The organism is Agrobacterium sp. DE0009 (assembly GCF_007680755.1).
GTDB classification, from domain to species: Bacteria; Pseudomonadota; Alphaproteobacteria; order Rhizobiales; family Rhizobiaceae; genus Agrobacterium; species Agrobacterium tumefaciens_B.
Map to the genome: position 1 here is coordinate 55,392 of NZ_VEIU01000003.1, position 110,775 is coordinate 166,166.

115 protein-coding genes and 1 tRNA gene (1 of these 116 cut by a window edge) are annotated in these 110,775 nt (G+C 60.7%); 60 read left to right on the top strand and 56 right to left on the bottom strand.

What is annotated here, in order from left to right; genetic code table 11:
- Positions 1-94: 94 nt before the first annotated feature.
- Entirely contained in the window at positions 95-841 is a 747-nt protein-coding gene (locus tag FS804_RS12910) for a Crp/Fnr family transcriptional regulator (protein ID WP_144577020.1), read from the top strand.
- Here FS804_RS12910 and FS804_RS12915 read toward each other — a convergent pair.
- Together FS804_RS12915 and FS804_RS12920 are read right to left on the bottom strand one after the other, a co-directional pair.
- Positions 824-1,063 carry a hypothetical protein gene (locus FS804_RS12915; RefSeq protein WP_063948184.1) on the bottom strand — a complete coding sequence of 80 codons (240 nt, stop codon included), beginning with the start codon at positions 1,061-1,063 and terminating at the stop codon, positions 824-826. The two genes, FS804_RS12910 and FS804_RS12915, sit on opposite strands and share 18 nt — an antisense overlap.
- 50 nt (positions 1,064-1,113) lie before the next feature.
- Positions 1,114-1,302 (bottom strand): hypothetical protein, encoded by a 189-nt coding sequence (locus FS804_RS12920; RefSeq protein ID WP_144577021.1) that lies wholly within the window; start codon positions 1,300-1,302, stop codon positions 1,114-1,116.
- Between the two features lie 158 nt (positions 1,303-1,460).
- Between FS804_RS12920 and FS804_RS12925 the strand changes: the two genes are divergently transcribed.
- The 4 genes from FS804_RS12925 (at position 1,461) to FS804_RS12940 (ending at position 2,506) form a co-directional block, all read left to right on the top strand.
- On the top strand, positions 1,461-1,658 hold the full coding sequence (locus FS804_RS12925; RefSeq protein WP_186376818.1) for a hypothetical protein: 198 nt from the start codon (positions 1,461-1,463) through the stop codon (positions 1,656-1,658).
- A gap of 41 nt (positions 1,659-1,699) precedes the next feature.
- Positions 1,700-1,891: a hypothetical protein gene (locus FS804_RS12930; RefSeq protein WP_063948102.1), complete on the top strand. Its 192-nt coding sequence runs from the start codon at positions 1,700-1,702 to the stop codon at positions 1,889-1,891.
- 18 nt (positions 1,892-1,909) lie between these two features.
- Positions 1,910-2,200 carry a DUF3175 domain-containing protein gene (locus FS804_RS12935; RefSeq protein WP_063948101.1) on the top strand — a complete coding sequence of 97 codons (291 nt, stop codon included), beginning with the start codon at positions 1,910-1,912 and terminating at the stop codon, positions 2,198-2,200.
- Between the two features lie 123 nt (positions 2,201-2,323).
- A complete protein-coding gene (locus FS804_RS12940) occupies positions 2,324-2,506 on the top strand; it encodes a hypothetical protein (protein WP_144577023.1) in 183 nt (60 codons plus the stop codon).
- 83 nt (positions 2,507-2,589) lie between these two features.
- Here the strand turns inward: FS804_RS12940 and FS804_RS12945 are convergent, their stop codons facing one another.
- The 3 genes from FS804_RS12945 to FS804_RS12955 all read right to left on the bottom strand — a co-directional run bounded on the left by FS804_RS12945 (position 2,590) and on the right by FS804_RS12955 (position 7,704).
- Positions 2,590-4,035, bottom strand: a complete 1,446-nt coding sequence (locus FS804_RS12945; protein WP_144577024.1) for an NAD(P)(+) transhydrogenase (Re/Si-specific) subunit beta — start codon at positions 4,033-4,035, stop codon at positions 2,590-2,592.
- Between the two features lie 20 nt (positions 4,036-4,055).
- Positions 4,056-5,630, bottom strand: coding sequence for a Re/Si-specific NAD(P)(+) transhydrogenase subunit alpha (locus tag FS804_RS12950; protein WP_144577025.1), 1,575 nt, complete (start codon positions 5,628-5,630; stop codon positions 4,056-4,058).
- A gap of 190 nt (positions 5,631-5,820) precedes the next feature.
- Positions 5,821-7,704 (bottom strand): MFS transporter, encoded by a 1,884-nt coding sequence (locus tag FS804_RS12955; RefSeq protein WP_186376791.1) that lies wholly within the window; start codon positions 7,702-7,704, stop codon positions 5,821-5,823.
- Between the two features lie 498 nt (positions 7,705-8,202).
- Between FS804_RS12955 and FS804_RS12965 the strand changes: the two genes are divergently transcribed.
- Positions 8,203-9,237, top strand: coding sequence for an aspartate-semialdehyde dehydrogenase (locus FS804_RS12965; RefSeq protein WP_063948095.1), 1,035 nt, complete (start codon positions 8,203-8,205; stop codon positions 9,235-9,237).
- Between the two features lie 219 nt (positions 9,238-9,456).
- A complete protein-coding gene (locus FS804_RS12970) occupies positions 9,457-10,272 on the top strand; it encodes a lytic transglycosylase domain-containing protein (RefSeq protein WP_063948094.1) in 816 nt (271 codons plus the stop codon).
- A gap of 177 nt (positions 10,273-10,449) precedes the next feature.
- Here FS804_RS12970 and FS804_RS12975 read toward each other — a convergent pair whose 3' ends face one another.
- Both FS804_RS12975 and pdxY read right to left on the bottom strand, forming a co-directional pair.
- The gene (locus FS804_RS12975; protein ID WP_144577026.1) at positions 10,450-11,091 is read right to left on the bottom strand and encodes a carbonic anhydrase; all 642 of its coding nucleotides are present in this window, start codon (positions 11,089-11,091) and stop codon (positions 10,450-10,452) included.
- 171 nt (positions 11,092-11,262) lie between these two features.
- Positions 11,263-12,138: a pyridoxal kinase PdxY gene (pdxY, locus tag FS804_RS12980; RefSeq protein ID WP_144577027.1), complete on the bottom strand. Its 876-nt coding sequence runs from the start codon at positions 12,136-12,138 to the stop codon at positions 11,263-11,265.
- Between the two features lie 270 nt (positions 12,139-12,408).
- Here pdxY and FS804_RS12985 point away from each other — a divergent pair, with 270 nt between their 5' ends.
- Together FS804_RS12985 and FS804_RS12990 are read left to right on the top strand one after the other, a co-directional pair.
- A complete protein-coding gene (locus FS804_RS12985; RefSeq protein WP_063948091.1) occupies positions 12,409-13,869 on the top strand; it encodes a phosphatidylserine/phosphatidylglycerophosphate/cardiolipin synthase family protein in 1,461 nt (486 codons plus the stop codon).
- Between the two features lie 13 nt (positions 13,870-13,882).
- A complete protein-coding gene (locus tag FS804_RS12990) occupies positions 13,883-14,728 on the top strand; it encodes an endonuclease/exonuclease/phosphatase family protein (protein ID WP_144577028.1) in 846 nt (281 codons plus the stop codon).
- Between the two features lie 32 nt (positions 14,729-14,760).
- On the opposite strand, the gene FS804_RS12995 is transcribed toward FS804_RS12990, so the two are convergent.
- The 4 genes from FS804_RS12995 to FS804_RS13010 form a co-directional block, all read right to left on the bottom strand.
- Positions 14,761-14,958: a hypothetical protein gene (locus FS804_RS12995; protein ID WP_186376792.1), complete on the bottom strand. Its 198-nt coding sequence runs from the start codon at positions 14,956-14,958 to the stop codon at positions 14,761-14,763.
- Between the two features lie 286 nt (positions 14,959-15,244).
- The gene (locus FS804_RS13000) at positions 15,245-18,439 is read right to left on the bottom strand and encodes an efflux RND transporter permease subunit (RefSeq protein WP_144577029.1); all 3,195 of its coding nucleotides are present in this window, start codon (positions 18,437-18,439) and stop codon (positions 15,245-15,247) included.
- Between the two features lie 133 nt (positions 18,440-18,572).
- Positions 18,573-19,763, bottom strand: a complete 1,191-nt coding sequence (locus tag FS804_RS13005; protein ID WP_144577030.1) for an efflux RND transporter periplasmic adaptor subunit — start codon at positions 19,761-19,763, stop codon at positions 18,573-18,575.
- Positions 19,764-19,819: 56 nt separating this feature from the next.
- The gene (locus FS804_RS13010; protein ID WP_063948084.1) at positions 19,820-20,629 is read right to left on the bottom strand and encodes an alpha/beta hydrolase fold domain-containing protein; all 810 of its coding nucleotides are present in this window, start codon (positions 20,627-20,629) and stop codon (positions 19,820-19,822) included.
- Positions 20,630-20,763: 134 nt separating this feature from the next.
- Here FS804_RS13010 and FS804_RS13015 point away from each other — a divergent pair, with 134 nt between their 5' ends.
- Positions 20,764-21,663 carry a LysR family transcriptional regulator gene (locus FS804_RS13015; RefSeq protein WP_063948083.1) on the top strand — a complete coding sequence of 300 codons (900 nt, stop codon included), beginning with the start codon at positions 20,764-20,766 and terminating at the stop codon, positions 21,661-21,663.
- 4 nt (positions 21,664-21,667) lie between these two features.
- Here the strand turns inward: FS804_RS13015 and FS804_RS13020 are convergent, their stop codons facing one another.
- The gene (locus FS804_RS13020) at positions 21,668-22,570 is read right to left on the bottom strand and encodes a LysR family transcriptional regulator (RefSeq protein ID WP_144577031.1); all 903 of its coding nucleotides are present in this window, start codon (positions 22,568-22,570) and stop codon (positions 21,668-21,670) included.
- A gap of 161 nt (positions 22,571-22,731) precedes the next feature.
- On the opposite strand from FS804_RS13020, the gene FS804_RS13025 reads away from it, so the two are divergent.
- Complete coding sequence (locus FS804_RS13025) at positions 22,732-23,913, top strand: MFS transporter (protein ID WP_144577032.1); 1,182 nt, start codon at positions 22,732-22,734, stop codon at positions 23,911-23,913.
- 59 nt (positions 23,914-23,972) lie between these two features.
- On the top strand, positions 23,973-24,806 hold the full coding sequence (locus FS804_RS13030; RefSeq protein ID WP_144577033.1) for an aldo/keto reductase: 834 nt from the start codon (positions 23,973-23,975) through the stop codon (positions 24,804-24,806).
- A 73-nt stretch (positions 24,807-24,879) separates the two neighbouring features.
- Here the strand turns inward: FS804_RS13030 and FS804_RS13035 are convergent, their stop codons facing one another.
- From FS804_RS13035 to FS804_RS13050, 4 genes are all read right to left on the bottom strand, one after another.
- Positions 24,880-25,185: a hypothetical protein gene (locus tag FS804_RS13035; protein WP_144577034.1), complete on the bottom strand. Its 306-nt coding sequence runs from the start codon at positions 25,183-25,185 to the stop codon at positions 24,880-24,882.
- 132 nt (positions 25,186-25,317) lie between these two features.
- Entirely contained in the window at positions 25,318-26,442 is a 1,125-nt protein-coding gene (locus tag FS804_RS13040; protein WP_144577035.1) for a zinc-dependent alcohol dehydrogenase family protein, read from the bottom strand.
- A 278-nt stretch (positions 26,443-26,720) separates the two neighbouring features.
- Entirely contained in the window at positions 26,721-26,951 is a 231-nt protein-coding gene (gene rpsU, locus FS804_RS13045) for a 30S ribosomal protein S21 (protein ID WP_063948077.1), read from the bottom strand.
- 230 nt (positions 26,952-27,181) lie between these two features.
- Positions 27,182-27,256, bottom strand: a tRNA-Gly gene (locus FS804_RS13050).
- 356 nt (positions 27,257-27,612) lie between these two features.
- Between FS804_RS13050 and FS804_RS13055 the strand changes: the two genes are divergently transcribed.
- Positions 27,613-27,834 (top strand): hypothetical protein, encoded by a 222-nt coding sequence (locus FS804_RS13055; protein WP_077224699.1) that lies wholly within the window; start codon positions 27,613-27,615, stop codon positions 27,832-27,834.
- Positions 27,835-27,914: 80 nt separating this feature from the next.
- Here FS804_RS13055 and dps read toward each other — a convergent pair whose 3' ends face one another.
- From dps to FS804_RS13085, 6 genes are all read right to left on the bottom strand, one after another.
- Positions 27,915-28,403, bottom strand: coding sequence for a DNA starvation/stationary phase protection protein Dps (gene dps, locus FS804_RS13060; protein WP_063948076.1), 489 nt, complete (start codon positions 28,401-28,403; stop codon positions 27,915-27,917).
- A gap of 120 nt (positions 28,404-28,523) precedes the next feature.
- A complete protein-coding gene (locus tag FS804_RS13065; RefSeq protein ID WP_063948075.1) occupies positions 28,524-28,784 on the bottom strand; it encodes a hypothetical protein in 261 nt (86 codons plus the stop codon).
- A gap of 210 nt (positions 28,785-28,994) precedes the next feature.
- Positions 28,995-30,512 carry a tripartite tricarboxylate transporter permease gene (locus tag FS804_RS13070; protein WP_063948074.1) on the bottom strand — a complete coding sequence of 506 codons (1,518 nt, stop codon included), beginning with the start codon at positions 30,510-30,512 and terminating at the stop codon, positions 28,995-28,997.
- 104 nt (positions 30,513-30,616) lie between these two features.
- Positions 30,617-31,111, bottom strand: coding sequence for a tripartite tricarboxylate transporter TctB family protein (locus FS804_RS13075; protein WP_144577036.1), 495 nt, complete (start codon positions 31,109-31,111; stop codon positions 30,617-30,619).
- Positions 31,108-32,019, bottom strand: coding sequence for a Bug family tripartite tricarboxylate transporter substrate binding protein (locus FS804_RS13080; RefSeq protein ID WP_371417878.1), 912 nt, complete (start codon positions 32,017-32,019; stop codon positions 31,108-31,110). The genes FS804_RS13075 and FS804_RS13080 overlap by 4 nt, the downstream gene beginning before the upstream one ends.
- 309 nt (positions 32,020-32,328) lie before the next feature.
- Positions 32,329-33,426: an ABC transporter substrate-binding protein gene (locus FS804_RS13085; protein WP_371417861.1), complete on the bottom strand. Its 1,098-nt coding sequence runs from the start codon at positions 33,424-33,426 to the stop codon at positions 32,329-32,331.
- A 51-nt stretch (positions 33,427-33,477) separates the two neighbouring features.
- Here FS804_RS13085 and FS804_RS13090 point away from each other — a divergent pair, with 51 nt between their 5' ends.
- A complete protein-coding gene (locus FS804_RS13090) occupies positions 33,478-34,158 on the top strand; it encodes a response regulator transcription factor (protein WP_063948181.1) in 681 nt (226 codons plus the stop codon).
- Positions 34,155-35,531: a sensor histidine kinase gene (locus FS804_RS13095; RefSeq protein WP_144577039.1), complete on the top strand. Its 1,377-nt coding sequence runs from the start codon at positions 34,155-34,157 to the stop codon at positions 35,529-35,531. Before FS804_RS13090 ends, FS804_RS13095 begins: the two co-directional genes overlap by 4 nt.
- A 44-nt stretch (positions 35,532-35,575) precedes the next feature.
- On the opposite strand, the gene FS804_RS24960 is transcribed toward FS804_RS13095, so the two are convergent.
- The 5 genes from FS804_RS24960 to FS804_RS13125 all read right to left on the bottom strand — a co-directional run bounded on the left by FS804_RS24960 (position 35,576) and on the right by FS804_RS13125 (position 38,878).
- Positions 35,576-35,914 (bottom strand): hypothetical protein, encoded by a 339-nt coding sequence (locus FS804_RS24960; protein WP_186376793.1) that lies wholly within the window; start codon positions 35,912-35,914, stop codon positions 35,576-35,578.
- Positions 35,915-36,010: 96 nt separating this feature from the next.
- Positions 36,011-36,895, bottom strand: a complete 885-nt coding sequence (gene purU, locus FS804_RS13105) for a formyltetrahydrofolate deformylase (RefSeq protein ID WP_063948193.1) — start codon at positions 36,893-36,895, stop codon at positions 36,011-36,013.
- A 206-nt stretch (positions 36,896-37,101) separates the two neighbouring features.
- The gene (locus tag FS804_RS13115; protein WP_063948194.1) at positions 37,102-37,878 is read right to left on the bottom strand and encodes a YbaY family lipoprotein; all 777 of its coding nucleotides are present in this window, start codon (positions 37,876-37,878) and stop codon (positions 37,102-37,104) included.
- A gap of 117 nt (positions 37,879-37,995) precedes the next feature.
- Positions 37,996-38,520 carry a heme utilization cystosolic carrier protein HutX gene (hutX, locus tag FS804_RS13120; RefSeq protein ID WP_144577494.1) on the bottom strand — a complete coding sequence of 175 codons (525 nt, stop codon included), beginning with the start codon at positions 38,518-38,520 and terminating at the stop codon, positions 37,996-37,998.
- Positions 38,521-38,530: 10 nt separating this feature from the next.
- Positions 38,531-38,878: an antibiotic biosynthesis monooxygenase gene (locus tag FS804_RS13125; RefSeq protein ID WP_063948195.1), complete on the bottom strand. Its 348-nt coding sequence runs from the start codon at positions 38,876-38,878 to the stop codon at positions 38,531-38,533.
- A gap of 184 nt (positions 38,879-39,062) precedes the next feature.
- Here FS804_RS13125 and FS804_RS13130 point away from each other — a divergent pair, with 184 nt between their 5' ends.
- Genes FS804_RS13130 through FS804_RS13140 form a run of 3 tightly spaced genes read left to right on the top strand, consistent with a single transcriptional unit; the run spans position 39,063 to position 41,820 of the window.
- Positions 39,063-39,956, top strand: coding sequence for a hemin ABC transporter substrate-binding protein (locus FS804_RS13130; protein WP_144577041.1), 894 nt, complete (start codon positions 39,063-39,065; stop codon positions 39,954-39,956).
- Complete coding sequence (locus FS804_RS13135) at positions 39,953-41,041, top strand: iron ABC transporter permease (RefSeq protein ID WP_144577042.1); 1,089 nt, start codon at positions 39,953-39,955, stop codon at positions 41,039-41,041. Before FS804_RS13130 ends, FS804_RS13135 begins: the two co-directional genes overlap by 4 nt.
- On the top strand, positions 41,038-41,820 hold the full coding sequence (locus tag FS804_RS13140) for a heme ABC transporter ATP-binding protein (RefSeq protein ID WP_063948197.1): 783 nt from the start codon (positions 41,038-41,040) through the stop codon (positions 41,818-41,820). Before FS804_RS13135 ends, FS804_RS13140 begins: the two co-directional genes overlap by 4 nt.
- A gap of 12 nt (positions 41,821-41,832) precedes the next feature.
- On the opposite strand, the gene FS804_RS13145 is transcribed toward FS804_RS13140, so the two are convergent.
- Positions 41,833-42,189: a YbaN family protein gene (locus tag FS804_RS13145; protein WP_063948301.1), complete on the bottom strand. Its 357-nt coding sequence runs from the start codon at positions 42,187-42,189 to the stop codon at positions 41,833-41,835.
- Between the two features lie 251 nt (positions 42,190-42,440).
- Here FS804_RS13145 and FS804_RS13150 point away from each other — a divergent pair, with 251 nt between their 5' ends.
- The 5 genes from FS804_RS13150 (at position 42,441) to FS804_RS13170 (ending at position 46,698) form a co-directional block, all read left to right on the top strand.
- On the top strand, positions 42,441-42,836 hold the full coding sequence (locus tag FS804_RS13150; protein ID WP_063948198.1) for a VOC family protein: 396 nt from the start codon (positions 42,441-42,443) through the stop codon (positions 42,834-42,836).
- An 18-nt stretch (positions 42,837-42,854) separates the two neighbouring features.
- Complete coding sequence (ung, locus tag FS804_RS13155; RefSeq protein WP_144577043.1) at positions 42,855-43,568, top strand: uracil-DNA glycosylase; 714 nt, start codon at positions 42,855-42,857, stop codon at positions 43,566-43,568.
- A gap of 71 nt (positions 43,569-43,639) precedes the next feature.
- Positions 43,640-44,716: a siderophore-interacting protein gene (locus tag FS804_RS13160; protein ID WP_144577044.1), complete on the top strand. Its 1,077-nt coding sequence runs from the start codon at positions 43,640-43,642 to the stop codon at positions 44,714-44,716.
- Positions 44,717-44,885: 169 nt separating this feature from the next.
- A complete protein-coding gene (locus tag FS804_RS13165; protein ID WP_063948305.1) occupies positions 44,886-45,830 on the top strand; it encodes a VOC family protein in 945 nt (314 codons plus the stop codon).
- A gap of 253 nt (positions 45,831-46,083) precedes the next feature.
- Positions 46,084-46,698 carry an alpha/beta hydrolase gene (locus tag FS804_RS13170; protein ID WP_063948202.1) on the top strand — a complete coding sequence of 205 codons (615 nt, stop codon included), beginning with the start codon at positions 46,084-46,086 and terminating at the stop codon, positions 46,696-46,698.
- A gap of 108 nt (positions 46,699-46,806) precedes the next feature.
- On the opposite strand, the gene FS804_RS13175 is transcribed toward FS804_RS13170, so the two are convergent.
- On the bottom strand, positions 46,807-47,394 hold the full coding sequence (locus FS804_RS13175; protein ID WP_063948203.1) for a transglycosylase SLT domain-containing protein: 588 nt from the start codon (positions 47,392-47,394) through the stop codon (positions 46,807-46,809).
- 676 nt (positions 47,395-48,070) lie between these two features.
- On the opposite strand from FS804_RS13175, the gene FS804_RS13185 reads away from it, so the two are divergent.
- Entirely contained in the window at positions 48,071-48,604 is a 534-nt protein-coding gene (locus FS804_RS13185) for a transglutaminase-like cysteine peptidase (protein WP_144577045.1), read from the top strand.
- 92 nt (positions 48,605-48,696) lie between these two features.
- Here FS804_RS13185 and FS804_RS13190 read toward each other — a convergent pair whose 3' ends face one another.
- Positions 48,697-49,584: a DMT family transporter gene (locus tag FS804_RS13190; RefSeq protein WP_186376794.1), complete on the bottom strand. Its 888-nt coding sequence runs from the start codon at positions 49,582-49,584 to the stop codon at positions 48,697-48,699.
- Positions 49,585-49,826: 242 nt separating this feature from the next.
- Between FS804_RS13190 and FS804_RS13195 the strand changes: the two genes are divergently transcribed.
- Together FS804_RS13195 and FS804_RS13200 are read left to right on the top strand one after the other, a co-directional pair.
- Positions 49,827-51,125, top strand: coding sequence for an adenylosuccinate synthase (locus tag FS804_RS13195; protein WP_144577047.1), 1,299 nt, complete (start codon positions 49,827-49,829; stop codon positions 51,123-51,125).
- A 70-nt stretch (positions 51,126-51,195) separates the two neighbouring features.
- Positions 51,196-53,541 (top strand): hypothetical protein, encoded by a 2,346-nt coding sequence (locus FS804_RS13200; RefSeq protein ID WP_186376795.1) that lies wholly within the window; start codon positions 51,196-51,198, stop codon positions 53,539-53,541.
- Positions 53,542-53,837: 296 nt separating this feature from the next.
- Here the strand turns inward: FS804_RS13200 and rpoH are convergent, their stop codons facing one another.
- The 3 genes from rpoH to FS804_RS13215 form a co-directional block, all read right to left on the bottom strand.
- Positions 53,838-54,740 (bottom strand): RNA polymerase sigma factor RpoH, encoded by a 903-nt coding sequence (gene rpoH / locus FS804_RS13205; RefSeq protein ID WP_003522581.1) that lies wholly within the window; start codon positions 54,738-54,740, stop codon positions 53,838-53,840.
- A 166-nt stretch (positions 54,741-54,906) separates the two neighbouring features.
- Positions 54,907-55,731, bottom strand: coding sequence for a class I SAM-dependent methyltransferase (locus FS804_RS13210; protein WP_063948208.1), 825 nt, complete (start codon positions 55,729-55,731; stop codon positions 54,907-54,909).
- Between the two features lie 222 nt (positions 55,732-55,953).
- Complete coding sequence (locus tag FS804_RS13215; RefSeq protein WP_063948209.1) at positions 55,954-56,976, bottom strand: RluA family pseudouridine synthase; 1,023 nt, start codon at positions 56,974-56,976, stop codon at positions 55,954-55,956.
- 38 nt (positions 56,977-57,014) lie between these two features.
- Between FS804_RS13215 and FS804_RS13220 the strand changes: the two genes are divergently transcribed.
- On the top strand, positions 57,015-57,407 hold the full coding sequence (locus FS804_RS13220) for a hypothetical protein (protein WP_063948210.1): 393 nt from the start codon (positions 57,015-57,017) through the stop codon (positions 57,405-57,407).
- Positions 57,397-58,254: an RNA methyltransferase gene (locus FS804_RS13225; protein WP_144577049.1), complete on the top strand. Its 858-nt coding sequence runs from the start codon at positions 57,397-57,399 to the stop codon at positions 58,252-58,254. Before FS804_RS13220 ends, FS804_RS13225 begins: the two co-directional genes overlap by 11 nt.
- 29 nt (positions 58,255-58,283) lie before the next feature.
- On the opposite strand, the gene FS804_RS13230 is transcribed toward FS804_RS13225, so the two are convergent.
- A complete protein-coding gene (locus FS804_RS13230; protein ID WP_144577050.1) occupies positions 58,284-59,534 on the bottom strand; it encodes a hypothetical protein in 1,251 nt (416 codons plus the stop codon).
- Between the two features lie 276 nt (positions 59,535-59,810).
- A complete protein-coding gene (locus FS804_RS13235; protein ID WP_186376796.1) occupies positions 59,811-60,407 on the bottom strand; it encodes a DUF1134 domain-containing protein in 597 nt (198 codons plus the stop codon).
- 251 nt (positions 60,408-60,658) lie between these two features.
- On the opposite strand from FS804_RS13235, the gene chpT reads away from it, so the two are divergent.
- Complete coding sequence (gene chpT, locus FS804_RS13240; protein WP_144577052.1) at positions 60,659-61,306, top strand: histidine phosphotransferase ChpT; 648 nt, start codon at positions 60,659-60,661, stop codon at positions 61,304-61,306.
- 85 nt (positions 61,307-61,391) lie between these two features.
- Positions 61,392-61,922, top strand: coding sequence for a GNAT family N-acetyltransferase (locus FS804_RS13245; protein WP_144577053.1), 531 nt, complete (start codon positions 61,392-61,394; stop codon positions 61,920-61,922).
- A gap of 10 nt (positions 61,923-61,932) precedes the next feature.
- Here the strand turns inward: FS804_RS13245 and FS804_RS13250 are convergent, their stop codons facing one another.
- Together FS804_RS13250 and ctrA are read right to left on the bottom strand one after the other, a co-directional pair.
- Positions 61,933-62,448 carry a GNAT family N-acetyltransferase gene (locus FS804_RS13250; protein ID WP_144577054.1) on the bottom strand — a complete coding sequence of 172 codons (516 nt, stop codon included), beginning with the start codon at positions 62,446-62,448 and terminating at the stop codon, positions 61,933-61,935.
- An 80-nt stretch (positions 62,449-62,528) separates the two neighbouring features.
- The gene (gene ctrA, locus FS804_RS13255; protein ID WP_003522926.1) at positions 62,529-63,233 is read right to left on the bottom strand and encodes a response regulator transcription factor CtrA; all 705 of its coding nucleotides are present in this window, start codon (positions 63,231-63,233) and stop codon (positions 62,529-62,531) included.
- Between the two features lie 479 nt (positions 63,234-63,712).
- On the opposite strand from ctrA, the gene FS804_RS13260 reads away from it, so the two are divergent.
- Together FS804_RS13260 and FS804_RS13265 are read left to right on the top strand one after the other, a co-directional pair.
- The gene (locus FS804_RS13260; RefSeq protein ID WP_003491821.1) at positions 63,713-64,063 is read left to right on the top strand and encodes a flagellar export protein FliJ; all 351 of its coding nucleotides are present in this window, start codon (positions 63,713-63,715) and stop codon (positions 64,061-64,063) included.
- 285 nt (positions 64,064-64,348) lie between these two features.
- Positions 64,349-64,552, top strand: a complete 204-nt coding sequence (locus tag FS804_RS13265; protein WP_144577055.1) for a DUF1059 domain-containing protein — start codon at positions 64,349-64,351, stop codon at positions 64,550-64,552.
- Between the two features lie 218 nt (positions 64,553-64,770).
- Here FS804_RS13265 and FS804_RS13270 read toward each other — a convergent pair whose 3' ends face one another.
- From FS804_RS13270 to cysQ, 4 genes are all read right to left on the bottom strand, one after another.
- Positions 64,771-65,052, bottom strand: a complete 282-nt coding sequence (locus FS804_RS13270; RefSeq protein ID WP_063948218.1) for a GNAT family N-acetyltransferase — start codon at positions 65,050-65,052, stop codon at positions 64,771-64,773.
- Between the two features lie 222 nt (positions 65,053-65,274).
- Positions 65,275-65,550, bottom strand: coding sequence for a DUF1153 domain-containing protein (locus FS804_RS13275; protein WP_003491799.1), 276 nt, complete (start codon positions 65,548-65,550; stop codon positions 65,275-65,277).
- A 192-nt stretch (positions 65,551-65,742) separates the two neighbouring features.
- Positions 65,743-66,783, bottom strand: coding sequence for a DUF2793 domain-containing protein (locus FS804_RS13280; RefSeq protein ID WP_144577056.1), 1,041 nt, complete (start codon positions 66,781-66,783; stop codon positions 65,743-65,745).
- A 164-nt stretch (positions 66,784-66,947) separates the two neighbouring features.
- Positions 66,948-67,739 carry a 3'(2'),5'-bisphosphate nucleotidase CysQ gene (cysQ, locus tag FS804_RS13285; RefSeq protein WP_144577497.1) on the bottom strand — a complete coding sequence of 264 codons (792 nt, stop codon included), beginning with the start codon at positions 67,737-67,739 and terminating at the stop codon, positions 66,948-66,950.
- 330 nt (positions 67,740-68,069) lie between these two features.
- On the opposite strand from cysQ, the gene FS804_RS13290 reads away from it, so the two are divergent.
- From FS804_RS13290 to FS804_RS13320, 7 genes are all read left to right on the top strand, one after another.
- Positions 68,070-68,972, top strand: coding sequence for a branched-chain amino acid ABC transporter permease (locus FS804_RS13290; RefSeq protein WP_063948220.1), 903 nt, complete (start codon positions 68,070-68,072; stop codon positions 68,970-68,972).
- Positions 68,973-68,976: 4 nt separating this feature from the next.
- Positions 68,977-70,374, top strand: coding sequence for a high-affinity branched-chain amino acid ABC transporter permease LivM (gene livM, locus FS804_RS13295; protein WP_144577057.1), 1,398 nt, complete (start codon positions 68,977-68,979; stop codon positions 70,372-70,374).
- The gene (locus tag FS804_RS13300; RefSeq protein WP_144577058.1) at positions 70,374-71,252 is read left to right on the top strand and encodes an ABC transporter ATP-binding protein; all 879 of its coding nucleotides are present in this window, start codon (positions 70,374-70,376) and stop codon (positions 71,250-71,252) included. Before livM ends, FS804_RS13300 begins: the two co-directional genes overlap by 1 nt.
- Positions 71,252-71,980: an ABC transporter ATP-binding protein gene (locus tag FS804_RS13305; RefSeq protein WP_063948223.1), complete on the top strand. Its 729-nt coding sequence runs from the start codon at positions 71,252-71,254 to the stop codon at positions 71,978-71,980. The genes FS804_RS13300 and FS804_RS13305 overlap by 1 nt, the downstream gene beginning before the upstream one ends.
- 167 nt (positions 71,981-72,147) lie before the next feature.
- Positions 72,148-72,501 (top strand): DUF6867 family protein, encoded by a 354-nt coding sequence (locus FS804_RS13310; protein WP_063948224.1) that lies wholly within the window; start codon positions 72,148-72,150, stop codon positions 72,499-72,501.
- 120 nt (positions 72,502-72,621) lie between these two features.
- Positions 72,622-73,740: a branched-chain amino acid ABC transporter substrate-binding protein gene (locus FS804_RS13315; protein WP_063948225.1), complete on the top strand. Its 1,119-nt coding sequence runs from the start codon at positions 72,622-72,624 to the stop codon at positions 73,738-73,740.
- Between the two features lie 125 nt (positions 73,741-73,865).
- Positions 73,866-74,582, top strand: coding sequence for a polysaccharide deacetylase family protein (locus FS804_RS13320; RefSeq protein WP_144577059.1), 717 nt, complete (start codon positions 73,866-73,868; stop codon positions 74,580-74,582).
- Positions 74,583-74,593: 11 nt separating this feature from the next.
- Here FS804_RS13320 and FS804_RS13325 read toward each other — a convergent pair whose 3' ends face one another.
- From FS804_RS13325 to FS804_RS13350, 6 genes are all read right to left on the bottom strand, one after another.
- Positions 74,594-75,118, bottom strand: coding sequence for an AAA family ATPase (locus FS804_RS13325; protein WP_144577060.1), 525 nt, complete (start codon positions 75,116-75,118; stop codon positions 74,594-74,596).
- A 277-nt stretch (positions 75,119-75,395) separates the two neighbouring features.
- A complete protein-coding gene (locus FS804_RS13330; protein WP_144577061.1) occupies positions 75,396-76,322 on the bottom strand; it encodes a response regulator in 927 nt (308 codons plus the stop codon).
- Positions 76,319-79,714, bottom strand: coding sequence for an ATP-binding protein (locus tag FS804_RS13335; RefSeq protein WP_144577062.1), 3,396 nt, complete (start codon positions 79,712-79,714; stop codon positions 76,319-76,321). Before FS804_RS13335 ends, FS804_RS13330 begins: the two co-directional genes overlap by 4 nt.
- A gap of 31 nt (positions 79,715-79,745) precedes the next feature.
- Positions 79,746-80,516 carry an SDR family oxidoreductase gene (locus FS804_RS13340; RefSeq protein WP_144577063.1) on the bottom strand — a complete coding sequence of 257 codons (771 nt, stop codon included), beginning with the start codon at positions 80,514-80,516 and terminating at the stop codon, positions 79,746-79,748.
- A gap of 157 nt (positions 80,517-80,673) precedes the next feature.
- Positions 80,674-81,708, bottom strand: a complete 1,035-nt coding sequence (locus FS804_RS13345; RefSeq protein ID WP_004443330.1) for a glutamine synthetase beta-grasp domain-containing protein — start codon at positions 81,706-81,708, stop codon at positions 80,674-80,676.
- Positions 81,709-81,718: 10 nt separating this feature from the next.
- The gene (locus FS804_RS13350) at positions 81,719-82,123 is read right to left on the bottom strand and encodes a hypothetical protein (protein WP_144577064.1); all 405 of its coding nucleotides are present in this window, start codon (positions 82,121-82,123) and stop codon (positions 81,719-81,721) included.
- Between the two features lie 66 nt (positions 82,124-82,189).
- On the opposite strand from FS804_RS13350, the gene FS804_RS13355 reads away from it, so the two are divergent.
- The 21 genes from FS804_RS13355 (at position 82,190) to FS804_RS13465 (ending at position 99,659) form a co-directional block, all read left to right on the top strand.
- Positions 82,190-82,396 (top strand): DUF2735 domain-containing protein, encoded by a 207-nt coding sequence (locus FS804_RS13355; RefSeq protein WP_186376797.1) that lies wholly within the window; start codon positions 82,190-82,192, stop codon positions 82,394-82,396.
- Positions 82,397-82,716: 320 nt separating this feature from the next.
- Positions 82,717-84,006 (top strand): urea ABC transporter substrate-binding protein, encoded by a 1,290-nt coding sequence (gene urtA / locus FS804_RS13360; RefSeq protein WP_004443324.1) that lies wholly within the window; start codon positions 82,717-82,719, stop codon positions 84,004-84,006.
- 276 nt (positions 84,007-84,282) lie between these two features.
- A complete protein-coding gene (gene urtB, locus FS804_RS13370) occupies positions 84,283-85,896 on the top strand; it encodes an urea ABC transporter permease subunit UrtB (RefSeq protein ID WP_144577065.1) in 1,614 nt (537 codons plus the stop codon).
- Positions 85,893-87,056, top strand: a complete 1,164-nt coding sequence (urtC, locus tag FS804_RS13375) for an urea ABC transporter permease subunit UrtC (protein WP_144577066.1) — start codon at positions 85,893-85,895, stop codon at positions 87,054-87,056. Before urtB ends, urtC begins: the two co-directional genes overlap by 4 nt.
- A 4-nt stretch (positions 87,057-87,060) precedes the next feature.
- Positions 87,061-87,822 carry an urea ABC transporter ATP-binding protein UrtD gene (urtD, locus tag FS804_RS13380; RefSeq protein ID WP_144577067.1) on the top strand — a complete coding sequence of 254 codons (762 nt, stop codon included), beginning with the start codon at positions 87,061-87,063 and terminating at the stop codon, positions 87,820-87,822.
- 208 nt (positions 87,823-88,030) lie between these two features.
- Positions 88,031-88,726 (top strand): urea ABC transporter ATP-binding subunit UrtE, encoded by a 696-nt coding sequence (gene urtE / locus FS804_RS13390; protein WP_077987275.1) that lies wholly within the window; start codon positions 88,031-88,033, stop codon positions 88,724-88,726.
- A gap of 242 nt (positions 88,727-88,968) precedes the next feature.
- Positions 88,969-90,222 carry a PHB depolymerase family esterase gene (locus FS804_RS13395; protein WP_144577069.1) on the top strand — a complete coding sequence of 418 codons (1,254 nt, stop codon included), beginning with the start codon at positions 88,969-88,971 and terminating at the stop codon, positions 90,220-90,222.
- Positions 90,129-90,980: an urease accessory protein UreD gene (locus FS804_RS13400; RefSeq protein ID WP_186376798.1), complete on the top strand. Its 852-nt coding sequence runs from the start codon at positions 90,129-90,131 to the stop codon at positions 90,978-90,980. Before FS804_RS13395 ends, FS804_RS13400 begins: the two co-directional genes overlap by 94 nt.
- 107 nt (positions 90,981-91,087) lie before the next feature.
- Complete coding sequence (locus FS804_RS13405; protein WP_063948239.1) at positions 91,088-91,390, top strand: urease subunit gamma; 303 nt, start codon at positions 91,088-91,090, stop codon at positions 91,388-91,390.
- 12 nt (positions 91,391-91,402) lie between these two features.
- Positions 91,403-91,660: a DUF1272 domain-containing protein gene (locus FS804_RS13410; protein ID WP_144577070.1), complete on the top strand. Its 258-nt coding sequence runs from the start codon at positions 91,403-91,405 to the stop codon at positions 91,658-91,660.
- 21 nt (positions 91,661-91,681) lie between these two features.
- Positions 91,682-91,987 (top strand): urease subunit beta, encoded by a 306-nt coding sequence (locus FS804_RS13415; RefSeq protein WP_063948241.1) that lies wholly within the window; start codon positions 91,682-91,684, stop codon positions 91,985-91,987.
- A gap of 1 nt (position 91,988) precedes the next feature.
- Positions 91,989-92,345 (top strand): GFA family protein, encoded by a 357-nt coding sequence (locus tag FS804_RS13420; protein ID WP_063948242.1) that lies wholly within the window; start codon positions 91,989-91,991, stop codon positions 92,343-92,345.
- Between the two features lie 3 nt (positions 92,346-92,348).
- Positions 92,349-92,765, top strand: coding sequence for a lysozyme inhibitor LprI family protein (locus FS804_RS13425; RefSeq protein WP_063948243.1), 417 nt, complete (start codon positions 92,349-92,351; stop codon positions 92,763-92,765).
- A 4-nt stretch (positions 92,766-92,769) separates the two neighbouring features.
- Positions 92,770-93,414, top strand: a complete 645-nt coding sequence (locus tag FS804_RS13430) for a Urease operon accessory protein (protein WP_144577071.1) — start codon at positions 92,770-92,772, stop codon at positions 93,412-93,414.
- 4 nt (positions 93,415-93,418) lie between these two features.
- The gene (ureC, locus tag FS804_RS13435; protein WP_144577072.1) at positions 93,419-95,128 is read left to right on the top strand and encodes an urease subunit alpha; all 1,710 of its coding nucleotides are present in this window, start codon (positions 93,419-93,421) and stop codon (positions 95,126-95,128) included.
- A 12-nt stretch (positions 95,129-95,140) separates the two neighbouring features.
- Positions 95,141-95,806, top strand: a complete 666-nt coding sequence (locus FS804_RS13440; RefSeq protein WP_144577073.1) for a TIGR02117 family protein — start codon at positions 95,141-95,143, stop codon at positions 95,804-95,806.
- Positions 95,807-95,962: 156 nt separating this feature from the next.
- Entirely contained in the window at positions 95,963-96,499 is a 537-nt protein-coding gene (locus FS804_RS13445; protein ID WP_063948247.1) for a peroxiredoxin, read from the top strand.
- A 315-nt stretch (positions 96,500-96,814) separates the two neighbouring features.
- Positions 96,815-97,312: an urease accessory protein UreE gene (ureE, locus tag FS804_RS13450; protein WP_186376799.1), complete on the top strand. Its 498-nt coding sequence runs from the start codon at positions 96,815-96,817 to the stop codon at positions 97,310-97,312.
- Positions 97,313-97,315: 3 nt separating this feature from the next.
- A complete protein-coding gene (locus FS804_RS13455; RefSeq protein WP_186376800.1) occupies positions 97,316-97,987 on the top strand; it encodes an urease accessory protein UreF in 672 nt (223 codons plus the stop codon).
- Between the two features lie 232 nt (positions 97,988-98,219).
- The gene (gene ureG, locus FS804_RS13460) at positions 98,220-98,831 is read left to right on the top strand and encodes an urease accessory protein UreG (RefSeq protein ID WP_004443279.1); all 612 of its coding nucleotides are present in this window, start codon (positions 98,220-98,222) and stop codon (positions 98,829-98,831) included.
- A 3-nt stretch (positions 98,832-98,834) separates the two neighbouring features.
- Positions 98,835-99,659, top strand: coding sequence for an MBL fold metallo-hydrolase (locus FS804_RS13465; protein WP_144577075.1), 825 nt, complete (start codon positions 98,835-98,837; stop codon positions 99,657-99,659).
- A 74-nt stretch (positions 99,660-99,733) separates the two neighbouring features.
- On the opposite strand, the gene FS804_RS13470 is transcribed toward FS804_RS13465, so the two are convergent.
- From FS804_RS13470 to hydA, 9 genes are all read right to left on the bottom strand, one after another.
- A complete protein-coding gene (locus FS804_RS13470) occupies positions 99,734-100,423 on the bottom strand; it encodes a Crp/Fnr family transcriptional regulator (protein ID WP_063948251.1) in 690 nt (229 codons plus the stop codon).
- Positions 100,424-100,896: 473 nt separating this feature from the next.
- Positions 100,897-104,217, bottom strand: a complete 3,321-nt coding sequence (locus tag FS804_RS13475) for an efflux RND transporter permease subunit (protein ID WP_063948252.1) — start codon at positions 104,215-104,217, stop codon at positions 100,897-100,899.
- A gap of 13 nt (positions 104,218-104,230) precedes the next feature.
- Entirely contained in the window at positions 104,231-105,424 is a 1,194-nt protein-coding gene (locus FS804_RS13480; protein WP_144577076.1) for an efflux RND transporter periplasmic adaptor subunit, read from the bottom strand.
- A 502-nt stretch (positions 105,425-105,926) separates the two neighbouring features.
- Entirely contained in the window at positions 105,927-106,919 is a 993-nt protein-coding gene (locus tag FS804_RS13485; protein ID WP_144577077.1) for an ABC transporter substrate-binding protein, read from the bottom strand.
- A gap of 21 nt (positions 106,920-106,940) precedes the next feature.
- Complete coding sequence (locus FS804_RS13490) at positions 106,941-107,813, bottom strand: ABC transporter permease (RefSeq protein ID WP_063948255.1); 873 nt, start codon at positions 107,811-107,813, stop codon at positions 106,941-106,943.
- Entirely contained in the window at positions 107,810-108,685 is an 876-nt protein-coding gene (locus FS804_RS13495; protein ID WP_144577078.1) for an ABC transporter permease, read from the bottom strand. Before FS804_RS13495 ends, FS804_RS13490 begins: the two co-directional genes overlap by 4 nt.
- Positions 108,686-109,012: 327 nt before the next feature.
- A complete protein-coding gene (locus FS804_RS13505; RefSeq protein WP_144577079.1) occupies positions 109,013-109,807 on the bottom strand; it encodes an ABC transporter ATP-binding protein in 795 nt (264 codons plus the stop codon).
- Positions 109,804-110,238 carry an NUDIX domain-containing protein gene (locus FS804_RS13510; RefSeq protein ID WP_186376801.1) on the bottom strand — a complete coding sequence of 145 codons (435 nt, stop codon included), beginning with the start codon at positions 110,236-110,238 and terminating at the stop codon, positions 109,804-109,806. The genes FS804_RS13505 and FS804_RS13510 overlap by 4 nt, the downstream gene beginning before the upstream one ends.
- 2 nt (positions 110,239-110,240) lie before the next feature.
- Positions 110,241-110,775, bottom strand: partial view of a dihydropyrimidinase gene (gene hydA, locus FS804_RS13515; protein WP_144577080.1) — the final stretch only. The gene runs 923 nt beyond the window's last position; only the last 535 of its 1,458 coding nucleotides appear in the window; the start codon falls outside the window, past its right edge — the gene reads right to left on this strand; the stop codon is at positions 110,241-110,243.

A 110,775-nucleotide genomic window follows, 5' to 3' on the forward strand; every position in this document is an offset into this window, starting at 1 on the left:
GGTAACGTACTCACTGTTTTCATTCATTTTTCCCCTGCTAATATGATTCTGCAGGTTAATGTTTCGAGCAGAGGGGCGAACGGGGCGAACCGCTATGCTTGGATCAAATTTTGTTTTCTATAACCGATTGTTGAAAACCCTCGGCACGGAACGGCTGTCGCAGCTCGCCGCCCGTATGGAACCGGTAAACCTGCCGGCCGGGCACCAGCTCGTCGGTGCCGGCATGCCGATCTCCCATCTCTGTTTCATCGAAACCGGGCTCGCATCGACCATCGTGCATGATGAGGGCGGCAAGGGTATCGAGACCGTGCTTGTCGGGCGCGAGGGGATTACCGGCTGGCCCGCACTGCTGGGCGCAGAAACCACGCCGGATGAGACCGTGATGAGCGTGACCGGGCGCGGCTACCTCATCCCGGCTGCCGAAGTATTGCGGGATATGGAAGAGGATGCGCGTCTGCGCGAGCTTCTGCTCGGTTACGTCAATATCTGCATGCTTCAGGTCGGCCAGCTCGTGCTGGCGAACGGGCAATACAGCCTGCGCGAAAGGCTCGCGCGATGGTTGCTGATGTGCCATGACCGGCTCGATACCGATGACCTGCCGATTACCCATGAGTTCCTCTCCACGGTTCTTGGCGTGCGCCGGCCCGGCATCACCAATGAATTGCATATTCTCGAGGGCATTCATGCGATCCGCGCCAGCCGCGGCAAGGTCCGCATCATCAATCGCCGCATCCTGGAAAGCGTTGCCGACGCGACCTATGGCGTCCCCGAAAAAGAATATGAGCGGCTGATGGCGCGCATGCAGACGGATGTCGACGCGCCGTCAGCCATTTCTGTCTAACGCATCGGCAAAGCGGACGACTGTCAGAACCTCCTGCTGCGCGTTGCGGATGATGATGCACCCTCCGGAGATGTCGCGGCCCTGCAGGATGGCATCGCTCATCAGCGCGCGGGCATCTTTCAGCGCCTCCTCGATCGCCTGGTCGAGCGAGGGCAGAACGCTCCCTTCCTGATCATCAAGGACATTCTTGCCACTGATCACAGTGAAGAAAAATCTCGGCATTTCGGTCTTCCCGGCTAAGGCGTTGTCGTCGCCGCCATGCCCCTGCACCCTCAGCCGAACTGCCGCAGATACTGGGCCTGTTTTTCAAGTCGCGTGGCGAGTTCGGAAATACTCATATTCGTGGCACATAAATGGATGGCGCATTCCAGAAACTGCAGGGACGAGCGTCTGAGAAAGTCCTGCTGTTGCTCGTAAGCAATTCTGGAGATGCGATCGGACTTATCGGGTCTATCCGTCATCGTCGTGGTCCCTCTGATTGAATTTCTCTGCCGCCTAACCGGTGCAACCCGCAATGGTTTCGAAAAAACTTGGCCTCATCGCACCCTGCGTTCTGCGGAACATCACCTCAGCAAAGAGGTTGGGTGGGTTCGCAACTTAAATGGAGGCAGCGATGACCATTAAATCTCCGCGAGACGGTGCGCCTGGCACCACCGACCAATCGCCGCGCTGGGAAGGGCCGGAGGAAAACCGGCCGAGAGGTTACATGAAACCGTCTGACGATCCTGAGCACGATCGCGACGCCGTTGGCGAGAACCTTAAGGATCCACGCAAGAAGCGCGTCTCGGACGCGATGAAAACGCGCGATGACCAATGATCCGGCGGCCTGACCGCCGTCATCGATGACAGGAGGAAGAGATGTCCACGTCAACAAAAACGCCGGCCAGCATCCGACAGGGTGGGCCGGGCGCATCGCATGAAAATGCAAAGGAGCCGCTGGAAATCAAGAAGCCTCCCGCGGACAGCGACAAACGCTCGAAGAGCCACGTTTCCGGCGGCGGTGGCGAGCGCGACAGTCACCACACCCACGATCCCGGCCGAAAATCATGATCGTTCGGGAGAAGCACAATGAAAAAGGCGAAGAAGAAAAAGAAATGGTCGCAGAAAGTGACCAGGGAAAGCGATGCGCTTGACCTTGAAAAAGAGGTCTTCACAAAGGAGGACCCCTCGCAGATCGCCCGATCGCTGAAGGCCTCGGCAGAACAATCCGACAGGCGCAAGGCAAACCCTTTCCGGTCGGCCATGTCCATGCTGGTCTTTTACATCAACCGGGCCGGTCGATCGCTGCCGAGAAAACGAAAGGATGTGCTGGAAGAGGCCAAGGACGAACTTCGCAAGGAATTTGGAAAGCAGCGATGAGGGCCTGTCGCGATCTCACGAAATGTTAAAAAAAATCCGGAACTCCTGCCGCGCCGAATGGTTCGGTTGAGGCGTCTCACGGAAGGCGCGAGTGACAAAATCACCAATATGAGGAGACATACCATGGCAAATCAGGGTGGTACGCACGAACAGCATGTGAAGGCCGGCCAAAAAAGCCACAAGAACAGCGACAGCGGTTCCAAGTCGGCATCGGCCTCCTCCGGCAATGGCGACAATGGCAAGACCCGCGGCGGATCACATCAGCAGCATGTTAAGGCGGGTCAGCAGAGCCACAAAAACTCCTGACGCTGAAGATATATGAAATCCCCGCGTTGACAGCGGGGATTTCTCTATTGTAATGGCCCGCTCCCGTTTCGCGGGGGGGGCTTTTACTTGATCAACGGCAGAAGATCGTTGATCGACTTTTTCGCATCTCCGTAGAACATGCGCGTATTGTCCTTGTAGAACAGCGGGTTCTCGATGCCGGAGTAACCTGTGCCCTGGCCGCGCTTGGAGACGATGACGAGTTTCGACTTCCACACTTCCAGAACCGGCATGCCTGATATGGGTGAGTTCGGATCGTCCTGGGCTGCCGGGTTGACGATGTCGTTCGAGCCGATGACGATGACGACGTCGGTGCTTGGGAAATCGTCGTTGATCTCGTCCATTTCCAGCACGATGTCGTAGGGCACCTTCGCTTCGGCGAGCAGCACGTTCATGTGGCCGGGAAGACGGCCGGCCACCGGATGAATGGCGAAGCGCACGGTCTTGCCGTCGGCGCGCAGCTTGCGCGTCAGTTCCGACACCGCGCTCTGGGCCTGTGCCACCGCCATGCCGTAACCGGGTACGATGATGACGCTGTCGGCATCGTTGAGTGCCGCGGCCACACCTTCGGCGTCGATCGCCACTTGTTCCCCCTCGATTTCCATCGCCGGGCCCGTCGTGCCGCCGAAGCCGCCGAGGATGACCGAGATGAAGGAGCGGTTCATCGCCTTACACATGATGTAGGAGAGGATCGCACCCGAGGAGCCCACCAGCGCACCCGTGACGATCAAGAGATCGTTGCCGAGCGTGAAGCCGATGGCGGCGGCCGCCCAGCCGGAATAGCTGTTCAGCATCGAAACGACGACCGGCATGTCGGCGCCGCCAATGCCCATGATCAGGTGATAGCCGATGAAGAATGCGGCCAGCGTCATCAGCACCAGCGTCCATGCGCCGGCACCATTGCAATACATGATGAGCAGCACCAGCGACAGGATCGCAGCACCGGCGTTCAGCAGATGCCCGCCCGGCAGTTTCTTCGCCTTGCCATCCACCTTGCCGGCAAGCTTGCCGAAGGCGACGACGGAGCCGGTGAAGGTGACCGCGCCGATGAAAACGCCGAGGAAGACCTCGACCTTCATGATCGCCAGTTCCACCGGCGTCTTGTGGGCGAGGATGGCGGAAAAGCCCGTCAGTAGGGAACGTGCGGTTTCGTCGAGCGAGGCGACATGGGCTTCCTCGATATGGGCGTTGAAGCCGATGAAAACGGCGGCAAGACCGACGAAGGAGTGAAGAGCCGCCACAAGCTGCGGCATTTCGGTCATCTGCACGCGGCTTGCGACGAAGTAGCCGAGGACGGAGCCGCCGGCCAGCATCAGGAGCACGACGAGCCACTGCCCGACGCCCTTGCTGATTTCAGGGCCGAAGACGGTGGCGACGATGGCGAGACCCATGCCGACGATGCCGTACCAGACGGCACGCTTGGCGCTTTCCTGTCCGGAAAGGCCGCCGAGGGAAAGGATGAAGAGAACGGCTGCGGCAACGTAAGCCGCGGAAACAATACCAATGGTCATTTACTTAAATCCTCGCACGCTCAGGACTTCTGGAACATGGCGAGCATGCGCCGTGTCACGAGGAAACCGCCGACGATGTTGATCGTCGCGATCAGGACGGAAAGCGAGGCAAGGATCACCACCAGCCAGTTGCCGGAACCGATCTGCAGCAGCGCGCCGATGATGACGATGCCGGAAATGGCGTTGGTGACGGCCATTAGCGGCGTGTGCAGCGAGTGGCTGACATTCCAGATGACCTGGAAGCCGACGAAGCAGGCGAGCACGAAGACGATGAAGTGGCTCATGAAACTTGCCGGCGCATAAAGACCAACGAGCAACAGGATGGCCGTGCCGGCGACCAGAAGCCCGACCTGGCTCTTCGTCTGCGCCTTGAACTCCGCCTTTTCCTTGGCGTGCTTTTCCTCCGGCGTCAGCTCTTTGGCTTTTTCCTTCGGCTTCTGCGCGGCAATGGCCTGGATCTTCGGCGGCGGCGGCGGGAAGGTGATCTCGCCCTGATAGGTGACGGTCGCGCCCCGGATGACGTCGTCTTCCATGTTGTGAACCGGCTTGCCGTCCTTTGCGGGCGTCAGATCGGTCATCATGTGGCGGATGTTGGTGGCGTAAAGCGTCGAGGCCTGCGTTGCCATGCGGCTCGGGAAATCGGTGTAGCCGATGACGATGACGCCATTGTCGGATACGACGCGCTGGTCGGGAACCGTCAGGTCGCAATTGCCGCCGCGCTCGGCGGCGAGGTCGATGATGACCGAACCCGGCTTCATCATCGCCACCATGTCGGCAAGCCACAGCTTCGGGGCGTCGCGGCCGGGGATCAGCGCCGTGGTGATGACGATATCCATCTGCGGGGCGAGTTCGCGGAATTTCTCCAGCTGCTTCTCGCGGAATTCCGGCGAGGAGGGGGCGGCATAACCGCCGGTCGCTGCACCATCCTGCTGCTGGTCGGCAAAATCGAGATAGACGAATTCCGCGCCCATGGATTCGATCTGCTCGGCCACTTCAGGGCGCACGTCGAAGGCATAGGTGATCGCGCCGAGCGACGTGGCCGTGCCGATGGCGGCAAGACCGGCAACGCCGGCGCCGATGACCAGCACCTTCGCGGGCGGCACCTTGCCGGCGGCCGTCACCTGACCGGTGAAGAAGCGGCCGAAATTATTGCCGGCCTCGATGACCGCGCGATAACCGGCGATATTTGCCATGGAGGAGAGCGCATCCATCTTCTGGGCGCGGGAGATACGCGGCACCATATCCATGGCGATGACGTTTGCGCCCTTTTCCTTCGCCTGTTCCAGAAGGTCCTTGTTCTGGGCGGGATAGAAGAACGAGATCAGAGTCTTGTCCGAAGACAGGCGATGAATTTCCGCCATTTCCGGCGGGCGAACCTTGGCGATGATATCGGAGCCGCTGTAAAGCGCGTCAGCACTGTCGACCACCGTCACGCCGGCTGCGCGATAGGCGTCGTCAGAAAAGCCGGCCGCCTTGCCCGCCCCTGCCTCGATGACGCACTCATAGCCGAGTTTCTGCAAAGCCTGCGCGCTGTCAGGCGTCATGGCGACCCGCGCTTCACCTTCATAGAGTTCTCTTGGTGTCCCGATTCTCAAAACTGCTCTCCCATTCCCGTCCTGATAAGCCGTCATAGCCCATTTCGGGCGTTTTTGTCTTGTTATTGCTGTTTCTACCTGCGGCGGATTGACAGGCCGGAAAAGCCCATTTTGGGCCATGGCGGTACGGCCGCAACAAAAAACCCGGCGCCGAAACGCCGGGTGATTTCCACAGTCTATCGGGTGTCACTCAATCCATGGCATGGATATCGCGATCCTTGGTTTCCGGCAGGAACAGCAGGCCGATGACCAGCGTGATGCCTGCAAAGATGATCGGATACCAGAGGCCGTAGTAGATATCGCCCTTCGCCGCGCTCATCGCAAAGGCCGTGGCGGGCAGAAGACCGCCGAACCAGCCGTTGCCGATGTGGTATGGCAGCGACATGCCGGAGTAGCGGATGCGGGTCGGGAACAGTTCCACCAGCAATGCTGCGATCGGGCCATAGACCATCGTCACGTAGATGACGAGGACGGTCAAAACCGCGATGATGACGACCCAGTTCACGGCAGCCGGATCGGCTACCATCGAGAAGGTGCCGCCGCCGGCCACAGTGTAGACGGCCATTTCGGCTGCACCACCGGTTTCGGCCGGAGTGAGCAGCTTGTCAGCCACCAGCTTGTCGGTCGCAACCATCTTCTTGTCGGCGGCGCGAACGGCATCGGCATTGAGGTTCAGTTCCGGGTTTGCGGCAATGAAGGCGTCCAGTTTTGCGTCAGGCACCTGTGCCGCGCCGCGCACCAGCGGGTAGCCGCCATCGTGAAGCGCCATGTTGACCTGCTTCTGGAAGGCCCTGTCCTTGGCTGCGGCATCCGCGCCAGCGGCGACGGCGTCGTAGCTGGTGATGGTGGCGTCGCCGATCTTGACGGTGGCCGGCTGGCCGGCCGGCCCCGCGACCACGTCATAAGGCACGGAATTGCGCGTCAGGAACGAGGTTGCGATATCGCAGGATGTGGTGAACTTTGCCGTTCCGGTCGGGTTGAACTGGAATTTGCAGTCGCCGGGTGCGGCGCTGACGGTGGCGCGAACGCTGGACTGCGCCTGTGCAAGCGCCGGGTTACCGGCCCAGGTCAGAGCCTTGAACAGCGGGAAGTAGGTCAGCATGGCAAGGATCAGACCGGCCATGATGATCGGCTTGCGGCCGATCTTATCGGACAGCCAGCCGAAGATGACGAAGAAGCTGGTGCCGAGAATGAGCGCTGCCGCCACCATGATGTTGGCGGACTGGCCGTCGACCTTCAGAATGCTCTGCAGGAAGAACAGCGCGTAGAACTGGCCCGTGTACCAGACAACGGCCTGACCGATGACGGCGCCGACAAGCGCGATGAGCGCGATCTTGGCGTTTTTCCACTGGCCGAAAGCTTCGCTCAGCGGCGCTTTCGACGTCTTGCCCTCTTCCTTCATCTTCTTGAAGGCAGGAGATTCGTTCATCTTCAGACGGATCCAGACGGATACGCCAAGCAGCAGAACGGAAACGAGGAAAGGAATGCGCCAGCCCCAGGCAGCGAAAGCTTCCTTGCCGAGTGCAAACTGCACGCCGAGAATGACCACCAGCGACAGGAACAGGCCGAGCGTCGCCGTCGTCTGGATCCAGGAGGTGTAGTAACCTCTGCGACCATTGGGGGCATGCTCGGCAACATAGGTTGCAGCGCCGCCATATTCACCGCCAAGCGCCAGACCCTGCAGCATGCGCAGAACGATCAGGATGATCGGAGCGGCGATGCCGATCTGCGATGCGCTGGGCAGCACGCCGACGAGGAAGGTGGACACACCCATGATGAGGATGGTGATGAGGAAGGTATATTTACGTCCGACGATATCGCCGAGCCGGCCAAAGACCAGCGCGCCAAAGGGGCGCACGAGGAAGCCGGCGGCAAAGGCCAGCAGCGCGAAGATGTTACGCGTCGTTTCCGGATACTGGCTGAAGAAGTTCGCGCCGATGTATATCGCGAGCGAACCGTAGAGATAGAAGTCGTACCATTCGAAGACCGTTCCGAGAGAAGAGGCGAAAATCACCTTCTTCTCTTCACCCGTCATTGGACGGGCGGCGGCGCTTACGGCTGCAACATTTGCCATTGTCTGTCCTCCACAGATGTCCCAATCGACGCACTGCGGAGCCCAGCTCTCTCCTCTGGACTCAACCTTACGGCTGCAATGCGCGTGACAGCAGAGTGACAGAAAATTAACCCCAGTAAGAGCGATGCTTTCGGATTATGACTTTAGTCTAATGTGAAGCATCCCGAATATGTCGCGGGGCGGCTTCACGCCTGCTTCAGCCGGCGCCTTTTCCCTTGACAGGAACGAGAAACCTTCTAATAGCTTCTCGCGAAGAAGGAGCATCACCTTGCGCATGCATGTTGCAGACATGTTCGTCATGGAAGGACCGGCACAATCCGCCGGCGATGATCCGCGTCTTTCTTATTCTATCCGAATTACGGCCAAAACGACGATTAAAACCGTCTAACGTCTCTGGCCACCGCTCTCTCCCCGGTTTGGCTGGGGATCGAGGAAGCCGCGATATGATGCGGGTTCCCACCTCACCAAAAAGAGGAGAGACAGAAAGAGAGCTTGATCATGGGTTTCAAAGTTGCAATTGCAGGCGCCACCGGCAACGTCGGTCGCGAAATGCTCAATATCCTGGCCGAACGCGGTTTTCCCGCCGATGAAGTCGTGCCGCTCGCTTCCGCCCGCTCGCAGGGCACGGAAGTCTCCTATGGCGACCGCACGCTGAAGGTTTCGAACCTCGAGAACTACGATTTTTCCGACACGGATATCTGCCTGATGTCGGCCGGCGGCGATGTTTCCAAGAAGTGGTCGCCAAAGATCGGCCAGCAGGGCTGCGTCGTCATCGATAACTCGTCCGCCTGGCGCTACGATCAGGACGTTCCGCTGATCGTTCCGGAAGTGAACGCCGATGCGGTTGCAGGCTTCACCAAGAAGAACATCATCGCCAACCCGAATTGCTCCACGGCGCAGCTCGTTGTTGCGCTGAAGCCGCTGCATGATTTCGCCAAGATCAAGCGCGTCGTCGTTTCCACCTACCAGTCGGTGTCCGGCGCAGGCAAGGAAGGCATGGACGAACTGTTCCAGCAGACCCGCGCCGTTTTCGTGGCCGACCCGGTCGAATCCAAGAAGTTCACCAAGCGTATCGCCTTTAACGTCATTCCGCACATCGACGTCTTCATGGAAGACGGCTACACGAAGGAAGAATGGAAGGTTCTGGCCGAAACGAAGAAGATGCTCGATCCGAAGATCAAGGTGACCTGCACGGCGGTGCGCGTTCCTGTCTTCATCGGCCATTCGGAATCGGTCAATATCGAGTTCGAAAACGAGATCACCGCCGATCAGGCCCGTGATATCCTGCGCGAAGCACCGGGTTGCCTCGTCATCGACAAGCGCGAAAACGGCGGTTACATCACGCCGGTCGAATCCGCCGGTGAAGACGCGACCTACATCTCGCGTATCCGCGAAGATGCGACGGTGGAAAATGGGCTCAACCTCTGGGTTGTTTCTGACAACCTGCGCAAGGGCGCAGCTCTTAATGCCGTCCAGATCGCCGAACTGTTGATCAATCGTGGTTTCATCAAGCCGCGCAAGGCCGCTGCCTGATCAACGATACGATTTTTTAAGGTTCGTTAAGTATAACCCGTCTGTTCTGTGTGGGGCAGGCGGGTTTTATAATTGGCGAGATCACGGCCAGTTTATTTGCAGGCTTTGCTGTCGAAAGGCAATTTAGGCCGCCAAAAGGCAGTTTTGGCACCTGAACCATGCAGTATAATGGTTTGGTTCTCGGGAAAACTCTCCCAAAAACATCGAAGGCAGATTTAGATGCGGGCAATGAAGGCAATTCTGGCTGGTGTGGCCATGGTCTCGGTTCTGGCAGCGACGCCGGTCATGGCGGCGCAATGCGGCAACACCTCCGCGGGTTTTGAAGCGTGGGTCGGCGCCTTCAAGCAGGAAGCGGCGGGCCGCGGCGTCAGCGCCTCTGTGCTCGATCGCGCCTTTGCCAACGTAACCTACAATCGCGCCACGATCAGCGCCGATCGCGGCCAGCACAGCTTCAAGCTCTCCTTCGAACAGTTCATGCAGAAGCGCGGCGGTCAGACGATCATTTCGCGCGGCAAGACGATGAAGAAGAACAATGCCGCGCTCTTCGATTCCATCGAGCGCGCCTATGGCGTGCCGGCCGGTCCGCTCCTCGCCATCTGGGGCATGGAAACGGGTTTCGGCAGTTTCATGGGTAAACAGCACACGCTGTCGGCCGTTTCGACGTTGGCATTTGACTGCCGTCGTTCGGATTATTTCACCGAGCAGCTTTATGCCGCCCTGAAGCTCGTCGGCAGCGGTTCGCTGAATGTCAACGCCAAGGGCGCCGCACATGGTGAAATCGGCCAGACGCAGTTCCTGCCGTTGAACGTGGTGCGCTACGGCGTGGATTTCGACCGCGACGGCCGCATCGATCTTGTCGGCTCGCGCGCAGATGCGCTGGCTTCCACCGCTAACTTCCTCGTCGGCCATGGCTGGCAACGTGGTGCGGGTTACCAGCAGGGGCAGGCGAATTATGCCGCCATCCAGGGCTGGAACGCCGCAAGCGTCTATCAGCAGGCCATCGCCTTCATCGGCAAGGCAATTGACGGCCAATAAGGCGGCTTCCCACGCGCGAATTCTCACTTCCGTCATGCCGGACTTGATCCGGCATCCAGTCACGGCGCGTCTGCGCCGTGAAAGGGTCTTTGGCGATCAAGGACTTGATCGCACTGGACCCCGGATCAAGTCCGGGTGACGAAGTTGAATGTTATTGGCGGAGACTACACGCCTTAATCACAGATCGGGGCGGCGAAAGTCGCCGGTTTTGCCGTCCATCACCCACAATTCGCCGGTCGAAATATCGAACCATGCGCCGTGCAGCTTCACCTTGCCGGCGGTTTCCTGTGCCTTGACGAAAGGGAAGCCGCGCAGATTGGTGATGGAGTTGCGGATGGAAACGCGTTCCAGCGCCGTCTGCCGCTCGGAGGCGGTCATCACATCGTTGCTCTGGATTTGCGAGGCGGCCGACTTGACCAGGTTCATCCACTTGCCAATGAAATCGCCGGGCGACAACGGCTCGAGATTGGGATCGAGTGCTGCCTGGATGCCGCCGCAGCGGCCGTGACCCATGACGACGATGTCCTTCACCTTCAGAACCTGAACAGCATATTCGATGGCGGCGGAGGTTGCGTGATATTGCCCGTCGGGCTCGAAGGGCGGCACCATGTTGGCAACGTTGCGGACGACGAACAACTCTCCCGGTCCGCAGTCGAAAATGGTTTCCGGTGCCGAACGGGAGTCACAACAGGCGATGAACAGCGTTTGCGGTTTCTGTCCGGTTTCCGCCAGAACGCGGTATCTTTCGCGCTCATCGGCATAGCGGCCGCTCATGAAGTTCTTATAGCCGTTGAGAAGGTTTTCCGGAAAATCTTTCATCTATCGCAGTACCGTTGTGGTTGGACCGAGATCAAGAGAGGAACTCGGTGCGTTGAAGACCAATCCGTTGGAGCGTTTTCGCTTTTTTAAGCCGTAAAACCGCCCCAACTCCCTATGTGCCGCATTCCGGTTGGAAAACCCGCCCCGATTTTCCTGGAGATGCTCTGCCCGCTATTTGCGCCTGCTGCGCGAAGGATGCAAGAGATGACGCATCTGCACCATGGCCATGGGTGTGGAGAGACTTGACGAGTCGGTCTCCAGCGTCAGTTCGTTCATGTCGCGTTTTTTGGTGCGGGCGAGGACTTCGAACACGCTGGCGGTTGCCAGCTGCAGCGCCTTTTCATCGTCCAGACCCTCCAGCAGGCGGGCGAGGAACAGCGCCGACATCAGGTCGCCGAGGCCGTTCGGTGCATTTTCGATGGCGCGGTGTTCGGCGAGAAGCGCATGGCGGCCGCTGAGATAAAGATTGCCGGTGCCGCCCGTCATCATCGGTACGGCCGAGGTGACCAGCATTTTCGGCGGGCCGAGGGCGAGGGCGGCATCCATGATGGCATTGTTGGTCTCAAGCTCCGCGCCACTCATCCACGCCAGTTCGTATCGGTTAGGCGTCGCGACAGTCGCCAGCGGAATGAGCTCGTCGCGGATGGCTTCGGCGGTCTCGAGCGGAATATAGAGCCCGCCGAGATCGCCCATGACCGGATCGCAGGCGTAGATCAGCGCCGGGTTCTTTTCCTTGAGGTTGCGGATCAGCCTTGCGGTGGAGCGAACCTGCGCGGCGCTGCCGAAATAGCCGGTCAGTACGGCCTTAACCTCGCCTATCCATCTGGCGTTTTCGAGGTCGCTCATTGCCTTGTCGAAATCGTCTTCCTGAAAGCGCATGCGGGTGGAGGGGCCGTGCCCGGGATGCCAGGGCATGACGATGGTCGGCACCGCCCAGACCGGATAACCAAGCGTCTCCAGCGCAAAGACGGCGGCGCGGTTGCCGACGGAGCCACGCATGACGTGGCTGGAAATGACGATGACGGCACCCTGCGTATTGTCCTGCATCACGGCCTTCTTGCTTTCATACGTCGCAGAAATCCCGCAAGAACCCCTGCCCAAAGATCAAGATGCGCTCTCATGACATATCGCACGTCCGGTTTCCACCCTTATTCCCGCAAGGGTCGGTCCCGCTAAAGCATGGCGGGGGAGGGCATGTCGACGACGCCGGAGAGCTGCCGCGTTGCAATCAGGTGGGCACCTCTATGTTTTTGTTTATGCAACGGCATATCGGAAATCCGCGTTACACTTTCCCGGTCGATACCCTATAGTCGTACCATGCTCGATCTCGTCATTGCCTATTGGCCTCATATCCTTGCCGTCCTCTCCGTTATCATGGGTACCGTTGCGGCCGTGCATGCCACGATGACCAAGGAAGAAGTTCGCTCGGCGCTCGGCTGGGTTGGCGTTATCGTCTTGTCGCCGATCGTCGGCGCCGTCATCTACGCGATTGCCGGCATCAACCGCATCCGCCGATCCACAATCACGCAGCAGCGGTCCTTCATGCAGGACGAGATCATGGATCGTGTCGCGCGGTTCGACGCCGGCGGCGATCTGGTTGCCGAGCGGGTGGGGCGACGCTTCGCGGCGATGAAAATCCTTGGCGACCGGGTGACCCGCCACGCGCTGACGACGGGTAACAGCATCGAGCCGCTGGTGACTGGCGATCTCGCTTATGAAGCCATGCTGGAGGCCATCGAACAGGCGAAACGGTCGATCATCCTCGAAACCTATATTTTCGACAATGACCGGATCGGCATGCGCTTCGTTGCAGCACTGGAGAGGGCGCAGCAGCGGGGAGTCGAGGTTCGGGTGCTGATCGATGCGGTCGGCGCGCGATATTCGGTGCCGAGCATTCTGCCGACGCTGCGCGAAAAAGGCATCGTCGCAGCGGTCTTCAACGGCAATGTCATCATGGGCCTGCGCCTGCCCTATGCCAATCTTCGCACCCACCGCAAGATTCTCGTTGTGGACGGGCGCGTTGCCTTCAGCGGCGGCATGAATATTCGCGAAGGATTTACACGGGAATTCGCCGGTGAGAGCCAGTCCCATGACACGCATTTCAAGATCACCGGTCCCGTGGTCTCTGATTTTTTCTCGATTGCTGCGGAAGACTGGCGCTTCACGACCAAGGAAGTGCTGGATACGGCGGTCTGGGATATCGCGATCCCCGACGGCATACCGGGCTCGCAACTCATTTCCCGCGTTTGCTCGTCCGGGCCTGACAAAAGCATCGAGACCAATCACAAAATGCTGACCGGCGCATTTTCCATTGCGCGCTCGTCCATTCTCATCATGTCGCCCTATTTTCTCCCGGATCGCGAGCTTATTTCAGCGCTCATAACAGCGGCGCGGCGCGGCGTGGTCGTGGATATCGTCGTGCCGAAGAGCAACAATCTGGTACTGGTGGATCGGGCCATGACGGCGCAATTCGATCAGATGCTGCGCAATTATTGTCGCATATGGAGGGCGACCGGACCATTCAATCATTCGAAGATGCTGGTGATCGACGGGCGGTGGAGTTACATCGGGTCCTCCAACCTCGATCCGCGCTCTTTGCGACTGAATTTTGAGATTGATCTAGAGGTGATGGACGACGGCTTCGGCCAGACCATCAGCCAGACGATTTCGACGGCACGCGACGCTGCAATACCTGTGAGACTGAGCGAACTGAAAGCGCGTCCATTCGTTGTTCGTTTCGTGGAACGGGTTCTGTGGCTTGCCTCGCCCTATCTTTGAACGGAGATGACGTGTGAAAAAAGACGGCATGCTGGAAAACGAAAAAGCGGTGTTGGCCAGAAACACCAGCCTGCCTGCCTTCGTGATGAACTCGCTGCGCAATCACCGCCAGCGGCAGAATGCCAAGCCTGAGGAAAAGGCCCACCAGTTTCCCATCATCGCTTCCTATAACGTCCACAAATGTGTTGGCCGCGACCGCAAGTTCGATCCCGATCGCACGAGCCGCGTCATTCAGGAAATCGGCGCCGACATCATCGCGCTTCAGGAAGCGGACAGCCGTTTTGGCGAGCGCACCGGCCTGCTCGATCTCGCCCGGCTGGAACGGGAGAGCGGGCTGGTGCCTGTCCCCGTGCAACCGGGGGTGAAGGCGCATGGCTGGCACGGCAATGTCGTTCTGTTCAGGGAAGGCGCGGTGCGCGACGTGCACACGCTGAAGCTGCCGGGGCTTGAGCCGCGCGGCGCGCTGGTCGTGGAACTTGATCTGAAAAACGGCAGCGTGCTGCGTGTCATCGCTGCCCATTTCGGTCTTCTGCGGCACTCCCGCGCCCAGCAGGCGAAAGCCTTGCTTGGCCTTCTGGAAGCACGCGACGAATGCCCCACCATCCTTCTCGGCGATCTCAATGAATGGCGCCTCGGCAATGGCTCGTCGCTCAATACGTTCCGGGATGCGTTCGGCGCCCTGCCGCCGGCGGTGCCGAGTTTTCCGTCCAACCTGCCGGTGCTGGCGCTCGACAGGATCATCGCCAATCGAGAAGGGCTGATCGAGCAGGTGGAGGCGCATGACAGCGCTCTGGCGCGCATCGCCTCCGACCATCTGCCGCTGAAGGCGGCGGTGCGGACCGACCTGCTGGCGGCCTGAATTTGTCGGCTATTGATGCACTTTGGTGAGCCTCAGGCCACCGTCATCTGGCCGCTGCGCGAGCGGGCTTCCAGCAACGAGGTTCGGATGGCTTCCATCAGACGCTCGCGGTTGTTCCGGATCTTGCCCCTGTCGAGATTTTGCGCGGAAAGCGCGAGGTCGAGACCCTCATGCATCACGATCGAATAGGCAACGGTCGTCGCCCAGTTCTCGTAGTCCTGCTCCATCATGCCGCCCCTGAACTAAATCATTTAGTCCGAATCACCCTGCTTTTCAATTTATCACAGAATTTTAACTAAAAAAGCGCGCCTTTTCTTAAAGTTCCGCCCGGCTAGGGCGTCTATATTTCATTCCAAAAGCTTCGGCACTGAGACGTTGTAGCAGGATTGGCGTGTAACTGGCTGAAACAGATTCTATTTCAGTAAAGCGTCACGAATATTCCAGCCAATAAAACGCCGCGCATCTTGGGATGCGCGGCGGGCTTGCGTCGAAGGTTGCGGTGGATAGGTGTCGGCCTCAGCCGGCCTTTTCGAGCTTGTAGTCCGAGTTGGCCGGTTCTTCCTCTTTGTGCTGGATGAGCGGGCGGTTGCCCGCCAGTTTGCGCACCAGCACGTAGAAGACCGGTGTCATGAAGATGCCGAAGAACGTCACGCCGATCATGCCGGAGAAGACCGCGACACCCATGGCGGCGCGCATTTCCGCACCGGCACCTGTCGAGACGACCAGAGGCACCACGCCCATGATGAAGGCGAGCGAGGTCATCAGGATCGGGCGCAGGCGAAGCCGGCTTGCCTCGATGGCCGCCTGAAGCGGCGTTCGTCCCTCGAATTCCAGTTCCCGGGCGAATTCCACGATCAGGATCGCGTTTTTCGCCGAGAGACCCACAAGGACGACAAGGCCGATCTGCGTAAAGATGTTGTTATCCCCTCCCGTCAGCCAGACGCCCGTCAGGGCCGCAAGTACGCCGAGCGGCACGATCAGGATGATCGCAATCGGCAGGGTCAGGCTTTCATATTGCGCGGCGAGCACGAGATAGACGAGCAGCAGCGCCAGCGGGAAGACCACGATGCTGGAGTTGCCGGCGAGAATCTGCTGGTAGGTCAGATCCGTCCATTCATAATCGATCCCCGCGGGCAGGGTTTCGGCAAGGATCTTCTCGATCGCCGCCTGCGCCTGACCTGATGAGAAGCCGGGTGCCGGTCCACCATTGATATCGGCTGCGAGGAAGCCGTTATAACGGTTGGTGCGTTCCGGTCCAGTCGTTGCATCCACCTTCAGGAGCGTCGACAGCGGGATCATCTGACCCGTTGCGGAGCGAACCTTCAGGCGGCCAATATCTTCCGCATGGGCGCGGAACTGCGAGTCCGCCTGCACACGGACGCTGTATGTGCGGCCGAAGGCGTTGAAGTCATTGACGTAGAGCGAGCCGAGATAAATCTGCAGCGTCTGGAAGACGTCGCTGACGGAGACGCCCAGCTGTTCGGCCTTGGCGCGGTCGAGATCGGCGAAGAGCTGCGGCACGTTGATCTGGTAGCTGGAGAAGATGCCCGCCAGCTCCGGTGTCTGATAGGCCTTGGCGATGACGGCCTTCGCCGCTTCGTCCAGCGTCTGGTAGCCGTAGCCGGCGCGGTCTTCGATCTGCAGTTTGAAGCCGCCTGTCTGGCCGAGACCGTTGACCGGCGGCGGCGGGAACATGGCGATAAAGGCATCCTGAATGCCGGCGAACTTCTGGTTCAGCTGCATGGCGATGGCGCCGCCGGAGAGTTCCGGTGTCTTGCGCTTTTCGAAGTCATCGAGAACCGCAAAGACGATGCCGGAGTTGGAGCCGATGGTGAAGCCGTTGATCGACAGGCCCGGGAAGGCGATGGCGTGGCTGACACCGGGCGTTTCCATGGCGATCGCGCTCATCCGCTTGATGACGTTCTCGGTGCGGTCGAGCGTTGCGCCATCGGGAAGCTGGGCGAAACCGATCAGATACTGCTTGTCCTGCGCTGGCACGAAGCCGCTCGGCACTGTCGTGAACATGCCATAGGTGGCAGCCACCAGCGCCATGTAAACGATCATCACCAAGCTCTTGCGTGTCACCAAGCCGCCGACCGTCTTGCCGTAGCCGTTCGAGGCCGCGCCGAAGGCACGGTTGAAGCCACGGAAGAACCAGCCGAGTATCTTGTCCATGAAGCGGGTGAGCCAGTCCTTCGGCGCGCCGTGTTCCTTCAGCAGCAGGGCCGCAAGAGCGGGTGACAGCGTCAGCGAGTTGATGGCCGAAATGACGGTGGAGATGGCGATCGTCAGCGCGAACTGCCGGTAGAACTGGCCGGATAGGCCGGAGATGAAGGCAAGCGGCACGAAGACCGCGACCAGAACCAGCGCAATGGCGATGATCGGCCCGGAGACTTCGCGCATGGCCTTGTAGGTGGCGTCACGCGGCGAGAGCCCGTTTTCGATGTTTCGCTCGACGTTTTCGACGACCACGATGGCATCATCCACCACGATGCCGATGGCGAGCACGAGCCCGAACAGCGTCAACGCGTTGATGGAAAAGCCGAAGGCATACATGACGGCGAAGGTGCCGATGATCGAGACCGGAACGGCGATCAGCGGAATGATCGAGGCGCGCCAGGTCTGGAGGAAGAGGATGACGACAAGCACCACGAGGCCAACGGCCTCGAGGAGTGTATCGACAACCTTCTCGATGGAGGAGCGCACGAATTTCGTCGTATCGTAGACGATCTCGTATTTCACGCCATCGGGCATGGCCAGTTGCAGATTGTCCATGGTGGCGCGGACATTGTCGGCGATTTCGATGGCGTTGGAGCCGGGGGCCTGAAGGACCGCGACAGCCACGGCGGGTTCACCATCGAGCAGCGAACGCAGCGTGTAGTCTGCTGCGCCGAGTTCGATGCGCGCGACATCGCGCAGGCGGGTGATTTCGCCGTTCGCGCCGCTCTTGACGATGATGTTGCCGAATTCTTCCGGCGTCGTCAGACGGCCCTGGGCATTGACGTTGAGCTGCAGGTCGACGCCGTTCGGGCTCGGCGAAGCGCCGATGACGCCGGCTGCGGCCTGCACATTCTGCTGGCGGATGGCGTCGGAAACGTCACTGGCAGCCAGATCATGTTCGGCCACTTTCTGCGGGTCGAGCCAGACGCGCATGGAATAGTCACCTGCGCCGAAGACCTGCACCTGGCCGACACCTTCGATGCGGGCGAGGCGGTCCTTGACGTTCAGCGTCGCATAGTTGCGCAGGTAGGTGATGTCATAGGCGTCGGTCTTGGAAACAAGGTTGACGACCATGATGAAGTCGGGCGAGCTCTTCACCGTGGTGATGCCGAGCGCACGCACTTCCGCCGGCAGGCGCGGTTCGGCCTGCGAGACGCGGTTCTGCACCAGCTGCTGGGCCTTGTCGGGGTCCGTGCCGAGCTTGAAGGTGACGGTGAGCGTCAGCACGCCGTCCGATGTCGCCTGGCTGCCCATATAGAGCATGTCCTCGACACCGTTGATCTGTTCTTCGAGCGGTGTCGCGACGGTTTCAGCGATAACGGTCGGGTTCGCACCGGGATAGGTGGCGCGCACGACGACGGATGGCGGAACGACTTCGGGATATTCCGAAATCGGCAGGGCGCGCATGCCAAGAAGGCCTGCCACCACAATCAGGATCGACAAGACGCCGGCGAATACCGGCCGGTCGACAAAAAATCTGGAAATATTCATATCCAGTCCCTCTCCGGGTATATTTTGGAATGCGAAGGCCGCTCCGGCGGCAGGATTGCCGCCGTTGAAGGCCGGTTCTGTCTGAATGCGCGTCTCGCGAAAGCGCGGGACGCCTACTGATCAAAGAGGTGGGTTACTGCGAGGCAGCAACCTTGTCTTCCGCCTGCGGTGCGATGGTCGCGCCGGGACGGATACGCTGCAGGCCGTTGACGACGATCGTATCACCCGCGGCAAGACCGCTGTCGATGATGCGCTGGCCGTCTGCCGGTGCGCCCGGCTTGATCTGGCGGTAGCTCACCTTGTTTTCGGCATCGACCACGAAGACGAAGCGCTTGTCCTGGTCCGTGCCGATGGCGCGGTCGCTGATGACGATGCGGTTTTCCGGCTTCGGTTCGCCCATGCGGACCCGCACGAACTGGCCGGGGATCAGTCTGCCGTCCGGATTGTCGAAGATGGCGCGCACACCGATGGTGCCGCTGGCCGAGTCGACCTGGTTGTCGATCAGGTGCAGCGTGCCCTTGATCGGCGTGCCTTCATCCGAAAGCGTGCCGATTTCAACCGGTATCTGTTCCAGAGCGGGCAGGGCGCCATCGGTTTTCGGCAGCTCGGCAAGAGCCTTCGCCACCGTGCCTTCGCTGGCATTGAAGCTTGCATAGATCGGGTTGACCGAGACGAGTGTCGTCAGGGCCGGCGAGGTGGAGCCAGCGGCGACGAGGTTGCCGGCGGTGATTTCGATGCGGCCGACCCGGCCCGAAACAGGGGCGCGGATTTCGGTGTAGCCGAGATCGAGTTGCGCCGTCGTCAATGCTGCGCGGGCGGCGCGAAGCTGGGCTTCGGCATCCGCAAACGAGCTCTGGCGCTGGTCGAGATCGCTCTGGGAGATCGTGCGATTGTCGGAAAGCCGGCGGCCACGGTCGAGTTCGGTTTTCGCGAGGCTCACCTTGGCTTCGGCCGAGGCGACCTGCCCTTCAGCGCCGGCAACGGCGGCCTGATAGGGGGCCGGGTCGATGGTGAAGAGGGGATCGCCTTCCTTCACCAGCGCGCCTTCGCGGAAATGCACGGCCTTGATCTGGCCGGCGACGCGGGAGCGGATCTGCACCCGGTCTACGGCTTCCAGACGGCCGGAAAATTCCTCCCAGCGCATCACGTCGCGGCTTTCCACCTTCGCGACGGTGACCGGGATTGCCGGTGTTTCAGCGGGCGTGGAAGCGGCCGTTGCGTTGCGGCTGGTGGGGAGGTCGAAAAACAGTGCTGCGGCTGCAACGGACACGGCAAGCCCGATGCCGGCGCCCGTCAGGGCCCGGCGCTTTGTGTTCAGCGTCATGGGTATCTCCTTGGCCCCAGATCAGGAGCCGATCAGTTTCTCAATAAATGCGGTATTCAGTGTTTTAACTGGTCAACGAAAGTCTTGAACTCCGAACAGATGGATGGGACCCATCCGCCGCCCTCTCCTTGATAAAGCCCCGTCCAGCCGACGCCGGCGGGGAAAACATGGCTCCGGACGCTGACACCCGAGGCGATAAGGCGGTCTCCATAATTGACCGTCTCGTCGCGCAGAGGATCATCCTCGGCGGTAAAGATCAGCGCCGGCGCTACCCGGTTCAGCCGCGTGCACTGGCAGGGTGCGGCATAGGGGTGGAAAAACCCGCAGGCCTTGGCAAGGTAATGGCTCCAGCCATCCGCCCAGCGCTGGCGCATGCCGATCCTGTCCGCGTCGCGGAAGGATTCCGTCGTCATCATCGGGTCGATCATGGGCGACAGAAGTATCTGGCCTGCGAGCTTGCCGGGCATGCGGTCACGGGCCTTCAAGGCAAGCCCCGCCGCCACATTTCCACCAGCTTCTTCGCCGGCCACGAACAGCAGCGATTTCGCGCCGCCATAATGCTTGCGATCCCGGTTCAGATGATCGAGCGCCTCGTAAGCACAGTCGATAACCATCGGAAACTCGTTGCCGGACGGCTTGCTGTAGTCGGCTTCCACGACCACTGCGCCGCTTTCCGCAAGCGCGCGGGCCACCGGAAGCTCGGGGCAATTGCCATCAGGCTCAAGGCCGGGTTGCAGAAACGATCCGCCGCGCAGGTAAAGCACCACGGGCGGCTGGCTGCAAAGGTTTGCACCCTCATACCGGCGCACGGAAAGCTGGGATGCGAGGCCCCCGCAGCTTTTGATGTTTTCCCAGTGCGCGTTCATCTGATCCGGTCCCGTGCGCCACCATCGGCGGTGCACCATATTTGCAAAATCTGAAATTCATATTATTGTTCGGGGAAAAATGATCAACTACGCTAAAATGAAAACACTATTCCAAATATACGGATAATCGCATCATGGATCAGCTTTCCGCCATGCGGGTTTTTACGCGGGTCGTGGAAACCGGTAATTTCAGCCGGGCCGCGACCGCGCTGAGCATGCCGAAAACCACGGTTACCAACATGGTACAGGCGCTCGAGGCGCACTTGCAGACCACGCTTCTCAACCGCACGACGCGGCGGGTCATGCTGACGACGGACGGTGCTCTCTATTATGAGCGCGCATCGCAGATTTTATCGGAAATTGAAGAACTTGACGGCAGCATGTCCAGCGCACAGGTGCAGCCGTCGGGCCGGTTGCGTGTGGAAATGGCAGGTGTCTTTGCGGACCTCGTCGTTATCCCACATCTTTGTGAATTTTACCAGCGCTATCCGCAAATCCGCCTCGACCTCGGCGTCGGTGACCGTCTGGTCGACTATATCGCTGAAAATGTCGACTGCGCGCTGCGGGTCGGCGTGTTGCGCGATCAGTCGCTGATTGCCCGAAAAGTAGGCGAACTCCGGTTCGAAACATTTGCGTCGCCGTCCTATATCCAGAAGTTCGGCATGCCGCAGGAGCCCGAGGACCTCGAAAAAGATCATTTATCGGTGGGTTACCTCAATGCCACCACGGGCCAGATCATGCCGGCCTCCTTCGACAATGGCATACGCAGCGTTGAGTTGACGCCCAACTATGTCGTTTCCGTCAACGACAGCCGTACCTATCTCAATGCGGCGCTCGCCGGCATGGGCATCGTGCAGCTGCCGATCTTCATGGTGCGGGATGCGCTGTCGCGCGGAGAGCTGGTGCCGGTGCTTTCCGAATGGCGACGGGAGGCGATGCCGATCTATGTGGTCTATCCGCAGACCCGGCATGTGACGAACAAGGTCCGCGTTTTTGTCGACTGGTTGGCGAAGCTGGTGCATGGGCTGATGTAAACGATCAGTCCCGCCCGGCTCTCGCGGCAACGAAATCGATAAAGGCGCGTACCCGGGCGGCGAGATGCTCGTGGCCGGCGTAGACGGCGTGGATCACCTCCAGATCCTCGGCATTATGGTCCTCCAGCACCGGCACGAGCAGTCCTGCCTCGATATCGGGCTTGACGTGAAATTCACCCATGCGCCCCATCCCCAAGCCCGCGAGGCAGAGCCTGCGCATCGCCATGCCGCTATTGACCGAGGCATTGCCCGTGACAGGAAGGCGATAGAGATCGCCGGAAGCAGGGTCGCGGAACGGCCATTCGTTGAGGCTGCGGCTGAAATTAAAACTCAGGCAATTATGCCGCGCCAGATCCTGCGGTGTGTCCGGCAGACCATGTTGCTCGATATAGGCAGGGGAGGCGACGATCACGCGGCGGACCTCCTTCAGCTTTTTTGCCTTCAAAGAAGAATCGCCCATCGCGCCGGAGCGGATTGCGATGTCCGTGCGTTCCTCGATCAGGCTGATGACGCCGTCGGTGAGCGAAATATCGAGTTCGATTTCCGGATAGAGCGACAGGAATTCCGGCGCGAGCGGCAGGAGATAACGTTCGCCGAAGCCGAGCGTCGCGTTCACTCGCAGAAGGCCGCGCGGCACGACCTTGCCGCCGCTCGCCACGATCTGCTCGGTCTCGGCGATATCGGCGAGGATTCGTCGTGCCCGCGCCAGATAGACCTCGCCCTCGGGCGTGAGCGTGACGAGCCGGGTGGAGCGGGCCAGCAACCTCGTGCCGAGACGATCTTCGATACGTGTGACAAGTTTGCTGACCGCCGAGGGCGAAAGCTTCAGCCTGCGCCCGGCGGCTGAAAAACTGCCGAGTTCCGCCGCCGCCACGAAGACTTCCATCTCTCCGGCCCTGTTGTCCATCGCTTCCCACCTATGAATTCAATTCAAAGGTATTTATCCGGCTTTGCCTGTTATCATGCAAGTCCCCTTCGCCCATATTGTCTGCATCGATTTGATCCAACCGGGCAGCACATGCTGTCCAGAAGGCCCGCGATCCCCCTGCGGGCGAAGAGGTATTCGTCATGCCATTGGCTATATTTGCCCTGACGATCGCGGCTTATGCGATCGGAACAACGGAGTTCGTCATTGTCGGTCTGCTGCCAACCGTCGCAAACGATCTTCATATCACCCTGCCGCTCGCCGGCCTCATCGTCAGCGTCTATGCGCTAGGCGTGACCTTCGGTGCGCCGATCCTCACGGCATTGACCGGGAAGATAGAGAGGAAGCCGCTGCTGCTCGGCCTGATGGCCCTGTTCATCGTCGGTAACAGTCTCGCAGCCCTCTCACCCAGTTATGAGATGCTGCTGGTCGCCCGCGTCATCGCCGCCTTCGCCCACGGCGTCTTTTTCTCGGTCGGCTCCACTATCGCAGCCGATCTCGTGCCGGAAAACCGCCGCGCCTCGGCCATTGCCATGATGTTCATGGGGCTCACGGTCGCCATCGTCACCGGTGTTCCGCTCGGCACCTATATCGGTCAGGTCTTCGGCTGGCGCGCCACCTTCTGGGCAGTTGCCGCCCTCGGTATCGTCGCCTTTCTGGGCATTGCGACGCTTCTGCCGAACACGCTCAAGAAGGCGCCGCCGGCGAGCCTGCTGGATCAGGTGCGGGTTCTCGGGTCCGGCCGCCTGCTCATCGTATTCGCCATGACGGCACTCGGTTACGGCGGCACCTTCGTCGCCTTCACCTTCCTTGCGCCCATCCTGCAGGATGTGACCGGCTTTTCGGAAAAGAGCGTCAGCCTGATCCTCGTGCTTTACGGCATCGCCATTGCCGCCGGCAATATCGGCGGCGGCAGGATTGCGAACCATAATCCGGCCAAGGCCCTCGTTGGCCTGTTCCTGGCCCAGGCCATCGTGCTGCTCGTCTTTTCCTTCACCGCCGTTTCGCCGGTGCTGACGTTGATCACGCTTGCCGCGCTTGGTTTCCTCTCTTTCGCCAATGTGCCCGGCCTGCAGCTCTATGTGGTGCAGCTTGCCAAGCAGCATCGCCCCGGCGCCGTTGATGTCGCCTCGGCGCTCAACATCGCCGCCTTCAACCTCGGCATCGCCATCGGTGCGTGGCTCGGCGGTCTGGTGGTGGAATCACCGATGGGTCTAGGAGCCACACCCTGGGTCGGCGCCATCCTCGTCGCGGTTGCCCTGCTTCTGACCATCTGGAGCAGCACGCTCGATCGGCGCGCCGCGGTGACGCTGAAGACCGCCTGAACTTGCCTATAAATTCCGGCAGCACCCGATCTGCCGGATCACCTCAAAGGAGAAAATATATGTTTAATGTGACTGCCAGTGGTGCGTCGATCCCGGCGCTCGGTTTCGGCACGTTCCGTATTCCCGGCCCGGATGTTCTGCGCATCGTTCCCCACGCCTTGAGGGCCGGTTTCCGTCATATCGATACCGCCCAGATTTACGGCAACGAGGGAGAGGTCGGCGAGGTCATCGTCAATTCAGGCGTCGCCCGCAACGATATTTTCCTGACGACCAAAGTGTGGGTGGAGAATTACCGGCATGATGTCTTTCTCGCTTCCGTCGACGAAAGCCTGAAGAAGCTGAGGACCGATCATGTCGACCTGCTGCTGCTGCACTGGCCGAACGAGGCGGTGCCGCTTGCCGAACAGATCGGCGCGCTGAACGAGGTGAGGAAGGCAGGCAAGGTACGCCACATCGGCGTCTCCAACTTCAATAGAAACCTGATGGCCCAGTCGGTTGCACTTTCCGAGGCGCCGATCGTTACCAACCAGATCGAGTATCATCCCTATCTCAACCAGGACGCCGTGCTCGAGGCGGCCAGAGAGGCGGGGATGGCGATCACCGGCTATTACGGCATGGCCGACGGCAAGGTCTTTTCCGACCCTGTGCTGAAGGACATCGCTGCCGGACACGGCAAGTCCGTCGCGCAGATCGTGCTGCGCTGGCTCGTTCAGCAGGAGGGCGTGATTGCGCTGTCGAAGACGGTCAGCGAAGCGCGGGTCGCGGAAAATGTCGCGATTTTCGACTTTGCGCTTTCTGACGAGGAGATGGCCACAATCAGGGCACGCGCTATTGCCGGCGGCCGCATCGTTTCACCGGATGGTCTTGCGCCCGCTTGGGACGAGCCTGCCTGACGATCAAAAGGGGAGGGGCGTTGCTCCTCCCTTTCCGTGTCTGCCTGATCTCAGTGCAGGGAACCGACCGCCGTCATATGCCCGATCCGTCCAGTTCGCGGTCGTCTTCACCCTCCCAGGGTGTCGGCATGGAAGGGCGGTCATTATTGGCGGCAGGCACGGGCAACCAACACTTCAGTTCCGTTTCCGCATATTCAATGATGCGCCCTGGGGACGAATCTGAGGAGCGCCAGCCTTCTGCCCCGAATTGATCGCCTTTTGACCAATAGGCAAGGTCAACCTGGGCCGGTCCCTGTTCCGACGCGCCGATCGTGACGAGAATCCGGTTACCGTCCTTGGGCGCACTCGCCATGTGCCGCCACCTGTATGCCTCATCCATCGTTGTCCTCCCGCCGGCTGGTTGCATGTGTCGCCCCGTCATTAAAATCGGCGGGTGCCACCTTGTGCAACCTTTTTGTCAATGTCCCGGGAACGAATGTCTAGGGCTCCGCGGGGCGTTCCGGCCCCCGGTTCAGAATTCGATGACCTGCCTGACCGCGCTGCCATCATGCAAGCGGTCGAAAGCCTCGTTGATATCCTCGAGCTTGAGCCTTGCGCTTAGAAGACGGTTCACCGGCAATCGGCCATCGCGATAAAGGGCGATGAAGCGCGGAATATCCCGCAGGGGTACGCAGGTGCCGATATAGCTGCCCTTCAGCGTTCGCTCTTCCGCGACGAGTTGAACGACATTGACCGGCAGCGCGGCGCCCGGGGGCGGCAAGCCCGCCGTCACCGTCGTGCCGCCGCGTCTGGTCATCTTGAACGCGTTTTCAAGCGCACGGACGGACCCCGCCATTTCGAAGGCATAATCCGCGCCCCCAGATGTGATGGCGCGCACCTGCTCGACAGCATCCTCGTCGCCTCCATTCACGACGGCAGTGGCGCCGAGTTCGCGGGCGAGCGCGAGTTTTTCGGAGGAAAGGTCAACGGCGACGATTTTGCTGGCGCCCGCCGCCCGCGCGCCAAGGACCGCTGCAAGGCCAACGCCGCCGAGCCCGATGACAACAGCGGTCGAACCTGCTTTCAGCGCCGCAGTATTCACGACGGCGCCGACGCCGGTCAGAACTGCGCAGCCGAACAGGGCCGCCTCGACAAAGGGAAGGTCCCGGTCGACCTTAACCAGCGAATGGCGCGACACGACCGCGTATTCGGCAAATGCCGACACGCCAAGGTGATGGTGCACGGCCTCGCCGCGATAGTTCAGCCGCCTTGCGCCACCCAGCAGTGTGCCTGCCCCATTGGCGGCTGCGCCCGGTTCGCACAGCGCTGGCCTGCCTTCCGCACAGGGAAGGCAATGTCCGCAACTCGGCATGAAGACCATGACGACATGATCGCCGGGCTCGAGATCGACAACGCCTTCGCCCAGCGCTTCGACGGTGCCGGCGGCTTCGTGGCCAAGCGCCATCGGCATTGGGCGGGGCCTGTCGCCGTTGATGACGGAAAGATCGGAATGGCAGAGTCCAGCCGCGCGGATGCGCACGAGGACTTCGCCCGCACCGGGAGGATCAAGGTCGATCTCATCGATCGCCAGCGGTTTGCTGATAGCGTAGGGGCGGGGCGTATTCGTCTTGCGCAATATCGCGGCTTTGACCTGCATCGGTTCCTCCATCTGCGAAAACGGGAAATGGGGTGGCGATGTCATCGCGGCCGCGGCTGGCGCGGAACGTCCGCGTACGGAGCCCGGCAATGCGGACCGGAATGTCTCACCTTCGGCATGCCAGAGGCGCTGCACGAGGTATCGGACCAGGGCCCTAAAACAGCATGCGCCCGCCAGCCTTGAGGCCCCGGGCGCATAGACGCAAAACTACCATCGCGGTCCGCTATTTCCGCAGAACCGCGCCATCGACATTGCCGATGACGATACCAGAAGTCTGGTTACCGGGTCTTCTTCGGCTTCGAGGGAAGAAGGCCGTCGCGCTGCATCTGCTTGCGGGCAAGCTTTCTCTGGCGGCTGACAGCTTCTGCCTTCTCACGTGCCTTCTTGATCGACGGCTTTTCAAAAGCTTCGCGCAGACGCATTTCGCGGAAGACGCCTTCGCGCTGGAGTTTCTTCTTCAGGATGCGCAATGCCTGGTCGACATTGTTATCGCGTACTAGAACTTGCATATGCCCCTCTTGAGGTCGGAAAAAAACGGTAGGCCACCATACTCATTTTACGGCCGAAGCCAAGATCAACGAGCGCCTTGTGACAGTTATTTCTTCAATAATGTCGGCGTTTCCGTGTCTTTTGGCCGTCCGGATGAATTGGCGGAATTTCACGGGGGCATGGCCGGTCCGGCAACAACGACGCGTTCCGTATCGTTGAAGGAAGCTTTATCCGGCTTGCCCTGAAATTTTGGAGCGGGCGAAGGGATTTGAACCCTCGACCCCAACCTTGGCAAGGTTGTGCTCTACCCCTGAGCTACACCCGCTCAAATCCACCGGTCCGGGGTAGTTCGCTGAACCGTGGGCCGCCGAAGCGGCGACGGCTGCTATATCGCTCAAACGTTTTTGGAATGCAACAGATTATTTTGAGGTTTTTGCGGAAATCCGTCTTCTTGTGACCGCAGGCGGTATCGCCAGTGTCCAACGGCGGGGTCCGGCCGGAAGATGCTGTTTCCGCTGCCCTTTATACCCGGCTCTCAGGAAGAAGCCGGCAGGCGGCACAGAAAATGACCCGTTTACATTTGGTTAAAATCTGATTCGACAAGTGATTCGTTCAGGTGTACAAATCTCCTGTCCACGAAAAAAAGAAACGATACTTGGCAAATCATCAGGAGGATGAGCCTTGTCGTATGCAGCTTTTGAACGGGTTGGCGCGCAACTGTCGCCGGAGCAGATTACCGATCTACAAAACATTTTCGATGGCGTGTGCTTCGAGTGCTTTCAGGATCGCAGCAGCCACGTTGCCAATGAATGTGCAGCGGTTTTGATCCGCAGCGCCCAGCGTGGCATTCTCGATCATGACATGCTGAGAGATATCGGGCGCGCCGTCTTGCGGCGCCATTGACGCGTCAAAATAACGCCGCTTGAAACAGACAGCGCCCGGTTGGACCGGGCGCTTTGCTGTTTTTAAGCCGTTAGGTCGGCTCAGTTCTTTTCCTGCACATGCGCTTCGAGGAACCAAAGCGACTTGTCGAGGTCGCGCGAGGCGGCGGTGAAAATGTCCGCCGTCGTGGGGTCGCCTGCCTCGTCGGAATCGTCGATCGCCTTGCGGACCATGTTGGCCACGTCGCCGTAACGCTCGATCAGCGCTGCCAGGTGATCATGGATCGTATAAATGTCGGTCGGATAGGCCTTGAGCTTCGTCGCTGACGCAACCGTCTGCGTGCTGCCGAGCGCGGTGCCGCCAAGCTGCACGGCGCGTTCCGCGATCGTATCGCTATGCTTGTCAATCAGCGCGCGGAACTTGTCGAGCAGCTCGTGGACGGCGATGAATTGCGGGCCCTTGAGGTTCCAGTGCGCCTGCTTGGTGATGAGCGCGAGATCGATGATCGACGCGAGGTTCTCGTTGAGAATGCCGATCACGGTCGATTTTGCATTGGAAGGCAGGTCGTTTTTCGTCTTGTGGGTCTTCATCGAAGTCTCCTGGGAAGGGCGGACGGAAAGCCGCTTTGGAAAGTCCGTCGTATAACGCAACGGCCTGTGCCCTGTTCCATTTCGACGTCAGATGACCGGAAATGGGTTCGACACCCCTGCTCAGTTCGGCGGCCAGTCGCCGATGATTTCGCGGCGTTCGAGTTTCAGCGAGCGATCCGGCTGGATGCGGTACGTCTCGATGGCGAGACGTCCGTCGCCCATGACGAATTCGTGGCTAAGTGTGCTGCCGATCGGGGATTTTTCAAGCTTGGTACGCGGTTGCCCGCCATAGGTGATGCTGCCAGGAATGGGCTCGACATCGTGGGCGCCGGCGCTGCAGCCGGTCAAAGCAAGGATGGTCAGGATCGCTAGAGGTCTCATCGTCTGTTCCTATCGCCTTCGTCAACTGTACCATGTCCGGGGGGCGGGATCATCGGAAAAGTCGGTTTCTTTACGCAGTCTGAACGCAAGACAGCCGGTTGCCGGTTGTGTTCCATGCTGCCCGAACCGTGCGGCAATCGATAACGTTCCACAAAAAAGGCCCCGCATCCGAAGATACGGGGCCAGTTGCCTTGGGAGGCTCTTTAATTCTCAGTCCTCGTTGGCAGCAAGCTGGGTCAGTACTTCACCGCGGCCGCGGATACGCATGATCAGCGGGATGATGAAGGCGGCTGCCGCGACGATGAAGAGGCCAACGGCAATCGGCGAGGTGAAAAGTACCGTCGGATCGCCCTGACCGATGGCCAGCGCCCGGCGCAGCTGCTGTTCGGCAAGCGGGCCGAGGATGAGACCGACGACCGCAGGCGCGATCGGGTAACCGAAGATGCGCATGATGTAGCCGAGGATACCGAAAGCGAGCAGCATGCCGAGTTCGAAAACGGACGGATTGGCGCCGATGGTGCCGAGTGTCGCAAACAGCAGGATGCCGGCGTAAAGCCAGGGCTTCGGGATGGTCAGCAGCTTTACCCACAGGCCAACGAGCGGCAGGTTCAGCACCAGGAGCATCAGGTTGGCGATGAACAGGCTGGCGATCAGGCCCCAGACGAGCTGCGGGTTGGTCGCAAACAGCAGGGGGCCGGGCTGCAGGCCATATTGCTGGAAGCCGGCGAGCATGATGGCGGCGGTCGCCGTCGTCGGCAGGCCGAGCGTCAGGAGCGGCACCAGCGTGCCGGCGGCGGAGGCGTTGTTGGCGGCTTCGGGGCCGGCGACGCCTTCAATCGCGCCGTTGCCGAATTCTTCCGGATATTTGGTCAGCTTCTTTTCGGTGGCGTAGGAAAGGAAAGTACCGATTTCAGCGCCGCCCGCCGGCATCGCGCCGATGGGGAAGCCAATCAGCGTGCCGCGCAGCCAGGCTTTCCACGAGCGTGCCCAATCCTGCGCATTCATCCACACCGAACCCTTGACCGCCTCCACCTTGTCGGGGCCGCTATTGCCCTGGGCGACGATGAAGAGTGTTTCGCCAATCGCAAACATGGCCACGGCAAGCGTCGTCACTTCCACGCCGTCGAGCAGGTCGGGAATGCCGAAGCTCATGCGGGTCTGTCCGGTCAGCTGGTCGATGCCGACGATGGCAAGTGCAAAACCGATGAAGAGCGAGGTGAGGCCACGCAGCGCCGAATCGCCGAAAGCGGAGGAAACAGTGACAAAAGCGAGCACCATCAGCGCGAAATATTCACGCGGGCCAAAGACCAGCGCCAGCTTGACGATATAGGGCGCAATGAAGGCGAGCGCGATGGTGGCGATGAGGCCGGCGACGAAGGAGCCGATGGCGGCGGTGGCAAGCGCCGGACCGCCTCTCCCCTTGCGCGCCATCTTGTTGCCTTCCAGCGCCGTCACGATCGAGGCGCTTTCGCCCGGTGTGTTGAGCAGGATCGAGGTAGTCGAGCCGCCATACATGCCGCCATAATAGATGCCGGCGAACATGATGAGCGAACCGGCGGGATCGAGCCGGTAGGTGACGGGAAGAAGCAGCGCGACGGTCAGCGCCGGGCCGATGCCCGGCAGAACGCCGACGGCGGTGCCGAGGGTCACGCCGATCAGCGCGTAGAGCAGGTTCATGGGTTGGGCGGCAACCTCAAGACCGTGCAGCAGGAATTCAAAGGTACTCATGGACGGATGTCCCCCTGTCGAGCGGTAGGGCGGGCGGAACGGCTGGCTTCGTCGTCACGACGCGCCGGCTGTTCCCGTGATCTCTGATGTCGTCGGAATGGCTGTCAGAAGAACAGCCGTTCCAATGGGCCAGCGGGCAGAGACAATTGCAGCAGCTGGGCAAATACCACCCAGATGACGAAGCTCAGCACGATGCCGACCGGGATCGAATACCAGAGCTTGCGTTTGCCGAAAGCGCGCGCGGTGAAAGCAAACAGCAAACCGGTGGCGATGGAGAAACCGGCCAGGTTCAAAAGCAGCATCTGCGCGGCAAGGCCCGCGACGACCCAGATGACCGGGGCGATTTCCTGTTTGTCGCGTTCGGGAAAATCCCCGCGCCAGGCCTCTATGGCCGTCCAGATCGCCAGGCCGACAAGACAGAAGGCAATCGCGTAAGGCACGGTCGCCGGGCCGACCGGGGAGTAACCGGTGACACTGGCCAGGCGGGCGCTATCCCAGAAGATCACGCCGGCGACGATGACGAGGGCGACAGCGATCACCAGCGCCGCCCAGTCGGGGCGACGCTTCTGATCGTGCGAGGGGTTGAAACCCTGGCTCATTTTTTCACCAGTCCGATGTCTTTGAGGATGGTTTCGGTAGCGGCGGTGTCCTTGGCAAGCTGTTCCTTGAAGGCGTCACCGGCGAGATAGGTATCCATCCAGCCCTTGGTCTTCAGGGTTTCCTGCCACTTGGCGGACTTCACCAGCTTTTCGATGTCGGCATTGACGGCCTTTTCCTGATCGGCGGAAATACCGGGAGGAGCCGCAACCATGCGCCAGTTCTGCACGACGACATCAAGACCGCTTTCCTTCAGCGTCGGTGCGTCGACGCCTTCGAGACGGTTTTCGCTGGTGACGGCAAGAAGGCGCAGCGTGCCGGCCTTGACCTGGCCTTCGAATTCACCGTAGCCGGAAACGCCAGCCGTGACCTGCGAACCGAGGATCGAGGCAAGTGCTTCGCCGCCGCCGGAATAGGCGATGTAGTTGATCTTGGTGGGGTCAACCCCTGCCGCCTTGGCGATCAGGCCAACGGCGATGTGGTCGGTGCCGCCGGCCGAGCCGCCGCCCCAGGACACGCTGCCCGGATCTTTCTTCAGCTGCTCGACGAGTTCGGCCATGGTCTTGATAGGCGACGATGCCGGGACGACAACGGCCTCATATTCACCCGTCAGGCGGGCAATCGGCGTCACTTCCTTCAGTGTTACGGGCGCATTGTTGGTGAGGATCGCGCCGACCATCACGTAACCGCCGACGATGAGGGCGTTCGGGTTACCCTTCTGCTGGCTGGCAAACTGCGCAAGACCGATGGTGCCGCCGGCGCCCGGTACGTTCTGCACCTGGACACTCTTGGAAATGCCTTCTTCCTGCAGGACCGTCTGCAGCGAGCGCGCGGTCTGGTCCCAGCCACCGCCGGGGTTGGCAGGCGCAATGATCGTGTAGTCCGCGGCAGCTGCCGGAAGAGCGATCATGCCCGCCAGGAATGTGCTGATAAGAAAATGTTTCACGTCGAAAACCCTCCTCAGGATGCCCTTTCCGGGCGTCATTTTTCGTTTATGCGGAAGGGATTTCTGGGGACGCAGCTTTGCCGGCGTTGAAATCAAAACGCTCGGTCTTTGGATTCGTCCCGGATGTCCTCCCGCATCTTCTTCCGCCTCCACGGAATGAAGAAGGATTGCAGAGCATCATAAAAAGCTGTCATCTAACTGACGTTAAGCAAGTCCTTGCTCATTTACTCTCTATTAATTTCTGCAAACCGTAAAGCTTTGTGTCTGACGGTGTTATTGTGACCGCAAGGCTTCGTTCCAGCGCTCGATCAAGCGGCTGCGCTTGACCTGATCCAGATAGACCATCAGCCCGGGGCTGACCGGCACGGGCCGCAATTGCGCGCCATGGATGGCCTGCATGGTGTTGGCGGTGTTTTCGCCGGCCACTTCCGGGCTGACGGCCGGGATCTGCAATTGCCGGGCCATGATCGTCTGGCCTTCCTTCGACATGAAGAATTCGAGATACCGCCGGCCAAGTTCGGGATTTGCGGCCGCCTCCGGCACCAGCCCGATGCGTGACATCACCACGGTATAGTCTTTCGGCAGCACGATGCCGACATCCGGGTGGCGCGAGGCCCAGTCCGCCGCATAGGAGCCGAGGATATTATAGCCCATCACGAAGCGCCCGTCGGAGACACGCTCCAGAATGGCGGATGAGGTGGAATAGACTTTTACGCCTGCCGCGCCCATGGCCTTGATGACGTTCCAGATATCGCCGAACTGCTCCTGGTCGCGCGACATGAACAGAAAGCCGACGCCGGAGCGCTCGATGTCATAGGTCGCGATGCGGCCATGCACCTCTTTAGCGTGGCGTTCGAGATAATCGACAAATTCGGCGCGGGTGGCGGGTGGCTTCTCGGTGGTGAAGCTCGGCTTGTGATAAACGAAGACAGCCGGCTCGAAGGTCAGCGCGTAAGCCGTATTGCGCCAGTTCGCCCAGGCGGGCCAGCGGGCGCTCATGGCGAGATCGGAACGCTGGGCATAACCGTCATTGCTCAGCTTCACCTGCAGATCCATGGCGGAGGAAAAGGCGAAATCGGCGGTCTTTTTGCCAGCATCGGTTTCCTTCACGATGCGGTCGTAGATTTCGCCGGTCAGCATATCCTCATAATGGACCGCAATATCGGGATTGGCCTTCTGGAAACCCTCGATCATCGGTGTCGCCAGCGGTTCGTCCAGCGAGGAGTAAACCACCAGGGTTTGGGCATCTGCCTTGCCCGAAGGGGCCGGAAAAATGGCAACCTGCGCAAGCGCGGGGAGGGCCATGCAAAGACAGAGGCAGAGGAGAAGGCAGATACGCATGGAAAAGATCATGCAGCAGGCGCTTGCCATTCACAAGCGGCAAGGCTCTGGTTAAACTCGGCAATGCTGCGGGAGGAAGATTTGCGTATTTTGCTGGTCGAGGACAATCAGGTGCTGTCGGAGGGGCTGTCGGCGCTGCTGCGCGGCAGCGGTTATGCGGTGGATGTGGTATCCGACGGCGCTTCCGCCGATGCCGCGATTGCGGCTGAAAGTTTCGATCTGGTCATTCTCGATCTCAACCTGCCGGAAATGGACGGCATAGAGGTGCTGCGCTCCATGCGGTCGCGCCAGGACAAGGCGGCCGTGCTGATCCTGACGGCGCGCGGCACGCCGGAAGAAAAGGTCAAGGGCCTCGATCTCGGTGCCGATGACTATATGATCAAGCCTTTCGACGTTGCCGAATTCGAGGCCCGCGTGCGTGTTCTCCTGCGCCGCAACGCCGGGCTTCGGTCGTCGGTCCTCAGTTTCGGCAAGGTGCTGTTCGACCTGACGTCGCGCACATTTTCGGCGGATGATCGCCCGCTCGATATTCCGGCCCGTGAAGTGGCGTTGCTGGAGGTGCTGTTCATGCGGGCCGGCAAGGTGGTCGCCAAGGAAGCGATCGTGCAGTCGCTGACCGGCTTCGACGACGATATTTCCGCCAATGCCATCGAGCAATATGTCAGCCGCCTGCGCAAGCGGCTTGCGCCCCACGGGCTGACGGTGAAGACGGCGCGCGGCATCGGTTATTATCTCGAAAAACTGCCGGAGATGGCGGAATGATCAAGGCCGCCTATTCGCTCAGGCGGCGACTTTTAGGCTGGCTCCTCATTTCCACTGCCATCATCGGCTGCGTGGCGCTGACCGACACCTGGCGCGAGGCGGTAAACACCGCCAATGTGGTTTCAGACAGGGTGCTTTCCGGTTCGGCGCTTGCCATTGCCGAGCGGGTGGTGGTGGCGGAGGACGGCTCGCTCGAGGTGGATATTCCCTATGTCGCGCTGGAAATGCTGACATCGGCGGCGCAGGACCGGGTGTTCTACCGGGTCGATGGACCCAACGGACAATTCCTCACCGGTTACCAGAACCTGCCGACGGTCGAAAACAAAAACGGCGATACCCCCGCCTATCGCGATGCGGTGTTTCGCGATGAGCCGATCCGGGTCGCTGCCATCAGGCGCTTCGCGTCGACCGGCATCAATTCCGTTCCCTTTTCCGTCACGGTTGCCGAAACCACCATCGCTCGCAGCCAGCTGGCGCAGGCGATCATCCTTCGCTCGGCGCTGCGGCTGCTGTTCATGATCCTCGGGGCGGCGATCATCGTCTGGATCGCGGTGACGATTTCGCTCAGGCCGCTTTACCGGCTGAGCGAAGCCATTGCCGAGCGCAGCCCGAACGATCTGCACCCCATCCGCCAATCCGTGCCTGTCGAGGTGGAGAACCTGGTGGAGACGGTCAATTCCTTCATGGTGCGGTTGCAATCGGCGCTGGATGCGCTCCGGCACTTCACCGGCAATGCCAGCCACCAGCTGCGCACGCCGCTCGCCATCATCAGTACCCAGCTTGCGCTTTCCGCCCGCGCAACGAGCCTCGAGGAAGCGCAGGCGGCGGCGCTGAAGGGCGGCGCTTCGGTGGCGCATGCGGAACACATCCTCGCCCAGCTTCTGCGCATGGCCAATATTGATGCCGCGGGCTCCAGCGAGAAACATGATTTTTCCGCGATAGACCTCGTGGCTGTGGCGCAGAACGTGACGGCGGATTTCGTACCGCGCGCCGCTGAGGCGGGTATCGATCTCGGTTTCGAAGGCGAGGGCGAGGCGACAATTCTCGCCGAGCCGCTCCTCATCGGTGAACTGATTGGTAATCTCGTTTCCAATGCCATCAACTATGCCGGGCGCGGCGCGGAAGTCACCGTGCGCGTTGGCCGCGAGCAAGCGATTGTCTGGCTGGAGGTTGAAGACAATGGCCCAGGCATCCCGCTCGAAAATCGCGCCATCGTTCGCCAGCGCTTCGCACGCGGGCAGGAAAACGCGGCGCCGGGTGCGGGCCTCGGACTTGCCATCATCGAGGAAATAGCCGGGCTGTTCGGCGGGCGGCTGGCCCTGGAGGATGGCGCTGGCGGGCGTGGCTTAAGGGCGCGGGTGGAATTCGGCTGAGGCGGCACGGCTGTACCGCCTCCTTGGGACTAGGCTGGATAGCCCTATTCATTCATCTTGTCGATGATCTGCATCATGATGTCGGCGCAGGCCTTCATCGGCTCGTCATCGGCACATTTGACGTCGATCTTGCGCTCGCCGTCTTCAATCCTGAAATGCGCGGCCTTGGAGGGCGGTGGCGGCGGCATTCTCTTGCCATGTGGGCCATCACGCCAGCCTGCTTCTCTCGGACCGCCAGGGCCGGGCGGCGGCGGTGGCGGGGGTGGCGCATCGACGCTCGGGCCGGCATCTGCCGGTCCCGGCGGCGGTGGGGGCGGCTGCTGGGCGAAACTGGACCCGGCCGCGATGAGCAACGCCGCGCCGGCAATGACGAGTTTTTTCATGTGAGAGACCTCGCTGTTAGGCTACAGCGAAGAAACGGTCACTGGAGATGCTCGGTTGCCGGCCGGTGAAAATAATTCCGCGTGGTTTCTTCTGACTCATCCCATCCGCTCGGAAGCATAGCTGCCTGGGCTTGGCGGGAAGACCACGGTGCGGTTGCCGTTGATGAAGGTGCGGTGGTGGATATGGGCGTGGATGGCGCGGGCAAGCACCTGGCTTTCCACGTCGCGGCCAAGCGAGACATAGTCATCGGCCGATTGCGCGTGGGTGATGCGCACCGTGTCCTGCTCGATGATCGGGCCTTCGTCGAGATCGGCGGTGACGTAATGCGCCGTTGCGCCGATCAGCTTCACGCCACGCTCATAGGCCTGCTTGTAGGGGTTTGCACCCTTGAAGCTCGGCAGGAAGGAGTGGTGGATATTGATGATCTTGCCGGACATCTTGCGGCACAGATCGTCGGAAAGGACCTGCATGTAACGGGCCAGCACGACGAGTTCCGTGCCTGTCGTTTCCACCAGCTCCATGAGCTGGGCTTCGGCCTTCGGCTTGTTTTCCTTGGTCACCTTGATGTGGTGAAAGGGAATGTCGTGGTTGACGACGACCTTCTGGTAATCGAAGTGGTTGGAGACGACGCCGACGATATCGATCGGCAGCGCGCCGATCTTCCAGCGATAGAGCAGGTCGTTGAGGCAGTGACCGAAGCGCGACACCATCAGCAGCGTTTTCATGCGCTGGCCATCCGGGTAGATATCCGCTTCCATGCCGAATTTTTGCGCCACCGGCTGAAAGCCTTCGGTGATGGCCGCAAGAGACGCGCCTTCTTCGGAAATGAAGGACACGCGCATGAAGAACTTGCCGGTCTCGAGGTCGTCGAACTGCGAGCTGTCGACGATGTTACACCCTTTTTCCGCCAGATAACCGGAAATCGCGGCGACGATGCCGCGGGTCGATTGGCAGGCTACGGTCAGAACATAGGATGTCATGCGTTTTCCCTCAAAAACGGCGCGCCGGCATCGACCCGGCGCAGTTCGACGTGTTGCATAACGCAGCTTGGCGACGGAGCAAAGCGCCAAGGTGACGTCGCCAAAGTCTTAGGGCGGGAAAGGGCCGCGCGCCGTGCCGGAAACGACATGGAATGTTCCATGGCCAGCACGGCGGCGCGTGTAAATTGTCGGCAGAGCGCTTGCGGTCAGGCGCGGCGAAGGCGCATGGCGGGGCGGCCACGGCCATCGATCAACTCGAGCACGCCCCGACGCGGCTCCAGCCTGAAGGATCGCGCGCCTTCCAGCGCTTCGATGAACTGCCGTTCCTGACGCATGATATCGGGTGCGCAGGCCATCTGGGTCGAAATCATCCGGCCGAAATCCACGCGGTTGCGGCTGATTTTGACCTCGCCGCCGATGCCGTTGCAACCGACATTGGCAGAAACGCGGCCCTCGCGGGAGATTTCGAGCGTTGCCTCACGGCGGCCACGAACCCGCTCGCCGCGGATTTCCTGCACCAGCCAGCGCCCGTCGATACCCGCTTCCGGCTCTGGTCGGCCCGGGCCAGCACCAACGCGCTCCAGCACGAGGTCGGTATCGTCGCGGCCGCCGGTCAGAACGGAATAACGGCGGGTGGTGGTGAAAAGCAGCCGGTCGCGGTCGCGGATTTCGGCGCTCAGCGCATAGGAGCGGCGGCCCCTGATGTCGCGGTCGTCATACCGCAGCACGAAGGGCACCGGCACCTGGCCGCGCGGGCGGATGGTGGTTTCGGCAATCGTCTGCGACGGCGCATCCGCCAGCGACACATCGATGAGGCGAACGGTGACGGTTGCGCCGGGCGGCAGGGCGATGCGTTCGCGATAGGAGACGCTGCCACGCAGGCTTGCCGGTGCGGCCGCCGCGCCTTCAGCTGCAAAAAGCGGGGCAAGCGCAAGGAGACCGGCGAAACTGCGGCGCGAAAAAAGGGGCTGGTTGTCGGTCATGATGCTTTGCTCCGTGCTGGGTCCGTTAGAATTTGAACGGATGATAGAAAACGGCACTGAACGGGCGATGAACTGACTTGGTGTGGGTGAGAGAGGCCGGGTAGCCTCCCTCAGCGTTCAGCCGCGGAATCGGTCCCGCAGCTCTTCGAACTTTGCCAGTTGCCCGGCAAGCAGTTCCTTGTTTTCGTCGCGGCGGACGAAGATCTTGAACATGGCGCCGCCGGCGGCGTTCATGAACCAGACGGAGCAGGATCGGCGTCCGTGGAAGCCGCGGTCGACGAAGGTGATGCCGGCGCAATTGTCCTTCTTGATGTGACCGCCGATGGGGCTGTCGCCGTGAATGTTGAACCAGCCGTGGCTTTCCGTGCCTTCCGGCAGATGGCCCGGCACTTCGAGCACGATATCGCCGGTCTGCACGATCATCAGGACTTCGCCCCAGCCGCGCATTTCGTTCCAGATCGCGTCGAACCGGTCGGCCGGCGTGGAAACGGCGGCACCTTCGGGCAGGATCGCCAGAATTTCGGCCGGCGTCACCTCTGCCTTGGCGGCGATGGCCTCGACGATACCGTCAGGCTTTTCGGCGAGCGCGGCGGCGGCGCGGGCCTGCCTGTCGTCACCGGTCTTCTGGGCTGCAATGCTCATCCGGTCGGCCTCAGGCGGCAATCGAATGGCGTTCGCCATTCTTGTCTTCATGGATGATGACGTCGAAACCTTCGAAATGCGGGCCGGAGAGATATTCCACCTTGCCGCGGTTCTCGCCAGCCTTGGCATGGGCGGCGCGGAACTGTTCGGATTTCGTCCAGGCAAGGAAATCCTCCTTGGTGGCCCAGACCGTGTGCGAGGCATAAAGCGTGTGGTCGTCCGCTTTCGGGCCCTTCAGCATGTGGAATTCGATATAGCCCGGCAATTCGCTCAGATGCGATTTGCGCTCGCGCCAGATGGATTCGAAGGTTTCTTCATAACCCGGCACGACGCGAAAGCGGTTCATGGCGATAAACATCAGAGTCTCCTTTTAAGTTTCCTGTTTCAGTCAGGATATCGAGCGAAAACCGGCTTGGGAAGAGGTTCGTATTAAAGCAAACAAAAATACTCCACTTACGGATTGCGCAGTGGATAAACATGTGTAAAGAACTCAAGATTAATGGCGCCGGGCAATGGCGCCGGTCGCGTTTCAGGATGACGTCATGATGAATTTCCGCCTTCGTTCCGTTGTTTTCGCCGCCCTCGTGCCAGCTGCAATCGCCTTTACCGCGCCGGCTTCCATGGCGTCCGACAAGGGCAATCCGCAAGCCAAACGGATCGTTGCGGTGGGTGGGACGGTGACCGAAATCCTTTACGCGCTCGGCGCGCAGGACCGCATCGTGGCGCGCGACAGCACGAGCAGCTATCCGGCCGACGCACTGACAAAGCCCGACATCGGCTATATGAGGGCGCTCTCATCGGAAGGCATCCTGTCGCAGAAACCAGATCTCATTCTTTCCGAGGATGGTGCCGGACCGGCCGATGTCATCGCGATCCTGAAGGCAAGCGCGGTGCCTTTCGTCACCGTCGATACGCCACCGAGCGGAGACGCCATCCCGAAGAAAATAGAGGAGGTCGGTGCGGCCGTCGGTCTTTCCGACAAGGCCGGCGCGCTGGCCGCCGAAACCAGGGCCGGGCTCGATGCTCTCGCCAAGGATGTCGCCGCTGTGCCGGAAAAGGGCAGAAAGCGCGTTCTCTTCGTGCTGTCCATCGCAGGTGGACGCATCATGGCGGCGGGCAAGGATACCGAGGCGGCTGCGATCATCGAAATGGCCGGCGGCATCAATGCGGCTGAGGAGATCAACGGTTACAAGCCGCTGACGGATGAAGCTGTCATCGCCGCGGCACCCGATGTCGTGCTGACCATGGCGCGGGGCGATCATGCCGGCAAGGCAGATGAGATTTTCGCGCTGCCCGCCTTCCAGTCCACGCCGGCCGCCGCCAGCAAGGCTCTCATCAGCATGGACGGGCTATATCTCATCGGTTTCGGCCCGCGCACCCCAGCCGCCGGCCATGAGCTGGCAGCGAAACTTTATCCTGATGTGGTGAAGCCGTGAGCCTTGCACTCTTGAGTTCGGCCGATGAACGGGTTGCGGGCGACAGGTCCCGTCAGGGTGCGATGACACTTGTCCTGCTTGTCGGCATCCTGCTGTTTGCCTGCGGGGTGTCGCTCATCAGCGGTCCCACGGGTGTCGGCGCCTCCGAACTCCTTGCCTACCTCTCCGGCGGTGCTGATCAGCTCGATCAGCGCGACCGGGTCATTCTTGAGGCGGTGCGCCTGCCACGGACGGCGCTTGGCATGCTGATCGGTGCGGGGCTTGGTGTCTCCGGTGCGATGATGCAGGGTCTGTTTCGCAATCCGCTGGCCGATCCCGGCATTGTCGGCGTCACATCGGGTGCGGCGCTGTTCGCTGTTGCGGCGATTTCGCTGGGGGAAGGCGCGCTTGCCACGGTCGCCGTGTTTTTCGGCCCGCATTTCCTGCCGATCATGGCATTCTTCGGCGGGCTCCTGAACACCTGGGTGCTCTACCTGATCGCCACCAAGGACGGCGCGACCTCCACCACCACGCTCATTCTGGCTGGCATTGCCGTGGCCGCCATCAGCGGCGCACTGACCGGGCTGATGATCTTTGTGGCCGATGATCGGGCGCTGCGCGACATCACCTTCTGGTCGCTCGGTTCGCTCGGCGGGGCGACGCCCGCCAAGGTGCTCGCCACCCTGCCGTTCATCATCGTCGTGCTTGCTATCATTCCCTTCGTCGCACGCGGGCTGGATGCGCTGATCCTTGGCGATGCCGCCGCCTTCCACATGGGCATTCCGGTGCAGCGGCTGAAACGGATCGTCATTCTCGCCGTTGCCGCCGCCTGCGGGGCGAGCGTGGCGGCGGCCGGCTCCATCGGTTTCGTGGGCATCGTCGTACCCCATCTGCTTCGTCTCGCCATTGGTCCGTCGCACCGTTTCCTGCTGCCGGCCTCGGCGCTGGGTGGCGCGGCACTGCTGCTTCTGGCCGACAGTTTCGCCCGCACGGTGGCCGCACCGGCGGAACTGCCGATCGGGGTTGTCACGGCGCTCATCGGTGCGCCGGTCTTTCTGTTCCTGCTGCTCGGACGCGGTGGTTTTTCCATGCGGAATACGCCATGATCCGGGCTCAAAACCTCACCCTCATCCGCTCCGGCCGCCGTCTGCTCGATGAAGTCAGCGTCGATCTGGAACCCGGCAAGGTCAATGTCATCATCGGTCCGAACGGTGCTGGCAAATCCACGCTGATGAAGGTGCTGTCGGGCGAAATGCGCCCCGAGACCGGGTCGGTGACGTATAATAATGTCGAGCTCTCCGTCTTCACGCCGGTCCAGCTCGCCCGCCTGCGAGCCGTGCTGCCCCAGAATACCCAGCTTGCCTTTCCCTTCACTGCGCTTGAGATCGTGCGGATGGGAGCTGTCGCACAGGGGTCCCGCGCGCCGGAAGAGCAGGCCCGCCGCGCGCTCGCCAAGGCCGGGCTGCGCGGTTTCGAGCAGCGGTCTTACAATATGCTCTCCGGCGGAGAACAGCAGCGGGTGCAGTTTGCCCGGGCGCTGGCACAGGTGCCGAACCCCGTGGATAATGGCGAGGCGCGGGCACTGTTCCTCGACGAGCCGACGGCCAGCCTCGATATCGGCCATCAGATTTCCGTGCTGGAAACGGCGCGCGATTTTGCAAGCGGCGGCGGTCTCGTGCTTGCCATCCTCCATGACCTCAATCTTGCGGCGGAATTTGCCGATCAGCTTATCGTCATGCATGGCGGTCGGGTGACGGCAAGCGGGCCTTCGCTGGAAACGATCAGCGATGAGACGATCGCCCGGGTCTATGGCATCGGCGGCGTTGTCGGTCGCCTTCCGGCGCGGCATATCCCCTATGTGCTGCCGCAGTCACGAAATCGCTAGCAGAGGCTGTCTTCAGCTCTCCGGCCGTGTGGCGATGAAAAGCGCGGAGCCAAGCATGACGGCGGCGACGATGGTCGCGCGCAGCGGCGGCGGCTCGCTGAGGAACCAAAAGGCGGCATAACTCACCGTCATGGCCGAAAGTGCCGCGAGCTTGGCCTTGCGGGCAATTGCGCCACGCTCGCGCCATCGGCGAAGCGAAGGACCGAACCTTGGATGGGCAAGAAGCCACGCCTCGAGCTTTGGCGAAGAGCGGGAAAAACACCAGAGCGCCAGAAGCAGGAACGGTGTGGTCGGCAGAACGGGAAGGAACGCGCCGACAATGCCGGTCGCGACCATAAGCCAGCCAAGACAGAGGTATAAAAGGCGCATGTCCAAGCCGGTATCATGAGTTCGCCAGTCAGGATAGGGTGATGACGCCGAATCGATATCAAGCCCACGCCACATCTTTGGCCACAGCGGAGAAACCGGGCCTTTCGCCATCACATTTACCGTGAACGGGTCTTTCCACCTTGTCGGCGGGCGCCTTTAGGGTTGAAAGCGCCGAGCTCAGTCCTTATTCCCATGGGCCGCGATGCCCGGAGCATAACCGGGCCGTCAACAGGAAGAAGAAGGATAACACCATGGCCAAGCTGATCCACTCGATGGTCCGGGTGCTGGACGAAAAGCGTTCGGTGGAATTTTACAGACAGGCTTTCGGACTCGAGATTGCAGAACGCGCCGAGTTCGAGAATTTCACGCTCATCTATCTCAGCAATACCGAGAGCGATTTCGAGCTGGAGCTGACTGTCAATCGCGGCCGCGAGGTGCCCTATGCGCTGGGCGACGGTTATGGTCACCTTGCCGTCAGCGTTGCCGATGTGGAGGCCGAACACCAGCGTTTCATCGACATGGGTCTTTCTCCGGGCAAGATCATCGAAGCGGATTATAAGGGTCAGCCTTTTGCAAAATACTTTTTCATCTGCGATCCCGATGGTTACAAGATCGAAGTGCTGCAGCGCGGCAACCGGTTCAAATAAGCTCTGATGGAGGCGGGCATGGGAGAGGCAGGCGTGAAACTCGAAGACAGCTGGAAGCGCGTTCTTTCCGGCGAATTCGCCAGCCCCTACATGCTGAAGCTGAAAGAGTTCCTGCTTACCGAAAAGACAGCCGGCAAGCGCATCTTTCCGAAGGGCGCGGATTATTTCCGCGCTCTCGATCTGACGCCGCTCGATGAGGTCAAGGTCGTCATTCTGGGGCAGGACCCCTATCATGGTGCGGGTCAGGCGCACGGATTGTGCTTTTCCGTCCAGCCCGGCGTGCGCATTCCGCCCTCGCTCGTCAATATCTACAAGGAGCTGCAGAGCGATCTCGGCATTCGCCCGGTCGGCCACGGCTTTCTGGAAAGCTGGGCGAAACAGGGCGTGCTTTTGCTTAACAGCGTGCTGACGGTGGAGGAGGCCCGCGCCGCCTCGCATCAGGGGCAGGGCTGGGAAAAATTCACCGACGCCGTCATCCGCGCCGTCAACGACGAGTGCGAGCATGTGGTCTTCCTGCTGTGGGGCTCCTATGCCCAGAAGAAGGCCGCCTTCGTGAACCAGCGCAAACATCTCGTGCTGCGCTCCCCGCACCCGTCGCCGCTTTCGGCCCATAACGGCTTTTTCGGCAACGGCCATTTTTCGAAGGCAAATGCCTTCCTCATCTCCCACGGGCGGGATCCGGTTAACTGGCAATTGCCGGAAACCGTGGGCGGAGAAAAAAACCTTCTCTAGCCACTCATAAAATACCTTTACGCTTAGCGGTTGTCGGGATTAAAGATAACCGGACTACAAAGTGAAGGATTATGCCCGTGTCGCTGCTGTCTGCCGAAACCTCCGTCTCGCTGCCCGATCCATTGTCGATCGTCGATGCCTTCGAGAGCCATTTTTCCGAGCATATGGAAATGGAACGCGACGGCGCGACGGTACGTTTCAGGACGGAATACGGCCATGGCAGTTTCAGCGCTGAGGGGGGCCGTTTTGCCGCGCGGGTAAACTGCGTTTCCGAACATATCCTGACGTCGGTCAAGGCCATGGTGGCCGAGCATATTGCGGAGTTTTCCGGCGAAACGGGGCTGGATTTCCGCTGGAGCGGCCATGGCGCCGAACAGCGCGAACTGCCCAATCTTTTCGTCGGCAAGGTCGCGCGTGCCTATAATCTCACGCCGCATATGCGCCGGCTGGTCGTGTCGGTCGAAACTGGTATCGAAAGGTTGCTGACCGGCGGCATGCATGTGCGCCTGCTGCTGGTTCCGGATCAGGCGCGTGCGCCGGTCTGGCCCTATCTTGCCCCCACCGGCTCGATCATCTGGCCACAGGGTGACGATCTTCTCACACGGCGTGTCTATACCATCCGGTCCGGCGATATCGCCCGCGGCGAAGTCAATATCGATTTCGTGATGCATGAGGGCGAAGACATGCCCGGCGCAACCTTCGGCGCGACGGCAAAACCCGGCGATATCGTCGGCATCGTCGGCCCGAGCGGCGTCTGCCCGGAAGCCGAGCGTTACGTTTTTGCCGGGGATGAAACCGCGCTGCCGGTGATGCTGCGCATGGCAGCCGAAATGCCTGCCGGCAAAAAGCTTAGCGTCTACGCGGAAATAGACAATGAGGCCGAGCGGCAGGAGGTGGTCTGCGCGGCAGATGTCGAATGGACATGGCTCTATCGTCGCGGCAAGCCTGCCGGCACCTCCGGGCTCATCGAAAAGGCGCTGCGCCAGCATGCATGGAGTGCGGAGCACGATGGCCTGCATGTCTTTGCCGCCTGCGAAAAATCCGAGGCGAGAGCGGTAAAATCTTTCCTGACCGACGAAATCGGTTTCCCGAAGGCGTCCCTGCGGGCCGTGGGTTACTGGACCATGGGCGCTGCCGACGACCATTGAGATCGCGATGGTTCACCTTGCCGGTTGAACAGTCCATTTTATTGTTCACCGATCGGAAACAATCCGTTCCTGCCGTCCACTCTATGCCGGAGGCGGCTCTTACCCCATCTTAACGCCATGAACAGGGCGGGCCCGATTGCGAGGCCTGCCGGCGAAAAGGGGTTTCATCATGCTTAACCAGATCAAGGGTCTGCACCACGTCACGTCAATGGCGGCAAGCGCGCGCCAGAACAACGGTTTTTTCACCGATACGCTCGGCCTGCGCCGGGTGAAGAAAACGGTGAATTTTGACGCGCCCGATGTCTATCATCTCTATTATGGCGATGAGGTCGGCACGCCCGGCTCCGTCATGACCTATTTCCCGTTCCCGCATATTGCCCGCGGCCGCCCCGGCACCGGGGAGGTGGGGACGACGCTGTTTTCGGTGCCGGAAGGGTCGCTCGGTTACTGGCAGGACCGTCTTTCCAGGGCCGGCGTCGATGGTCTGAAATCGGACGAAGCTTTCGGCAACAAGCGCCTGCATTTCGCCGGGCCAGACGGCGACGGTTTTGCGCTGGTCGAGGTCAGGGATGATGCCCGCGCCCAATGGACCGGCAATGGTGTCGGCGAAGATCAGGCGATCCACGGTTTTCAGGGTGCTTCGCTGCGGCTTCGCGACGAGGGCGCGACCGCCGAATTGTTGAAATTCATGGGTTACGAGGAAGTGGATCGTCAGGACGGCGTGCTGCGTCTCGGTATGCCCAGCGGTAACGGCGCCGATGTCATCGATATCGAAACAATGCCGAACATATCGGGTGCAAGGCTCGGTGCCGGTTCCGTGCACCACATCGCGTTTGCGGTCGAAAACCGCGAAAAGCAGCTGGAGGTGCGCAAGGCGCTGATGGATACGGGTTACCAGGTAACCCCCGTCATAGACCGCGACTACTTCTGGGCGATCTACTTCCGCACACCAGGCGGCGTGTTGTTCGAGGTGGCCACCAACGAACCCGGTTTCGACCGCGACGAGGATACCGCCCATCTCGGCGAGGCGCTGAAGTTGCCTACCCAGCATGCGCATCTGCGTGCCGCGCTGGAAAAGCAGCTGGAACCGCTGGGTGACGAGAAGGCGGTTTAATCCCTCGATAGCCTCTGGCACGACATTGCCTCGGTGTTCTTCTCCCCGAGGGGGAGAAGGTGGCCCGAAGGGTCGGATGAGGGGGCAACGTTGCCGTATCTCGCTACCCTTGCACCCTCATCCCGCTGCCGCGACCTTCTCCCCCTCGGGGAGAAGGCGACAAGCTGAAATCTCTCGCTCCACATGTGATTTCCCTCTGCTGAAAAAGCCGAGCGGCATCTCTGAACTTCCTCCTTCGAGAAAGGATTCTCCCATGTCCAAGGACAGCTATTTCCACAAATCCCGCGCCGGCGCGCCCGGTGCGCCGCTCTTCGTCCTGCTGCACGGCACCGGCGGCGATGAGAACCAGTTTTTCGATTTCGGCTCGGGCCTCCTGCCGCGGGCAACCATTCTCTCACCCGTCGGCGATGTCTCCGAGCATGGCGCAGCGCGGTTCTTCCGGCGCACCGGCGAAGGCGTTTATGACATGGCCGATCTTGAGCGTGCGACCGAAAAGCTTGCCGATTTCGTCAAGGCGAACCGCGAGCATTATCAGGCCGGACCGGTGATCGGCCTCGGTTTTTCCAACGGCGCAAATATTCTCGCCAATGTGCTGATAGAGCAGCCGGAGCTTTTCGATGCGGCGGTGCTGATGCATCCGCTCATCCCGTTCGAGCCGAAGATCCTCCCGGCCAAGTCCACCCGCCGCGTGCTGATCACCGCGGGCGAGCGCGATCCGATCTGCCCGGTGCCGCTGACCCGGGCGCTGGAAGAGAGCCTGAAGGCGCAAGGCGGGACGGTGGAAACCGTGTGGCACCCGGGCGGGCATGAAATCCGCTCCGGTGAGATTGAAGCGGTCAGGGGTTTTCTGGCGAGCTATGGGGAGTAGGTGACCGCCTCCGTCATGCCGGACCTGATCCGACCTCCAGCCACGGCGCGTCTGCGCCGTGAAAGGTTCCTTTCTCGATCGGGGACTTGATCGTGCTGGGCCGCCGCCTCAGCGATATCCGCATTGCTGCAACTGCGCCTCATAACGCAGCGCCATGTTGGCCGAGCGGCGGGCGGCTCGCTGGATGGCAGCATTGTTGCGCCAGCTACCCTTCGCGTAACCGGCATGACCGGAATAATAAGCGAGATAGAGATTATAGGGGTCGTTCAGCGCAATGCCGTTTTCGCGCCGGCTCTTGGCGTGGTACCAGCCGACGAAATGGATCGCATCGGTGAAATCGGTGCGGCTTGCCGACCAGCGGCCTGTTTCGCGCTGATAAACGCTCCATGTGCCGTCAAGCGCCTGCGCATATCCGTAAGCGGTGGACTGGCGTTTCCAGGGAATGAAACCGAGAAGCTTGGTCCGGGGCGGCCGCGCATAGGGGCGGAAGGCGGATTCAGTATAGATCGTCGCCATCATGACAGGCACGGGCACGCCGAATTCCCGCTCGGCCGCTTTCGCGTCGCGCCGCCAGTTGTTGAAGATGCCGTTGCGCTGCTCGAAAATCGCACAGGCATTGGTGACCTGCGACGGTGCGGTGGCGCAACCGGCCAGGACGAGCAGCATCAGGAAAACAACGGCAAATACGCCACGCATAACGGAACCCTTTCGTTCCGTTATTCTTAAATTGCTAACCATTAACGTCGGGTTTTAAGACAAGGTTAATTCAAATGCCTGACATCGGGCGGCCGTTAATACCCTGAAAATTCCTGTGGCCGGGATGGGGCGAAACCGGACGCGCATCGTCGCTTCCTGCCATTTTTCGACTTTTTTCTTCCCCGCACATCCCCGGTGTCATCTGGTGCGGTAGGCTTGTTTCCATACCGGTCATCAAACGTGCGCGCGGCGCGAGATGGGCGGGGCAGGCGGCCGAGACCGGGGAGTTTCCCGATGTCACGGTTGAGGCGGCCGGCATGTGACCTCCTTCCAAACAGGAACCGGTTTGGCGGGTGCGTTACAGGTTAAAATATCGGAGCCGGGCCGCATCGTCTGCAACCCTCCAATACCAATTCATGCCCCGCAGCGATGCGGCCCTTTTATATCCCTCCGACGTTGCCGCGACTTTCGCGGCGGCGATATGGGCGCATGTCCGCGAGTGGGCCTCGCTGTCCAAAAATGAAAACCGATAAAATTGTAGCAATCCGCTTAAAGCGACTGAAAACAGTGCTGTGCCAATGTGGGATCACAGACAGGGAGCGGCCTTTGAAAGAGGTGCTCCGAAAGAACGACATCGAGACCGGCAAAAGCCGGCGGATCGCAAACGGGGTATGAAATGCTGAAGAAGATTATTGCTGCCGCCATCTGCGGAATTGCCATTGCTTCCATGTCCAACCATGCCGACGCGGCGGGTGCTGCCGGTTTTGCGCGTGGATTTGCCGCCGTCGAGAAGTCTGCGGTGACGCAGATCGGTCTTTCCCCTGGGGATGGTTTCGATGGCTGTGTTCTTGCCGCTGGCCAATGTGTTGGCAGTATGTCTGCCCCGCTGACGGTAGAGCGCCGTGAAGAACTGCTGCGCGTCAACCGCGATGTGAACGCCACCATGGGTGCGCTCGATGATTATTTCTCCGATTTCGCAAGTGATGTTCCGGCAACGCCATCGGTAAGCCTGGGCGATTGCGGTGACTGCGCCGCGATCAAGCGTACGGCTCTTGCCGGTGCTGGCTGGTCGTCCAATGCGCTGCGCGTCGCCTTTTCACTGAACAATGACGGATCGCTCGAAAAGGTGCTTATCGTCACCACCGATAAAGGCGACGTTGTTCTCGGCAACACCATCGTTTCTCCTGAGAGCCGGGAAAACGCGCTCTAAGGATTAGATTTCAGCATCGGAAATATCGTTCGATCCGATGCTTACCCATTCATGCCTGCCAGACTGCGCCGGTTTTCCTTATCCCCGTTGGTTCAGGAAGCCGGCGATTTTTTTCGTTCGGCAACGGCGATACCGGCGAGCGCCAGCATCAATGCCACGATCTGGTAGCCATGCAGGGTCTCGCTGAGCACGACCACGGACAGCAATGTGCCGAAAAACGGCACGAGATTGATGAAAAGGCCAGCCCGGTTGGCGCCGATTTGCTCCACGCCCCTGATGTAGAGGATCTGGGCGATGAGCGAGGCGAAAATGCCGGCATAGGTCACCAGCATCCAGCCGGTCTGATCCGGCCAGATCAGTGTGTCGCGAGACATTTCCCAGAAGACCAGGGGAATGGAGGTGAGGAGAGCGAAAAAGGCTGGGATCGCCATCAGCGTTCGCCAGTCGACGATGGGCTTCCAGCGCAGGATGACGGTGTAGATTGCGTAGACCAGCACGGCGAGCAGCATGATCGCATCGCCGACATTGACTTCCAGCGACAGTAGCGAAAGCGGATTACCGTGGGAAGCGAGCAGCGCCACGCCTGCGATGGTGAGACAGAAGCCGACGATCTGGCCGATCAGCACCCGCGTGCGGAAGAGCACGAAGTTCAATACGAAAATGACCATGGGCACGCCGGCCTGAATGACCGCGACGTTGATGGCCGAGGTATATTGCAGTGCCGTGTAAAGAAAGACGTTGAACGCCGTATAGCCCACGGTGCCGAGCACGAAGAAATAGGGCAGGCGGGTCTTCACCACCGGCCAGTCGCGGATGAGTTGCGGCACGGAAATGGCGAAAATGATGGCGACCGCAAATACCCAGCGCAGCATGGTAAAAGCCATTGGGCTGATGTGGCCCACGGCAAGCTTGCCGGCAACGGTATTGCCGCCCCAGCAGAGCGTGGCGATGATGAGGGCGATATAGGCTTTGGAAGGCACGCTGATGGTTCGCTTTTTCACGGGGCGGGAAAATGACAAGGAGGTCGGGCGTGGCCCTGTGCCCGCGCTTCGTCCTCCGCCGGGCGAGATAATGCGGGAAATCGGCGGCTTGTCACGGAAAAAGCAAAATTCTCCATAAGAAACAGGGTCGCTTTCCTTAAAACAACACAGTATACATTCGCGGGTTTGGGTTTCCCATCGGGTTATCGGGCGCGCAGGCGCCATGAGCAGGAAAGCAAGAAATGACGAATGTTGTGGTGGTCGGCTCGCAATGGGGCGACGAAGGTAAAGGCAAGATTGTCGACTGGCTGTCCGAGCGGGCAGATGTCGTCGTGCGGTACCAGGGCGGTCACAATGCCGGCCACACGCTTGTCATCGATGGTGTTAGCTACAAGCTTTCGCTCCTGCCGTCCGGCGTCGTGCGTCCCGGCAAGCTCGCCGTCATCGGCAATGGCGTCGTTGTCGACCCGCATGCGCTGATCGCTGAAATCGGCCGTCTGGAAGCGCAGGGCGTCAAGGTGACCCCGGAAAACCTGCGCATCGCGGACAATGCCACGCTCATTCTTTCTCTTCACCGTGAACTGGACGGCATGCGCGAAGACGCCGCCTCCAACAGCGGCACCAAGATCGGCACCACCCGCCGCGGCATCGGCCCGGCCTACGAGGACAAGGTCGGCCGCCGCGCCATCCGCGTCATGGACCTCGCCGACATGGAGGCGCTTTCCGCCAAGGTCGATCGCATCCTGACGCACCACAATGCGCTTCGTCGCGGCTTCGGCGCGGCCGAAGTCTCGCATGAAACGATCATGGAGGAGCTGTCCTCGGTTGCCGAGCGCATCCTGCCTTTCAGCGAAACCGTGTGGCTGCTGCTCGACAAGAAGCGTCGCGCCGGTGCGCGCATCCTGTTCGAAGGTGCGCAGGGTTCGCTGCTCGATATCGACCACGGCACCTATCCCTATGTGACCTCTTCCAACACGGTTGCCGGCCAGGCTGCTGCCGGTTCGGGCATGGGTCCGGGTTCGCTGGGTTATATCCTCGGCATCACCAAGGCTTACACCACACGCGTTGGCGAAGGCCCGTTCCCGACCGAACTCAACGACGAAATCGGCCAGTTCCTGGGCGAAAAGGGTCATGAATTCGGCACCGTCACCGGCCGCAAGCGCCGTTGCGGTTGGTTTGATGCCGCGCTGGTGCGCCAGTCGGTCGCCACCAACGGCATTACCGGCATTGCGCTGACCAAGCTCGATGTTCTCGACGGTCTGGATGAGCTGAAAATCTGCGTCGGCTACAAGCTTGACGGGCAGGAAATCGATCATCTTCCGGCAAGCCAGGGCGCGCAGGCGCGTGTCGAGCCGATCTACATCACGCTGGAAGGCTGGAAAGAATCTACCGTCGGTGCCCGAAAATGGGCGGATTTGCCTGCTCAGGCAATCAAATACGTTCGGCAGGTGGAGGAACTGATCGGAGCGCCGGTTGCGCTTCTGTCGACAAGTCCGGAGCGTGACGACACCATACTTGTGACTGATCCGTTTGAGGATTAATGTCCTCGGCGATCTAGATTCATAAACCATATCGGGCCGGTACGTCGCCGGTCACGACGAGAAAGTGCTTATGGCGGATTTTGTAGCAGTCATTCGCAAGGCCGTGGATGGCTTGGCGAACAATACTCCCGAGAACCGGGCGAAGGTTTACGACAAGGCGCGCAGTGCTGTTGTGCGCCAGCTCGAGAATATGAAGCCACGTCCGCCGGAAGAATTGTTGCGCCGGCAGATCGCCAAGCTGGACGCCGCCATAGCAGAGGTGGACAGCGAATATGCCGAGGCGCTTCCGGCGCTGGAGGATGATGACGCTTTCTCGCCAGCGGCAGAGGAAACGGCTGCTCCCTATCATCATCAGGAAGCCGCTGAGGAGCCGGCCGCCCAGCCCGCCGAAGTTGTGCACGAGGCCGAACCGGAAGAGCCTGCCCATCGCGAAGACGAGCGGGAAGAGCAGGTTTACGCGGATGCTGCACCCGCTGAGCCGGAACCGGTTTACCAGGAGCCGCACAGTTACGACGAGCCGCGCCACGATGTTCACGCTTCCGAAGAGGAGCGGCTTGACAGGGGGCACGAGCCGGAAGAGCTCTACGACGCACCGGAACCCGCGCCTGTCGCGCCGGCCCGGGTAGACGCCCCCCATGACGAGGTCGGCACCTATTTCACCCGCGCGGAGGAAGAGCCGGCTCACGAGCCGCAGCAGGACCATGCCGAGCCGGAGCCGGTGTTTACACCCGCACCTGTTGACGATGCCGTTCCCCCCCATTGGGCGCAGCCCGTGGACGAGGACGACTGGCGCAAGCTGGACGACGAACGCAACGACGATCTTCGCCCGGCCGACGGGGACTATGAAGAGGTTCGCGACGAGACCGACGGACGCCCGGTCGTCGCCGGTTATGCCGCGCAGCATTATCAGGAGCCGGACCTCAGTTTTGAGCCCGCGCCGTATGGCGAGACTGATCGACGCGACGCCGACGACCATCTGGGCCCCACGGCTGTCGAGCACGCGCCCGCCTTTGGTGGCCGGCACGATTTTGACGAGCATCACCCGAGCGAAGAGCCGGCTCCGAAAAAGGCAGCCGTGGTCGAGGATTTCTCGTCCTATTTCCAGGACGCGGATATTGCCATTCCCGCCAAGGATGCGCCGGCGCTGCCGCGCGCGGACGATGATCCCTTTGGGGAGCAGGCGGCCGCAAAGGACAACAAGGAACGTACGCCCTGGGACGATCTGGATGAACTGATCGGTTATGACGGCGCCACATCTTCCACTCGACAGGCGACTGGTGACGTGCCCGGCCTCGCTGCCACGGCGGCGACGCCGGCCTATATGGTCAAGAAAAAGCCGCGCCGTAACTATGCGTCAGTCGTTCTCGCCGTCGTCGGGGTGGCACTTCTGGCTGGTGGTGGTTATGCCATGTGGATGAACCGCGACGCGCTGAACGATATGGTGGAAGGCCTCGTCAGCTCCGCCCAGAACGGCGGCAGCGGGCAGTCGACCACCCCGACCGAGACCACACAGACTGAGCCTTCGACCACCCCACCGGCGACGCAGCAGCCACCGGCCAGCACGGGCCAGCAGCAGCCGGCAACGCCGACCAATCAACAGGGCCAGACACAGAACCATGGCGACGACGGTTCCGTCACCGGCACCAAATTCACACAGCGGCTGATGGCCGATGGTACCGAGCGCGACGAGGGACCGGCACCGGGTGCCAATGGCCAGCCCGTGACGGCTGAAGGTCAGTCCGTCTACGAACAGAATGTCGCGCCACCGCCTGCGGGCGAGGCTCCTGCCAACACGGCTGGTGCGCCCGCTGGAACGCCGGCTGGCGCGCCTGCGGGACAGCAGCCTGCCGCCGCGGCCACGGGAGACCGCATGTTCCTCTACGAGGAAGTGCTGGGCCAGACGGTTCCGACCGCCATTCAGGGTACCGTGTCCTGGTCGCTGCAGCAGGAAAACGACGCGGAAGGCAAGCCTTCTCCGACCGTGCAGGGCCAGATTACCGTGCCCGGCCGTGGCCTCAGCGCGCTCATCACCTTCAAGCGCAACACCGATCCGTCGCTGCCGGCAAGCCATCTGATCGAGATCGTCTTCTCGGTTTCGCCCGGCTTTGAAGGCGGCGCGATCGACAGCGTCCAGCGCATCGCGATGAAGAGCACCGAGCAGGATCGCGGCAACGCGCTGATCGCGGTTCCGGCCAAGATCACCGACGATTTCCACATGATCGCGCTCAACGACTTCCCCGATGCGATGAAGACCAATCTCGAGCTTCTGAAGAGCCGTAACTGGATCGACATTCCGGTGTCCTACCGCAATGGCCGACGTGCGCTGTTGACCCTGCAAAAGGGCAATGACGGCATCGCCGCCTTCGACAAGGCGCTCAGCGAATGGGCGGCGTCAACGCCGGCGACGGGACAGTGATGATCCGGGGGCTTGCCGAAAGCTGGCCCCCTCATCGCCTCGCTTACGCTCCGGCACTTCTCCCCGACGGGGAGAAGAATTTGCGGCAACCTGTCGGCCTCTCAAAGCATCAGTCTCAAGTCTCCAGCGGAATGAGACGGCGCCCCAGCTTCTTCTCCCCGCGAGGGAGAAGTGCCGGAGCGCAGCGAGGCGATGAGGGGGCGGCGCCTACCGTCTTGAATAACGCCGGTTCATGCATAAAGCCCGCAGGTCTTGCGATCCGCGGGCTTTACGTCGATTAGCGTTTTAAGGAGCGCTTACGCATCCACCACGCGCAGGGCGCGCGCTGCTTCCAGCGCTTCCTTCTGCACCGCTTCCTGCACCTTCTCGAAGGCACGGACTTCGATCTGGCGCACGCGTTCGCGACTGATGTCGAACTCGGACGAGAGTTCTTCCAGCGTCACCGGGTCTTCCGCGAGGCGGCGGGCCTCGAAGATGCGGCGTTCGCGGTCATTCAGAACGCCCATGGCTTTCGCCAGCATGCGGCGGCGGGTTTCCAGCTCGTCCTGCTCGATCAGCACGTCTTCCTGGCTGTCATGGTCATCCACCAGCCAGTCCTGCCATTGGCCGGATTCGCCCTCGGAGGCCTTTATCGGCGCATTCAGGGATGCGTCGCCGTGCAGGCGGCGGTTCATCGAGATGACTTCTTCTTCCGACACCTGCAGCTTCGTCGCGATTTCCTTGACATGCTCCGGCTTCAGATCGCCATCGTCGATGGCCTGGATGCGGCCCTTGAGACGACGCAGGTTGAAGAACAGACGCTTCTGATTGGCGGTCGTACCCATCTTCACCAGCGACCAGGACCGCAGGATATATTCCTGGATCGACGCCTTGATCCACCACATGGCGTAGGTGGCCAGACGGAAGCCGCGCTCCGGATCGAATTTCTTCACCGCCTGCATCAGGCCGACATTGCCTTCAGAGACGACTTCGCCGATCGGCAGGCCGTAACCGCGGTAACCCATCGCAATCTTGGCGACGAGACGCAGGTGGCTGGTGACGAGCTTATGCGCGGCGTCGCGGTCGCCATGCTCGGCATAACGCTTGCCAAGCATGTACTCTTCCTGCGGCTCCAGCATCGGGAATTTGCGGATTTCGTCGAGATATCTGTTGAGACCGGCTTCGCCGGCTGTAATCGTAGGCAAACTATTGCGGGCCATAAAGCACCCCCTTATCTATGGTCTGGAACGGCACCCTCTTTGATCGGCGAATAACCCGCCGGAGGCGCACCGTAAGCTGCGGGTCGTTACCGACCCCGCACGAACCCATGTGACAGATATGTACGCGCGCACCGCGTTTCAAGCGAACGCTGCGTTCACACATGCGTTATGGCGAGACGACCCCTTCTTTGACCTGTTTAACTTTTGACCGGTAGATTCGTTCCGAAAAACCGCCGAGGCCGGAGCGCACCATCAGCTCATACATCACCCTTCGGCGCATCGGATTGTGCAAACGCACCACCTTCGAGCCAAGGAACTGCGTCTCGACATGGGCAAGCGCCTGCAGGTCCGGATCGGTGGCAATCGCGTCCGCATAGATGGCGTGAAATTCCCGGCGACAGACGTAGGTCTTGTATTTCGTCATGGCAAAGCAGGCGAGGTTATGACCGTGGGTGCGCAGGAAATCTGCAACGCCGACCGTCACTTCCGGCCAGGCGGGGTTGAATGTGTCGTCAAAGACGATGACGCCATGCGGCGCGATTACCTCCAGCGCCAGTTTCGCATCGGCCAACACATGGTGCAGGTGATGGCCGCCATCGATGCTGAAGAAGCGCGCCGGGCCAATGCGCGAGGTGATGTCGGCCGGTGACAAACGGGTGCTGTCGCCCTTGATGATGAGGTCCTCATCCATGGCAAAACCCAGCCGGCGTCCGCTTTCCATCAGGCGGTCATATTGGTCCAGGCTGCCGTCTTGCGGCGGGTCGAGATCGAACAGATCGACGCCCAGCACCTTTTCCTGCGCTTGCGCGAATTTGCGCAGCAAGAAATAGGAGCGACCGTAATAAACGCCGATTTCCGCGATGCCGCCGTGCAGGGCGCTTCTCGTCTGGGCCTGCAACAGCGCCTTGAAGACGAGCGCATCGGGCGGGTCGATATAACCTTCGACGCTTCGCAATTCCTGAAAAATAAACCGGCGGTCTTCAATCGTCATGCGCACTCGATCCCGTCATCATGCCGGTTCCGTTCAAGGCGGCTCGAACGTGCGCCGGTTCAAGGCTTTGCGAGGCAAAGGAGGTGCGAGGATTAAAGCGAAATTGGGGCGGTCTATAAAAAGGACCGACTGCGGAATATCGCGTTTCGCTAATCTGTTTTTATAATCCGAAGCTTCCGGCGAAATGGGCGGCGCAGCTTTTTAGGCCTGCGCCATGCGTTTTCAGGCCTGCAGGGCGGCGATCAACTCTTCCATATCGTCCGGCAGGTCGGTTTCGAACTCCATCACCTCGCCGGTGCGGGGGTGTTCGAAAGCCAGCAGATAGGCGTGCAGCGCTTGGCGCGGAAAGCGCCCGACGATGCTCTTTGCCGGTTCCTCGAGAAGGTTCGCCTTGGTGCGGAAAGCCGCACCATATTCGGGATCGCCGATCAGCGGATGGCCGATATGGGCCATGTGCACGCGGATCTGGTGGGTGCGGCCGGTTTCCAGGCGGCATTCCACCATGGAGGCGAGGCAGGTGGCATCCGCCCGTTCGTGATATCGCTCCACCACCTCGTAATGGGTGATCGCCTCACGGGCATCGTCCGAATCCTCGTGCTTGACAGCGCGTTTTGTGCGATCGGCACCGCGGCCGAGAGCGGCGTCGATGGTGCCGCGAAGCGTGCGCGGGCGACCCCAGACAACGGCCTTATAGGCGCGTTCCAGCGGGCCGGTGCGGCCATGATCGGCAAATTGCGCGGCCAGATGCCGGTGGGCATTGTCGTTCTTCGCCACGACCATGACACCTGACGTTTCCTTGTCCAGCCGGTGCACGATGCCGGGGCGCTTGACGCCGCCAATGCCGGAGAGGCTGTCGCCGCAATGGTGAATGAGGGCGTTGACCAGCGTTCCCGTCCAGTTGCCGGCGCCGGGATGCACCACGAGACCCGGGGGCTTCACCAGAACGATCAGGTCGTCATCCTCATATTCCACATCGAGCGGGATATCCTCGCCCTTGGGCTCAGGGTCTTCCGGTTCCGGCATAAGGATTTCGATACGGTCGCCGGGATGCACCTTCTTTTTCGGCTCCGTCACCGGCTTGCTGTTGATGGAAACGGCACCCTGTTCGATCAGCGCCTTCAGCCGGCTGCGGGAGAAATCGCCGCCCACCTCGCCCGCCAGCCAGGAATCGAGGCGGCCTTCGGCGTCTTCCCCGGCAATCAGGACTTTCCTTGCGTCTCCGCCTTGTTTAAAGGGGTCGTTCATTCTTATTTTTCCGATCCATCAGCATTTCAGGGAACCCGATGACGCAGATCGAGCAAGACGAACAGGAAGACAAGCCGCTTGATCCGGTCATGGAAAAACTTCGCCGCCGGATGATCCGTTTGCAGATCGTTTCGGGCTCCGTGATGTTCATCGCCCTTATGGCTGTCTTTGGTGCCGTTGTCTACAAGGCGACGGGTAGCTCGAAAACGCCGGCAACGCAAAGCGTCGCGCCAAATCTAGCCGTGCCAACCGGCAATGGCCCGATGGCGGTCACCGCCAGCCTGCCGCAGGGCTTCACCATTGAAAACGTCAGCTATTCCGGCGGCGATATGCTGTTTTATGGCCGGCTGGCAAACGGAACCCGCAAGGCGCTGGTCTTCAATGTCGCCAGCGGCCGGTTCCTCGCGGATGTGACTGTTGATGGCCAGTGAGGCCGAACATCCATTTTTCGGTCAGCGGGCGCTGATCCCGGTTGAAGACCCGACCGACCCGCGCATTGCCGCCTTTCGCGACATTCGCGAGCGTGATCTCACCGGCCGGCAGGGGCGTTTCATTGCCGAGGGTACGGTGGTGCTGCGCATGCTGGCTGCCGCTCACAAGGCGGGTGGGGCCTTTGCGGCGGAAAGCATCCTGATCCTGCGCAACCGTCTTTCCGGCGTTGCCGATATCCTCGCCGAATTCCCCGATGATGTCCCGGTTTACGTGGCGGAAGCGCCGGTGCTGGATGGTATCGTCGGTTTCCACCTGCATCGCGGCATTCTGGCGCTCGGGCGGCGCGTGCGCGATGATGGGCTGGAAGAGACGATAGCAGCACTTCCTGCCTCGTCTCTGGTGCTCGTCGGCTGCGGCATTTCCAACCACGACAATCTCGGTGCGATGTTCCGCAATGCGGCAGCCTTTTATGCCGATGCGGTGCTGCTGGACGAGACGTGCTGCGATCCGCTCTATCGCAAGGCGCTGCGGGTATCCGTCGGGTCGGTGCTCTCGGTTCCCTATTACCGCGGCGGCGGGGCGGTCGCGATGCTGGAGCGGCTTTCCGGGGCTGGTTTTGCAATCTGGAGCCTTTCGCCGGGTGGCGAGACCGAAATCCGCGATATTCCACGCTCCGGGCGGATGGCGTTGGTCATCGGCACGGAAGGCGAGGGCTTGCCGCAATCGGTACTGTCGCGGTTTCATACGGCGAGGATTGCGCAGTCGCCGCAGTTGGATAGCCTCAATGCGGGCACGGCCTCCGGGCTCGCGCTTTATCAGATGGCGGGGGTGATGCGGCGGGTGTAGATCAGAGCCGCTTTAGCACTTCGGCGAACCTAGCGTTTCCGATTCTCCATCACCACCTTAGCCCGCGCCGCAAGGCTTTCCCGCCCCGACGAATCTGACGCCTTGGCGAGGAGCCCCGGAATGGGTGATGCCTCGCCCTCCCGCGCTGCTGTCAACGCGATCATCTCGGCTGCGATCCGTGCGATTTCGCGGCGGATGGGCTCGTCGTTGCCGGTGCCGCGCACGTTCAGCAGGCGTTCGGTGAGAGCGGTGCCCTGATTGCGGATATCCTCGATTTCCTGTTCCAGACCTTCCGGCGCCGTCGCGTCCGGCTCTGCGCTGGGCTCCTCCGGCGGGGAGGCGGGGGCGGCATCCTCCGGGGCTGCCGTCTGTGGCACCTCCTTCTCGATAGCCGGTGCGGTTTCGAGCGTGGCGGCAGGGGCAGTTGCTGCGGGTTGCGGCTGCTCAACCGGCTTTTCAGCGGGAACGGCCGGGTTCGGCAGGCGAATGATCATGTCGTTGCTGCGGCCGCCGGTTGCCGCCAGTTGTTCTTTCAGCCGCGCGACTTCCTGGTTGCGCAGGGTCAGCATCGTGTCGAGGTCGGCGTTTTTGGCGATGGTGCTCGCCAGCTGTTCCTCCAGCCTTGTTACCTTGCGGCTTTCGCGGGCAACGGCCTCCATCGCTTCCCGGTTGCGGCTGGCGATATCCTGAAGTTCTCGGGTCACGGTCTCGCCTTCCTTACGGAAGCGTGTGGCGCTTTGCTTCGCCTGTTCGGCTTCAAGGTCGCGGGTGGCGGCGAGGATTTTCGAATCATCCAGCTCGCGCGTCAGGTTGGTGAGGCGCGCGGTGAGGTCGGCCATCTGGTTCGCGCGCTCGTTGGCGGCCTGCTCCTGTTGCGAGAGCGCGGCCTGGATCGTAGAGGCGCGGTCTTCGGCGGCGTCGAGTGCTGCGCGCAATTCGCCGATTTCCAGCGTCAGTTCCTCGATTTTCAGCGACAGGCCACGGTTTTGTTCGCCCAGCCGATAGGCATCGCTGGAGGCGGCTTCGTTGGCAAGGCGCAGCGATGTGTTCTTCTCCCGCTCCGTTTCCAGCTCCTGGCGCACCTTGGCGTTTTCGGCGGCATAGAGTGCGCGGGCCATGTCCTTCTGGGCGCGCACTTCCTGCGGGCTGATGGGCATCGTGGCGTGGATGCGCTTTTCCGTATAGGCGACGATCCGCCGGTGGATCGCAGGTGCGATCAACAGAGCCAGCAGGGTTGCGGTGAGAAAACCCAGTCCGAAGAGAATGGCATATTCGATCACGCTTTACAGTCTCCGAAACTCAGATACGCGCGCATTCGGAAAGAGGGGCGCGAAAACACGTTACGCTATTATTGCAACCGTGGGGAGGGGTTTCCCTTCGGCAATTCATGGGCGGGACCTTGCCACTTGTTTCTTCTCCCCGAGAGGGGGAAGTCCGCGTCAGCGGGATGCGGGGTCAAGGATTATGAGATACGGCAAGGTTGCCCCCTCATCCGACCCTTCGGGCCACCTTCTCCCCGGCGGGGAGAAGAAAGCTGCCGCAATAGTCTTGTCTTATCAGAACGGGTTCCAGGTCGGCTGCTGGGTGAGCTTGAGATAACCGACGTTGATGCCGAGGCGCGCGCCGATGCCGGTGCGGATGGGCGCCAGCGTCACGTCGCTGCTTTTCAGATAGGTCATGCCGACGCCGGCGACGATGAAGGCGGAGCCACTGACGCCGCCATAACGGCGATAAAGCGAATCGACGGAGGGCAGATTATAGACCAGCATCATGGCGCGGGTGCCCTGTCCGCCATAATCAAGCCCGAGCGACGGTCCTTGCCAGAAGACGGGGTGTTGGCCGGCATTCTTGGTGTAGAGCATGCCTTCGCCGTAGGTGAGGCCAGCAACGAAGGCGCCGGAGCCTTCCTGGCCGAGAATGTAGCCGTTCGGAAGGCCATATTGCTGGAAGGCCCGCTCCACCACCTTGGCAAGGCCGCCTGTGGTTTCACCGAAGAATCCGTGGCCTGCATCCACGACTTCCTGGAAAGTATACTGATCGCTGTTCTGGGCCGCCGCCGGCGCAACCCACATCAACAGGCTCGCAAGGAGCGCAACAATCTTTCCCAGTCCGAGGCGTGCAATGGTGCGGGTTTTCGTAAGGCGCATCGTCATGTCCGTCCGTCTGTTTCGTTGGCGCATCAGCCCAAAAATCCGAATCGATTTTCGAAAGGGCGGCCGCGCAGAGTCAAAGTTCTACAGCATGTTTCGTGCATTCTTGCGGATACACGGGGCTCCAGTGTGGCCTGTTAAGGCATTTGGCATTTTGAAACCATCCTATTAACAATCGGTTTACCAAATATGGTGTCATTATGGCTTAACAATTTCCACACCGTCCGCGCCTCCCTTGCGCAGGAGAGAATTTTATGACCAGCAAACTCAATATCACGCTGTCCGGTCCCGATCTGGCGGCCCTTTTGTGCAGCCGTGTGTGCCATGACGTGATATCCCCTGTCGGCGCCATCAATAACGGCCTCGAACTTCTGGACGAGGGCGGCACGGATGACGACGCCCTCGACCTCATCCGCACGTCCGCCCTTAACGCATCCGTGCGGCTTAAGTTCGCCCGCCTTGCATTCGGCGCTTCCGGTTCCGCCGGCGCGTCGATCGATACCGGCGAGGCCGAAAAGGCTGCGCAGGATTTCGCCGCCGCCGAAAAGAAGGCGGAGGTCAGCTGGAACGGTCCGCGCGCCATCGTTGCGAAGAATCGTGTCAAACTTCTGCTCAACCTTTTCCTCGTCGCTTACGGCGCGATCCCGCGCGGCGGTAATGTGGATGTGCTGCTGGAAAATCCCGATGGCGACGCCAGGTTCGAGATCACCGTCAAGGGCCGGATGATGCGCGTGCCGGCGAAGTTCGTGGAAATTTACGAGGGCCGGCTGGAAGAGGCGGTCGACGCCCATTCCGTGCAGCCATACTACACGCTGCTTCTGGCTGAAGAGGCCAACATGGAGGTGGACTACAAGGTGCATGACGATCGCATTGTCTTCACGGCGAAGTCGATCACGGCGTGATCGTTTCGGTGCGAGCGTGACGTTATCAGGGGGTCGGGCCGGCTTTGCCAGTGCCCGGCCTTTTCGTTTGAGAGGAGGAGATTTCTTGATCCGCATCGAAACCCCGCGTCTCTGTCTTCGGCCGCATGCCATCGAGGATGAGGGGCGCTATTGCGCGTTCTGGAGCGCTGCCATCCAGCCGATCCCCGGCGTGAGTTCGATCGCGCCGCTCGATCCGGAGCTCGCCTTCGCACGGCTTCTGCGCTTCATCGGCCACTGGTCCGTCTTCGGCTTCGGCCCCTTCGTGGTGGAGGAAACCGCCACGGGGCGGATCGTCGGCGAGGTCGGTCTCGCCAACATGCGCCGCGGCCACGGTGCGGATTTCGATACCGCGCCGGAGGCCATGTGGAAGATCGACAGGGATCTGACGGGCAAGGGCGTCGCCAGCGAGGCGGTGCAGGCCGCCCTTGGCTGGTTCGACGCGCAGCGCATATCGAACAGTATCGTGTGCATGATCGATCCGCTCAACACGCCCTCCCTCGCAATCGCCACCCGCTTCGGCTTCCGGCCTTTGCGGGATACGACGTTCCGGGAATGCCCGGTGCGGTTGTTTGAGCGGGTTGTTCAGACCCGCTGATTCGCATCAATCAGGCCGGGTTGTCCGCCAAATGTCGATAAACGAGATCGGACGGTAGTGGGCGCGGCGCCATAGGGTCCAGCATCCCGCCGATTCGCTCCGCAACGGCGGCGGATTGGCGGTTGGATGCGCTGACGTAGCTGACGAGGGTTGGAAGCTTGAGGGTGTTGAAGGCCCAGTCGCGCAGTGCCGTTGCGGCTTCTGCCGCGTAGCCCTTCCCTTCATGGCCGTCGTAAAGCAGCCAGCCCAGTTCCTTCTCGGGGTAGAGGGGGCCATGATTGGTGCCGACCTGACCGATGCATTCTCCACCCTCGGCGAGATCGATCATCAGCGCGCCGTGACCGAAGAACGACCATAATGCCCTGTCCTGACAAAACATCGCCCACGCGGCAGGAAGATCATGCGGTCCGCCAACGCCGATGGCGCGCGGTGAGGCCATGAAATCGCGATAGGCCGGAAAATCCGCCAGGGCAAGCGGGCGCAATATCAGACGGCTGGTCCTGAGGGTGGGAATAGGGTCGTTCATGGTTCGGCCTGCTCGAAGATGGCAACAAAAAACCCGCTGTCGCCAGCGGGTCTTTTAAAACTGTCCTGTTCCGAAACGGATCAGGCGGTTTCGAGGAATTCCGTGGCGCCGTCCGGCTCGCGCAGCACATAGCCGCGGCCCCAGACGGTTTCGATGTAGTTGGCGCCGCCGGCGGCGTTTGCGAGCTTCTTGCGCAGCTTGCAGATGAAGACGTCGATGATCTTCAGTTCCGGCTCATCCATGCCGCCATAGAGGTGGTTCAGGAACATTTCTTTGGTCAGCGTCGTGCCCTTGCGCAGCGAAAGCAGCTCGAGCATCTGATATTCCTTGCCGGTCAGGTGAACGCGCTGGCCACCCACTTCAACCGTCTTGGCGTCGAGATTGACGATGAGCTCGCCGGTGGCGATGACCGATTGCGCATGGCCCTTGGAACGGCGGACGATCGCGTGAATGCGGGCAACAAGCTCGTCCTTGTGGAACGGCTTCGTCATGTAATCGTCGGCGCCGAAGCCGAGACCGCGAACCTTGTCCTCGATGCCGGCCATGCCGGACAGGATGAGGATCGGCGTCTTGACCTTGGAGAGGCGAAGCGTTCTCAGCACCTCGTAGCCCGACATGTCAGGCAGGTTGAGGTCGAGAAGAATAATGTCGTAATCGTAGAGCTTGCCCAGATCCACGCCTTCCTCACCGAGGTCGGTCGTGTAAACGTTAAAGCTTTCCGACTTAAGCATCAGTTCAATGCTCTGCGCTGTCGCGCTGTCGTCTTCAATCAGTAGAACCCGCATAATTATCCCCTTTGCCGCCCGCGAACCGGTAAGTCATTGCCTCGCGCGATGCGGATCCAGACGTTGCCTGATTTGCAGGCTGCCACCAAATGGTTAACAAATTCTAATTGCCTTTGGCAAGGTGTATCGAATTTATTAAGCAAGCTAGGCATTTTGCTGTTTTTGCACGTGAATCCACAATCGCCAAAATTGAAGCTTAACGTGAGGATTTCCCGCTAAGTGATTCAATCGACTCTCACATCGTCTGGCCCGTTTTTTTGGACCTGGCATTTACCGACCCTTAAATGATCGTCGTTATCATTAACGATGCCCGTAAACGAAAGGTTAACAACGGCGGTTTTTTATTAACGTCGGGTAACTTTTGGGAATCATTCCGGCACAGGGAGTAACCCTTGCGGAAAACGGGCGGGTTAAACGGGCCGATCAGGCTGGCATAGTGCCATTTTGATCCGGGTCTCGCTATCCATGGAGTATTGCGTATGAAGTCGCGTGACAGCCTGGTTCGCCTGAAGGAATTTCAGGTCAATGAAAAACGCAGGCAGCTTAACCAGCTGCAGCAGATGATGTCCGAATTCGAGCGGATGGCCAAGGAACTGGTGCATCAGATTTCTCTGGAAGAGAGCAAGTCGGGAATTACCGATCCGACACATTTCGCCTATCCGACCTTCGCCAAGGCCGCGCGCCAGCGAGCGGATAATCTTCAGGTCTCCATCCGGGAGTTGAAGGCCCAGCAGGAGGCGGCGGAAGCGTCGCTGGAAGAGGTGCAGGCCGAATATGAAAAGGCCGCGGCGCTGGAAAACCGCGACGGAGCAATTCGCGCGCGCGCCTGACCAGGGCGTGTATCGGACGAATGATCGTCCTTATTGACGGCTGCCGGTGGATCAGGAGGCAGCTTTCAATGACGGGACGGCATGCATTTTTTTTGGAAGGTCGCTCCTCAAGGGGCGGCCTTTTGTTTTGCGCGGTGTCCGGCTCTGCTGGCGCGATGGCATATCCCGGATTTTTATTGTCCCAGGCCGGGAAAGGGCGTATTTTGAAAGCGTTCCGACCATGAGCCGGAGGGCGTTGCGTGCGCGCCTCAAGCGGGCGCGGACGGCTATGGCAGGGAGGCAAACATGGCCCGCCAATATATCGATTGCCGTGAATTTCCCAGTGACAGCAAATGCACGATCGCAATTTCCGCCGATTCCACTGAAGAGTTGATGGAGGCGGCGGTGCAACATGCCGTGGCCGTTCATGGGGCCAAGGACACACCCGAATTTCGCGAGGAAGTGCGCCACAGCATGCACGCGGGGACACCGCCGCTGAAGGTGGCGTGACGTCCTTTTATGATTAACGCGATATCTGGAACGGTTGTTGAGGGAGCAGGTGTGAACCGCTTGTTTCTTCTCCCCGCCGGGGAGAAGTCCGCGGCAGCGGGATGAAGGGGCGACGGTGGAGATATACGGAGAGCTAGCCCCTCATCCGACCCTTCGGGCCACCTTCTCCCCGGCGGAGAGAAGAAATACGCCGTGACGCTTGCGCTATGTCTGCCCATTTACCCCTGGATAACATCCGCCCAATCAGCGTGGCGCAGGGTCTGGGCCTTGAAGAACGGGCAGAGCGGGATGATCTTCCAGCCGCCCTTGCGGGCTTCATCGATGGCGTGGGCGGCGAGCGCCTGGCCGACGCCTTTGCCGCGCAGGGCATCGGGCACGCCGGTGTGGTCGATGATGATGAGGGTGGGGGAGGTGCGCGAATAAGTCATTTCCGCCGTATGGCCGTCGACGGTTGCGAGATATTCGCCGCGCGATCCGGTTTCGGTCGTCTTGATATCCATGATCTTTGCCTTGCCCTTACTTGTTCGTGTCCCCACTGTAACGGCTTGCGGCCGAATTGAAACAGCGGGAAAAGCGAACGCAGTGGACGTGATCCGGTGAACAATCACCGGGGTCGCCCTGGGGGAGTGCGGCGGGAGAGGATAGGAAACCGAAAGCCCCGTCGTTCAGACGACGGGGTATCGTTAACGTTCGATCTGCGGCGCTGCGAGGCGCCGTTGCCTTTAGTGGCGATATTGCTGAATGCGCGTGGTGCGCAGGCCGGCAAGGCCATGATCGGCAATCGAGGACTGCCAGGACAGGAATTCTTCAACGGTGAGCGTATAACGCTCGCAGGCCTCTTCGAGGCTCAACAGTCCACCGCGCACGGCGGCAACAACCTCTGCCTTTCTGCGAATGACCCAACGGCGGGTATTGGCAGGCGGAAGATCCGCAATCGTCAGAGGGCTGCCATCGGGGCCGATGACATATTTAACTCGTGGGCGTATCATTTCGGTCATTGGACACTCTATACAAACTCAAGACCATATGACGGGAACTTTAGCCCCGTACCTTTAAAAATTGCCTAAGCAGGTCGTGACAATTTATTAAGAATTTGAACGGTTTCGCCTGATTTGTTCGAGTCGCCTTATTTTGCCGGGCAAAAATTTCTGCAAAAAAACGCGTTTTTTCTCGCTCAGGGGTTGCCGCGGTCACAGCGCCGCAAGTGAAAGGCTGGTTTTTCCGTTGCCCTGGGCGAATTCCGCCGTTCCCTCGTGCTGCAGCCGCAGGCGGTCGCCGGCATTGAGGGCGAGGATGGATATTGCCGACTGCTGTGTGTCGACGGCGGAGGCGTTGCCGGCGACACTGAAGCCCGTGGCCAAGCCATTGCTGAGAAGTGTGACCCGGTGGCCGGAAGATGCTGCCACGGCAAGCGTGAGGGCAACGAGATAAAGCCCCTTTGCGGGGACGAGCAGTTCGCGTCCACCCGTCTCCACCGCGTCACCAAGGGCAAAGCCACCCTCCGAGATAGTCAGCAGGGAGAAGCCCGCCGTCGATCCACTGGCGGGTTTCGTCGTGCCGGCCGGCAGCCCTGCCACGGCAAGCGCGCGGTTTGGCAATGACACCCGACCGTCGCCGCTGCACAGCAGCGCCGTGTACCAGTTCGCGCCATCGGGGCTTGTCTTGATCGAAAAGCCGTCATGGCCGGCAAGCCCCATTTCTGCCCGGCCGCTCCAGCCGGTCTGGAACAGGAGAGAGGCCGTATCGGTTTTGGCCGCCTTGTTGATGGTCATGCGGTGGCTGCCATCCTGCTCCGCATGGCTGAAGAGGCTGGCGGGGGAGGAGAGCGTCAGGCGGTTGGTCGTGTTCGGCTCCGTGCCGATGCCAAGCCGGTCCATCCGGCCTGCGGCGGGCAGAGGAAGGTCGCGCCAGTTCTTGTCCTGAAGCACGCGATATTTGCCATCGCTCGCAAACCACGCCGTCCAGCCCGGTTGTGGGGTTATGAACAGCCATGCGCCATCCTGCCGGAATGCGAGTTTTCTCGCCTTGCCTGCGAGGTCGCCCGTGGCATTCGAGGCAAGGAGGAAGCAGTCACCCTCGGCGGGGTTTTCGGGAAGGGTGGAAAGGACGGCCTTCACGACCAGCTGCACGACGGCGTCGAGCTTTTGCAGCGCCTCGTTGTGGGTAACGTGTTTCTGTGCCTGCGAGGGGAGGATGTAGGGAAGGGAAAGTCTCGTCGTCTGTTCCGTCATGGCGTCGGCTCCGCGTTCGTGGTGTCGCGGGTATTGTGACGCGGTGGCGCGGGGCGGGGATGAGAATATTTTTGTCGGGTTGGCGTGTGCCGCTTAACTCCTCTGCCCGGCAGGGCAGAGGGAGGTGAAGCGGCATACGCCAACAAAAATGCTGGTAGCGGGAATTACCCCGCGTGCCCCACCGCCGCCATCGCACCTTCGGCAATGAAATCCGGATTGGCGAGCGCATCCTCGCCGTCGCCCCGGACCTTGTAGGTCAGCAGGTGCCCGTCGCAATCCAGCGTGCGGCCACCGGCGGCGCGCAGCACGGCGTCGCCTGCGGCCGTGTCCCACATCATGGTGCGGCTGAAGCGGGGGTAGATATCGGCGGCGCCCTCGGCGAGCATGCAGAACTTCAGCGACGAGCCGACCGAAATGCAGTCCTTCAGGCCGTGCTCTGCGACGAAGGCCTCCGTCTTTGCGGTGCAATGCGAGCGGCTGATCAGCGCCACAGGCGACGCGCCGCGTTGGCGGGCCCGGATCGTCTCGCGCGAGAGGATCGCGCCCTCGCTGGAAATGGTGAGCTTTTCGGCAGCCTCGTCCATGCCGGTCCATGCCTGCCCACGGCAGGGCGCATAAACGACACCGGCCACCGGAGCGCCATTGCGGATGAGCGCGATGTTGACGGTGAAGTCGTCCTTGCCGGATATGAACTCCTTCGTGCCGTCCAGCGGATCGACAAGGAAAAACTCCACGCCGGTCTCCGGCAGGATACCGCTTGAGACGGCCTCTTCGGCCACCACGGGGATCTGCGGAAAATGGAGGGCGAGGGCTTCCAGGATGATGGTCTCGGCGCGCTGGTCCGCCTCGGTGACGGGGGAGCAGTCGTCCTTGTAGGAAACATGCGGCCCCGCGCGGTGCACCGCCATGATCGCCTGGCCCGCGTCCAGCGCCGCTGTCGTCAATATGTCGATCATCTCTGCCGTCACCATCCCACCTGGGGATTTCATCTTCTCCATCTTCGCTACTCTTTTGTGTGCGACGCGTCAAATGACGGTCCGAACAAAGCTTATATAGGGAGAATAAAGCCATTTTTTCAGCAAACCCTGCTGAAATCCTAGCATTGTTGTCAGCGAAAAGGGCAGCTTGTGTGGAAATTCCAAATTTTGTGCAGGATCGCCCAATTTTGACTTCACATTTTTAGCGAACACGATATGCATTTCGACGGTGGGGATCTGTCTGACAGGGCACCCTATAACGAACATAACGAGGCGTGGTCCATTCGAGGCCGTGCCCGGGGGAAAAACATGGAGTATTTTATCCAGCAGCTCATAAACGGGCTGACTCTTGGATCGATCTACGGCCTTATCGCAATTGGCTATACGATGGTCTACGGCATCATCGGCATGATTAATTTCGCCCATGGCGACATCTTCATGCTCGGCGGTTTTGCCGCGCTGATCGTTTTTTTGATCGTGACAACCTTTGTCGCCGGCATTCCGGTGGCGCTTCTTCTGCTTTTGATGATGGTCGTCGCCATGCTGATGACTGGCCTGTGGAACTGGGTTATCGAGCGCGTTGCCTATCGTCCGCTCAGAGGCTCGTTCCGCCTCGCGCCGCTGATCACGGCGATCGGCATGTCGATTGCGCTGTCCAACTTCATTCAGGTCACGCAGGGCCCGCGCAACAAGCCGATCCCCTCCATGGTGACGGACAGCTACCATTTCGGCGCCATAACCGTGTCGCTGAAGCAGTTGATCATCATGGTCGTCACCTCGGTACTGCTTTTTGCCTTCTGGTATATCGTCAACAAGACGCCGCTTGGCCGCGCTCAGCGCGCCACCGAACAGGATCGCAAGATGGCGGCCCTGTTGGGTGTGGATGTCGACAAGACGATTTCCATCACCTTCATCATGGGTGCGGCGCTCGCTTCCGTCGCCGGCACGATGTATCTGATGTATTACGGCGTTGCCTCGTTCAACGATGGCTTCATTCCGGGCGTCAAGGCCTTCACCGCGGCCGTTCTCGGCGGTATCGGCTCGCTGCCGGGCGCCGTTCTCGGTGGCCTGCTGATCGGCCTCATCGAGTCGCTCTGGTCTGCCTATTTCTCCATTGCCTATAAGGACGTTGCGGCGTTCGGCATTCTGGCATTCGTGCTGATCTTCAAGCCGACCGGTATTCTCGGTCGTCCGGAAGTCGAGAAGGTTTGATATCATGGCCCATATCGCTTCCGAAAATAACGCTTCCGGCCCGAGCCTGATGGCGACAGCCGTCAAGGAAGGCATCATTGCGGGCGTCGTCTCGCTCGGCATGTTCATTCTGTATGTCGGCATCGTCACCTATCAGGACATCAACAACCAGCTGATCTGGGGCACGCGCTGGGGTCTTCTGTCGATCTTCGTCGCCGTTGCCGCCATCGGCCGTTTCCTCATGGTCGGTTTCATCAAGCCGTCCATCGATCGTCGCAAGCTGGCCAAGGCCAAGAGCGGCGTGCTGGAAATCTCCGAGGAGAAGGGCTTCTTCCACAAGCACTTCCTCAAGATCGCGCTTGTCCTGCTGCTTCTCTACCCTGTTATCGCCGTGCAGCTTTTCGGTTTTCAGGGTTCGCTGAAGTTCGTCGACAATTTCGGCATCCAGATCCTCATTTATGTGATGCTGGCCTGGGGCTTGAACATCGTCGTCGGTCTCGCCGGTCTTCTCGACCTGGGTTACGTGGCTTTCTATGCCGTCGGCGCCTATTCCTATGCGCTGCTGTCGAGCCATCTCGGCCTGTCCTTCTGGGTGCTTCTGCCGGTTGCCGGCATTCTGGCGGCCTTCTGGGGCATCATCCTCGGTTTTCCGGTGCTGCGCCTGCGCGGTGACTATCTGGCGATCGTGACGCTTGCCTTCGGGGAAATCATCCGCCTCGTGCTGCTCAACTGGACGGATGTCACCAAGGGCACGTTCGGTATTTCCGGTATCGCCAAGGCCTCGATCTTCGGCATCTGGTCCTTCGATGTCGGCGCCCCGAACAACTTCGCCAAGGCCTTCGGCCTTTCGATGTCTTCCGCCTATTACAAGATCTTCCTGTTTTACGTGATCCTGCTGCTCTGCATGCTGACGGCCTATGTCACCATCAAGCTGCGCCGCATGCCGATCGGGCGTGCGTGGGAAGCGCTGCGTGAGGATGAGATCGCCTGCCGTTCGCTCGGCATCGATACCGTCATCACCAAGCTCACCGCCTTTGCGACGGGCGCGATGTTCGGCGGCTTTGCCGGTTCGTTCTTCGCCGCGCGTCAGGGTTTCGTGTCGCCGGAAAGCTTCGTCTTCCTGGAATCGGCCGTTATTCTCGCGATCGTCGTTCTCGGCGGCATGGGTTCGCTGACGGGTATCGCGATTGCGGCGCTCGTCATGGTCGGCGGCACGGAACTGCTGCGTGAAATGGAGTTCCTGAAGCATGTCTTCGGACCGGATTTCACACCGGAACTCTATCGCATGCTCCTCTTCGGACTTGCCATGGTCATCGTCATGCTGTTCAAGCCGCGCGGCTTCGTCGGCTCGCGTGAACCGACTGCCTTCCTCAAGGAGCGAAAGGCCGTCTCCGGCAGCTTTACCAAGGAAGGTCACGGTTGATGGCCTCCGGAACGACAACAATGGCACCCAATGTAACTGGCGATACGATCCTCAAGGTCGAGCATCTCTCCATGAAGTTCGGTGGTCTGATGGCCATCAACGACTTCTCCTTCGAGGCACGGCGTGGCGAGATCACGGCGCTGATCGGCCCCAACGGAGCGGGAAAGACCACAGTCTTCAACTGCATCACCGGCTTTTACAAGCCGACGATGGGCATGATCACCATGCGCAGGCAAGATGGCGAGACGCATCTTCTGGAGCGTCTGGCGGATTTCGAAATTACCAAAAAGGCGAAGGTGGCCCGCACCTTCCAGAACATCCGGCTGTTTTCGGGTCTTACCGTTCTGGAAAACCTGCTGGTGGCGCAGCACAATGCGCTGATGAAAGCCTCGGGCTATACGATCCTCGGCCTTCTCGGCCTGCCCGCCTACAAGCGGGCGGTCGCAAGTTCGATCGAGAAAGCCAAGTATTGGCTGGACAAGGCAGATCTGACCGATCGTGCCGACGACCCTGCCGGCGATCTGCCTTACGGCGCCCAGCGTCGTCTGGAAATCGCCCGCGCCATGTGCACGGGGCCGGAACTCCTGTGCCTCGACGAGCCCGCCGCCGGCCTCAATCCGAAGGAGTCGCTGGCGCTCAACACGCTTCTGCGCGGTATCCGGGATGAGGGGACGTCGCTTCTGCTCATCGAACACGACATGTCGGTGGTCATGGAAATCTCCGACCATGTGGTGGTTCTCGAATATGGCCAGAAGATTTCCGACGGCACGCCGGACCATGTGAAGAACGACCCGAAGGTCATCGCCGCCTATCTGGGTGTCGAAGATGATGAAGTGGAAGACGTGATTGCGGAAGAACTCGACGGAGGAGCGGCCTGATGTCCGGTGAACCGCTTCTGAAAGTCCAGGGTGTCGAAACCTATTACGGCAATATCCGTGCGCTCGCGGGCGTGGATGTCGAGGTCAAGAAAGGGGAGATCGTCAGCCTGATCGGCGCCAACGGCGCCGGCAAATCGACGCTGATGATGACCATCTGCGGCAGCCCGCAGGCGCGGGCCGGCCAGGTGATCTTCGACGGTGAAGACATCACCCAGCTGCCGACCCATCTCATCGCGCGCAAGCGCATTGCCCAGTCACCGGAAGGCCGGCGGATTTTCCCGCGCATGACCGTGCTGGAAAACCTGCAGATGGGCGCCAATCTCGATAACCTGAAATATTTCAAGGAAGACGTCGAAAAGATCTTCGAGATGTTTCCGCGCCTTAAGGAGCGCCAGAGCCAGCGGGGCGGCACGCTTTCGGGTGGTGAGCAGCAGATGCTGTCCATCGGCCGTGCGCTGATGTCGCGTCCGAAGCTCCTGCTTCTCGACGAGCCATCGCTCGGTCTTGCGCCCTTGATCGTCAAGGGGATCTTCGAGGCGATCAAGAAGCTGAACCAGGAAGAGGGCCTGACCGTCTTCCTCGTGGAGCAGAACGCCTTTGCGGCGCTGAAGCTTTCCGACCGCGCCTATGTGATGGTGAACGGCAAGGTGACGATGAGCGGAACGGGCAAGGAATTGCTCGCCGACCCGCAGGTTCGCGCAGCCTATCTCGAAGGCGGGCGGCACTGAAAGATTTTACTTGCGCCAGACGTTTTGCGGCGCAAGATTACGAACAGCGACCCGCCGCAGCCTTGGCGCCAGGCGGCGGGTGGCAAACAATAAAAGCCGGCCGGCAAACGGCGGGATGACAAACAAGGCGGGGCGAGGGTGTTACACCCGGCCTGATGGGGAAAGAAATGCAGGGCCTATTTTTCGAAACGGATAACGGCGTGCGCTATGTCTTGCGCGCATTGGTTGTTCTCTTGGGTTTCTGGACGGCATGGCGCACGGGCAAATCCGTCGCCGATGGCTGGGGCGAATATCCGCGTGTGGTCATCTACACGCTGGCTCTGGGGCTGGTGATGCGCTTCCTGCATTTCGCCCTGTTCAATGGGCCGTTCATCAACGGCTTCTATTACGTGCTTGACGTCGTTCTACTTCTGGTCTTTTCCAGCATCGGTTTCCGCATGCGCCGGACAAGCCAGATGGTCAATAACTATTATTGGCTCTACGATCGGACGTCGTCATTTTCCTATAAAAAGAAGAATTGACAGCCGGGTTCTTCCGGCGTCACTAATACTCGTCAGAGTGGAACGGTTTCCTGTTCAGTGAAGGTGGGTACTGAACGGGTCTTTGCAATCAACCCCATCCAAGGAACTGGGAGTAAAGTAATGAAGAAGTCTCTTCTTTCCGCTGTTGCGCTGACCGCCATGGTCGCGTTCAGCGGTTCGGCCTTCGCCGATGTTGTGATCGCCGTCGGCGGCCCGCTGACTGGACCGAACGCTGCTTTCGGCGCTCAGCTTCAGAAGGGTGCCGAGCAGGCTGCAAAAGACATCAATGCCGCTGGTGGCATCAATGGCGAGCAGATCAAGATCGTGCTGGGCGACGACGTATCTGACCCCAAGCAGGGTATTTCGGTTGCCAATAAATTCGTTGCCGATGGCGTGAAGTTCGTTATCGGTCACTTCAACTCCGGCGTTTCCATTCCGGCGTCTGAAGTTTATGCCGAAAACGGCATTCTCGAAATCACGCCTGCTGCAACCAACCCTGTTTTCACCGAACGCGGCCTGTGGAACACCTTCCGCACCTGCGGCCGTGACGACCAGCAGGGCGGCATTGCCGGCAAGTATCTGGCCGACCACTTCAAGGACGCCAAGATCGCCATCATCCACGACAAGACCCCCTATGGTCAGGGCCTTGCCGACGAAACCAAGAAGGCTGCAAACGCCGCTGGCGTCACCGAAGCCATGTATGAAGGCGTCAACGTCGGCGACAAGGACTTCTCGGCGCTGATCTCCAAGATGAAGGAAGCCGGCGTTTCCATCATCTACTGGGGCGGTCTGCACACCGAAGCCGGTCTGATCATCCGTCAGGCGGCTGACCAGGGCCTTAAGGCAAAGCTGATCTCGGGTGACGGTATCGTCTCCAACGAACTCGCTTCCATCGCCGGCGACGCTGTCGAAGGCACGCTGAACACCTTCGGCCCTGATCCGACACTGCGCCCGGAAAACAAGGAACTTGTCGAGAAGTTCAAGGCTGCCGGCTTCAACCCGGAAGCCTACACGCTCTACTCCTACGCAGCTATGCAAACGATTGCAGAAGCCGCAAAGGCCGCCGGTTCCGTGGAGCCTGAAAAGGTTGCCGAAGCGCTGAAGAAGGGCACGTTCCCGACAGCACTTGGCGATATTTCCTTCGACGAAAAGGGCGACCCGAAGCTTCCGGGCTACGTCATGTACGAATGGAAGAAGGGTCCGGACGGCAAGTTCACCTACATCCAGCAGGGCAGCTAAGCCTCTCTGTGACACCCAATCGAAGCCCGGCAGCAATGCCGGGCTTTTCTTTGCGCGACGGCCGCCACACTGGAGACATGAAGGCAGGAGACAAAGCCTCCCGGAAACTGCAATAAGGGGTGGCAATGACGACGAAACGGATCGTGTCTCTGCTTCTTGGTCTTGCCATGCTGGCGGCGGTGCTCGGCGGTGTGCATCTCTTCAGCAAATCCCGGACGACGCAATTGTTCGGAGAAATCATTGCAAGGGTCGAGACGCCGAAGCCGGTGGTGGCCCTTACATTCGATGACGGGCCCTCGGTGCGCTTCACGCCTGAGGTCCTGACGATCCTGAGGGAACGCGGCGTGAAAGCGACCTTTTTCCTGACGGGCAAGGAAACCGAGGAAAATCTGCCGCAGGCTCGGATGATCGTCAGTGACGGCCATCAGATTGGAAACCACAGCTATACGCATTCCAACATGGCCTTGATGGGACCGGCGCGGGTAGGAGACGAGATCGAGCGCACGGATGCCGCCATTCGGGCTGCGGGCTACGAGCGCGAGATCATGTTCCGCCCGCCCTATGGCAAGAAGCTGTTCGCCTTGCCGTTGTATCTTTCCCGGCATGAGCGGAAAACAATCATGTGGGATGTCGAGCCGGAATCCCATCCAGATATTGCCGAGGATGCAGCCGCATTGGCGAAGCACGTCATCGAGCACACGAAAAACGGCTCGATCATCATCATGCATGTCATGTATCGCAGCCGCGAGGCCTCGCGGCAGGCCTTGCCGCTGATCATCGATGGATTACGTCAGCGCGGGTTCGAGTTTGTGACCGTGTCGCAACTGCTGGAAAATCGCTGAGATCGCTGCGATCAGTCCAGCCGCTCCAAAATGAAGTCGGCACGCTCGTCGACGCCCGTTTTCGGAAGGACGACGGTCTCATAGTCAAGGGCTTGATAATCGCTGGCGAGACGATCGTATTCGGCCACGGCCGAGGCAAAATCATGCCGACGCTCCGTGTCTGCCCGATAGATTTCCGGCCAGGGCGGGGTAAGGAAGACCAGCCTGTTGTAGCGATGTTCGCGGCGCAGCGTTTCGATGAAGGGGTCACCGCTGACCTCGCGTAACGCCGAGGCGGCATCGATCAGGCCGCGATCGAAGAAGACGGTGCCGTGTTCTCGCGCATGCTGCCTGTCTTCGAGCGCTACAGCGATGGCGCGGCGCGCAAAGGCTTCGAGGTTTATCCAAGGCAGAGCGTTGCCGCCATCGCGGGTTTCTTCGATGACGATTCTGCGGCCGGGTTCCTCAACGGTGGCGCAACCGCGCCGGGCAAGTTCCGCAAGAAGCGTGGATTTTCCGCCGCCGGAGCAGCCGGAGAGAATGATGAAACGGTCCATGGGTGTGCGTTCCTGTGTAGGGGTTCAGGGCAGTAGGAGTGATTTTTTGGAGGTGGGGTTGCCGCATGTTTCTTCTCCCCGCCGGGGAGAAGGTGGCCCGAAGGGTCGGTGAGGGGGCAACGTTGCAGGATTTCGGAGAGCTCGCCCCCTAATCCCGCTGCCGCGGACTTCTCCCCGGCGGGGAAAAGAAACAAGGGGTTACCGCTCGTTCAACAAGCAGGATTTGCGGACTCGAGCGGGAATGTGCCGGAAGAGCCTATCATAATTTGGCGAGTCGTCACCCCTGATGCAGAATATGCGCCGCTTTGACGGCTGCCGAGGCGCGGTTTTCCACGCCGAGCTTTACGTAGATCTGTTCGAGATGCTTGTTCACCGTCCGGGCGGACAGGCCGAGAATATCGCCGATATCGCGGTTGGACTTGCCCTTGGCGATCCACAGCAACACTTCGGATTCCCGCGTCGTCAGCGCGAAATGCTCTTTCAGCAGATGGTCGTCCGACTTCTCGTTGGCGGCGGTCAGGCGGAAGAGATGTTCATCCGGGCCCATGGCGCCGAGGAAGGAGAGCTGCAAAGCCGGGCGTCCGGCCTGGGTGATCGTCAGCGGCGCATCGCGGCCGGCTTCCGATGCTGCCCTTTCGCCGAGCCAGCGGCCGATATGGCTGACGACGATGTCCATGCCGTCATCGCGGCCCGTCGCGGCATTAACGAGCCGCGTCGCCTGCGGGGTGGACCAGTGGATGGCTCCGTTAGCGCGCACGGCGAGCAGATGGCGTCCGGCGGCATCAAGCGCGACCCGGGCGCTTTGTGCCGAGCGGGCATTGGAAAGATGGACGCGGATGCGGGCGCGCAGCTCGTCGATATTGATCGGTTTCGTCAGATAATCGACACCGCCGGAGTCCAGCGCCCGCACGACATGTTCGGTCTCCGTCAGGCCGGTCATGAAGATAACAGGCACCTGCGCCACCGCCGCATTGGCCTTGAGGCGTCGGCAGGTCTCGAAACCGTCCATGGTGGGCATGACGGCATCGAGCAGGATGATATCGGGCGTGATGCGCTCGGCGATGTTCAATGCAGCCTGCCCAGATGTGGCGATGAGGGCCGAGAAGCCGGATTGCTCCAGCGCATCGGTCAGGAAGCCCAGCGCTTCCGGGCTGTCATCCACCAGCAATACAATATCTCTCGGGGCCGCCGCCTGAGCGCTCATGCCTTGAGGTCTCCCCTGTCACTGTCTTCGAACCGCTTGAGAAAATGCGCGTAGCCGGCCAGATCGAAAGCCTGCACATAGGCGCCGAGTTCCTGCGTGAAGGGCAGGTTTTCCGTGTTGCGGGCGAGATCGGCGAGTTTCGCTTCGATGCCGCGTATGTAGCCTATTTCGCCCAGCCTCTGCAAATCCTGGATGTGGATGGCGCCCGGATTGACGATCTCGGCAGGGGGCTGCGGCTCCGGCGCGGGCGGCAGATCGGTATCGTAAATCCATGTCAGCCCGAGATGCACGGCAAGCCTGTCGCAGAGATGGCGGATATCGACGGGCTTGGCGATGGCGTCGTTGTGATTGTCATCGCCGGCACCCGCGACAGTGCCGTCGCCGATATTGGCCGAGAGCATGATGAGCGGGGCCGTCTGCCCGGCCTCGCGCAGCTTCGTCACCAGCTGCCAGCCGGTCATGCCGGGCATGGAAATATCGATGAGGAAGAGATCGGGCTTCACCCCTTCGATGAGAGTGAGGCATTCGGGGCCGGATTGCGCCGTCAACACCACGAAATCGAGCGGCGAAAGGACCTGCTGCATCAGCTCGCGGTGATCCTCGTTGTCATCCACCACGACAATGGTGCGGCGTGGACCGGAATAGGAGCGGATCGTTTTTTCCGGCGCCGGCGCCGTGTTTGGCCGGTGGACGGCGGATAGCATGAGGCGCACACGGAAGGTGGAGCCCTCGTCCTTTTCGCTGGAGACGGAAATTTCGCCGCCGAGCGTATTGGTCAGAAGCCGGGTGATGGTCAGACCGAGGCCGAGGCCCGGCATGGGCCGCACGCTTTCGGCCTCTCCACGCTGGAAGGGTTCGTAGATGCGGGCGAGGTCTTTTTCGGCAATGCCGCGGCCGGTATCTGACACGGTGAAGCTGGCCACCTGGCTGCGATAACCGACATCGAAGGTGACCGCGCCCTCATCGGTGAACTTGATGGCGTTGGAAAGCAGGTTGACGAGGATCTGGCGCAGGCGCTTTTCATCGGTGCGCACATATTGCGGCAGCGCAGGCGAGCGGTCGTGGCGGAATTCCAGCCCCTTGGCCTGCGCCTGCGGGCGGAACATATCGACGATCTGGTCGAGGAAATCCTGGATATTGATCTCGTTGGAATAGACCTGCAGGCGGCCCGCCTCGATCTTGGAAATATCGAGAAGCCCGTCGATCAGCCCCGACAGGTGGTCGGCCGAGCGGCGGATGACCTTGATCGCCGATTGCCGGGGAGGGGGGATGGTCTCATCGCGTTCCAAAATCTGGGCGTAACCGAGAACGGCGTTGAGCGGCGTGCGCAGCTCGTGGCTGAGGCCGACGACATAACGGCTTTTGGCGCGGTTGGCGGCCTCAGCCGTTTCCTTGGCATCCTGAAGGGCGGCGTCGGTCTTCTTGTGGGCAGCGATTTCCTTCAAGAGCAGCGTGTTCTGGCGCGAGGATTCCTCTTCCGCCACCACCCGGCTGTCATGGGCAAGGACCAGGAACCAGCAGACAATGCCGGCAATGACGGCAAAGACGAAAAACACGATGAGGATGGTGCGATTGACCACATCTGCCGTTTCCGGTGAGGCCGTGCCGACCTGATGCGCGATCATGGCCAATATGCCGCCGATGGCGGTGACGGCAATCGCCGCCGCCATGCCGTAGCGTCCTAGCCGGGTGGCGAGTTTTGCCACCAGCTGTCTCGGCAGGAAGGTCTTGGCGACGGTGGCGACCTGATAGTTCAGCTTTGCCTTCGGCTTGCACATGTCGTGGCAGCGGCTGTCCAGCGAACAGCAGAGCGAACAGATCGGCGCGGCATAGGCCGGACACCATGCCATGTCCTCCGGCTCGAAAGGGTGTTCGCAGATGGAGCAGGTGATGCTGCTTTCTGCGCGCCATTGCTGGCGTGGCTTGCGGGCAAGGTAGAATTTGCCCTTGGTGCCCCACGCAATCAGCGGCGAGGCGATGAAAGCGACGATGAGTGTGAGGTAGGGCGCGAGCGAGGCGGCGAGCGGGCCGAAGGTGCCGAAATGCGCCATCAGTGCGATGGTGGCGGAAAGCGCCATGGAGCCGACGCCAACGGGATTGATGTCGTAGAGATGAGCACGCTTGAACTCGATGCCTGATGGGGCAAGGCCGAGCGGCTTGTTGATGAAGAGATCGGCCGAGATGGTGCAGAGCCACGCCATGGCAATGATGGAGAAGATGCCGAGCGTTTCCTCGAGCAGCCGGTAGATGCCAAGTTCCATCAACAGCAGCGCGATGGCCACATTGAACACCAGCCAGACGACGCGGCCGGGGTGGCTGTGGGTGAGGCGGGAAAAGAAATTCGACCAGGCGAGCGAGCCCGCATAGGCATTCATGACGTTGATCTTCAGCTGCGAGACGACCACGAAAGCGACCATCAGCAGCATGGCTGCCGTCTGGTTGGGGATCATGTAACCGAAGGCGGTGAGATACATCTGCGCCGGGTCGGCGGCGCGATCCACCGAGACGCCGGAACTGAAGGTCAGCACGACGAGGAACGAACCGGCCAAGAGCTTCGGTACGCCAACGACGACCCAGCCTGCACCGGCCAGAAACACCGCGATGCGGTGGCGCAGGCGGCTCTGGCCCTCGGCTGGCAGGAAGCGCAGGAAGTCCACCTGTTCGCCGATCTGCGACATTAGCGCCAGAATGACCGCCGAGGCCGCGCCGAACTCCACGAGATTGAAATCCGCCACGGTGCCCGGCGGGCCGGATGCATGGTGGATACCGGCAAAAGCGCGCCACAGATCGTATTTCTCCCAGTCCATCAGGGCGATGAAGATGAAGGGCAGGATGTTGAGGACGATCCAGAAAGGCTGGGTGACGATCTGGAAACGGCTGATGAGCCGCACGCCATGGGTGACGAGTGGAATGACCATGACGGCGGAGATGATGTAGCCGATCCACAAGGGAATGCCGAGCGCAAGCTCCAGCGCGCCGGACATGATCGAGGCCTCGATCGCGAAGAGCATGAAGGTGAAGGCGGCGTAGATGAGCGAGGTGATGGTGGAGCCGATGTAACCAAAGCTTGCGCCGCGTGTCAGCAGATCGATATCGACGCCATGGCGGATGGCATAACGGCTGATCGGCAGGCCGACGGCCAACATGGCGACGGCAGCGACAAGGATGGCGTAAAAAGCGTTGGTGGTGCCGTAGGAGAGCGTGATGGCGCCGCCGATGGCTTCCAGCGCCAGAAAGGAAATCGCGCCGATGGCGGTGTGGGAAATGCGGTTGGAGGAAAATTGCCGGGCGCTCTTGGCGGTAAAGCGCAGCGCATAATCTTCCAGCGTCTGGTTGGCGACCCAGCGGTTATATTCGCGCCTGACGGGGATGATGCGTTGCCGTGCGGCCATGGCTATCGAGCGCCTTTCCGCCCGCGGCCTCTCACAGGCGCACCGACATGCCGCCATCCACCGTCAGCACATGGCCGTTGACGAAGGAGGCTGCGTCGCTGGCCAGAAACAGGGCCGCACCGGCAATCTCGTCCGGTCTGCCCCAGCGTTCCAGCGGCACGCGCAGCTTGGCGAAGGCCACCATCTCAGGATTTTCGGCAAGGGCAGCATTGGTTTCGGTGGCGAACATGCCCGGAGCAATCGCATTGCTGGTGATGCCGCGTGCGCCATATTCGACGGCGATGGCCCGCATCAGGCCCGTCAGCCCCTGTTTGGCGACGGGGTAGATCGCATCGCCGGGTCGGACGATATGGCCAAGAATGGAGGTGATGGTGATGATGCGGCCATAGGCTTTTGCCGCCATGGCTTCCGCCGCATCCCGCGACAGGGAAATGGAGGAGGTGAGGTCGGTGCGGATCAATTCCAGCACGTCCTCATCGGTGAATTCGGCAAGCGGGCGGCGGTCGCGTGCGCCGACATTGTTGACGAGAATATCGAGGTGGCCGAGTTCGCTTATGATGCGGTGGACGAGCGCCGCCCCGGCTTTGGTATCGGCAATATCGAAGGCGGCATAATCCGCCTTGCCGCCTGCCTTGCGCAACGAGTCGACCGCCTGTTGCAACGTCTCGGCATTGCGGCCGGTCAGCCAGACATGAGCGCCCGCTTCGGCAAAGGCCTTGGCGATTTCAAAACCCAGACCCCGGCCGCTGCCGGTGATGATGGCGCTGCGGTTTTCGAGAGAGAATTTCTGGAGAATGCCCATCGCTCACCTTCTTGCTTGACGTGCCGAAACTTCTTGGAGTTCGCGAAGGAAGAATATGCCGCGTGGGGCAGAGAGCGAAAGGTCGCCCGTCCGGCCCGACCGTTCGGTGGACAGAAAAATGGCGTCGCCCGGTTCGGGCGACGCCATCAGTTCGATATCAGGCAGCAGCCGACTTTGCGAGCGGCACTTCCGCGATCGTCTTCAGAACGACGGAAGCGATCTGATAGGGGCACCCTTGAGAGTTCGGACGACGGTCTTCGAGGTAACCCTTGTAGCCGTTGTTGACGAAGGAATGCGGAACGCGGATCGACGCGCCACGATCTGCCACGCCATAGGAGAACTTGTTCCACGGAGCGGTTTCGTGCTTGCCGGTCAGGCGCAGGTGGTTGTCCGGACCGTAAACGTCGATGTGCTCTTTCCAGTTCTTGGCAAACGCGGCCATGAGAGCTTCGAAATAGTCCTTACCGCCAACTTCACGCATGTACTTGGTGGAGAAGTTGCAGTGCATGCCCGAACCGTTCCAGTCGGTGTCGCCCAGCGGCTTGCAATGGAATTCGACATCGATGCCATACTGTTCGCAAAGGCGCAGCAGCAGGTAACGAGCGATCCAGATCTGGTCGGCGGCGCGCTTGGAGCCCTTGCCGAAAATCTGGAATTCCCACTGGCCCTTGGCCACTTCGGCGTTGATACCTTCGTGGTTGATGCCGGCTTCGAGGCAGAGATCGAGGTGCTCTTCAACGATTTCGCGGGCAACCGAACCGACGTTCTTGAAGCCGACGCCGGTGTAGTAAGGACCCTGCGGAGCCGGGTAACCCTGTTCCGGGAAGCCGAGCGGGCGGCCGTCCTGGTAGAAGAAGTATTCCTGCTCGAATCCGAACCATGCATCTTCGTCGTCGAGGATGGTTGCGCGGCTGTTCGACGGATGCGGAGTGACGCCATCGGGCATCATGACTTCGCACATGACGAGCGCACCGTTGGAGCGGGCCGGATCCGGGTAGATCGCGACGGGCTTCAGCACGCAATCGGAGGAGTGGCCTTCGGCCTGCTGCGTGGAGGAGCCGTCAAATCCCCAAAGCGGCAGCTGCTCGAGTGTCGGGAATTCGTCGAATTCCTTGATCTGGGTCTTGCCGCGCAGGTTGGGGACCGGCTTGTATCCGTCCAGCCAGATGTACTCGAGTTTGAACTTAGTCATTACGAACCTCTCATAGGTAACAATGCGAAGCCTTGAGGCCTCCCGTGGCTTTCACCACCGGAAGCGCATTCGCTTTCAAGGGCTGACACGTTAGATGCATGCCGCGTGCCAGATTGGCGTTATCCGGCGATTTTTTCGAAAATTCTTTCAGCCGTATATTGTTCGGACCGGTGCCTGCTCGCTCATTCTCGCTTCTGTTGCGGCGCAGCACGGCAAAACACCCCTCAAGTTTCATCATTGAATCCTGATAGATAGCGCACAGCATCGCGAGACGCGCCATGTTGTGATGCAGCAAATTCAATTGCGCGCGAGGGATTGGCATTTGCCCTAAAAACCAGCGCTTCCGGAATGGTTTTTCTTGTCGAAAGTGCGATTTATGCCTATATTTTTCGCAACGTGATTTTTTTTTAATCAAAGGGAGCGAATCCGGCTTTTACGGGTTTGACTTCATGACCAAGTGCTTCGATGCAAACAGAGTGAGATGACCGAAATGGCGACTGGCTTTCATCGTGAGACGGCAACGATCTACCAATTCCCTGTTGGCGGGCGGACTGGCGTGTCCAAGTTCCGTCCTGATGGTTTGAATGATCTCGAACGCGAGGCAAGACAACCTCATGTGGATTTTGGCTCCTGGTATCATGACGAGGCGATCCGGGACGAAGAAAGCGACCGCAAGCCGCATTCTTGATCGGAGACCGCGCCGCAAATTTCTTCCTCCCGACGGGGAGAAGATGGCCCGAAGGGTCGGATGAGGGGGCAACCCCTCCGTATATATTGACGCTCGCCCCCTCATCCCGCTGCCGCGGACTTCTCCCTGGCGGGGAGAAGAAACAAGCTGAGGCGTCTCGCTCTGCATATCACCCCGCACTTCTCCTGCACCTTTCGCCACCCCGCCTACGTCAATTGACGTATACGGTTTCGCGCCCACGAGATCGATAGTCCCTCCAGCAGCGGCCGAAGATGCCGCTGAGCCTCGCCAAGAGGCCAACAAGGAGAGGGGTCCTTCCGATGATGTTCCGCAAGACGCTCAGTGCCGCGCTGCTTGGCGCAATTCTGTCCACCACCGCCTTCCATGGCGCCTTTGCTGCCGATGATACGATCAAGGTCGGCGTGCTGCATTCTCTTTCCGGCACCATGGCCATTTCAGAGACCACGCTGAAAGATGCCATGCTGATGCTCATCGACGAGCAAAACAAGAAGGGCGGCGTTCTCGGCAAGAAGCTTGAAGCTGTCGTGGTCGATCCGGCTTCCGACTGGCCGCTTTTCGCCGAAAAGGCCCGCCAGTTGATTTCGCAGGACAAGGTCGCCGCCGTTTTCGGCTGCTGGACGTCTTCCTCGCGTAAATCCGTTCTGCCTGTTTTCGAAGAGCTGAACTCGATCCTGTTCTATCCGGTCCAGTATGAGGGTGAAGAATCCTCGCGCAATATCTTCTACACGGGCGCCGCCCCCAACCAGCAAGCCATTCCGGCCGTCGATTACCTCGCCAATACCGAAGGCGTCGAGCGCTGGGTTCTGGCCGGCACGGATTATGTCTATCCGCAGACCACCAACAAGATCCTGAAGGCCTACCTGATGTCGAAGGGCGTCAAGGAAGAGGACATCATGATCAACTACACGCCGTTCGGTCACTCCGACTGGCAGACGATCGTGTCCGACATCAAGAAATTCGGCTCGGCCGGCAAGAAGACCGCCGTGGTTTCCACCATCAATGGTGACGCCAACGTGCCCTTCTACAAGGAACTGGCCAACCAGGGCATCAAGGCCGAAGATATTCCGGTCGTCGCCTTCTCCGTGGGTGAAGAAGAGCTTGCCGGTCTCGATACTGCACCGCTGGTTGGCCACCTTGCCGCCTGGAACTACTTCCAGTCCGTCGATGCGCCCGTCAATGCCGAGTTCATCAAGACCTGGCATGCCTTCACCAAGAACGACAAGCGCGTGACCAACGACCCGATGGAAGCCGCCTATATCGGCTTCAACGCATGGGTAAAGGCCGTCGAATCCGCCGGCACGACCGATACGGACAAGGTTCTCGACTCGATCATCGGCGTTTCCGTGCCGAACCTTTCGGGCGGTTATTCCACCGTCATGCCGAACCACCACATCACCAAGCCGGTGCTGATCGGTGAAATCCAGGCCGACGGCCAGTTTGAGATCGTGCAGCAGACACCGCAGGTGGTGGGCGACGAATGGTCGGATTACCTGCCGGATTCGAAGGATCTGATCTCTGATTGGAGAAAGCCGATGTCCTGCGGCAACTTCAACGTGGCCACGGGCAAGTGCGGCGGCAAGGGTAGCTGATAGGAGCTTGGGTTGAGGGCCGCTCCCTCGTTGGGGCGGCGCTTCAATCGTTGAAAACTGAGCAAGCATGCCCCCCTCTGCCCTGCCGGGCATCTCCCCCACAAGTGGGGAGATCGACTCGTAGTGAGGCCCCGCATTTCTCGTCGGTCGAGATGGAGCGACGTAGGTGCACCTTGCCGATCTCCCTCCTTGTGGGGGAGATGCCCGGCAGGGCAGAGGGGGGTAAGCGCCACCCACAGACGTCGCTTTCACCGGAAACGCTCCAAGGACCCCGACATGACGATCCGATCTTTTCTCGGAGCCATCTTCCTCTGGTTCACCATGGGGATCGCAGCCCACGCCGTCGCGCAAAGCGACCCAAAGGCGCTGATCGATAAGCTCGGCACGGCTGATTTCAAGCAGGCCGAAACATTGATCGGACAGATCGCCGCAACGGGTGATGCGCGTGTCGTTCCGGCGCTCGAGGCTTTTGCGGCGGGCGATCTCTACGTGCGCAAATCCGACAATCTCGTCTTCATGACCAAGCCCGCCGGTTCCGATTTCACGCTGATCGACCCGCTGACGGGTGAAAGCGCCGGCTCGGCGCCGAAGGCGACCGTTACCAAGATCAGGGTGAACAATAATCTACGCCGTGTCATCCGCGCCGCGATGGGCGGGCTGACGCTGCTCAGCCCGGAAAAATCCGTGCGGCTTTCGGCGGCTGACGCGGTCCTGAAAGCGCCAAGCGCTGAAAATCTCGAATTGCTGGAAGCGGCCATATCAAAGGAGACCGATAATGAGGTGCGGACCCGGATGGAGGAGGCGCGGGCTGTCTCGCTGCTCTCCTCCGACCGCCCCCTTGAGGTGAAGAAAGAAGCGATCGCGACCATCAAGGCACTTGGCGGGCGCGATGCGATCAGCATTCTGATGGCGGCGACGCCGTCGGTCGATCCGAGCCTGAAGCCGGATGTGGACGAGGCGATTTCCAGCATCGAGAGTTCCCTTGCCTTCTGGGATTACGCGCAGAATGTCTGGTACGGCCTGTCGCTCGGCTCGGTGCTGCTGCTCGCTGCCATCGGCCTTGCCATCACCTTTGGCGTGATGGGCATCATCAACATGGCGCATGGTGAAATGGTGATGATCGGCGCTTATTCCACCTTCATGGTGCAGGAGTTGATCCGCAGTCATTTCCCCGGCCTGTTCGACTGGTCATTGGCGATTGCCCTGCCGGCCGCCTTTCTGGTCACGGCCTGCGTCGGCCTCGTCATGGAGCGCGGCGTCATCCGCTATCTTTACGGGCGGCCGCTGGAAACCCTTCTCGCCACCTGGGGCATCTCGCTGATCCTGCAACAGGGCGTGCGTTCCATCTTCGGCCCCACCAACCGGGAAGTCGGCAGCCCGAGCTGGATGTCCGGCTCCTTCAGCGTCGGTTATCTCAATTTTACCTGGAACCGGGTGTGGATCGTCTGCTTCTCGCTGTCGGTGTTTTTTGCGCTGCTGGTTCTCCTAAAGCGCTCCGCTTTTGGGTTGCAGATGCGCGCCGTCACCCAGAACCGCCGCATGGCTTCCTCCATGGGCATTCGCACGCCATGGGTGGATGCCTTCACCTTCGCGCTTGGTTCGGGCGTTGCCGGGCTTGCCGGGGTGGCCCTGTCGCAGATCGACAATGTCTCGCCCAATCTCGGCCAGAGCTACATCATCGACAGTTTCATGGTGGTGGTGTTCGGCGGTGTCGGCAATCTCTGGGGAACGCTGGTCGGAGCCCTGTCTCTCGGCGTGCTCAACAAGTTCCTCGAGCCGACGGTAGGCGCCGTGCTCGGCAAGATCCTCGTGCTCGTTCTCATCATCCTGTTCATCCAGAAGCGGCCGCGCGGTCTCTTCGCACTCAAGGGAAGGGCGATCGAAGCATGATTACCGGCTTCCTCCTGCGCGCGCTCGATCGCCGCATTTCCATCGCCATCGGCATCATTCTCGCCATCGCCGTTCTGGTGCCCGCCTCAAACCTGCTGTTGCCGGAGGGCAGCGCGTTCCGCATCCCGACCTATATCATGTCGATGCTCGGCAAATATCTGGCCTACGCGCTGCTCGCGCTCGCGCTCGATCTGGTCTGGGGTTATTGCGGCATTCTCTCCCTTGGCCACGCCGCCTTCTTTGCGCTCGGCGGTTATGCCATGGGCATGTATCTGATGCGGCAGATCGGCACGCGTGGGGTCTATGGCCATCCGGTGCTGCCTGATTTCATGGTGTTCCTCAACTGGAAGGAACTGCCGTGGTTCTGGCACGGCTTCGACATGTTCTGGTTTGCGGCGCTGATGGTGCTTGTCGTGCCGGGGCTGCTCGCTTTCGTGTTCGGTTGGTTCGCCTTCCGCTCGCGCGTCAACGGCGTTTATCTCTCGATCATCACCCAGGCCATGACCTATGCCCTGCTGCTTGCCTTCTTCCGCAACGACATGGGCTTCGGCGGCAATAACGGCCTCACCGATTTCAAGGATATTCTCGGCTTTTCCGTGCAGGCCGACGGCACCCGCGCCGTGCTGTTTGCGATGACGGCGGTGATGCTGGCTCTTTCGCTGCTGATTGCCTCGGGCATCGTCAATTCCAAGTTCGGCAAGGTACTGGTGGGCGTGCGGGATGCGGAAAGCCGGGTGCGATTCCTCGGTTTCAAGGTTGAAAACGTCAAGCTCTTCACCTTCGTCGTCTCGGCCATGATGGCAGGCATTGCCGGCGCCTTGTTCGTGCCGCAGGTGGGCATCATCAATCCCGGCGAATTTTCGCCCGCCAACTCCATCGAGGTGGTGGTGTGGACGGCTGTCGGCGGGCGCGGCACGCTGATCGGGCCGATCATCGGCGCGGTGCTGGTCAATGGCGGCAAGAGCTATTTCACTGGCGCGTTCCCGGAATTCTGGCTGTTTGCGCTGGGTGGTCTCTTCATCGCTGTCACGCTGTTCTTCCCCAAGGGCATCGTCGGAACGGTGCAGCATTATCTTGCGGGACGACGCGAAAAGCGGGTGGCGGGCGCGGCGCGTGAAGCTGGCAACGACAGCGCGGTTGCGCAACAGGCGGCGGAGTAAGCCCATGAACACGGTTTCCGAAAACAGAGCGAAAAGCCTGCTCTATCTCGATGGCGTCTCGGTGTCCTTCGATGGTTTCAGGGCGCTGAATTCCCTTTCCTTCGTGGTGGAGCCGGGCGAGCTTCGCGCCATCATCGGCCCGAATGGCGCGGGAAAGACGACGATGATGGATATCATCACCGGCAAGACCCGGCCGGATACCGGCACGGTGCTGTTCGAAGACAGCATCGACCTCACCAAGAAGGACGAGGCGGACATCGCCCAGCTCGGCATCGGCCGGAAATTCCAGAAGCCGACGGTGTTTGAAAGCCATACCGTCTGGGACAATCTGGAACTGGCGCTGAACCGCAAGCGCGGCGTGTTCGCGACGCTGTTCTACCGGCTGACGGCGGAGGACAAGGCGCGCATCGAGGAAATCCTCGCCACCGTGCGGCTTGGCCACCGCCGGGGAGACCTCGCCGCCAATCTTTCGCATGGGCAGAAACAGTGGCTGGAGATTGGCATGCTCTTGGCACAGGAACCGAAGCTTCTCCTGGTGGACGAGCCGGTGGCGGGTATGACGGATGCGGAGACGGCGGAAACCGCGGTGCTTCTGAAGGAAATTGCGAAAACCCGTTCGGTGGTGGTGGTCGAGCACGACATGGGCTTCATCCGTGAGCTGGGGGTGAAGGTAACGTGCCTTGCCGAAGGCTCGGTGCTGGCCGAAGGGTCGATCGATTTTGTGTCCAGCGATCCGAAGGTGATCGAGAATTATCTGGGGCGGTGATGGTGGTGTTTGCGGCCGTACCCCCCTCTGCCCTGCCGGGCATCTTCCCCTCAAGGGGGGAGATCAGATGCCGCCCTCGCTTGCTCCTTTGCCACGATGCTATGCGGCAGAGTGTTCGCCACTTGCCGATCTCCCCCTTTGAGGGGGAGATGCCCGGCAGGGCAGAGGAGGGTAGCACCGCCCACCATACCGTCATTGGAGTTTCACCATGCTGACAGTCGACAACATCAACCTCCACTACGGCGCGGCGCAGGCGCTCCGCGGCGTGTCGCTGAAGGCCGAGATGGGCAAGATCACCTGCGTTCTCGGCCGCAACGGCGTCGGCAAAAGCTCGCTGTTGCGCGCCGTCACCGGCCAGCAGGCCACCAGCGCCGGCACGATCCGTTTCGGTGATGCGGCGCTGGATGGGCTCGCACCTTACCAGCGGGCGAAGCGCGGTGTCGGTTACGTGCCGCAGGGGCGCGAGATCTTTCCGTTGCTCAGCGTGCAGGAAAATCTGGAGAGCGGTTATGCGCCGCTGCCGCGCAAGGAACGTTTCATCCCGGATGATATTTTCAGCCTGTTTCCCGTGCTGCAGACCATGCTGTCACGCCGCGGCGGCGATCTGTCCGGCGGACAGCAGCAGCAGCTTGCCATCGGCCGGGCGCTGGTCACGCGGCCGAAAATCCTCGTTCTCGACGAACCGACCGAGGGCATCCAGCCGTCGATCATCAAGGATATCGGCCGAGCCATCAAATATCTGCGCGATTCCACCGGCATGGCGATCCTGCTGGTTGAGCAATATCTGGATTTCTGCCGCGAACTTGCCGACTACGTCTACATCATGGACCGCGGTGAAATCGTGCATGAGGGGCTGGCCGAAACGCTGGATACGCCGGAAGCGCGGCGACATCTTACCGTGTAGAGGCGGCCGTTCCGGTCACGACATAAGAACGGCCGATTAATATTTTGAAAGTCCATGCGCTGCTGCATGGCTTTCATGCAGCATTTTAGCATTTCATTAAGTAAAAGCCTGTGTTATTGGGGCCATGAAATGCTGCATGCGAGACACAGAAGAAGTCTATTCGCACGCCGCGACTGTTGATCCCTTACATTTCCCGAACGCTCGACGTATCGTCGGGAAACTGTGCCAATAAAGGCGTGTCAATGATTCAAGACTTTGCAGTGGGCCGGGCTTCCCGGTGGGTGCGTTTCGCACGCAGCCTGTTCTTCGGGCTGGTAATCAGCGCAGGCGCAGGGGCCGCAGCGTCGGCATCGACCTGCGGTCAGGATATCGGCCCCGGCATGGAACCGGGTCGGCATGATTTTTCCATTCTCTCTAACGGGCAGAAACGCGACGGCGTCTATTTTGTTCCATCCGCCTATGATGGAAAAAAGGCCCTGCCTGTCGTATTCGATTTCCACGGCTCCAACAGCAACCCGCACGGTCAGCTGAACCGCAGCGGCTGGGACAAGCTTGCCGAGCGTGATGGTCTTGTGGTCGTCGCGCTGGCGGGCAGTTTAAACGGCGAATTGCCAGGCACCCATGCCTGGAATGTTCCCGGCGTTACAACACGCCCCGGCGGGCTGGATGAGGTGAGCTTCATTCATGATGCTATTGCCATGGTAAAGGGCAAGTTCTGCGTCGATGAGGAACGTTTTTACGGTTCCGGCTATTCTGGCGGCGGGCGCATGTTGTCGCAATTCATCTGCACCGGAGCCAAGGATTTTAATGCCGCCGGTTTTGTCGCCTCGTTGCGCGCGGGTTATCCGCAGGAAACCGAAGGCAAATGGGCTCCAGATGCGGCAAGCTGCACACCGGCGCGGCCGATGTCGATCATCGCCTTTGCCGGGCTGAAGGATCCCGCCAACCCCTATCAGGGCGGCGGCAAATCCTACTGGCAATATAGCGGCGAGACGGCGCTGAAGCGCTGGGCCGAGATGGATGGCTGCAAGGGCGCCGCCAAAAGCAAGGTGGGTGAGAGCTTTACCGTCAATTCCTACGATGTCTGCAAGGCCGGTGCGCGCATCCAGTCCTATGTCATCGAGAACTGGGACCATGCCTGGCCGCGCGCCACCATGAAGGCCGAGGTTCTGGCGGCGAACGCCGTTGTTACCCGCAAGCCCGGTGGCGAGCAGACGCCGAAGGCGCAGCCCGCCGTGGAGCGCAAGATGCCCACAGGCGAAGTGACGCGCACGGTTGATGCGGCGGAAAGAATGTGGGATTTCTTCCGCAACACGGAAGGGCAAATGGTGGTGGACGCCGTCGTCAAGAAGGATTGCGTCGCCAAGGCCAATCCCGCTTCCGCAACCGTTTCGGAGACCGCGTGCAGCAGCAACAGCAAGCCATCAGCCCTTCCGGTTGCGAAGACGCTCAACCTGTCCGGCAACAACGCGCCCGTGGCAGAGGACGCATTGTAACCAAGGCAGTTGAAGGGCGCAGCCGGCTGGATGAATTGTTTCAGGAGGGCTGCGCCAAAATCCGCCTGCCGGACACCTTTTCCAATGAAATGGAAGCCATTCTCATCAATTCCTCCGGCGGCCTGACCGGCGGGGATGAAATCGAATGGCAGGCAGCCGCCGGCGCCGGTACCTCGCTTGTGGTCACGACGCAGGCCTGCGAGAAGGTCTACAAGGCCTCATCGGGCACCGCCACCGTCGCCGCCCGAGTTTCCGCCGGGCCGGGCGCGAAGCTCCACTGGCTGCCGCAGGAAACCATCCTATTCGAGCGCGCGTCACTCACCCGAAGCCTTGAAGCCGATCTCGATCAATCCTCAGAATTTATCGCCGTCGAAGCCGTTCTACTTGGCCGCCAGGCCATGGGCGAGGCGATGACGCATGGGCTTTTTCGTGACCGCTGGCGTATTCGCCATGGCGGCAAGCTGGTGCATGCAGAAGAGTTGCTGCTCGCGGGCGAGGTGGCGGCGCTGACCGCGAAACCGGCGGTTCTGGCCGGGCAGGTTGCCTTTGCCACGCTGCTTTATATCGGGCCTCTCGCTGAGGCGCTTCTGCCTAAAATCCGGGCGATTGCCGGGGAAAGCGGCGGCGCCAGCGAATGGCAGGGCAAGCTTGTGGTGCGCGTTGCCGCCGCCGATGGGTTCTCCTTGAGAAAATTGCTTTTTCCGATCATTTCGCTCTTGCGAAACGGCGCGCCAGTGCCGAAAGTCTGGAATCTGTAAACCCTTCGGATCGTCTCGTGACAGGCGTTCTTCGGGGTCTGTCAAATGTCGGATCTGGTCTCCAGCAAACCTTTTTTGCGGAGCAGATGCCAAGCTGTGGGACGACGATGAACCTTAGCCCGAGAGAAAAAGACAAGCTGCTGATTTCCATGGCCGCCATGGTGGCGCGCCGCCGGCTGGAACGTGGCGTGAAGCTGAACTATCCGGAAGCGATTGCGCTGATTACCGATTTCGTCGTCGAGGGTGCCCGCGATGGTCGCGCCGTTTCCGATCTGATGGAGGCGGGTGCGCATGTCATTTCCCGTGATCAGGTGATGGACGGCATTGCCGAGATGATCCACGATGTGCAGGTGGAAGCGACATTCCCTGATGGCACCAAGCTGGTGACCGTTCACGAACCGATCCGGTAAAGGGAGGCAGACTTGGCGCTGGAACTGAGGCCCAATTGCGAATGCTGCGATCGCGATCTCGCGCCCGATAATAGGGACGCGATGATCTGCTCGTTCGAATGCACCTTTTGCGTCGATTGCGTGACTGGCGTGCTCGATGGCGCCTGCCCGAATTGCGGTGGTGAGCTGGTACGCAGGCCCGTCCGCCCGGCGGTGAAACTCGTCAACAATCCGGCATCAACGAAGCGCGTGCTCAAGGCCAATGGCTGTGCATCCGCCCATGCCGCCTGAGACAGAAATAAGGGGAGCACCATGAAGCCAGGCGAAATCATTGCCGCTGAAGGCACCATCGAACTCAATGCCGGCCAGCCGACGGTGACGATCGAGGTGGCCAACTCGGGCGACCGGCCGGTGCAGGTGGGCAGTCATTACCATTTCTTCGAGACCAATGCGGGCCTCCTCTTCGACCGCGACAAGGCGCGCGGCATGCGTCTCGATATTCCTGCCGGCACGGCAGTGCGTTTCGAACCCGGCCAGAAGCGGGAAGTCACACTGGTGCCGCTGTCCGGCAAGCGCGAGGTTTATGGTTTCCGTCAACAGGTCATGGGGAGGTTATGAAATGGCGACGGTGCATTATCATGGAAGCTGCCAGTGCGGCAGCGTCAGCTTCGAGGTCGATGTCGATCTCGACCATACCGTCATTTGCAATTGTTCGCGCTGCAAGCGTCTGGGCTCGACACTCGCCTTTGCGCCGCGGGAGAAATTCACGCTGCTTTCCGGAGAGGACAAGCTGAGCGAATATCTCTTCAACAAGCACAAGATCCATCATTTTTTCTGCTCTACCTGTGGCATCGAAAGCTTTGCCTATGCCGATGGGCCTGACGGTACGCCGATGGTGGCGGTCAATGCCAATTGTCTCGATGGCGTCGATCCAAGAGCGTTGAAGCCGCAGGCTTTTGACGGCGCGGCGGCCTGAACGATGGCGATCAGCAAAAACAGCCTTGCCGCTGCCACCGTCTTCTGGGTGGCTGCAGGCATCTCTGGCCCGGCCGCCGCACAGGAGCCGGATTGCAAGGAACCACAGACACAGGCGGATATGACGATTTGCGCGGGCAAGGATTACGAGAGGGCCGACAAGAAGCTCAATGTCGAGTATCAGAAGCTGCGCAAGCTGCTTACCGAACGTGACAAGGCGGCGGATGCGGATGGCAAGGGCGCGGCCGATGCACTGGTCACTGCCCAGCGCGCCTGGGTGGCGTTTCGCGATGCCAATTGCGCGCTATCAGGCTTTCAGGCGCGGGGTGGTTCGATGGAGCCGATGCTGATTTCTTCGTGTCTGGCCGAGATGAGTACAAAGCGGGCGGATGATCTGCGCCAGCTGTCGGAAGGCTTCTGAACGCATGGGGCGGCGGATCGCGATTGTCGGAAATGGGGAGTTGCCGCCCGGCACCGCCCGGCTTATCGACCGTTCGGATATCGTCATCCGTTTTAACGACTGCCGCTCGCTGGGGCTTGGCGGCACGCGCACCGATGTCGTGGCCGTCTGCAATACAGGACGGCCTGGTCGTGAGATGACCGAAGGAGCCGAATGGCGCGAGAGCGACGGCGTGCGACAGGCCGCTGCCATCTGGTCGGTGCGCGATCCCGCAAAATTTGCAGAAATGGAACCTGATATCCGCGCGCGGTGGCCGGAGCTCACCGATTTCTGCGTGGATTACACCGCTGCCTTTGCAGCAATCGCGCGAGCGGGCGGCAAAAGCCACGTCGTTATCCATCGGGAGGTTCATGAACGGCTCGATGTCGCGCTCGAAGCTTACAAGCCGGAACCTTACGTCTGCCCCAGCACCGGGCTTGTCGCCATTGCCCATGTTCTTGAGACTGTAAGCGGCGAGGATGATGAGGTGGCGATTGCCGGTTTCGGCCACCAGGGTTGGAGTGGCCATCCATTCTCCGCCGAAAAGCAGCTGGTTGAAACCCTTGCGGTTGCACGCCGGCTTAAACGAATTTCTCCCACATCGATTTTCTCCGCGTCCGAAGGAGCCTGAGCCCATGCCCTACAAGATTTCCCGCGCCGCCTATGCCGGCATGTTCGGCCCGACCGTTGGCGACAAGGTGCGTCTTGCCGATACCGAACTCTTCATCGAGATCGAGAAGGACCACACGACCTACGGCGAGGAAGTGAAATTCGGGGGTGGCAAGGTCATTCGTGACGGCATGGGCCAGAGCCAGGCGACACGGGCCGAAGGCGCTGTCGATACCGTCATCACCAACGCCGTGATCGTTGACCATAGCGGCATCTACAAGGCCGATGTGGGCCTGAAGAACGGCCGCATTCACGCCATCGGCAAGGCCGGCAACCCGGATACGCAGCCCGGCGTGACGATTATCGTCGGCCCCTCGACGGAAGCAATCGCCGGCGAAGGCAAGATCCTGACGGCCGGCGGCATGGATGCGCATATCCATTACATCTGCCCGCAGCAGATCGAGGAAGCGCTGATGAGCGGTGTGACCTGCATGCTCGGTGGTGGTTCCGGACCGGCGCACGGCACGCTTGCCACCACCTGCACCGGCGCATGGCATATCGAGCGCATGATCGAAAGCTTCGATGCTTTCCCAATGAACCTGGCCCTCGCCGGCAAGGGCAATGCCTCGCTGCCGGCACCGCTGGAAGAAATGGTCCTGGCTGGCGCCTCCTCGCTGAAGCTGCATGAGGACTGGGGCACGACACCCGCCGCCATCGACAATTGCCTGACGGTGGCCGACGACTATGACGTGCAGGTGATGATCCACACCGACACGCTGAACGAGAGCGGCTTTGTGGAAGACACGGTCGCCGCGATCAGGGGCCGCACCATCCACGCCTTTCACACCGAAGGGGCGGGCGGTGGCCACGCGCCTGACATCATCAAGGTCTGCGGCAATCCCAACGTCATTCCGTCCTCGACCAACCCGACGCGGCCTTACACCGTCAATACGCTGGCTGAGCATCTGGATATGCTGATGGTGTGCCACCACCTGTCGCCATCCATCCCCGAGGATATCGCCTTCGCGGAAAGCCGCATCCGCAAGGAAACCATCGCGGCGGAAGATATCCTCCACGATATCGGGGCGTTCTCGATCATTTCCTCCGACAGCCAGGCCATGGGTCGTGTCGGCGAAGTGGCGATCCGCACCTGGCAGACCGCGGACAAGATGAAGCGCCAGCGCGGCCGCCTGAAGGAAGAGACCGGCGAGAACGACAATTTCCGTGTCCGCCGTTACATCGCCAAATATACCATCAACCCGGCCATTGCGCAGGGTGTCAGCCACGAGATCGGCTCTGTCGAAGTCGGCAAGCGTGCCGATCTGGTCTTGTGGAATCCGGCCTTCTTCGGCGTGAAGCCGGAGATGGTGCTGCTCGGTGGTTCGATTGCCGCTGCGCCGATGGGCGATCCGAATGCCTCCATTCCAACGCCGCAGCCGATGCATTACCGGCCGATGTTTGCTGCTTATGGCAAGCTGCGCACCAACTCCTCGGTGACTTTCGTCTCACAGGCGTCTCTGGATGGCGGCCTTGCCCAGCGCCTTGGCGTCGCCAAGAAGCTGCTGCCGGTGAAAAACGTGCGCGGCGGCATTTCCAAGGCGTCGATGATCCACAATTCGCTGACGCCGCATATAGAGGTCGATCCGGAGACCTATGAGGTGCGGGCGGATGGTGAGCTTCTGACCTGTGAACCGGCGACCGTGCTGCCAATGGCGCAGCGCTATTTCCTGTTCTGACGGGACGTTCCATTGAGACGTGCCCTCAGATGGATCAGTCGCGGCGTGCTGCTGATCCTCCTGCTTCTGGTGCTGGGCACCGTGACGCCGCGCCCCTTTATTGCCGATGATGCAGACGGCGTGAAGGATCGCGAAATCCTGCTGCTGGCCAATCCGATCCACACCGATATCGCGCTGCCGGTCGATAATGATCTGCGGCGGGTGTTCGCTGATTTGCAGGAGGGCGGCATTGCGGTCAATCATCCAGCCGCGGCCTATATGGTGTTCGGTTGGGGCGGCAGGGCGTTTTACATGCAGACGCCCACTTGGGCCGATCTGAAACCGATGCCGGTGCTGCGCTCTTTCACGCTGGACAGCTCCGTCATGCATGTGGATGTAACAGGCGATTTTCCCGCCGATCTCGCTGGCGTGAAACGGCTTCGCATTTCCGAAGCGGGTTATCAGCGCCTTGTCGCAGGCATCAGGGCAAGTTTTGCCGGAAACGATGACGGTGTCAGGCCGATTTCCGGCGCCGGCTACGGCCCCACGGACGCTTTTTTCGAGGCGAACGGCCGGTTCAATGCGCTCGCCGGCTGCAACACATGGTCAGCCGCGATGTTGCGGGAAGCAGGCATTCAAACCGGCTGGTGGACACCCCTTCCGACGCTGTTGAACTGGTCGATAGAACTGCATAATTGATCCCCAATTCCGTGCGGCATTTCGCGCATTTGGCGGCTGAAATCCTTTTTTTATGCTGCACCGCAGCGCGTCATGCGCTATGGAAACTGCTAAAGAAGTCCGCGCGGATCGATCCCAAGCGATACCTCGCAAAAACGCCAGAACAGGAGACAAGACATGCTCGGCAAAAAAGTGCCCGCCGTAACCTTCCGCACGCGCGTTCGCGACGAGGCCGTTGGCGGCCCGAACCCTTTCCGTTGGCAGGACATGACCTCCGACGACTATTTCAAGGGCAAAAAGGTGGTCCTCTTCTCGCTCCCCGGCGCTTTCACGCCGACATGCTCGACCTACCAGCTTCCCGATTTTGAAAAGCTGGCACCTGAGTTCCGTGCGCTCGGCGTTGATGACATCTATTGCCTTTCGGTCAACGATGCCTTCGTCATGAATGCCTGGGCCAAGGGCCAGAACCTCGAAAACGTCAAGGTCATTCCTGACGGTTCGGGCGAGTTCACCCGCAAGATGGGCATGCTAGTCGCCAAGGACAATCTCGGCTTCGGCATGCGCTCCTGGCGTTACGCTGCCGTTATCAATGATGGCGTCGTCGAGCAGTGGTTCGAGGAAGAAGGTTATTCGGACAATTGCGATAGCGACCCCTACGGCGTTTCCTCACCGCAGAACATTCTGGAAAACCTGAAAAGCCGCGCTGCGGCCTAATCTCGGTTTTCGTTTCTGATGAAAGCCCGGCAGTGATGCCGGGCTTTTCTTTGTCCGACGTGCTTTTTTCTGCCGCGCCGGCCTCTCCACGCTCCTTCATCCCGGACATGATCCGGGGTCCGGTGCGATCAAGACTTTGATCGCGTGGGAGGCTTTTCACGCCACAGACGGGCCGTGGCTGGATGCCGGGTCACGCCCGGCATGACGGAGAGAGGTCTCCAGCTATCGTCAACCTTCTGAAATCGCGCCTTGAAATCATGCCCGCTATCCGTCAAAAATCTTCTCCCCAAGACTGTTTCTGAAACGGATCATCCCATGCTGCGCGTCACCTCCTATCACCCCGCCGGAACCCCCGGCGACGAGCCCTCCGGCTACGTCACGCTGGCACATGACCAGCGGCATCTGCGCCGCAAGCTTCTGCATCTGCAGAATGACGAGATGGTGATGCTGGATCTGAAGGAGGCCGTCTTGTTTGCCCATGGCGACCTGCTGGTGGTTGAAAACGGCGATCTGATCGAGGTTCGCGCGGCTGATGAAAAGCTGTTCGAAATCAAGGCGAAGGACCGGCTGCATCTCATCGAGCTCGCCTGGCATCTGGGCAACCGGCATCTTTCGGCGCAGATCGAGGAGGAGCGCATTCTCATCCTGCGTGACCATGTCATTCGCGCCATGCTGGAAGGTCTGGGCGCCACAGTGCGCGAGGTGGAAGAGCCGTTCCAGCCGGCACGCGGCGCTTATCACGCCCATGGCGGCCACTCGCATGGCCATGATCACGGGCACGGGCACGGCCACCACCATCATGATCATGGCTGAGGCGTGAGCGGGGAAAGCGGCGTCGCCGCGCTGCTGCGCCTGATGGCCTGGATGTCGCCGGCCTTTCCTGTCGGCGGCTTTTCCTATTCGGGCGGGCTGGAAAAGGCGGTGGAGGACGGGCGTGTGCGTAACGCCACCGAGTTGAGCGGCTGGGTGGAAACGCTTCTGCTCCACGGTAGCCTGTGGAACGACGCGGTGTTTCTGGCGCATGCCTGGCGGAACTCACAGGATGCCGCAGCACTCAGCGAAACAGCCGATCTTGGCCGCGCGCTCGCAGGTTCGGCGGAACGATATCGCGAGACGGTGCTTCTGGGCGATGCCTTCGTTTCTGCCGCCAGCGCCTGGCCGCACGGGGTTCTTCAGCTGTTGCCGAAAGAGGCTCCCTATCCCGTCGCCATAGGCGCTGTGGCCGCGTGCCACGGCGTGCCGCTGCGCGAGACGCTTGCCGCCTTTTTGCATGCAGGTGTTTCGCAGATCGTTTCGGCTGGTATTCGCCTTGGTGTTGCGGGCCAAAAGGATGGCGTCGCCATTCTGGCCGCAAGCGAGGCGGGGATTGCCGAGGTGGCGGCAAATGCCGTCCAATCCACGCTCGATGACCTCGGCAGCGCCACGATCATCGCCGATACGGCGGCGATGCGTCACGAAACACAGGGCACGCGGCTTTTCCGTTCCTGAAGAGCGAGCGGCCGCCACGAGTTTCTTCTCCCCGCCGGGGAGAAGTCCGCGGCAGCGGGATGAGGGGGAGTGGGTAGAGATATATCGAGAGCTCGCCCCCTCATCCGCCCCTTCGGGCCACCTTCTCCCCGGCGGGGAGAAGAAAGGCGCGGCATGATCCTTGCATATCTTGAAGCGTCCCGTTCAGGGACTATGGTGAAACAGACCACAGCATAGTGAAGGGAACAGAGTGATGAAATCGGGTAATGGTCCGCTGCGCGTTGGGATTGGCGGGCCGGTGGGTTCCGGCAAGACGGCGCTGACGGAAAAGCTCTGCAAGGCGATGAGCGCCGATTATTCCGTCGCCGTCGTCACCAATGATATCTATACCAAGGAAGACGCCGAGGCGCTGGTGCGCATGCAGGCGCTGCCTTCCGAACGCATCGTCGGCGTCGAGACGGGCGGTTGCCCGCACACGGCCATTCGTGAGGATGCCACGATCAATCTGCAGGCGATTGCCGGGCTGAACCAGCGTTTTCCCGATCTCGACGTGGTCTTCATCGAATCCGGCGGCGATAACCTCGCCGCGACCTTTTCGCCCGATCTTGCCGATATCACCATCTACGTCATCTCCGTCTGCCAGGGCGAGGAAATTCCGCGCAAGGGCGGGCCGGGCATTACCCGCTCTGACCTGCTCGTCATCAACAAGAAGGACCTTGCGCCCTATGTGGGTGCCGATCTGACCGTGATGGACAGCGATGCAACGCGCATGCGCAACGCCATGCCCTTTGTGTTCACCGACATGAAACGGGGTGATGGCGTTGATCGCATCGTCGGTTTCCTGAAAGAGCAGGGCGGTCTGTAAGCCATGAATGCCCCGTTCCGTTTTGGCCGTTATGCCGTGTCCCGGTTCATCGATGGTGTCTACAAGGCACCGGTCGGCCATCTCATTCACCGGCAGGGCGCGAATGCGCTGGCGGCCGTTCTCGCCGCGATTCCGGGCGATACGGTGGATGTGGATGTTAACTGTTTCGCGCTGTCAGGGCCAGATGGCGTCTGGCTGATCGATGCCGGCTGCGGCATAGCCTGGGGCGAGGCCTATGGCCATGCCCGTGCGGCTATGATTGCCGCCGGTATTCAGCCTGATGATGTCAGCCGTGTTATCCTCACTCATATTCACGGCGATCACGCGCTCGGCCTCATTGATGGCGATCGGGCTTATTTTCCCAATGCGGAGATATGGGTGCCGGAGGCCGATCTTGCCTTTTTCACCAATGCAGAGGCGCGAAAGGCATTGCCGCCTGCCCGTCAGGGCGGTTTCGATCTCGCCGCCCGGCTGCTCGACATCTGCGGCGCCATGCTGCGGCCGATCCTCATGGGAGGGGTTGCCGAGGATATCGAGGCAATCGCCATGCCCGGCCATACGCCGGGGCATGCCGGTTATCTCATCGGCAATGGCGATGACCGGCTGTTATTGTGGGGTGATGTGCTGCACGTGACGGGTTTGCAGGCAGCCGATCCCGAAATCGCTTTCGTTTACGATATCGATTCCGAACTTGCTCATGCCACCCGTCTCGAGGTGTTGGCGGCAGCGGCCGATCATGGCTGGCTGGTGTCCGGCGGTCATCTGGGCGGGTTTTTCCACATCGAGCGGCAGGGCGATCATTTCCGTTTCCTGCAGCACGCGGTCTGAACCGCCGCGATGCCTGACATGCGAAAGGGCGGGCTGCCTGATGGCGGCCCGCCCTTCATCCTCTCCCCGTATCTTCAAATCTGTTTTAATGCCGCGACGTCATTGACCTGCACGATGCGCCCGCGCACCGTGACGCCTGATTTTTTCAGGGTGGAAAAGGCGCGGGAGAGGGCCTCCGGGGCGAGGCCGAGCTTGCCGGCAAGCAGGCTCTTCTGGAACGGCAGCCGCAGCGAAAAGGAAGTCGCGTCGCGCGGGCCGTGGTTGATCAGGTAGTGAGCGACACGTTGCGGGGCGGTTTGCAGCCGGTCGTTGGCAATGCAGTCCATGGTGGAAAGCAGGCTGTTGGACAGGCAGCGCATGACGGCCTTGGCGATGGCCGGTTCCTGCTCGACCAGGCTGCGAATCCGCATGAGGTCGAAGCGAGCCACGGTGCAGCTTTCCGCTGCCTGCGCGCTATAACGATAGGTATCGCTGCCGAAGATCAGGCATTCGTTGAAGGTATCGCCGGGGCCGCTGACGCGTACATCCGCTTCGCGCCCGTGCCTGTCCAGCCGGTAGAGCCTCACATAACCCGACAGCACGCAATAAAAATGCTGTGCCGCTTCGCCTTCCTTGAAAAGCACATGGCGGGCGTTGACAGTGGTGATGGTTGCCGCCTCCATCAGCTTCAGCGCCGCCGCATCGTCGGCAACCCCGATCAGGGGCGCGCGCAGCAGCATGTTCCTGTCCCTGTTGCTCAGCTTCACGGTCTTGTTCACGTCCATTCGGCTCCCGCTCAAACCTTTTGCCGGGCTGTCCGAAGCGACAAGAAATCGGGGAAGTTGCTTTTCCCTCGCGCCTATCTGCACAGAACTCATCGCATTTTTCCTCGACCGGCAATTCCCGATGCGAGGGAGACTAGCAGGTCAGGTGGAAAGCGAATTGATTTCGATCAAACGGGTTTGCAGCCGTTATGTGGGCGGAAATGGTTCGTCCATTCGTGCTTATAAGCACAGGGGGAAATATGGAGCGGGCGAGTGCGACATATTTCTTCTCCCCGAGGGGCAGAAGTCCGCGGCAGCGGGATGAGGGGGCGAGGGTCGGGATATACGGAGAGCTTGCCCCCTCATCCGACCCTTCGGGCCACCTTCTCCCCCTCGGGGAGAAGAAACAAGCGGCGACGTTTTGCCCTCACGTATCAGTTAAAGCGAAACGCCGGGCACATGGCCCGGCGTTTCAATCTTCATATTGGCAAACTTCACTCCGCAGCGAGCGGCGGCAGTCGCAATATGTTGCTGCCCTTGTCCGCGGCCTTGTCGCCGGTACCCTTTTCCATGCTGGCGACACGCGCCTCCAGGGAGGAAAGCGCAAGGCTGTTTTCGCGGGCGATCTCCGAGAGCTTTTCGTTGGAGAGGGCCTCTTCCTCCTCTTCCTTCTTGCCGACGAAGCGGCCGAAGAGGTGGGCGAGCAGGCGCGACAGGTCGTCCATGATCAGGAAGAAGGCCGGCACCACGATCAGCGACAGCACAGTCGAGACGATGATGCCGCCGATGACAGCAATCGCCATCGGCGCGCGGAAGGAACCGCCTTCGCCGACGCCGAGGGCCGAGGGCAGCATGCCCGCCGACATGGCGATGGAGGTCATGATGATCGGGCGGGCGCGCTTGCGGCCGGCCTCCACCATGGCATGCACCCGCTCCATGCCGTGACGGCGCATTTCGATGGCGAAATCCACCAGCAGAATGGCGTTCTTGGTCACGATGCCCATCAGCATCAGGATGCCGATGAGAACGGGCATGGAGAGCGCGTTCTGGGTGATGATGAGCGCGACTGCCACGCCGCCGATGGCGAGCGGCAGCGAGAACAGGATGGTGAAGGGCTGGATGACATCCTTGAACAGCAGGATGAGCACGACCAGCACCAGCATCAGGCCAAGCAGCATGGCGTTTACGAAGCCCTGCTGCATTTCGCCCTGCACCTTGGCGTCACCGCTTTCGGCAAGGCGCACGCTTGCCGGCAGTTCGGTTTCAGACACGATGCGTTTGAACTCTGCCGTCGAGGTATCGAGCGCCGTGCCGAAGGGCACGTCGGAGCCGATGGAGACAACGCGGTTGCGGTCGTTGCGCTTGATCGAGCTCGGACCTTCCGAGTAGTCGATATCGGCAACGCTATAGAGCGGCACCAGCGAGCCGGAGGCGGTCTTGATCTTCAGCGCGCGGATGGTGGCGAGGTCGCGGCGGGCATCGAGCGAGGCCTGTACGCGGATCGGGATCTGCCGGTCATCCAGCGAGATTTTCGTCAGCTGTGCGTCGATATCACCGATGGTGGCGACACGCACGGTCTGCGAGATCTGCTGCGGCGTGATGCCGAGGCGGGCGATTTCATCCTTGCGCGGGCGGATTTGCAGTTCCGGCCGGGGTAGGGCGCCCTCCGAGCTGACATTGGCAAGGATCGGCGAGGCGCGCAGGCGGCTTTCGAGAATGCCGACCGCGTCGCTGAGGTCCTTCTCGTTCTTCGAGAGAAAGTTGAAGGAGAGTTCGCGTTCCGCGCGGTCGTTCAGCTTGATGATGCGCACATCGGGAATGCCACGTACCTGCGCGAAAATATCCCGCTCAACATCCCATTGCGGACGGGTGCGGCCCTTCTCCTCCACCTTCGGCAGATATGGACCGATGAGCGGAATGGAACCGAGGCCCTTGTTGACGAGGGTTTTCAGCAGCGAGTGATCGATATGTTCGAGGATGACGTTGACGGTGGCACGGCGAAGCTCCAGGTCACCCTTCGGCGACGCGCCGCCAAGGATGAAGACGCTTTCGACGCCGTTGATATCACGCAGCGCCTGATAGATCTGCGTCGTCGTGCGGTCGGTTTCATCGAGCGTCGCATTGGGCGGCAGTTCCACCGAAAGTGTGACGCGCGAGGCGTCATCCGGCGGCAGGAAGCTGCCCGGCACCTGGGCCAGAAGCATGACCGATGCAATAAGGAAGGCGATCGCACCGACGAGCGTCAGATACCGCGCCCACCATTTGCGGGTGGTGGCGGTGACCATGCGCGTATAGGCCTTCATCAGCCTGCCATCATTGTCGTGATGGTCGTCCATCGCGTCTTCGGCACGCATCAGATAGGCCGCCATCAGCGGCGTGATGAGGCGGGCGACGGCGAGCGAGAAGAACACCGAGAAGGCGACGGTGAGGCCGAACTGGATGAAGTACTGGCCCGGAATACCAGGCATGAACGAGACGGGCACGAAAACGGCAATGATGGTGAAACTGGTGGCGATGACGGCGAGGCCGATTTCGTCCGCCGCTTCCAGCGCCGCGCGATAGGGCGTCTTGCCCATCTTGATGTGACGGGCAATGTTCTCGATTTCCACGATAGCGTCATCCACGAGAATACCCGTGGCGAGCGTGAGCGCGAGGAAGCTCACGAGGTTGAGCGAGAAGCCCATGATGTCCATGATCCAGAAGGTCGGGATCGCGGAGAGCGGTAGGGCCACGGCGGCAATCAGCGTTGCGCGCCAGTTGCGCAGGAAAAGCAGGACGACGATAACGGCGAGGACAGCGCCTTCGATCAGCGTGTCGAGCGCGGCCTTATAGTTCCCGTAGGTGAAGTAGACGGCGTCATCGACCTTCTGGATGTCGACGTCAGGATGATCCTTTCGCACCTGTTCAAGGCTTTCCGACACGGTCTGCGCCACGGAAACCTCGCTCGCGCCCTTGGAGCGGAACACGGCGAAGGTGACGGCAGGATTGCCGTTGAAGCGTGAGAAAGACTTCGGCTCCTGATACGTATCCGTGATCGTGCCGAGTTCGGACAGCTTGACGAAACGGCCGTTCGAAAGGGCAATGGTGGTGTTGGCAAGCTGCGAAACATCACGCGTATCGCCGAGCGTGCGGATGGTCTGTTCGTTGCCGCCCACCTGGCCACGGCCGGAGCCAAGGTCGATATTGGTGCCGCGCAGCTGGCTGTTCACCTCGCTGGCGGTGATACCATAGGCGTCGAGCTTTTCGGGGTTCAGCGCCACGCGCACTTCCCGGTCCGCACCGCCGTAGCGATCGACCTTGCCGATGCCGGATTTGCCTTGCAAAGCCCGCTTGATCGTATCATCCACGAACCATGACAGCTCTTCGAGCGTCATGTTGGGCGAGGAAACGGCAAAGCTCTGGATCGCCTGACCCTCGACGTCGATCTTGCTGACGATCGGCTCTTCGATATCGGCGGGAAGGTCGCTGCGGATCTTGTCGATGGCGTCCTTGGTGTCCTGAACCGCCTCTTCCGTCGGCTTTTCGATGCGGAAGACGACCGTGGTGGTGGACTGGCCATCGACCACGGTGGACTGGATTTCATCGACGCCGCTAATGGCGGCGACGGCGTCCTCGATCTCCTTCGTCACCTGCATTTCGAGTTCGGAGGGCGAAGCGCCGCTCTGCGTCACGGTGACGGCGACGACGGGAACGTCGATATTCGGGAAGCGGGTGATTGGCAGGGTGTTGAATGCCTGCAGGCCGAGCATCATCAACACGGCGAAGCCGAGCAGCGGCGCAATCGGGTTACGGATTGACCATGCGGAAAAGTTCATTTCAATCCCTCAGTCAGTTGGACGCAGACGTCTGGGCTTCAACCGGCTTGATCCGGTCCCCATCACGCACGAATGCCCCAGCCTTCTCGACAACCTTGTCTCCAGCGGCAAGACCGCTGACAATCTCAATGAAACCGCCGTCCTCAATGCCGGTCTCGATCTTCACCTGCTTGACGACATCGCCTTCCACCTTGCGGGTGGTCGAGCCTTCACGCCCAGCGGTGACGGCCGAGAGCGGCAGAGCGAGCGCGTTCGTCTCCTCAACGATGATCGCGGCGCTGGCATACATGCCCGAGCGCGCCGGGCTCCCTTCGGGCAGCACCACATGCACGGAACCGAGGCGCGTCGTCGGATCGACGGTGGGCGAGACGAGGCGCACCTTGCCCTCTATTTTCTCAGCTCCGCCGGCAACCGTCAAATAGGCTTTCTGGCCGACCTTCACCTTCTGGATGTCGGTCTCGGACAGATCGGCGACGAGTTCGATCGCGCCGTCCTTGATGACGGTGAAAAGCGGATTGCCGGCGCCGCTGGCAATCGCGCCTACCTTGGCATTCTTGGCCGAAACGATGCCGGCAACCGGGGTTTTTACACCCGTGCGCGTCAGCTTCAGGTCGATATCGGCAATTTGAGCGTCCACGACTTTGATGTCGGCTTCGCCGGCGGAAACGGCCTGGCGGGCGGCGTTGAGCTTGGCGGCGGCGACTTCCGCCTGCGCCTGCGTCTGCTCAACCTGCGAGACGGAACCGGAGCCGCTCTGGCCGAGCTTTGCCGCACGGTCGCGCTGGCGGTTCGCGTCATTGGCGCTCGCCTCCGCTTCCAGAACCTGTGCCTTGGATTGGGCAACGGCTGCCTGCGCCTTGGCCTTGTTGGCCTCAAGCTGGCTCTTCTGAAGGATAAGACTATCGGAGGAGAGGACGGCGAGGACTGCGTTGGCTTCGACCCTGTCGCCAATATCGACGTTCAGCGTATCGATCGACAGGCCATCGACCAGCGGCTGGACATAGATTTCGTCGACCGGGCGAATGGTGCCTGTCGCGATGATGCGGTCCACGAGATCGCGTTTTGCGGCATGGGCAACGATAATGGAAGGCAGGTTCTGCTGTTTGACCGGAGCCTGCGCCTCTCCCTCGGCGGCTGCTGACATGGGGAGCGCCGCTGCGGAAAGAAGAAGGAAAACAAACCGGTTAAACGTGACTTTATGCTGCATGTGTCTTGGCTCGCGCAATATTCGCTCACATGTCCTGCAGGCCCGGGGCCGTGTCTCAAAAGGTCATGCGATGGCGAATGTGAAACAAGGGATCACAATACTTCCTTTTCGATCCTCCCGATTCAAACGCCCCTCAACGCGAATCTAAAGCACCTTTGCCTCGTGCTTTTTTTACAAGATCAAGTTTGGCAGTCTTGTGGGCGGGACTTTAATTCTTGTTGACGTGCAAATCAATCCGCATAGCCGTTGGGCTAGGTATACATTTTTGTATAGGCGCGGATGTTGCAATTCGTCAGGTGGGTTACCAATACAAGCCAACGGCGCTTGAGTCACGAGAGTAAAAAAACCTCGTCATGCGGACTAGATCCGGCATCCAGCCACGGCGCGTCTGCGCCGTGAAAGGACTTTTCCGCGATCAAGGGCTTGATCGCGCTGGACCCCGGATCAGGTCCAGGATGACGGCGTGCGGATACGACCCGCGTCTTCGCTTGCCTGCCACGACCTACTTCAACGCCGCGTCGGTAATCTCGGTCGTGTAGGCGCCTGCCGGTTCCTTGGTGATGACAGGATCGGAGCCGCCGCCGAGCAGCGTTTTCACCGTGCGCTCGTAATCGGCCTTGTCGAGCGCACCCTTCGAGCCTGCGGTGAGCTTGGCGACTTCGCCCATCATGCGCTTCTGGTGCTTTTCCGTCTGCGCGCCGGAGGCGTCGTTTTCGAGAACGATATCCGCGGCCTCGTCAGGGTTTTCCTCGGCCCATTTCCAGCCCTTCATGGAGGCGCGAACGAATTTGACCATGTCCTCCTTGAATTTGGCGTCCTTGAGCTTGTCTTCGAGAACGTAGAGTCCGTCTTCCAGCGTCGCCACGCCTTCATCCTCATATTTGAAGGTGACGAGGTCTTCAGGCTTGATGCCGGCGTCGAGAACCTGGCCGTATTCATTATAGGTCATGGTGGAAATGCAGGCGGCCTGTTTCTGCAAAAGCGGATCGACGTTGAAGCCCTGCTTCAGCACGGTAACGCCATCAGCCCCGCCGGTGGTCGGGATTTTCAGGTGCGCCATCCACGACAGGAACGGATATTCATTGCCGAAGAACCAGACGCCCAGCGTCTTGCCCTTGAAATCTTCGGGTTTCTTGATGCCGGTTTCCTTCAGGCAGGTCAGCATCATGCCCGATGATTTGAACGGCTGGGCAATATTGACGAGCGGCACGCCCTTTTCGCGGGTGGCAAGCGCAGACGGCATCCAGTCCACGATCACGTCGGCCCCGCCTCCAGCCAATACTTGCGCCGGTGCGATATCCGGGCCACCGGGCTTGATGTCGACGTCGAGGCCTTCGGCTTCATAAAAGCCCTTGTCCTTGGCGACGTAATAACCGGCGAACTGCGCCTGGGTGACCCATTTCAGCTGCAGGGTGATCTTGTCGGCGGCCTGAACGCTAAATGCGGTCAGCAGTGAAGCGCCGGCAAGAAGCATGGATGCAAGTTTCATTTTCATCGCTGTTCCCTTTTTCGTTATTTACGTTCGTCCCCCACGGACGGACGGATGCCAGAAGGTGACGGCCCGCTCTGCGAGCGCCACAAGTCCGTAAAAGCCGGACCCTGCGAGCGCCGCCACGGCAATCTCGGCCCAGACCATATCAACATTGCTGCGGCCCATTTCCGCGGAGATGCGGAACCCCATGCCGACGATGGGCGTGCCGAAGAATTCCGCGACGATGGCGCCGATCAAGGCGAGCGTAGAGTTGATTTTCAGCGCGTTGAAGATGAAGGGCCAGGCGGCGGGCAGGCGCAGCTTTATCAGCGTCGGCCACCAGCCGGCGGCATAGGTGCGCATCAGGTCGCGCTCCATGTGGCTGGCGGCGGCAAGCCCCTGCACCGTGTTCACCAGCATCGGGAAGAAGGTCATGATGACGACGACGGCGACTTTCGACTGCCAGTCGAAACCGAACCACATGACCATGATCGGCGCTATGCCGACCACCGGAAGGGCAGAGACGAAATTGCCGATGGGCAAGAGCCCGCGTTGCAGGAAGGGCGAGCGGTCGATGAGGATGGCGACGATGAAGCCGAGGCCGCAGCCCAGCGCGTAACCTGTCAGCACCGATTTGAGGAAAGTCTGGCGGAAATCCGCCCAGAGGGTCGGCAGGGAGCTGAGGAGGCGGGCGAGAATGGCGCTCGGGGCCGGCAGCAGGATGGGCGGAACGGAAAATCCGCGCACGATGCCTTCCCAGAGCACCACAATGGCAAGGCCGAAAAGCAGAGGCACGGCGATGCGGCTGACGCGCCTTTTTGAGGAGGAGGCGAAGTTGCGCCGCACCAGCCATTCGTTGAAGGCCCAGGCGGCAAGCCAGAACAGGATCGCACCGATAAACCAGAAGGGGTTCGTCATGGCCGTGCTCCCATTCGCTTGAGGACGGCGGCGTGGGCGATGCCGATGACCGAAACAAGAATGGCGGCGACCCCGGCGGCCATGAAGAGTGCGGCCCATATCTGTACCGTCTGGCCGTAATAGGAGCCGGAGAGTAGGCGCGCGCCGAGACCCGCGACGGCGCCTGTCGGCAATTCGCCGACGATGGCGCCGACCAGCGCAATCGCAATGGCGATCTTCAGCGAGGTGAAGAGATAAGGCAGTGCGGAGGGCCAGCGCAGCTTCCAGAAGATTTGCGCCGGTGAGGCATTATAGGTGTGCATCAGGTCAAGCTGCAGGGCCTCGGGGCTTCTGAGGCCCTTCACCATGCCGACGACGATGGGGAAAAAGGAGAGATAGGTCGAAATCAGCGCCTTCGGCAGCAGCCCGGAAATGCCGATGGAGTTCAGGACAACGATGATCATCGGCGCGATGGCGAGGATGGGGATGGTCTGGCTGGCAATGATCCACGGCATGACGGAGCGATCCATGGCGCGGTTATGGATGATCGCGACCGCCAGCAGGATGCCGAGTACCGCGCCGATGGCGAAACCGAGCAACGTGGCGGAAAGCGTGATGCCGGCGTGGTAGACGAGGCTGCGTTTCGAGGTGACGGGCTTGTTGACGGTCGTGTCCCAGAGTTCCGCGATGATCTGATGCGGGGCTGGGAGGACCGGGCGCTCCTGGGCGAAGGTCTGCGGCAGGAGTTCGAGGAAGCCCGGCGTCTGGCCAGAGCGGGTGGCCTGGTCGCGGGCGAAGGGCAGGTTGAGGTAGATGACGGCCAGGTGCCAGAGGATGAAGATGGCGAGGAGGACGGTGAGGATGGGGAGGATGCGGTGGCGGAGGAGGGTCATGGGTTGGCCCTCTGAGGGTGGGATTTACTCTTGCTCCGAGAGTGGCGCTTACCCCCCTCTGTCCTGCCGGACATCTCCCCCACAAGGGGGGAGATCGACTCGTGGGTGGGTCTCGTCCAACTCAAAGCTTGGGAATGGAATGGAGGTAGGGCCGCCTGCCTTCTTCTCCCCGAGGGGGAGAAGGTCGCGGCAGCGGGATGAGGGGGCAAGGGTAGCGTTAAGCCGCAATCTTGCCCCCTCATCCGACCCTTCGGGCCACCTTCTCCCCGGCGGGGAGAAGAAACGAGGGGCAACCTCCCGCCAAATAAGCCAATGCTGGCGCCAACCTCACCCCTCATAGCTGTGCCCCGCCTTCAACCCCTCACGCACCCGGTGCGCAATCGCCAGAAACTCCGGCGTTTCCCTGATTTCCAGCGGTCTTTCCCGCGGCAGAGTGGATTCGATCACGTCGGTCACCCGACCAGGCCGCGGCGACATGACGACGATTTTCGTCGAGAGATAAACCGCTTCCGGAATCGAGTGGGTGACGAAACAGATGGTCTTGCCGGTCGTATCCCAGAGTTTCAGCAGCTGTTCGTTGAGGTGATCGCGAACGATCTCGTCCAGCGCGCCGAACGGCTCGTCCATCAGAAGCAGGTCGGCATCGAAGGCAAGCGCGCGGGCGATGGAGGCGCGCTGCTGCATGCCGCCAGAAAGTTGCCAGGGGTATTTCTTGCCGAAGCCGTTGAGGTTGACGAGGTCGAGCGTGCGGTCGATGCGCTCGCGCTGCTCGGCCTTGCTGTAGCCCATGATTTCGAGCGGCAGGGCGATGTTCTTTTCGATGCTGCGCCATGGATAAAGGGCGGCGGCCTGAAAGACATATCCGTAGGACCGGTCCTTGCGGGCGTTTTCCGGCGTCGTACCGTTGACGGTGATCTCGCCTGACGTGTGTTTTTCAAGATCGGCGATGACCCGCAAAAAGGTGGTCTTGCCGCAGCCGGAAGGGCCGATGAAGGAAACGAAATCGCCCTTTTTCACGTCGAGATCGACATTGGACAGCGCATTGACCGAGCCATCCCCCGTTTCGAAGGTGAGGCCCAGTTTTCTGGCGGAGACGACGGAATAGGGAGAGGCCTGGTTCATCTTGGCTGATTGTCGCTTTCCGTAAGTGCGGCGCGCGCCAGCGGCAGCATCTGGGTTTCCGTCAGTCTGGCGATGGTCACACCGGGGTTGCGGTCGAGATCGAGCCAACGGACTTCCTCGATTTCCGCCTGCGGGGTGACCTCTGTATGAAGCCTGGCGGTGAAGGCATGGGCGACGACATCGGCGCCCGGCTCATTGGCGGCTTCCTCGCGAAAGACGCCCTCATAACGCGCGGCATTCTCGGGGAGCGTCAGGCCGATTTCTTCGGCCAGCTCGCGGTGAAGCGCCTGTTCCGGCGTTTCGCCCGGATCGATCTTGCCGCCCGGCTGCATGAACTGCGTGGTGCCGCGCTTGCGCACCACGAGCATCTGCCGCTTCTCGTTGATGAGGATGGCGGCGGCGATGAGGATTTCGCGTTTCGGCTCGCCCATGATCACACGCCCGACGCCGGAATGCCTGTGCGTTCCACCTTGCGTGGCGAGACGAGTTCTTTCCAGGTGGAAAGCGCCTGGCTGACGGCCGGATAGGGATCGCGGGCGATGAACCGGCCATGGCCGGCCTGCGTCTCGATGGTGCCTTCCTCGACGCTGACCAGCCCGCGTGAGAGCGTGTAGCGCGGCAGGCCTTTTACCCTGTGTCCTTCGAACACGTTGTAATCGATGGCCGATTGCTGGTTTGCCGCACTGATGGTTTTTGTGAGCGCCGGGTCCCAGACGACGATATCGGCGTCGCTGCCAACGAGGATCGCGCCCTTCTTGGGATAGATGTTGAGGATCTTGGCGATGTTGGTGGAGGTGACGGCAACAAATTCATTCATCGTCAGCCGGCCGGTCGCCACGCCATGGGTCCAGAGCAGCGGCATGCGATCTTCAAGCCCGCCGGTGCCGTTCGGTATCTTGCGGAAATCACCAAGGCCGAAGCGTTTCTGCTCGGTCGTGAAGGCACAATGGTCGGTCGCCACACATTGC

What these genes read in the sequence shown, in the direction of transcription:
- FS804_RS12910 (WP_144577020.1), top strand. Translation starts at nt 95, where the DNA reads ATGCTTGGATCAAATTTTGTTTTCTATAACCGATTGTTGAAAACCCTC.
- FS804_RS12915 (WP_063948184.1), bottom strand. Translation starts at nt 1,063, where the DNA reads ATGCCGAGATTTTTCTTCACTGTGATCAGTGGCAAGAATGTCCTTGAT.
- FS804_RS12920 (WP_144577021.1), bottom strand. Translation starts at nt 1,302, where the DNA reads ATGACGGATAGACCCGATAAGTCCGATCGCATCTCCAGAATTGCTTAC.
- FS804_RS12930 (WP_063948102.1), top strand. Translation starts at nt 1,700, where the DNA reads ATGTCCACGTCAACAAAAACGCCGGCCAGCATCCGACAGGGTGGGCCG.
- FS804_RS12935 (WP_063948101.1), top strand. Translation starts at nt 1,910, where the DNA reads ATGAAAAAGGCGAAGAAGAAAAAGAAATGGTCGCAGAAAGTGACCAGG.
- FS804_RS12940 (WP_144577023.1), top strand. Translation starts at nt 2,324, where the DNA reads ATGGCAAATCAGGGTGGTACGCACGAACAGCATGTGAAGGCCGGCCAA.
- FS804_RS12945 (WP_144577024.1), bottom strand. Translation starts at nt 4,035, where the DNA reads ATGACCATTGGTATTGTTTCCGCGGCTTACGTTGCCGCAGCCGTTCTC.
- FS804_RS12955 (WP_186376791.1), bottom strand. Translation starts at nt 7,704, where the DNA reads ATGGCAAATGTTGCAGCCGTAAGCGCCGCCGCCCGTCCAATGACGGGT.
- FS804_RS12965 (WP_063948095.1), top strand. Translation starts at nt 8,203, where the DNA reads ATGGGTTTCAAAGTTGCAATTGCAGGCGCCACCGGCAACGTCGGTCGC.
- FS804_RS12970 (WP_063948094.1), top strand. Translation starts at nt 9,457, where the DNA reads ATGCGGGCAATGAAGGCAATTCTGGCTGGTGTGGCCATGGTCTCGGTT.
- FS804_RS12975 (WP_144577026.1), bottom strand. Translation starts at nt 11,091, where the DNA reads ATGAAAGATTTTCCGGAAAACCTTCTCAACGGCTATAAGAACTTCATG.
- pdxY (WP_144577027.1), bottom strand. Translation starts at nt 12,138, where the DNA reads ATGCAGGACAATACGCAGGGTGCCGTCATCGTCATTTCCAGCCACGTC.
- FS804_RS12985 (WP_063948091.1), top strand. Translation starts at nt 12,409, where the DNA reads ATGCTCGATCTCGTCATTGCCTATTGGCCTCATATCCTTGCCGTCCTC.
- FS804_RS12995 (WP_186376792.1), bottom strand. Translation starts at nt 14,958, where the DNA reads ATGATGGAGCAGGACTACGAGAACTGGGCGACGACCGTTGCCTATTCG.
- FS804_RS13000 (WP_144577029.1), bottom strand. Translation starts at nt 18,439, where the DNA reads ATGAATATTTCCAGATTTTTTGTCGACCGGCCGGTATTCGCCGGCGTC.
- FS804_RS13005 (WP_144577030.1), bottom strand. Translation starts at nt 19,763, where the DNA reads ATGACGCTGAACACAAAGCGCCGGGCCCTGACGGGCGCCGGCATCGGG.
- FS804_RS13010 (WP_063948084.1), bottom strand. Translation starts at nt 20,629, where the DNA reads ATGAACGCGCACTGGGAAAACATCAAAAGCTGCGGGGGCCTCGCATCC.
- FS804_RS13015 (WP_063948083.1), top strand. Translation starts at nt 20,764, where the DNA reads ATGGATCAGCTTTCCGCCATGCGGGTTTTTACGCGGGTCGTGGAAACC.
- FS804_RS13020 (WP_144577031.1), bottom strand. Translation starts at nt 22,570, where the DNA reads ATGGACAACAGGGCCGGAGAGATGGAAGTCTTCGTGGCGGCGGCGGAA.
- FS804_RS13025 (WP_144577032.1), top strand. Translation starts at nt 22,732, where the DNA reads ATGCCATTGGCTATATTTGCCCTGACGATCGCGGCTTATGCGATCGGA.
- FS804_RS13030 (WP_144577033.1), top strand. Translation starts at nt 23,973, where the DNA reads ATGTTTAATGTGACTGCCAGTGGTGCGTCGATCCCGGCGCTCGGTTTC.
- FS804_RS13035 (WP_144577034.1), bottom strand. Translation starts at nt 25,185, where the DNA reads ATGGATGAGGCATACAGGTGGCGGCACATGGCGAGTGCGCCCAAGGAC.
- FS804_RS13040 (WP_144577035.1), bottom strand. Translation starts at nt 26,442, where the DNA reads ATGCAGGTCAAAGCCGCGATATTGCGCAAGACGAATACGCCCCGCCCC.
- rpsU (WP_063948077.1), bottom strand. Translation starts at nt 26,951, where the DNA reads ATGCAAGTTCTAGTACGCGATAACAATGTCGACCAGGCATTGCGCATC.
- dps (WP_063948076.1), bottom strand. Translation starts at nt 28,403, where the DNA reads ATGAAGACCCACAAGACGAAAAACGACCTGCCTTCCAATGCAAAATCG.
- FS804_RS13065 (WP_063948075.1), bottom strand. Translation starts at nt 28,784, where the DNA reads ATGAGACCTCTAGCGATCCTGACCATCCTTGCTTTGACCGGCTGCAGC.
- FS804_RS13070 (WP_063948074.1), bottom strand. Translation starts at nt 30,512, where the DNA reads ATGAGTACCTTTGAATTCCTGCTGCACGGTCTTGAGGTTGCCGCCCAA.
- FS804_RS13075 (WP_144577036.1), bottom strand. Translation starts at nt 31,111, where the DNA reads ATGAGCCAGGGTTTCAACCCCTCGCACGATCAGAAGCGTCGCCCCGAC.
- FS804_RS13080 (WP_371417878.1), bottom strand. Translation starts at nt 32,019, where the DNA reads ATGATCGCTCTTCCGGCAGCTGCCGCGGACTACACGATCATTGCGCCT.
- FS804_RS13085 (WP_371417861.1), bottom strand. Translation starts at nt 33,426, where the DNA reads ATGGCAAGCGCCTGCTGCATGATCTTTTCCATGCGTATCTGCCTTCTC.
- FS804_RS13095 (WP_144577039.1), top strand. Translation starts at nt 34,155, where the DNA reads ATGATCAAGGCCGCCTATTCGCTCAGGCGGCGACTTTTAGGCTGGCTC.
- FS804_RS24960 (WP_186376793.1), bottom strand. Translation starts at nt 35,914, where the DNA reads ATGAAAAAACTCGTCATTGCCGGCGCGGCGTTGCTCATCGCGGCCGGG.
- purU (WP_063948193.1), bottom strand. Translation starts at nt 36,895, where the DNA reads ATGACATCCTATGTTCTGACCGTAGCCTGCCAATCGACCCGCGGCATC.
- FS804_RS13115 (WP_063948194.1), bottom strand. Translation starts at nt 37,878, where the DNA reads ATGACCGACAACCAGCCCCTTTTTTCGCGCCGCAGTTTCGCCGGTCTC.
- hutX (WP_144577494.1), bottom strand. Translation starts at nt 38,520, where the DNA reads ATGAGCATTGCAGCCCAGAAGACCGGTGACGACAGGCAGGCCCGCGCC.
- FS804_RS13125 (WP_063948195.1), bottom strand. Translation starts at nt 38,878, where the DNA reads ATGTTTATCGCCATGAACCGCTTTCGCGTCGTGCCGGGTTATGAAGAA.
- FS804_RS13130 (WP_144577041.1), top strand. Translation starts at nt 39,063, where the DNA reads ATGATGAATTTCCGCCTTCGTTCCGTTGTTTTCGCCGCCCTCGTGCCA.
- FS804_RS13140 (WP_063948197.1), top strand. Translation starts at nt 41,038, where the DNA reads ATGATCCGGGCTCAAAACCTCACCCTCATCCGCTCCGGCCGCCGTCTG.
- FS804_RS13145 (WP_063948301.1), bottom strand. Translation starts at nt 42,189, where the DNA reads ATGCGCCTTTTATACCTCTGTCTTGGCTGGCTTATGGTCGCGACCGGC.
- FS804_RS13150 (WP_063948198.1), top strand. Translation starts at nt 42,441, where the DNA reads ATGGCCAAGCTGATCCACTCGATGGTCCGGGTGCTGGACGAAAAGCGT.
- ung (WP_144577043.1), top strand. Translation starts at nt 42,855, where the DNA reads ATGGGAGAGGCAGGCGTGAAACTCGAAGACAGCTGGAAGCGCGTTCTT.
- FS804_RS13160 (WP_144577044.1), top strand. Translation starts at nt 43,640, where the DNA reads ATGCCCGTGTCGCTGCTGTCTGCCGAAACCTCCGTCTCGCTGCCCGAT.
- FS804_RS13165 (WP_063948305.1), top strand. Translation starts at nt 44,886, where the DNA reads ATGCTTAACCAGATCAAGGGTCTGCACCACGTCACGTCAATGGCGGCA.
- FS804_RS13170 (WP_063948202.1), top strand. Translation starts at nt 46,084, where the DNA reads ATGTCCAAGGACAGCTATTTCCACAAATCCCGCGCCGGCGCGCCCGGT.
- FS804_RS13175 (WP_063948203.1), bottom strand. Translation starts at nt 47,394, where the DNA reads ATGCGTGGCGTATTTGCCGTTGTTTTCCTGATGCTGCTCGTCCTGGCC.
- FS804_RS13185 (WP_144577045.1), top strand. Translation starts at nt 48,071, where the DNA reads ATGCTGAAGAAGATTATTGCTGCCGCCATCTGCGGAATTGCCATTGCT.
- FS804_RS13195 (WP_144577047.1), top strand. Translation starts at nt 49,827, where the DNA reads ATGACGAATGTTGTGGTGGTCGGCTCGCAATGGGGCGACGAAGGTAAA.
- FS804_RS13200 (WP_186376795.1), top strand. Translation starts at nt 51,196, where the DNA reads ATGGCGGATTTTGTAGCAGTCATTCGCAAGGCCGTGGATGGCTTGGCG.
- rpoH (WP_003522581.1), bottom strand. Translation starts at nt 54,740, where the DNA reads ATGGCCCGCAATAGTTTGCCTACGATTACAGCCGGCGAAGCCGGTCTC.
- FS804_RS13210 (WP_063948208.1), bottom strand. Translation starts at nt 55,731, where the DNA reads ATGACGATTGAAGACCGCCGGTTTATTTTTCAGGAATTGCGAAGCGTC.
- FS804_RS13215 (WP_063948209.1), bottom strand. Translation starts at nt 56,976, where the DNA reads ATGAACGACCCCTTTAAACAAGGCGGAGACGCAAGGAAAGTCCTGATT.
- FS804_RS13220 (WP_063948210.1), top strand. Translation starts at nt 57,015, where the DNA reads ATGACGCAGATCGAGCAAGACGAACAGGAAGACAAGCCGCTTGATCCG.
- FS804_RS13225 (WP_144577049.1), top strand. Translation starts at nt 57,397, where the DNA reads ATGGCCAGTGAGGCCGAACATCCATTTTTCGGTCAGCGGGCGCTGATC.
- FS804_RS13235 (WP_186376796.1), bottom strand. Translation starts at nt 60,407, where the DNA reads ATGACGATGCGCCTTACGAAAACCCGCACCATTGCACGCCTCGGACTG.
- chpT (WP_144577052.1), top strand. Translation starts at nt 60,659, where the DNA reads ATGACCAGCAAACTCAATATCACGCTGTCCGGTCCCGATCTGGCGGCC.
- FS804_RS13250 (WP_144577054.1), bottom strand. Translation starts at nt 62,448, where the DNA reads ATGAACGACCCTATTCCCACCCTCAGGACCAGCCGTCTGATATTGCGC.
- ctrA (WP_003522926.1), bottom strand. Translation starts at nt 63,233, where the DNA reads ATGCGGGTTCTACTGATTGAAGACGACAGCGCGACAGCGCAGAGCATT.
- FS804_RS13260 (WP_003491821.1), top strand. Translation starts at nt 63,713, where the DNA reads ATGAAGTCGCGTGACAGCCTGGTTCGCCTGAAGGAATTTCAGGTCAAT.
- FS804_RS13265 (WP_144577055.1), top strand. Translation starts at nt 64,349, where the DNA reads ATGGCCCGCCAATATATCGATTGCCGTGAATTTCCCAGTGACAGCAAA.
- FS804_RS13270 (WP_063948218.1), bottom strand. Translation starts at nt 65,052, where the DNA reads ATGGATATCAAGACGACCGAAACCGGATCGCGCGGCGAATATCTCGCA.
- FS804_RS13275 (WP_003491799.1), bottom strand. Translation starts at nt 65,550, where the DNA reads ATGACCGAAATGATACGCCCACGAGTTAAATATGTCATCGGCCCCGAT.
- FS804_RS13280 (WP_144577056.1), bottom strand. Translation starts at nt 66,783, where the DNA reads ATGACGGAACAGACGACGAGACTTTCCCTTCCCTACATCCTCCCCTCG.
- cysQ (WP_144577497.1), bottom strand. Translation starts at nt 67,739, where the DNA reads ATGATCGACATATTGACGACAGCGGCGCTGGACGCGGGCCAGGCGATC.
- FS804_RS13290 (WP_063948220.1), top strand. Translation starts at nt 68,070, where the DNA reads ATGGAGTATTTTATCCAGCAGCTCATAAACGGGCTGACTCTTGGATCG.
- livM (WP_144577057.1), top strand. Translation starts at nt 68,977, where the DNA reads ATGGCCCATATCGCTTCCGAAAATAACGCTTCCGGCCCGAGCCTGATG.
- FS804_RS13300 (WP_144577058.1), top strand. Translation starts at nt 70,374, where the DNA reads ATGGCCTCCGGAACGACAACAATGGCACCCAATGTAACTGGCGATACG.
- FS804_RS13305 (WP_063948223.1), top strand. Translation starts at nt 71,252, where the DNA reads ATGTCCGGTGAACCGCTTCTGAAAGTCCAGGGTGTCGAAACCTATTAC.
- FS804_RS13310 (WP_063948224.1), top strand. Translation starts at nt 72,148, where the DNA reads ATGCAGGGCCTATTTTTCGAAACGGATAACGGCGTGCGCTATGTCTTG.
- FS804_RS13315 (WP_063948225.1), top strand. Translation starts at nt 72,622, where the DNA reads ATGAAGAAGTCTCTTCTTTCCGCTGTTGCGCTGACCGCCATGGTCGCG.
- FS804_RS13320 (WP_144577059.1), top strand. Translation starts at nt 73,866, where the DNA reads ATGACGACGAAACGGATCGTGTCTCTGCTTCTTGGTCTTGCCATGCTG.
- FS804_RS13325 (WP_144577060.1), bottom strand. Translation starts at nt 75,118, where the DNA reads ATGGACCGTTTCATCATTCTCTCCGGCTGCTCCGGCGGCGGAAAATCC.
- FS804_RS13330 (WP_144577061.1), bottom strand. Translation starts at nt 76,322, where the DNA reads ATGAGCGCTCAGGCGGCGGCCCCGAGAGATATTGTATTGCTGGTGGAT.
- FS804_RS13335 (WP_144577062.1), bottom strand. Translation starts at nt 79,714, where the DNA reads ATGGCCGCACGGCAACGCATCATCCCCGTCAGGCGCGAATATAACCGC.
- FS804_RS13340 (WP_144577063.1), bottom strand. Translation starts at nt 80,516, where the DNA reads ATGGGCATTCTCCAGAAATTCTCTCTCGAAAACCGCAGCGCCATCATC.
- FS804_RS13345 (WP_004443330.1), bottom strand. Translation starts at nt 81,708, where the DNA reads ATGACTAAGTTCAAACTCGAGTACATCTGGCTGGACGGATACAAGCCG.
- FS804_RS13355 (WP_186376797.1), top strand. Translation starts at nt 82,190, where the DNA reads ATGACCGAAATGGCGACTGGCTTTCATCGTGAGACGGCAACGATCTAC.
- urtA (WP_004443324.1), top strand. Translation starts at nt 82,717, where the DNA reads ATGATGTTCCGCAAGACGCTCAGTGCCGCGCTGCTTGGCGCAATTCTG.
- urtB (WP_144577065.1), top strand. Translation starts at nt 84,283, where the DNA reads ATGACGATCCGATCTTTTCTCGGAGCCATCTTCCTCTGGTTCACCATG.
- urtC (WP_144577066.1), top strand. Translation starts at nt 85,893, where the DNA reads ATGATTACCGGCTTCCTCCTGCGCGCGCTCGATCGCCGCATTTCCATC.
- urtD (WP_144577067.1), top strand. Translation starts at nt 87,061, where the DNA reads ATGAACACGGTTTCCGAAAACAGAGCGAAAAGCCTGCTCTATCTCGAT.
- urtE (WP_077987275.1), top strand. Translation starts at nt 88,031, where the DNA reads ATGCTGACAGTCGACAACATCAACCTCCACTACGGCGCGGCGCAGGCG.
- FS804_RS13395 (WP_144577069.1), top strand. Translation starts at nt 88,969, where the DNA reads ATGATTCAAGACTTTGCAGTGGGCCGGGCTTCCCGGTGGGTGCGTTTC.
- FS804_RS13405 (WP_063948239.1), top strand. Translation starts at nt 91,088, where the DNA reads ATGAACCTTAGCCCGAGAGAAAAAGACAAGCTGCTGATTTCCATGGCC.
- FS804_RS13415 (WP_063948241.1), top strand. Translation starts at nt 91,682, where the DNA reads ATGAAGCCAGGCGAAATCATTGCCGCTGAAGGCACCATCGAACTCAAT.
- FS804_RS13420 (WP_063948242.1), top strand. Translation starts at nt 91,989, where the DNA reads ATGGCGACGGTGCATTATCATGGAAGCTGCCAGTGCGGCAGCGTCAGC.
- FS804_RS13425 (WP_063948243.1), top strand. Translation starts at nt 92,349, where the DNA reads ATGGCGATCAGCAAAAACAGCCTTGCCGCTGCCACCGTCTTCTGGGTG.
- FS804_RS13430 (WP_144577071.1), top strand. Translation starts at nt 92,770, where the DNA reads ATGGGGCGGCGGATCGCGATTGTCGGAAATGGGGAGTTGCCGCCCGGC.
- ureC (WP_144577072.1), top strand. Translation starts at nt 93,419, where the DNA reads ATGCCCTACAAGATTTCCCGCGCCGCCTATGCCGGCATGTTCGGCCCG.
- FS804_RS13445 (WP_063948247.1), top strand. Translation starts at nt 95,963, where the DNA reads ATGCTCGGCAAAAAAGTGCCCGCCGTAACCTTCCGCACGCGCGTTCGC.
- ureE (WP_186376799.1), top strand. Translation starts at nt 96,815, where the DNA reads ATGCTGCGCGTCACCTCCTATCACCCCGCCGGAACCCCCGGCGACGAG.
- ureG (WP_004443279.1), top strand. Translation starts at nt 98,220, where the DNA reads ATGAAATCGGGTAATGGTCCGCTGCGCGTTGGGATTGGCGGGCCGGTG.
- FS804_RS13465 (WP_144577075.1), top strand. Translation starts at nt 98,835, where the DNA reads ATGAATGCCCCGTTCCGTTTTGGCCGTTATGCCGTGTCCCGGTTCATC.
- FS804_RS13470 (WP_063948251.1), bottom strand. Translation starts at nt 100,423, where the DNA reads ATGGACGTGAACAAGACCGTGAAGCTGAGCAACAGGGACAGGAACATG.
- FS804_RS13475 (WP_063948252.1), bottom strand. Translation starts at nt 104,217, where the DNA reads ATGAACTTTTCCGCATGGTCAATCCGTAACCCGATTGCGCCGCTGCTC.
- FS804_RS13480 (WP_144577076.1), bottom strand. Translation starts at nt 105,424, where the DNA reads ATGCAGCATAAAGTCACGTTTAACCGGTTTGTTTTCCTTCTTCTTTCC.
- FS804_RS13485 (WP_144577077.1), bottom strand. Translation starts at nt 106,919, where the DNA reads ATGAAAATGAAACTTGCATCCATGCTTCTTGCCGGCGCTTCACTGCTG.
- FS804_RS13490 (WP_063948255.1), bottom strand. Translation starts at nt 107,813, where the DNA reads ATGACGAACCCCTTCTGGTTTATCGGTGCGATCCTGTTCTGGCTTGCC.
- FS804_RS13495 (WP_144577078.1), bottom strand. Translation starts at nt 108,685, where the DNA reads ATGACCCTCCTCCGCCACCGCATCCTCCCCATCCTCACCGTCCTCCTC.
- FS804_RS13505 (WP_144577079.1), bottom strand. Translation starts at nt 109,807, where the DNA reads ATGAACCAGGCCTCTCCCTATTCCGTCGTCTCCGCCAGAAAACTGGGC.
- FS804_RS13510 (WP_186376801.1), bottom strand. Translation starts at nt 110,238, where the DNA reads ATGGGCGAGCCGAAACGCGAAATCCTCATCGCCGCCGCCATCCTCATC.